Source organism: Pseudomonas yamanorum, assembly GCF_900105735.1.
Lineage (GTDB): Bacteria > Pseudomonadota > Gammaproteobacteria > Pseudomonadales > Pseudomonadaceae > Aquipseudomonas > Aquipseudomonas yamanorum.
This window is the reverse complement of record NZ_LT629793.1, coordinates 2,890,492-3,005,834: the sequence shown is the minus strand read 5'-3', so window position 1 is coordinate 3,005,834 and position 115,343 is coordinate 2,890,492. Positions and strand designations below refer to the sequence as shown.

The window sequence follows — 115,343 nt, the reverse complement described above, 5'->3', positions numbered from 1 at the left end:
CTGGTGACAGCGCCGGCGGCAACCTGGCGGCCGCGTTATGCCTGGGTCTGCGGGATGACCATCAGCCGCAGCCCTTGGCGCAAATCCTGATCTATCCGGGCTTGGGCGGCCCTGCTGACCTGCCGTCTCGCCGCGACTGCGTCGACGCGCCGTTGCTCAGTACCGCCGACACCGAGTGCTATCTCGCCCTTTACCTGCGTGGGCCGGGCAAGCCGTCGCCCTACGCCATGCCATTGCTGGCAATGGATTTCAGCGGGTTGCCACCGGCGCTGATCGCTGTCGCCCAGTTCGACCCGTTGCGGGACGACGGCATGCTCTACGCCGAACGCCTTCAGGCCGCCGGGTTGGCTGCCACGCTGTATCCCGGCAAAGGGCTGATCCACGGCTGTCTACGGGCCCGGGGCCAGGTGGCGGAGGTCGATAGGCTCTACGTTTATCTGCTGGATTATCTGCGTGGTGTTTTGCTGACACAGCTCTAAATCCGCAAGGGCATGCTCATTGCACAATTCGGGTTTATGATGCCAGACGGCAAAATAATAGACGTCCCCCCAGGGATGAACTCGACCCCTTACGGAGCGCGCAATGCAGACTTTGTACCCGCAGATCAAACCCTACGCCCGGCACGATCTGGCCGTCGATGAAACCCACGTCCTGTACGTCGACGAAAGCGGTTCCCCGGAAGGCTTGCCCGTTGTGTTCATCCATGGCGGGCCCGGCGCCGGGTGTGACGCCAACAGCCGCTGCTATTTCGATCCCAATCTGTACCGAATTGTTACTTTTGATCAGCGTGGCTGCGGGCGCTCCACCCCACGGGCCAGCCTGGAAAACAACACCACCTGGGACCTGGTGGCCGACCTTGAGCGGATCCGCGAACACCTGGGCATCGAGAAATGGGTGTTGTTCGGCGGTTCCTGGGGTTCGACCCTGGCCCTGGCCTACGCGCAAACCCACCCGGAGCGCGTGCATGGCTTGATCGTCCGGGGCATTTTCCTGGCTCGCCCCCAGGACATCCACTGGTTCTACCAGGCCGGTGCCAGCCGCCTGTTCCCGGATTACTGGCAGGACTACCTGGCGCCCATTCCGGCGGAGGAGCGTCACGACCTGCTCAGCGCCTACCACAAGCGCCTGACCGGCAACGACCAGATCGCCCAGATGCACGCAGCCAAGGCATGGTCCACGTGGGAAGGTCGCATGTTGGGCCTGTGCCCGAACCCGCAATTGATCGAGCGTTTCTCCGAGCCCCAGCGCGCCCTGTCGATTGCGCGTATCGAATGCCATTACTTCACCAACAACTCGTTCCTTGAGCCCGACCAGCTGATTCGCGACATGCACAAGATCGCTCATCTGCCTGGCGTAATCGTGCATGGCCGCTACGATATGATCTGCCCGCTGGATAACGCCTGGGAGCTGCATCAAGCCTGGCCCAACAGCGAACTGCAGATCATCCGCGAGGCCGGCCATGCGGCGTCCGAACCCGGAATCACCGATGCGTTGGTGCGTGCGGCGAGTGAAATGGCACGGCGCCTGCTTGATCTGCCGCCTGAAGAAGCATGAAGGGGCTTTTACAGCGGGTGCGCGGCGCCCGGGTCGAGGTAGAAGGGCAGGTGGTGGGTGCGATAGACCAGGGTTTGCTGGTGCTGGTGGCCGTCGAGCCTTCAGATACCCAGGCCAGCGCCGACAAGCTGCTGCATAAGCTGCTTAACTATCGGGTGTTCAGCGACGACGAGGGCAAGATGAACTTGTCCTTGAAAGACATTGGCGGCGGTTTGCTGCTGGTGTCGCAGTTCACCCTGGCGGCAGACACCAAGAGCGGCTTGCGTCCCAGCTTCTCCACGGCGGCACCGCCGGCGTTGGGCGAGGCCCTTTTCGACTACTTGTTGTTACAAGCGCAACAATTGCATGGCACGGTAGCGGCAGGGCGTTTTGGTGCGGATATGCAGGTGCATTTGGTCAATGACGGGCCGGTCACCTTCCTGTTACAGACGTGAATGTACTGAAAACGACTTGTAATGCCCAAAAAACCGGGTTTTCGCTACAAATACTTCGCTGACCCTGATGCGTTGTCACGCGGGCTACTAGATAATCGCGCGCTACGGGGATCAGCGTTAATTGGTCCATTTTTGACTTAGGTAGAGACTTGTCCGATCGCTAGTGGGGAATCATTTAGCCCCATGGGAGTCGGAACAATGCTCGCCAACCTGGCATATAGATAGCTGGCCGTTGGTTTTTTGATCTGTTTTCGGCGAGGGTTGCTCGTGATTGTTAGTCCCTGTAATGCACCAAAATTGTCTGCCAAACGGTTACGAAACGCACTGGTAACGGGCTCTGCCCTGTTTTGCCTGTTCGGCGCGGGTCAACTGTGGGCATTCAGTCTGGATGATGTGTCGGCCAAGGCAAAAGAGCTGGCCGGGCAGAAATACGAAGCTCCGCGCAGCAATTTGCCGAACGAATTCCGCGAAATGAAATTCGCTGATTACCAGAAAATTCGTTTCCGCAATGAAAAAGCCGAGTGGGCCGATCAGAACACCCCGTTCAAGCTGTCCTTCTATCACCAGGGCATGCACTTCGACACCCCGGTGAAAATCAACGAAGTCACCGCCGACAGCGTCCAGGAAATCAAGTACGACCCGTCTCGTTTCGATTTCGGCGACGTCAAGTTTGATCCCAAATCCACCGAGCAACTGGGTTATGCCGGTTTCCGTGTGCTGTACCCGATCAACAAGGGCGACAAGCAAGACGAAATCATGACCATGCTCGGCGCGAGCTATTTCCGCGTTGTGGGTAAAGACCAGGTCTACGGCCTGTCTGCCCGTGGCATGGCGATCGACACTGCCTTGCCTTCCGGCGAAGAATTCCCGCGTTTCACCGAATTCTGGATCGAGCGTCCAAAACCGGGTGAGAAGCAACTGGTGATCTTCGCCCTGCTGGATTCGCCGCGGGCCACCGGCGCTTATCGCCTGACCCTGCGTCCTGGCACCGACACCATCGTCGACGTCAAATCCCAGATGTACCTGCGTGACAAGGTCACCAAGCTGGGCATCGCCCCGCTGACCAGCATGTTCCTGTTCGGCGCGAACCAGCCGTCCAAGGTCCTCAACTACCGTCGAGAGCTGCACGACTCCAGCGGCCTGTCGATCCATGCCGGCAACGGCGAGTGGATCTGGCGCCCACTGAACAACCCTAAACACCTGTCGGTCAGCAACTTCACCGTGGAAAACCCACGGGGTTTCGGCTTGCTGCAACGCGGTCGCAACTTCAGCCACTACGAAGACCTCGACGACAACTACGACAAGCGCCCAAGCGCCTGGATCGAGCCTGAAGGCGACTGGGGCAAGGGCTCCGTCGACCTGGTAGAGATTCCGACCGCCGATGAAACCAACGACAACATCGTTGCGTTCTGGAGCCCGGAAACACTGCCGGAGCCAGGCAAGCCGCTGGACGTTGCCTACCGCCTGCACTGGACATTGAAAGACGCCGAGTTCCATTCGCCAGAAAGCGCCTGGGTCAAGCAGACCCTGCGTTCCACCGGCGACGTCAAGCAATCCAACCTGATCCGTCAGCCAGACGGCAGCGTGGCTTACCTGGTGGACTTCGAGGGCCCGTCCCTGAAGAAACTGCCAGCTGACGCACCGGTTCGCAGCCAGGTCAGCGTGGGCGACAACGCCGAAATTGTTGAAAACAGCGTGCGCTACAATCCGCACACCCAAGGCTGGCGCCTGACCCTGCGCATGAAGATCAAGGACGCAGGCAAGCCGACTGAAATGCGTGCCGCCCTGGTCCAGGACATCGTTGCGCCTGAGCCGGAGAAGGTTTCGACCCAAGTGTTGAAAGCCGACAAGGTCCTGGCCAAGCAGCACGAAAAAGCAGCCAAGAAAGACGCCAAGGACAAGGACGCCAAGCAGCCGGAAGCGGCTGCCCCAGCCACACCGGAGCCGGCCAAGACAGAGCAAGTCCTGACCGAAACCTGGAGCTATCAGTTGCCTGCCGATGAGTAATTCTCAAGTCCAGCCAGAGACTCTTGCCGAGTACCTGGCGCATCTACCGATGACCGATGAGCAGCGCGCCGAACTGGCGGGCTGCGAGTCCTTCAGTGAATTGCACAAGCGCCTGTCATCGTCCACGTTCGACGCACCTGCCGACGCTGCCCAAGCGTCGGTCGGCGCGCGGCTGACCCTCAACACCGCCGAAGAGCTGCAAGACGCCGAAATGCTGGCGCTCGACGCCAGCGGCCGGGTCTGCCTCAAGGCCACGCCACCGATCCGTCGGACCAAGGTCGTGCCTGAACCGTGGCGTACCAATATCCTGGTGCGTGGCTGGCGCCGCCTGACCGGCCGCACCAATCCACCGGCACCGCCGAAGGATGAGCGCGTGTTGCCGGCTGCCCGCTGGCGCACCGTCGGTTCGATCCGTCGTTACATCCTGCTGGTGCTGATGCTCGGCCAGACGATCGTCGCCGGCTGGTACATGAAAGGCATCATGCCGTACCAGGGCTGGTCCTTCGTCGACTTCGACGAGATCCGCAACCAGACCCTGCTGCAAACTGCCACCCAGGTACTGCCTTACGCCCTGCAAACCAGCATCCTGGTGCTGTTCGGGATTCTGTTCTGCTGGGTCTCGGCGGGTTTCTGGACCGCGCTGATGGGCTTCCTGGAACTGCTGACCGGTCACGATAAATACCGTATCTCCGGTAAAAGTGCTGGTGACGAGCCGATTCCGAAAGACGCCCGCACCGCCCTGGTAATGCCGATCTGCAACGAAGACGTGCCCCGGGTATTTGCCGGCTTGCGCGCGACGTTCGAGTCGGTAGCCGCCACCGGTGACCTGGACCGTTTCGACTTCTTCGTCCTCAGCGACAGTAACGAGGCCGACATCTGCATCGCCGAGCAGCAAGCCTGGCTCGACGTGTGCCGCGAAGCCGGTGGCTTCGGCAAGATCTTCTATCGCCGCCGTCGCCGTCGCGTCAAACGCAAGAGCGGCAACCTCGACGACTTCTGCCGTCGCTGGGGCGGTGACTACAAGTACATGGTGGTGCTCGACGCCGACAGCGTGATGAGCGGCGACTGCCTGACCAGCCTGGTGCGCTTGATGGAAGCCACGCCGGATGCCGGGATTATCCAGACCGCGCCACGTGCGTCGGGCATGGACACCCTGTATGCGCGCATGCAGCAGTTCGCCACCCGTGTGTACGGCCCGCTGTTTACCGCCGGCCTGCACTTCTGGCAGTTGGGTGAATCCCACTACTGGGGCCACAACGCGATCATCCGCATGAAGCCGTTTATCGAGCACTGCGCCCTCGCGCCGTTGCCAGGTAAAGGCGCGTTTGCCGGTGCGATCCTCTCCCACGACTTCGTTGAAGCGGCGCTGATGCGCCGTGCCGGCTGGGGCGTGTGGATTGCCTACGACTTGCCGGGCAGCTACGAAGAACTGCCGCCGAACCTGCTGGACGAACTCAAGCGCGACCGTCGCTGGTGCCACGGTAACTTGATGAACTTCCGCCTGTTCCTGGTAAAAGGCATGCACCCGGTGCACCGTGCGGTGTTCCTGACCGGCGTGATGTCGTACCTCTCGGCGCCGTTGTGGTTCTTCTTCCTGGTGCTGTCGACGGCCTTGCTGGCGGTCAACACGCTGATGGAGCCGCAGTACTTCATGGCGCCACGCCAGTTGTACCCGCTGTGGCCTCAATGGCATCCGGACAAGGCGGTGGCGTTGTTCTCCACCACCATCGTGCTGCTGTTCCTGCCTAAGTTGCTGAGTATCATCCTGATCTGGGCCAAGGGCGCGAAAGAGTTCGGCGGCAAGTTCAAGGTGACCTTGTCGATGCTGCTGGAGATGCTGTTCTCCATGTTGCTGGCGCCGGTGCGGATGATCTTCCACACCCGTTTCGTACTCGCCGCGTTCCTCGGCTGGGCTGCGACCTGGAACTCGCCGCAGCGTGACGACGATTCCACGCCATGGAGCGAGGCGGTCAAGCGCCACGGTCCACAGACTCTGCTCGGTTTCTTCTGGGCATTGCTGGTGGTGTGGTTGAACCCAAGCTTCCTGTGGTGGCTGGTGCCAATCGTCGGTTCGCTGATGCTGTCGATTCCGGTGTCGGTGATTTCCAGCCGGGTCAAGCTGGGCCTCAAGTCTCGCGACGAGAGCCTGTTTTTGATCCCTGAGGAATACAACCCGCCCCAGGCGCTGTTGTCGACCGACAAGTACACCCACGAAAACCGTTGGCATGCGCTCAATGACGGTTTTGTACGGGCGGTGGTCGATCCACAGCAGAACGCCCTGGCGTGCGCCTTGGCGACTTCCCGTCACGGGCAGGCGGAGCCGATTGAATGGCTGCGCGTTGACCGTGTTCGCCACGCGTTGAAAGTCGGCCCGGCCGGCCTCAACAACGGCGAGCGCCTGGCTCTGCTCAGCGATCCGGTCGCCCTGGCGCGCTTGCACGAGCAGGTCTGGAACGAAGGCCACGCTGAATGGCTCAACGCCTGGCGTGAATCGGTCAAGGCCGATCCCCATGCGCCGTTGCTGCCATTGAAACCGCTGTCGTCCCAGGCTCAACCGGCCTGATTCAGACGCCCCCGAGGTAACACCTCGGGGGCGTTTGTTGTCACCGTCCTACGCTGTTTTTCCCTTCTGCTTCATTCTGCTAACTCCTTGTTATTTCGAAACAAAAGACCATTCGCCGAGGCGTATTGCCGTGCCTGCGAGTGGGTTAGCATCGCCCCCAAAATCTGACTCGAAGCCCTTGGCCTACGCGAACTTACGCGTGGCTGGGTGTGGGTGTGTTTAACGAAACAGGGGCTTTTCATGATCAAAAGGTATTTGTCGATGCTGCTGCTCGGCATCGTCACGCTTTCCCACGGTTACCTGGCGCACGCCGGCGCCATAGACGAGGCCGTCCGGCGGGGCGTACTGAAAGTCGGTACCAATCCGGCCTACGTGCCCTTTGAGATGACCGACAAGAAAGGCCGTATCGTCGGGTTTGAAGTAGATCTGCTGCGGGAGATGAGCAGGGCGCTGGGGGTCAAGCTGGAGCTGGTTTCGGTGCCGTATACCGAGCTGATTCCTGGCCTGCTGGCCAGCCGGTTCGACCTGATCGGCAGCGGCATGACCGTGACGCAGGAGCGCAACCTGACCCTCAACTTCAGCGATTCGTTCATCATCGTCGGCCAGACCGTGCTGCTGAACCCACGGTTGGCCGACAAGGTCCAGAGCATCGAAGACTTGAACGAAGCCGGTTACCGGATCGTGGCCGCTGACGGAACCACGGGCGAGGCGGCGGCGAAAAGGTTTCTCGGCACCGCGCGGCTGCGCAGTTTTCCAACCCCTGAAGAAGGCGTGCGCCAGGTGGTGGAGGGCAAGGCCGACGCCTTCGTCCACGATGCGCCCTATAACCTGATCGCCATCGCCAAACCCCAGAACAGTGCGTTGCTGGTATTGGAGCAACCTTTCACCTACGAGCCTTTGGCGTTCGGCGTGAAAAAAGGCGATTACGACAGCCTCAACTGGATCAATCACTTCCTCAATCAGGTGGCCCAGGACGGCACCTACGATCGGCTGCATGACAAGTGGTTCAAGGACTCGGACTGGATGGCAGAGGTGGACTGGTAGTCATAACTGCTTACACATCAAGCAATTGGCCGATCTGTGGGCTGAAGTGTCTAGCCGTACCGTTCTCTGCGCGGTTGTGAGGCTTTTCTGTCATCCCTTGGCAACAAATTCCGGCGAAACCTTTGTACCGGGCGGTGAGTGAGTTAGGATCGCACCCCGAAATGGTGCAGCCCTTTTGCGCGCCGATCTCACAATAAAATGAGTTCAGGGGACTTGATGATGAAAAAGTATCTTTCGATGCTGCTGCTAGGCGTCACCGCACTGGTGGCGGTCAATGCGGCCCACGCCGGCGCCATCGATGATGCGGTCAAGCGCGGCACGCTGAAAGTAGGCATGGACCCGACCTACATGCCGTTCCAGATGACCAACAAGCGCGGTGAAATCATCGGCTTTGAAGTCGACATCCTCAAGGCCATGGCCAAGTCCATGGGCGTGAAGTTCGAGCCGATTTCCACTGGCTACGACGGCATCATCCCGGCCCTGCTGACCGACAAGTTCGACATGATCGGCAGCGGCATGACCCTGACCCAGGAACGCAACCTGCGCCTGAACTTCAGCGAACCGTTCATCGTGGTCGGCCAGACCCTGCTGATCCGCAAGGAGCTGGAAGGCACCATCAAGTCCTACAAAGACCTGAACGACGAGAAATACCGCCTGACCTCCAAGCTCGGCACCACCGGCGAGATGGTCGCCAAGAAGCTGATCTCCAAAGCCAAGTACCACGGCTATGACAACGAGCAGGAAGCTGTGCTCGACGTGGTCAATGGCAAGGCTGACGCCTTCGTCTATGACGCCCCTTACAACGTAGTGGCCGTGAACAAGGTCGGCGCCGGCAAGCTGGTGTTCCTCGACCAGCCGTTCACCTTTGAACCCCTGGCGTTTGGCCTGAAGAAGGGCGACTACGACAGCATCAACTTCATCAACAACTTCCTGCACCAGATCCGCAACGACGGCACCTACGATCGCATCCATGACAAGTGGTTCAAGAGCTCCGAGTGGCTCAAGGACATGGAATAAGGTTGGCTTAATACCGAGTCGAGCCCTTCGCGAGCAAGCCCGCACACATTAGATCGCGGTCGAAATGTGGGAGCGGGCTTGCTCGCGAATAGGGCCTGCCAGGCGATACACATCCCGGAACCTGAAATGAAACAGAAAAAAGCCCAATGGCCCTGGCACCTGCTGACGGTGCTGGTGCTGGTCGGCCTGGCCGGCGCGCTGTATTACGCCACCTCGCTGATGTCCTACGAATGGCGCTGGAACCGCGTGCCGCAGTACTTCGTGTACCAGGCTGAAGAGTCCCAGCGGGCGTCGGACATTTCCACCGTCAGCGAGCTGGTGCGCAAGGGCGATGTGGCTGAAGTCACCCTGCGTAATGGCGAGGGCAACGAACAGCACCTGACCGTGGCGGAGAACAGCCTGCAAGTGGCCAAGGACGATGACGTGGCCGAGGGCGATGTGATCGGTGTGACCCGGCATTGGGCTGCAGGCCCGTTGTTGTGGGGCTTGTGGACCACGCTGTGGTTGTCGGTGGTGTCTGGGGTGCTGGGGCTGTTGATTGGCCTGGCGACCGGATTGTGTCGCCTGTCGAACAACCCGACTTTGCGCGATCTGTCGACGATCTACGTCGAACTGGTGCGCGGCACGCCGCTGTTGGTGCAGATCTTCATTTTCTATTTCTTTATCGGCACGGTGCTCAACCTGTCCCGGGAGTTCGCCGGGATCGCCGCGCTGTCGTTGTTTACCGGCGCCTATGTGGCGGAAATCATCCGCGCCGGCGTGCAGTCGATTGCCCGTGGCCAGAATGAAGCGGCCCGCTCCCTGGGGCTCAGTGCTGGCCAATCGATGCGCCATGTGGTGTTGCCGCAAGCCTTCAAGCGCGTGCTGCCACCCCTGGCCGGGCAATTTATCAGCCTGGTGAAGGACACGTCCCTGGTGTCGGTGATTGCGATTACCGAACTGCTCAAAAGCGGTCGCGAGGTCATTACTACCTCGTTCTCGCCGTTTGAAATCCTGTTCTGCGTCGCAGGCCTGTACCTGCTGATCAACCTGCCGCTGTCGAAAATCGCCAGCCGGCTTGAGCGGAGGCTCGCGCAAAGTGATTGAAGTCCGCGATCTGGTAAAAGTCTTCGACACCCGTGGCCACGTCGTGCGCGCGGTGGACAACGTGACCACCCAAGTGGCCAAGGGTGAAGTACTGGTGGTGATCGGCCCGTCCGGTTCCGGCAAGTCGACGTTCCTGCGTTGCCTTAACGGCCTGGAGGAATTCGATTCCGGCTCGGTAAGCATCGACGGCCTGCAACTGGCAGACCCGAAGACCGACGTGAACGCCTACCGCCGCGAAGTCGGCATGGTGTTCCAGCACTTCAACCTGTTCCCTCACATGACCGTGCTGGAAAACCTCTGCCTGGCGCAAAAAGTCGTGCGCAAGCGCGGCAAAAAGGAGCGCGAGGCCAAGGCCCTGGCCCTCCTGGAAAAAGTCGGCATTGCTCAGAAAGCCCACGAGTTCCCGTCGCGACTTTCTGGCGGCCAGCAGCAACGCGTGGCGATTGCCCGCGCGCTGGCGATGGAGCCCAAGGTGATGCTGTTTGACGAGCCCACCTCGGCCCTGGACCCGGAAATGGTTGGCGAGGTGCTGGACGTGATGAAGACTCTGGCTCTGGAAGGCATGACCATGGTTTGCGTCACCCATGAAATGGGCTTCGCCCGGGAAGTGGCCGATCGAGTGCTGTTCTTCGATCACGGCAAATTGCTGGAGGACGCCGCCCCGGCGCAATTCTTCGATGCGCCGAAGGACCCCCGGGCTCAAGCCTTTCTGCATCAGGTTCTCTGAACGCTAGACCTTGAACTTGCCCACCCACACCTGCAAATCCGCCCCCAGGCGCGCCAGTTCGACACTGGCCGCCGCAGTCTCCTGGCTCGCGGCCCAGGTCTGTTCCGATACATCCTTGACCTTCAACACGCTGCGGTTGATCTCCTCGGCGACCGCCGTTTGCTCCTCGGCGGCAGCGGCAATTTGCGGGTTCATCTCCTGAATCACTGACACGGTACGGGTGATACCCGCCAGGGCTTCTCCTGCGCGCCGGGTCAGTTGCACGCTGTTGTCGGTGAGGCTGCGACTGTTGTCCATGATGTTCGCGACCTGCTGCGTACCCCGGTGCAGGCCGCTGATCAGCTCCTCGATTTCCTCGGCCGACTGTTGGGTGCGTTGCGCCAGGCTGCGCACTTCATCGGCGACCACGGCAAAGCCTCTGCCAGCCTCGCCGGCGCGGGCCGCTTCGATCGCGGCGTTGAGGGCCAGCAAATTGGTCTGCTCCGACACCGACTTGATCACCTCCAGCACGCTGCCGATCTTCCGGCTTTCCTGTTGCAAGCCTTGCATGGCCTGGCTTGAACGCGCCATCTCCTGAGCCAGGTGCTCGATGTGGGTGATCGCCTCAGCCACCACCTGATCGCCCTGGCCCGCCTGCTGATCGGCCTCGGTAGCGGCAAGCGAAGCTTGCTCGGCATGGCGCGCAACTTCCTGGGAGGTGGCGAGCATCTCATTCATGGCGGTGGCCACCTGTTCGGTTTCCTGTTTCTGGCCGTCGACCCCGGCGCGGGTCTGTTCGGTGACGGCAGACAGTTGTTCGGCGGCACTCGCGATCTGTTGGGCGCTGTGGCCGATGCCGCTGATCAAGCCCCGCAGGTTGAGGGTCATTAGCCCGATGCTGCGCTGCAACTGCCCCAGTTCGTCCTGGCGCGAGGTCTGGATGTCGTGGCTCAGGTCACCTTCGGCAATCCGGTTGGCCACATGCAGGGCCTGGCGCAGCGGCGCGACGATCTGGACGGCGATCAACCAGGCGGCCACGACGCCGAGCAACAACGCCGCCGCGGTGACGTTGAGCAGCAGGGTGCGGGCGAGGCTGGCTTCCTTGTCACGCTTGGCGGTCTGGTCCTGGCTCAGCAGGTCGCTTTCTGTGAGCAACTGATCCAGCCACTGCTCAAGCTGGTTCTGGGTGGTTTCGGTGCTGAGTTGGGCATCCTTGAGGCGTGTCAGATGAGTCCGAAAGTCGAGCAGGGCGTTTTTCAGGGCGCTGGCATCAACCGGTAGCGCGCCTACCGCCGCCTGGGCGCCATCCAGGGCCAGTAGCGCTTCACTCACGCCGTTGGCATAGGCGTCCAATGACGCAGCGGCCCACGCGGGGCTTTGGGCGCGGTCTTCGGCTTGTTCCATGGCCTGGCGCAATTGTTCAACGGCGTCGAGGGCCTTTTCATCGTCTTGATCGGGCAGGTTGCTGGACAGTTCTGAGAGGCTGTCGCTGCTCTGGATTGAACTGCGCTTGAGCTGTTCGCGGGCGTTCTCGCGTTGTTTGATCAGCCCCTCCAGGCCGCCTAATGCAGTCTTGAAGCTGGTGACAAAGCGACGGCTCTCCTGCAGTTGTTGTTGGTTGACCGGGTCGGTAAATCGCGGGGAAAGATCCACCAGGAACTGGTCGATCTTGTCCATGTGCAGCTCTATTTTGGACAGGCTGGCCGGGTCGTTAAGGGTGCGATAGACGATGCGATCAGCGCGCAACTCTTCGCCGACGATGGCCAATTGCGAGAGGGTGGTGAGTTTTTGTGAGCGCTCGAGGGATGCGCTCAAGGCTTGCCAGCCGGTAGACGCGATGATCAGGCTGAGGCTGAGCACCAGGCCAAAGCCCAGGGCAAGTTTGAGGCTGATGCTGATGTTTCCAAGCAGGCGGGTCAGTGGACGAAACATGGTGAACCTCCAACGAATCAAAAGGAGCGTCTCAAGCGTCCGGCCGACAACGGTCAGGGGAGTTGAAACGCTACTTTTATTCGGCGCCAGGTGTGTGATCCACGACCTGAAAAACGCGTAGGAAATTTCACATATTGTCGGAGCGGCGGCCCTGATGGCCGCCGCAAGCGGGTCAGACCTTGAAGCGACCTACCAGGCTTTGCAAGTAAACCCCCAGGCGCGCCAGCTCGGCGCTGGACGCTGCGGTCTCTTCGCTGGCCGCCGAGGTTTGTTCGGAAACGTCCCGCACGTTGAGCACGCTGCGGTTGATCTCTTCGGCCACGGCGCTTTGCTGCTCGGCGGCGGTGGCGATCTGCTGGTTCATCGCCTGGATCGCCGAGACGGTACGGGTAATGTTCTCCAAGGCGTTACCGGCCCGGCGGGTCAGCTCGACGCTGCTGTCGGTCAGGCCGCGACTGTTGTCCATGATGGTTGCCACCTGCTGGGTGCCGCTTTGCAGGCCGACGATCAACTCTTCGATCTCCTCGGTGGACTTCTGCGTCCGTTGGGCCAGGCTGCGCACTTCATCGGCAACCACCGCAAAACCGCGCCCGGCTTCACCGGCGCGCGCCGCTTCAATCGCAGCGTTGAGGGCCAGCAGGTTGGTTTGCTGGGCTACCGACTTAATGACGTCCAGCACACTGCCAATCTTGTCGCTTTCGCGCTTGAGATGGCCCATGGCTTCGGTGGAGTTGCCCACCTCGCTGGCCAGGCGCTCGATCTGGGCGATGGCCTCACCGACCACTTTGTCACCCTCACGGGCCTGCTGGTCGGCGGCTACGGCGGCCTCGGAAGCTTCCTCGGCGTTACGTGCGACTTCTTGTACGGTAGCGGCCATTTCGTTCATGGCGGTGGCGACCTGGTCGGTCTCGACCTTCTGGCTGTTGACCCCGGCACTGGTCTGCTCGGTGACGGCCGACAGTTGCTCGGCGGCGCTGGCAATCTGGGTGACGCCGTCGCTGATACCGCCGATCAGCTCCCGCAGGCCTACGGTCATGCTCTGCATGGAGCGTTGCAGTTGGCCCAGCTCATCGCGGCGTTCGGAGATCAAGTTGTGGCTGAGGTCGCCCGCCGCTACGCGTTCGGCCACTTTGAGGGTCTGACTCAGGGGAATGACGATCTGGCGGGTGATGGCCCAGGCGGCGAGGATGCCAAAGGCCAGCGCGAGGGCGGTGGCCAACAGCAGCAGGTTCTTGGCGTGGGCGGTGTCGGTATCGCGCACCACGGTTTGCGAGGTGGTGAGCTTGTCGCTGTGGTCGAGCAGGATGTCGCCTTGCTCGGCCATGATTTTCATCGCGGCGGCCGTGGCTACCTGGGAGTCGCGGTACTGGCTGACGGCGGCGCGGTAGGCCTGCAGCGAGACACTGGCCTCTTGCAGGTTGGCCCGATATTGCTCAGGCAATTGGTCGTTGAGGTCGGTGATTTTTTTCAGGGCATTGTCGATGGCATCCAGGGCCGGCTGTTCGGCTTCGACCTTGCCGCTGTAGGTGTAGCCGCGCACCTGGAAGCGCGCTTGCTGGATCAGTTTGCTCAGGTCGACCACGCTGTTGAACAGGGTGACGCTGTCGCCTTGCAGCAGGGATTTTTCCACTTCGTTGATTTTTGCCACGGCGTTGTCGGCGGTATCGCCGAGTTTGCTGCGGGCGCCTTCACGCTTGAGTCCGGCCTGCACCATGGCGCCGAAGGCTTTTTTGTATTGGCCCAAGGCGTCCTGTTGTTGTTCCACGACGAGCTTGTCGGCGGGTTGTTCGATCAGCTCTGCGGCGGTTTTCAGGCCATTGTCCAGTTGCGTGATGAGGTCGTTGACCGCCCCCGTGCCTTGTTCGCCACGGCGCATTTCGAAGTCCAGGCGCGCCAGGCGCAGGTCCTTGGTCAGCCCGTTGAGGCTGGAAATATAGCCCAGCTTGTCGCCACGGCTGATCACGCCGCTGAGGCCGGTCCAGCCGGTGAAGGTGATCAATAGGGTCAGGACCAATACCAGGCCGAAGCCTATGCTCAGCTTGCGGTTGACGCTGACATTCCCCAGTTTCTCGGCTAACCAACGATACATGCTGCGAACTCCCCTGGAACAAGGCTTGGACTTATTCAGAAGCTATCGGCAGGTTCGGATGTTTCTGTAGGACGGGTGTTTTTGTGGCGAGGGAGCTTGCTCCCGCTGGGCTGCGTAGCGGCCCCAAAAAAATGGGAGCGCTGCGCACTCCAGCGGGAGCAAGCTCCCTCGCCACAGCAAGCTCCCGCTCCACATTGGGATTTAAAAGAGTCTTGAGAGCAGCGCGGTGACGGCGGTTTCGACCCTCAGGATGCGCGCCCCCAGTTGCACCGGCTGCAACCCGGCCTTGGCCAGCAGATCCACTTCGTAGGGAATCCAGCCACCTTCCGGCCCGATGGCCAGGGTAACCGGCTCATCCAGCCCGCGAGGGCAGGGCGGATAGTCGCCCGGGTGGCCAATCAGGCCGAAGGTGCCTTGCGCCAGGGCGGGCAGGCGGTCTTCGACGAACGGCTTGAAGCGCTTTTCGATCACGATCTCGGGCAGCACCGTGTCCCGGGCCTGTTCCAAGCCGAGGATCAATTGCTCGCGAATCGCCTCCGGCTCCAGGAACGGCGTTTGCCAGAAGCTCTTTTCCACCCGGTAGCTGTTGACCAGTATCACCCGCGGCACGCCCATGGACGCGACGGTTTGCAGCACCCGGCGGAGCATTTTCGGACGGGGCAGGGCCAGCAGCAGGGTCAGGGGCAGTTTGGCCGGGGGCGGCTGGTCGAAGGTGACTTCCAGTTCGGCTTCCCGGGCTTCCAGGCGCAGCAACTGCGCATTGCCCATCAACCCGCCAATGCGCCCGACCCGCAGGCTGTCGCCTACGGCGGCACGGTGGACTTCCTGCATATGCACCAGGCGCCGATCACGCAGCACCACCCGGTCGGCCGCGATAAAGTCGGCCTCCTCAAGCAGCAGCAGGTTCACGGCTGGGTCGCTGGCGGCTGGTCGTCGTCGGCGGGTTGGTCATCCGGGTGATCACCACGCTTGCTCACCAGGCTGCCGAACAGAATGCCGATCTCGAACAGCATCCACATGGGTACGGCCAGCAGGGTCTGGGAGAAGATGTCCGGCGGGGTCAGGATCATGCCGACCACGAAGCAGCCGATGATCACGTACGGGCGGATCTTCTTCAGGTATTTGACGTCGACTACGCCGATCCACACCAGCAGCACCACGGCCACCGGGATTTCGAAGGCCACGCCAAAGGCGAAGAACAGCGTCATCACGAAGTCGAGGTAACTGGTGATGTCGGTCATCATCTCCACACCGGCCGGTGTAGCGGCGGCGAAGAACTTGAAGATCAGCGGGAACACCAGGAAGTAGGCGAAGGCCATCCCGGTGTAGAACAGCAGAATGCTCGACACCAGCAGCGGCACGGCGATGCGTTTTTCATGCTTGTACAGGCCCGGCGCGATAAAGCCCCAGATCTGATGCAGGATCACCGGGATCGCCAGGAACAGCGAGACCATCATCGTCAGCTTCAACGGCGTGAGGAACGGCGACGACACATCGGTGGCGATCATCGTCGCGCCGGCCGGCAAGTAATTGCGCAGCGGCGTGGAGACGAAGGTGTAGATCTGCTGGGTGAAGGCAAACAACCCGGCAAAGATGATGAAGATCGCCGCGACACAGCGCAGCAGGCGGGTACGCAACTCGGTGAGGTGCGAGACCAGTGGCATGTGCTGGTCGGTTTCCGGTTTATCAGCGCTCATGGGGCTCGCGGCGGCAATGTAGGGTCGTGGGGCGCGGGCGACACGGCAGGCGTCGGCGCGGGTTCGGTCGGGGTTGCTGGCGCGGCGGCATGCACGGGTTCAGCGACCGGTGCAGGTGCAGGTGCAGCGGGCGGTGCAATCGATTGCTCGGCCACAGGCTCAACCGGCTTAGGGGTTTCCTGCACAGGCGAGAGAATCTTCCGTGCCTCCTGCTCCAACGACAGAATGTGCTCGTTGTGCAGTTGCCGGCGAATCTCGTCGGCGCCTATTTCCCGTTCAACTTCCTGTTTGATGGCGTTGAAACTGCGTTTCAGGCGCCCGATCCACAGGCCGGCCGTGCGCGCGGCACCGGGCAGGCGTTCCGGCCCCAATACCAGCAGGGCCACGAGGCCGACGAGCAGCAGTTCAGAGAAGCTGATACCAAACATTATTCAGTACTCACGAGTCTTTTTGGTTCTGCTCTTTGACGTGCTCGGCCTGCACGTCGAAGGTACGACGTTCAGTGATCGGCTGAGTGGCCTGCGGGTGCACAGGCTGAGCCGGTGGCACCGGGTTGACGACCGGGTCGGCAGGTTTCTCGTCGTCGTTCATGGCCTTGCGAAAGCCCTTGATCGATTCACCGACGTCAGTGCCGAGGTTTTTCAGCTTCTTGGTGCCGAATACCAGAACAACCACTACCAGAATGACGATCCAGTGTTTCCAGTCAAAAATGCCCATGCTGCAATTCCTCTGTAAAAGTTGGTCAGGCGGACGGGCGCGAGGCCTTCTCGGCATGCCCGGACAAGCCGAAGCGACGGTCCAGTTCATCAAGCACTGCCTGTGGATGCTGCCCCAGTTGGGCGAGCATGACCAGACTGTGGAACCACAAGTCGGCAGTTTCGTAGATCACGTCGCTGCAGTCGCCGCTGATTTGCGCGTCCTTGGCAGCAATAATCGTCTCGACGGATTCTTCGCCGAGTTTCTCCAGAATCTTGTTCAGACCCTTGTGGTACAGGCTGGCGACATAAGAGCTGTCGGCGGCCGCGCCCTTGCGGTCTTCCAGCACCTGGGCCAGGCGGTTCAGGGTATCGGTCATGTTCAGTGTCCTGCCGAGTAAATAGCGTGCGGGTCTTTGAGCACGGGCTCGACGGTCTTCCACTCGCCGTTCTCGAACACGCGGTAGAAGCAGCTGTGACGGCCGGTATGACAGGCGATATCGCCGATCTGTTCGACCTTGAGGATCACCACATCGGCATCGCAGTCGATGCGCATCTCATGCAGGGTTTGCACGTGCCCGGACTCTTCGCCCTTGCGCCACAGTTTGCCACGGGAACGTGACCAGTAGATGGCGCGGTTCTCGGCGGCGGTCAGGCTCAGGGCCTCGCGGTTCATCCAGGCCATCATCAGCACGCGCCCGGTCTTGTAGTCCTGGGCAATGGCCGGCACCAGGCCGTCACTGTCCCACTTGATCTCGTCCAGCCAGTCTTTCATTTTCGGCTCCGGCAATTTGCGACAGTGTATAACCGGATTGGCTATCGACGCACGATCAGATACACGCCCACGGCGACCATGATGCCAGCCGGCCAGTGGCCCAGTTCGTTCAGCGGCCCGCCGGCGGCCAGTATCGTACCGCCCACCAGGTGCGCGGGGCCCAACAGGCGCAGGAACCAGTCGTCTTTACGCTTGTGCCACGGCGGTGCCGGGTCCTGGGCGTGGGGCTGGGACATGCGCTCCAGCAGGTCGCGCGTCATGTTGGCCAGGTGCGGCAGTTGCTCGACCTGGCTTTGCAGGTTGCCCAGCAGGGTTTTCGGGCTGACGCGGTCACGCATCCAGCGCTCGAGGAACGGCTGGGCGGTGTTCCACAGGTCCAGGTCCGGGTACAGCTGGCGGCCCAGGCCTTCGATGTTCAGCAGGGTCTTTTGCAGCAGTACCAGCTGCGGCTGCACTTCCATATTGAAGCGCCGCGCGGTCTGGAACAGGCGCATCAGCACCTGGCCGAAGGAAATATCTTTTAACGGTTTTTCGAAGATCGGCTCGCACACGGTGCGGATCGCCGCTTCGAATTCGTTGAGTTTGGTTTCAGCCGGTACCCAGCCCGAATCGATGTGCAATTGCGCCACGCGACGGTAGTCACGCTTGAAGAAGGCAAACAGGTTGCGCGCCAGGTAGTCCTGGTCTTCCGGGGTCAGGCTGCCGACGATGCCGCAGTCGATCGCAATGTACTGCGGGCTCCACGGGTTCACGGTGCTGACGAAGATGTTGCCGGGGTGCATGTCGGCGTGGAAGAAGCTGTCGCGGAACACCTGGGTGAAGAAAATCTCCACGCCGCGCTCGGCAAGCATTTTCATGTCGGTGCGCTGGTCGGCCAGGGTCGCGAGGTCGGTGACCTGCACGCCGTAGATGCGCTCCATCACCAGCACTTTCGGGCGGCACCAGTCCCAATAGACTTGCGGCACGTACAGCAGCTGCGAGCCTTCGAAGTTGCGCTTGAGCTGGCTGGCGTTGGCGGCTTCGCGCAGCAGGTCGAGTTCGTCGTAGATGGTTTTCTCGTAATCCAGCACCACGTCCACCGGGTGCAGCAGGCGCGCATCGGCAGAGAAGCGCTCGGCGGCGCGGGCGAGGATGAACAGCCACGCCAGGTCCTGGCCGATGATCGGCTTAAGGCCCGGGCGGATCACCTTCACCACCACTTCTTCGCCGCTTTTCAGTTGCGCGGCATGCACCTGGGCCACCGAGGCTGAAGCCAATGGCGCGATATCGAAGCGGCTGAAGACTTCGCTGATCTTCTTGCCCAGTTGCTCTTCAATCAGCGTGACTGCCAGTTGCGAGTCGAACGGCGGCACGCGGTCCTGCAACAGCATCAGCTCGTCGGCGATATCTTCGGGCAACAGGTCGCGGCGGGTGGAGAGGATCTGCCCGAATTTGATGAAGATCGGCCCCAGGTCCTGCAACGCCAGGCGCAGGCGCGCGCCACGGCTCAGCTCGAGGGTTTTGCGCGGGAACCAGCGCCACGGCAGCACATAGCGCACCGCCAGCAGGAACCACGGCAGCGGCAGGGCGAACAGCAGGTCATCGAGGCGGTAGCGGATTACGACGCGCTGGATACGAAACAAACGGCGGACGGCGAGCAGCTTCATGCGTTATCGCTTGAATCAAGGGAGCGGCTCAGGCGCTCGAAGCGCGCCTCAAGTCGTTCCAGGTCGAGTTTGGCCTGGTCGAGTTCGCGAAAGCGCGCTTCCGCTTCCCGTTGTCCGACCAGGGTGCGCGATTCTTCGCTCAGGTATTCGGCGAGGTTCTGGTTAAGGCTGGCGAAACCCTGCTGGTACCAGCGCGTGCGGCTGCGCAGGTGACCGCTGATCAATTGGGTGGCCACCGGGCCGAGCCAGCGTGACAGCTCGTACTCCCAGTCCAGTTCCAGGTCTTGCAGCACGGCGGCCAGGTCCATCAGCACCGCGCTGTCGCCTTCAAGTTCCACGTCCGGGCCGTGGAGGATCGCCGTCTTGTCCCGGCTCAGGGCCAGGCGCAGCAGGCTTGAGCCGGAAGCGCGCAGGGTGCAGTCGGCGTCGGCGGCCCAGTGGGACGCCAGCAACAGGCCTTCATCGCTGGGCAGGATAAACAGCTGCAAGGCGGGGCTGGTGCAATCGACGGCGATGATCCTGCCGTTCAGGTGCGCCAGCCGTGCCAGGGCGGTGCTGTCCAGGCGCAGTACACGGTTGAGGCCGTGTTCAACGCTGGCGAGAAGGCCTGCGAACAGCATCAGGGCTTGATGCCGCGGTGCAGGGCGACGATGCCCGAGGTCATGTTGTGGTAGGTCACGCGGTCGAAACCGGCTTCTACCATCATCGACTTCAGGGTTTCCTGGTTCGGGTGCATGCGGATCGATTCGGCCAGGTAGCGGTAGCTTTCGGCGTCATTGGTGATCAGCTTGCCCATCAACGGCATGAAGGCGAACGAGTAGGTGTCGTAGACCTTGGACATCAGCGCGTTGGTCGGCTTGGAGAACTCCAGCACCAGCAGGCGACCACCGGGCTTGAGCACGCGCAACATGGAGCGCAGCGCGTCTTCCTTGTGGGTCACGTTACGCAGGCCGAAGGCGATGGTGACGCAGTCGAAATGGTTGTCCGGGAATGGCAGCTTTTCAGCGTCGGCCTGGACGAATTCGATATTGCCCGCCACGCCTTTATCCAACAGGCGGTCGCGGCCGACCTTGAGCATCGAGCCGTTGATGTCGGCCAGTACCACTTGGCCGGTTGGGCCCACCAGCTTGGAGAACTTGGCCGCCAGGTCGCCTGTGCCACCGGCGATATCCAGCACGCGGTTGCCGGTGCGTACGCCCGACAACTCGATGGTGAAGCGCTTCCACAGGCGGTGCATGCCGCCGGACAGTACGTCGTTCATCAAGTCGTACTTGGCGGCTACCGAGTGGAACACCTCGGCGACTTTTTCCGCTTTCTGGCTTTCCGGGACGTTCTTGAAGCCGAAGTGAGTGGTGGGTTCGGCATCGCTGCCTTTGCGCTGATCAGTCATATCGCTGTCACCAAAAGAGAATGGGGGCATTCTAATCCCCAAGGCATGCTTTGTCTTGGCAAGGCTGAAGGTAAGATAGGTGGTCACCGAGACCTTTTGCCGCATGGCGGGTCGACAAGTCTCTATAACGAGGAGTCATTCAAATGGCCCGTATACAGGTTGAACGTGCTCACACACTGGGCAAAGACGCTGCCCGAGAAAAAGCCGACAAGTTGGCGAGCAAACTCAAGGATCAATATGGCCTGGAGTCTTCGTGGGCCGGCGACACACTGAACCTCAAACGTTCGGGCGTTAAAGGCACCGTGAAAGTGGCTGAAGATTCCCTGCGGATCGAAGTCGAACTGGGCCTGTTGATGTCCGCCATGAGTGGCACCATCAAGTCCGAAATCGAGAAGGCGCTGGATAAAGCCCTGGCCTGATTTTTGTCCTTCTTAGGGTGCCGATTCTAATTTTTCTGCCTACTTTGTGCCCAAGCCCTCAACTTCTGTGGGCAGTTCCTCCCCCCTTTATGCGTGAGGTGCACCATGGCCAAAGTTATTTTGAAGAAAAAAATTGCTACCGGAACTAACGCCCTGACTGACGTTAAATCCTATGCCCGCAAGATCTGGTTGGCCGGTTTGGGGGCTTATGCCAAGGTTGGAAGCGAGGGCGCCGAGTACTTCAAAGAGCTCGTTAAGACTGGTCAACATGTTGAAAGTAAAGGCAAAAAAGTTGTGATTGAACAACTTGATGCTGCCAACAGTCAGATTGATCAAGTCAAGAGCGAAGTCTTCGGCGTCAAAGGTCGAGTCGAAGTGCAACTGGATAAAGTTGAACGTGCTTTTGATAGTCGTGTTGGAAGTGCCTTGAATCGGATCGGCATTCCGTCTAAACATGACGTGGAGACACTCTCTGCTAAGCTCGATGAGCTGACGGCATTGCTCGAACGTGTCGCGCGTAAACACTAAGGAGACAACGGGATGGCTGGTAAAAAGACTACTGATAAAGAAGGCAGCTCGTGGATCGGGGAAGTTGAAAAATACTCCCGCAAGATCTGGCTGGCCGGTTTAGGCGTGTACTCGAAGGTGAGCAGTGACGGCGGTAAATACTTCGAGACTTTGGTTAAAGACGGCGAGAAGGCCGAGAAGTTGACCAAGAGCACAGTGGGTAAACAAGTCGATGCGGCAAAGGCTTCCGCCGGTTCTGCCAAATCACGTATCAGCGATAAGTGGGGCGAACTGGAAGGGGCTTTTGACAAGCGCCTGAACAGTGCCATTTCGCGACTCGGCGTACCTAGCCGTACTGAAGTGAAAGCGCTGCACAGCAAGGTCGATACCTTGACCAAGCAAATCGAAAAACTCACCGGCCTTAAAGCTGCGCCAGTTGCGGCTAAAACCGCTGCGGCTAAACCGGCTGCCAAGCCGGCTGCGAAAACTGCAGCGGCCAAGCCTGCTGCAAAGTCCGCCGCTAAACCGCTGGTCAAGGCCGCCGCCAAACCAGCAGCCAAGCCAGCCGCCAAGGCGTCGGCCAAAGCGGCTGCAAAACCGGCTGCCAAGCCTGCGGCTAAAACCGCAGCGGCTAAACCGGCCGCCAAGCCTGCCGCTAAACCAGTGGCCGCTAAAGCAGCTGCAAAACCTGCAGCCAAGCCGGCAGCCAAAGCAGCAGCCAAGCCAGCGGCTAAAACCGCTGCCGCTAAACCTGCTGCAGCGAAGTCTGCTGCCAAACCAGCCGCTGCGAAACCAGCAGCCAAGCCGGTTGCAGCCAAACCCGCCGCCAAACCTGCGGCTGCAAAACCTGTAGCGGCCAAGCCGGCTGCCAAACCGGCCGCGGCGAAGAAGCCGGCCGTAGCCAAAAAGCCAGCAGCGCCAAAGCCAGCGGTAGCGGCCAAGCCTGCAACCCCTGCGCCAGCGACCAACTCGGTGACCCCACCGACCCACGCTGCTGCTACCCCGACTGCAACGCCGGCAACCCCGACGCCTACCAGTCAGTCCTGATTTTTACGGGACGCCTAAAAACGCCCGGCCTGCAAAGGTCGGGCGTTTTTTATGGAATCTACAGAACAACACAAATCCAATGTGGGAGCGGGCTTGCTCGCGAAAGCGGTGGATCAGTCACACATGTGCTGACTGACACTTCGCTTTCGCGAGCAAGCCCGCTCCCACATTTTAGTCCGCGTCGTCCAGGTACCTGAGCGCCAACCTCTCTGTCGCCAGCCTCGCCGGCATCAAAAGATGCGGCGCCACCAGCATCATGATCTGGTACACCACCACCCGCACCTCACCCTCACGGTCGAGAATCCGTTGGTAGTCCAGGGAAAACAGCAGGGTCATGGTGATCTGTTCCACCAACTGCCCCAGCGCCTGGGTGTCACTGACCAATTGCCCATCCGTCTTGAGTCGGGCCAGCAACGAGGCCAGCGTGCGCTTGAGCGCCGTCAGCAGGTTGCGAATGCCCTTGGCCAGTTTCGGCAAACGCCCCGCCAAGTTTGACAAGTCCTGGAACAGGAACCGGTAGTGGGCCATACGCTCCACGATCAGGTGCAGGAATAGCCAGTAATCCTCGGCCGCCAGTTGGGCGTCGTCAGGAGGGTCGAGCAACGGCGCCAATTCGGCTTGGAAGCGCTCGAACAGCCCGAGCACCAGTGGCTCCTTGCCATGGAAGTGGTAATAGAGATTGCCGGGACTGATCCCCATTTCATTCGCCACCTCCATGGTCGACACGTTCGGCTCGCCCTTGTGGTTGAACAACTGCAAGGCACATTCAAGGATACGGTCGCGGGTCTTCATCCAGTCTTCTTAAGGTCTTCGTTGGGCTCAGCGGACCCGCACATAAGTGCCCGGCGCCGCTTCCATCGGTGGGTAATTCTGGTTGCCCAGGGCGGTCAGGGTTTCGCGCTGCACACCGGAGCGCTGCTGGATCCACGCCAGCCAATTGGGCCACCAACTGCCCTCGACATGATCGGCGTCGTAGTACCAGGCACGCGGGTCGCTGCTCAGCTTGAGGTTCTCGACGTAGTTGGCCTTGGGATTGCCTGGCGGGTTGAGGATGCTCTGGATATGCCCGCTATTGGACAGAATGAAGCGCTTGTCGCCGCCCAGCAGTTGGGTTGAGCGGTACACCGCGTCCCACGGCGTGATGTGGTCGTTGATCCCGCCCACGCTGAAGCTGTCCACCGTGACCTTCTGCAAGTCGATGGGCGTGCCGCAAACTTCCAGGCCACCGGGATGACTCAGCGGGTTGTGCTTGAAGAAGTCCAGCAAGTCGCCATGCAGCGCGGCGGGCAGGCGGGTGTTGTCGTTGTTCCAGTACAGGATGTCGAAGGCCGGTGGTTCCTTGCCCAGCAGGTAGTTGTTGATCCAGTAATTCCAGATCAGGTCGTTGGGACGCATCCAGGCGAACACCTTGGCCATGTCGCGTCCATCGAGCACACCTTGTTGATAGGAGCGGCGCTTGGCGGCTTCCAGGGTTTGTTCGTCGGCGAACAAGGTGGCGGGGCTGTCGATCTGGCTGTCCAGCAGGCTCACCAGGTAGCTGGCGCTGGAGATGCGGCGCAGCTGGCGCTTGGCCTGTAGATGGCCTTGCAGCGCGGCGATGGTCAGGCCCCCGGCGCAGGCGCCCATCAGGTTGACTTCGCGGGCTCCAGTGATTGCGCGGGTCACGTTCACTGCTTCTTCCAGAGCGGCGACGTAGGTGGACAAGCCCCATTCGCGGTGGCGTACATCCGGGTTGCGCCAGCTGACCATAAACACCTGCAGGCCATTTTTCAGGGCGAACTGGACGAAGCTGTTGTTCGGGCTCAAGTCGAAAATGTAGTACTTGTTGATTTGCGGCGGCACGATCAGCAGCGGCTTGGCGTACTGTTTTTCACTCATGGGCTTGTACTGGATCAGCTCCAGCAGTTCGTTGCGAAACACCACCGAGCCCGGCGTGGTAGCCACCGTCTTGCCGACTTCAAAGGCCTGCTTGGTGACCTGCCTCGGCAAGCCATTGTTGTGCAGCAGGTCGTCGAACAGGTTGCTGACGCCACGCACCACGCTGTTGCCGCCGGAATTGAGCAGTTCCTTGATGGCCAGTGGGTTGAGCAGGCTGTTTGAAGGCGACACCGCATCGTTGAGCAGGGAAAAGGCAAAGTGCGCCCGTGCCCGGTCGTCGGCGCTCAGGTTACTGTCGTCGATCCAGTGACGGGTCTGCTTCTGCCAGCTCAAATAGGCTTGCAGGCTGCGCCGATAAAACGGGTTGAGCTGCCAGGTCGGGTCGGCGAAACGGCTGTCGGCCGGGTTCGGCTCGTGCACCGTTTCCCCGAGCAGCACACGGCCCAATTGCCCGCCCAACTTCAGGGCGTGGCGGGCGGTATGCACCGGGTTGCGCAGGCCGTGTGCGGCGACGCTGCGCAGGGTCGAGAGCAAATCCCGGCCGCGCAGGCCGGTGATCGCGCTTTGTGCATTGATGAACGCGGCGGGTGTGGGCACCGGGTTCGATACGGGTCTTTCTCGCATGCGCCAACACTCCTTCGTCAAGCCATCAACAAGCACGCCAATTCAGAACCATAGTTGGTTCTGGCCAAGTTGCGCGGCGCGGTCGTCCTGACCGCCGCCGTCTAAAGCGCAGGTTGCGGGTGAATCACCGCCCTCAGGCGTTCCTCCTGGAGAAATTTCATGATGATCGGCGCCACGGCCTCGGCCCGGGTAATCAGAAACAGATGACCGTCGTCGATGATGTGCAGTTGAGCGTTGGGTATGCGCCAGGCCAGCATGCGCATGTTGATCAGCGGGATCAGCGGGTCGTCGTCGCCGGCCAGCACCAGGGTTGGTTGCTTGATCTTGTGCAGCCAGTGGATGCTGGTCCAGCCAAGCCCGGCGAACAGTTGCCAGTAGTAGCCCAACTTGCCCGCCGAACGCACTTTGCTGGCGTGTTCGGCGGCCAGCTTGGAGTCCCGACGGAAGGAGCCGCCGTAGATCATCGGGGCAATGCGCACCACATGGGACGGTTGGATATAACGCCGCGGACTGGCCATCAACCACAAGACTTTCGGTTTGCCCGGCACCATAAAGGCGCCGGCGGCGGTGGCGGCGAGGATCAGTTTTTTGCAGCGCTCCGGATAGTCATAGGCGAACTGCTGCGCCAGCGCGCCGCCCCAGGAAACGCCTACCGCGTTGACCTGGCCATAGTCCAGGTAATCGAGCATGCGCGCGGTGAGTTTGGCCAGGCCGGGAAAGCGATAAGGCCGGCTGGGGGTCGACGAACCGCCGACGCCTGGCACATCAAAGGCAATCACTTCCAGGTCCGGGTCCAAGGCCTGGACGAACGGAAACACCAGCTCAAGGTTGGCGCCGATGCCGTTGAAAATCAGCAGCGGCGTCAAGTGAGGCTTGCCCGGGCGTACCGCCGTGCGGATGGCTTGGCCATCCAGGTCGATGGTACGGAAGATGAACGGTTGCGGCATGGGCTTACCCTGCAAAATGGCGCTATTTCCCTGCGGGAACACGGTTAATGTGGGAGCTGGCTTGCCTGCGATGCAGACGCTGCGGTGTATCAGGCATACCGAGTTGATGCCATCGCAGGCAAGCCAGCTCCCACATTTGATCCCATTCCAGCCTACCTTTCGTGAACGTATGTGCCCGGCGCCGCTTCAGCCGCTGCGTACGCTTTATTACCCAGCGCCGTCGGCGCCTTCTTCAACTTGCCCGACCGCTCCGCCTGCCAGGCCTGCCAGTGCAGCCACCACGAATCGGTGTGCTTGGTGGCGTTCTCCTGCCAGTCGAGTGCCTTGCCCGGCATCGTGTCGCTGGTCTGGTAGCGCGACTTGGGGTTGCCCGGCGGGTTCAGGATGCTCTGGATATGCCCGCTGCTGGACAGCACAAACTCAACCTTGCCGCCAAACAGCTGTGCCGACTTGTAGCAGGACTGCCACGGTGTGATGTGGTCGTTGGTGCCGGCCAACGAATAGATATCGGCGGTGACCTGCTTCAGGTCGATCGGCGTGCCGCACACTTCGAGGGCATTGGCGCGCACCAATGGGTTGTTCTTGAACAGCTCGATCAGGTCGCCGTGGAACGCGGCCGGCAAGCGGGTGGTGTCGTTGTTCCAGAACAGGATGTCGAACACCGGCGGTTCGTTGCCCAGCAGGTAGTTGTTGACCCAGTAATTCCAGATCAGGTCGTTGGGGCGCATCCAGGCAAACACCTTGGCCATGTCGCGGCCTTCCAGCACGCCGGCCTGGTAGGAATGGCGCTTGGCCGCTTCCAGGGTCTGCTCGTCGACGAACAGCGCCACCTGGGTGTCCAGGGTGGTGTCCAGCACGCTCACCAGCAGGGTCAGGGCGTTGACCTTCTTCTCGCCCAGCGCCGCGTAGTGGCCCAGCAGGGCGGTGCAGGTGATGCCGCCGGAGCAGGCGCCGAGCATGTTGATGTCTTTGCTGCCGGTGATCGCGCTCACCACATCGACCGCTTCTTTCAGCGCCTCGATATAGGTCGACAGGCCCCACTCGCGCTGGGCCTTGGTGGGGTTGCGCCAACTGACGATAAACGTCTGCTGGTTATTGCGCAGGCAGAAGCGCGCCAGGCTCTTGTCCGGGCTCAGGTCGAATACATAGAATTTGTTGATCTGCGGCGGCACCACCAGCAGCGGGCGTTCGTACACCTGCTCGGTGATCGGCCGGTACTGGATCAGCTCCAGCACATCGTTGCGAAACACTACGGCGCCTTCGGTGGTGCCCAGGCTCTTGCCCACTTCAAAGGCGCCCATGTTGACCTGGCTCGGCATTCCGCCGTTGTGCACCATGTCCTTGGCCAGATGCGACAGGCCATCCAGCAGGCTCTTGCCGCCGGTTTCGAAGAAGCGTTTGACCGCCGCCGGGTTGGCCGCACTGTTGGTAGGCGCCATGGCCTCGGTCATCAGGTTGATGACGAAGTGACCGCGGCTGATGTCGTGCTCCGACAAGTTGCTGTCACCGATCCAGTCGTGCAGCTCCTTGCGCCACGCCAGGTAGGTTTGCAGGTAACGTTTGTAGAGCGGGTTCTGGGTCCACGCCGGGTCGTTGAAGCGGCGGTCGTCGGCCTCGGGTGTCAGCTGTGATTTGCCGAACACCACGTTCTTCAATTCGACGCCAAAATGGGCGACGTGCTTGACGCTGTGCAACGGTTGTTTGATGGCCTGGGTCAGCACCATCCGAGCGGATGCCAGTAAATCCTTTTTCCGTAACGCGATGATCGGGTTCAGCCCCAGGGTGTTTTCCGAGGCTTGGCGTTTCAAGTCATCGTTGTTCTTGTTACTCATCTACGACGCTCCATTGTCCGACAGACGAGTACCGGGTACCGCTGTGTACCACTACTTGCCACACAGCACAGCCTGGTACTACTGCTCGGGTGACCGTTAATACCGCATCGTCAAATGCAGGGAACTTGCCAGTTCCATTGGTTACCCGAGTTTAATTTTTTTCGCAAGCGGGCCAATCGTTGGCCACGACAGAGGGGCATTCAAGCAGATGGAATTAGAAAATGCCCACTAATGAGCAAGAGGCCTGAGCTAGAGCATCAGCCGTACGACCGACTGGCTCGGGTCGCGGGTTTTTCCGGCGGCTTTCAGTTCGGCAAGATAGTCAGCCCACAGCGCGTCCTGACGCACGGCAAGTTGATAGAGGTAGTCCCAGGTGAACAATCCGCTGTCATGACCGTCGTCGAAGGTCAATTTCAGTGCGTATTGGCCGGCGGGTTCGATCTTGGTCAAACCGACATTGAGCTTGCCGAATTGCAGGATCGGTTTGCCGTGGCCCTGGACCTCGGCGGAGGGGGAGTGCACGCGAAGGAATTCGGCGGGCAGTTGATACACCTCGTCAGGACCGTAGGTAAGGCCCAGGGTCTTGGAGGCTTTGTGCAGGTTGATGGCGGTAGGCAGTTTGGTCATTTGGGGAACCGCTCAGAGATGATCCTGAAGGAACCGGCATCGTGCAGGAGCCTGGTCTCTGTGGGAGCCGGGCTTGCCCGCGATGGCAGCGCCTCGGTGTATCAGTTGCACCGAGGTGAGGCTATCGCAGGCAAGCCAGCTCCCACACAAGCCAGGCTGCTATGCAGGCCGGTTCTATATGTGGCTTACAGGATATAACGAGACAGATCTTCGTTCTGCGCCAATTCGCCCAAGTGGCTGTTGACGTAGTCGGCGTCGATCTTGATCGCCACGCCATTCTGCGCGCCCGCCATGTCGCCAGCACTGAAGGACACTTCCTCCAGCAGGCGTTCAAGCAAGGTGTGCAAACGACGGGCACCGATGTTCTCGGTCTTCTCGTTGACCTGCCAGGCGATCTCGGCCAAACGCTTGATACCGTCCGGCAGGAACTCAATGCCCAAGCCTTCGGTTTTCAGCAGTTCGCGGTATTGCTCGGTCAGCGACGCATGGGGCTCACTGAGGATGCGTTCGAAGTCGCCTGGCGTCAGTGCTTTCAGCTCAACGCGAATTGGTAGACGGCCTTGCAGCTCCGGCACCAGATCGCTCGGCTTGCTCAGGTGGAACGCACCGGAAGCGATAAACAGGATGTGGTCGGTCTTGACCATGCCCAGCTTGGTGTTGACGGTGCAGCCTTCGATCAGCGGCAGCAGGTCACGCTGCACGCCTTCGCGGGATACGTCGACGCCGCCGGAGTTACCGCGCTTGGCCACCTTGTCGATCTCGTCGATAAACACGATGCCGTGCTGCTCGACCGCTTCCAGGGCCTTGGCCTTGAGCTCTTCCTCATTCACCAGGCGCCCGGCTTCTTCGTCGCGCACCAGTTTCAGCGCTTCCTTCACCTTGAGCTTGCGGCTTTTCTTCTTGCCCTTGCCCATGTTGGCGAACAGGTTCTGCAACTGGCTGGTCATTTCTTCCATGCCAGGCGGTGCGGAGATGTCGACGCCGGACACTTCGGCGACTTCGATCTCGATTTCCTTGTCGTCCAGCTGGCCTTCACGCAGGCGCTTGCGGAACAGCTGGCGGGTGTTGGAATCCGAGCTCGGTGCGGCGTCTTCGTTGAAGCCCATGCGTGCTGGTGGCAGCAGGGCGTCGAGGATGCGTTCTTCGGCGGCGTCTTCGGCGCGATGGCTGACCTTGGTCATTTCCTGTTCGCGCAGCAGCTTCAGGGCAGCGTCGGCCAGGTCCCGAATGATCGACTCGACGTCACGGCCCACATAGCCCACTTCGGTGAACTTGGTGGCTTCGACCTTGATGAACGGAGCATTGGCCAGTTTGGCCAGGCGCCGGGCGATCTCGGTTTTACCGACACCGGTCGGGCCGATCATCAGGATGTTCTTGGGGGTTACTTCAACGCGCAATTCTTCGGGCAGTTGCATCCGGCGCCAGCGGTTACGCAGGGCGATGGCAACGGCGCGCTTGGCATCGTCCTGGCCGATGATATGGCGATTGAGTTCATGGACGATTTCGCGGGGAGTCATGGACATAGTAATTGGCGGTCCTCAAGCGGGAATAAGCCTGCGGCTTACTCGGCGAGGTCCTGCTCCTCAATGGTCAGGTTGTGGTTGGTGAAGACACAGATGTCGCCAGCGATACCGAGGGCAGTCTCGACGATTTCCCGGGCCGACAGGTCGGTTTTCTTCAGCAGGGCGCTGGCAGCGGCCTGGGCGTAACCGCCGCCGGAACCCATGGCGATCAGGCCTTCTTCGGGTTCAACCACGTCGCCGTTGCCGGTGATGATCAGGGAGGCGTCTTTGTTGGCGACGGCCAGCATGGCTTCGAGGCGGCTGAGGGAGCGGTCGGTGCGCCATTCTTTGGCGAGTTCGACGGCGGCACGGACCAGGTGGCCCTGGTGCTTCTCAAGTTGGCCTTCAAAGCGCTCGAACAGGGTAAAGGCGTCAGCGGTGGCGCCGGCGAAACCGGCGAGGACCTGGCCGTGGTACAGGCGACGGACTTTTTTCGCGTTGCCTTTCATCACGGTATTGCCAAGTGAAACCTGGCCGTCGCCGCCCATGACGACTTTGCCGTGGCGGCGAACTGAAACGATGGTGGTCAAGGGGAGAGTCTCCACGCTGCGGGGCGAAAATGCCCTGATGGAACTCATATGGGGGTGGCGGGGGGGATTTCAACTGTAGGACGAGAGGGCGGACGAGTGGTGAATCTGTGTGAACCGAGGTTTTAAATACAATGAAAACCAATGTGGGAGCCGGGCTTGCCCGCGATGGTGGTGGGTCAGTCACCGAAAATATTGACTGTTCCACCGCCATCGCGGGCAAGCCCGGCTCCCACATTTGATCTGCTGTGACCTCGGAGTCGGGGCCGATCAGCGGCTTTGGCGTTGTTGTAACAACAGGTTGCTAAACCCTGCACCCGCCAGTTGTTTCTGGGCCACGGTCAGCTGTTCACGGTTGCTGAACGGCCCTACCAGCACGCGATACCAGGTCGCATCCTTAACCGTCCCGGATTCCACCGTCACCGCCTGCCCCAACAGAATGATCTGCGCACGCACACGGTCCGCATCCGCCTGTTTCGGGAACGAGCCCGCCTGCAGGAAGAACTTGGTCACCGGCGCTGCTTTAGTCGTAGCGACTGGCGGTGGTGGCGGCGGGGTAATCCCGGCCAATGCCGCCTGGGCCCGTGCAGTGTCGATTTTCGCCGCTTCCGCCGGAGTCACAGGTGTGGTCGGCACAGGCTGTGGCGTCGGCAGGGTTTTTTCCGGTACGGCATCCGGCGGCACGATCACTTCCGATTCCGGCAGCAATGTGTAGAAGTCGTACTTCGGCTTCACCGGCGCAGTCGGGCTCGGGACGGTCTTGTTCGCTTCGGCCATTTTCGTGGCCCTCTGCTGCTCTTGCTTGACCCGTTTGACGTCATCGCCCTTGCCCGGGTCCAGCTTCATCAGGAACACGACAAACGCACCGACCGTCAGGCCGATCGCCATCCACAACCAGCCCGGAATAGGTTTCTTCGCAGGTGCCTGGTAGCGGCTGGCGCCGCGCTTGGGTGCAGGTTTTTTCTTGGCAGCCAACTTACATACGCTCCAGAGTTTCCAGGCCCAACAATTCCAGGCCTTGCTTGAGGGTCCGTCCTGCCAGTGCGGCGAGGCGCAGGCGGCTCTGCTTTTGGGCTTCGTCGTCTGCGGTCAGGATCGGGCAGTTCTCGTAGAAGCTGGAGAACAAACCGGCGACTTCGTACAAATAGGTGCAGAGGATGTGCGGCGTGCCTTTTTCACCAACGCTGTTCAGCACTTCGCCGAATTGCGCCAGCTTGGCCGCCAGTTCCTGCTCGTGCGGCGCTTCAAGGTTGATCTGGCCTTCGACTTCACTGAAGTCCTTGCCCAGCTTGCGGAACACACCGGCCACCCGGGTGTAGGCATACAGCAGGTACGGCGCGGTGTTGCCTTCGAAGTTGAGCATCAGCTCGAAGTTGAAGCTGTAGTCGCTGGTACGGTGCTTGGACAGGTCGGCGTATTTCACCGCGCCAATCCCCACCACGCGGGCGATATTGCGCAGGTCGGCTTCGGCCAGCTCCGGGTTCTTTTCCTTCACCAGGTTGTAGGCGCGGTCCTGGGCTTCGTTCAGCAGGTCGATCAGCTTCACGGTGCCGCCGTCACGGGTCTTGAACGGGCGGCCATCGGCGCCGTTCATGGTGCCGAAGCCCATGTGTTCCATCTGCATCGGGTGGGTGACGAAACCGGCGCGGCGCGCCACTTCGAACACTTGCTGGAAGTGCAGGGCCTGGCGCTGGTCAACGAAATACAGGGCGCGGTCGGCTTTCAGCACGCCGCTGCGGTAGCGCACGGCGGCCAGGTCGGTGGTGGCGTAGAGGTAGCCGCCATCGGCCTTGACGATGATCACCGGCAGCGGGTCGCCGTCGGCCGTCTTGAATTCTTCGAGGAACACGCACTGGGCACCGTTGCTCTCAACCAGCAGGCCCTTGGCCTTGAGGTCGTTGACCACGTTGATCAGGTCGTCGTTGTAGGCGCTTTCGCCCATGACGTCGGCCATGGTCAATTTGACGTTGAGCAGCTCGTAGATTTCCTGGCAGTGGGACAGGGAGATCTCGCGGAAGCGGCCCCACAGCTCCAGGCATTCGGCATCGCCGGCTTGCAGCTTGACCACCAGGCCACGGGCGCGGTCGGCGAATTCTTCGGATTCGTCGAAACGCTTCTTGGCGGCGCGGTAGAAGTTCTCCAGATCCGACAGCTCATTGCTGGTGATCGGGTTTTCCTGCAGATAGGCCATCAACATGCCGAACTGGGTGCCCCAGTCGCCCACGTGGTTCTGGCGGATTACGTCGTCGCCGAGGAATTCCAGGACCCGCGCCACGCCGTCACCAATGATGGTTGAGCGCAAGTGACCTACGTGCATTTCCTTGGCCAGGTTCGGCGCCGACAGGTCGATAGCCACGCGCTGTGCCGGGCCAGCCTTGCGTACGCCGATCCTGGCATCCGCCAGGGCCGCGTCCAGGCGCGAAGCCAGGGCCTGGGTGTTCTGGAAGAAGTTGATAAAGCCCGGGCCGGCGATTTCAGCCTTGGTCACCTGCGGGTCGGCCGGCAGCGCGGCGATGATTTTTTCCGCCAGGTCGCGAGGCTTCAGGCCAGCCGGCTTGGCCAGCATCATCGCAATGTTGCTGGCGAAATCACCGTGGGTCTTGTCGCGGGTGTTTTCCACCTGGATCGCCGGCGTCAGGCCTTCAGGCAACACACCTTCGTTGACGAGTTGGGTGAGGGCTTGTTGGATCAGCTGGCGAATGGTGTCTTTCATGGTGTTCTCTTTCGACCGCAAGCGGTGGCGCGCGATGCGCAGGTGGAAAAACTGGGCATTATCCGTGGGGAGGGCGGGCTTGCCAACCTTCGCTGGACCTATGGCCAGGCTTAATACAAATCTACCGGGTCTACGTCCAACGACCATCTCACTTGTCGCCCGCTGGGCATTTGCTCCAGGGCAAGTAACCAACTGCTTAATAAACGATGCAGCGGGGCGCGGGCACTGGCTTGCAAGAGCAGCTGGGCACGGTAACGCCCGGCGCGACGTTCCATGGGCGCGGGTACCGGGCCGAGCAGTTCGATGCCGGTCAGACCCAGTCCCCCAAGCAAACGTTCAGCCTCGCTGCACGCTTCATCCAGGAAGCCTTCGGCCTGCCCCGGCTTGTGCGCCTCGGCCCGCAGCAGCGCCAGATGCGCAAACGGCGGCAAGCCGGCCGAGCGGCGTTCGCTCAAGGCCTGCTCGGCGAAGGCAAAGTAACCTTGCTCTGTCAGTTGAATCAGCAATGGGTGGTCGGCCAGATGCGTCTGGATGATCACCTTGCCTGGCTCTTCAGCCCGCCCGGCGCGGCCTGCGACCTGCACGATCAGCTGTGCCATCCGTTCGCTGGCGCGGAAATCCCCGGAGAACAACCCGCCGTCGGCATCCAGGATCGACACCAGGGTCACCCGTGGGAAGTGATGCCCTTTGGCAAGCATCTGTGTGCCCACCAAAATGCACGGCTGGCCCTTCTGGATCGTGGCGAACAGCTGATTCATCGCGTCCTTGCGCGACGTACTGTCACGGTCGACCCGCAGCACCGGGTAATCCGGGAACAGAATGCCCAGCCGCTCCTCGGCGCGCTCGGTGCCTGCGCCCACCGGGCGCAAGTCGACCTTGCCGCACTGCGGGCAGTGACGTGGCACCCGTTCCACATGGCCGCAGTGATGGCAGCGCAACTCGCCGGAACGCTGGTGGACGGTCATTCGCGCGTCGCAGCGCTTGCACTCGGACATCCAGCCGCAGTCATGGCACAGCAGCGTCGGCGCAAAACCCCGGCGGTTGAGGAACACCAGCACTTGCTGGCCCGCCGCGAGGGTTTGGCCTATGGCTTGTTGCATCGGCCCGGAAATGCCGCTGTCCAGCGGGCGACTTTTCACGTCCAGGCGCAGGAAGCGTGGCTGCTTGGCGCCGCCGGCCCGCTCGTTCAGGCGCAGCAGGCCGTAGCGACCGGTGTAGGCGTTGTGCAGGCTTTCGAGGGAGGGCGTGGCCGAACCCAGCACAATCGGGATGTTTTCCTGGCGGGCCCGCACCAGTGCCAGGTCGCGGGCGTGGTAGCGCAGGCCTTCCTGCTGTTTATAGGAGCCGTCGTGTTCTTCGTCGATGATGATCAGCCCGGGATTTTTCATCGGAGTGAACAGGGCCGAGCGGGTACCAATAATAATGTCGGCCTCGCCGTCCCGGGCGGCGAGCCAGGATTCCAGGCGCTCGCGGTCGTTGACCGCCGAGTGCACCAGGGCGATGCGCGCGTTGAAGCGCTGCTCGAAGCGCGCCAGGGTTTGCGGGCCGAGGTTGATCTCGGGGATCAACACCAACGCCTGTTTGCCGGCCTCGAGGGTTTCGCGGATCAGCTGTAAATAGACTTCGGTCTTGCCGCTGCCGGTGACGCCCGCCAGCAGGAACGCGTGGAAGCTGTCGAAGCCGGCGCGAATCGCTTCATAGGCGGCGCGTTGTTCCGGATTGAGCGGCAGCTCCGGCTGGGCCAGCCAGTGTTCGTGGCGTTCGCCGGGGGCGTGCTTGCGGATCTCCACCTGCACCAAACCCTTGGCGAGCAGCAAGTCCAGGCTGTCCTTGCTCAGCATCAACTTGCTTAACAGCTGATGGGCGACGCCGTGGGGATGCTGGGCCAGGGTCGCCAGGGCTTCACGCTGGCGCGGGGCGCGGGCGATGCGCGGGTCGTCCATGCGCGCCCCCGGTACCATCGACCAGAAACGCTCTTGGCGCGCCTCGGCCAATTCGCCCTGGCGCAACAGCACCGGCAGCGCCCAGCTCAAGGTATCGCCGAGGCTGTGCTGGTAATACTGCGAGGTCCACAGGCACAACTTGAACAGCGCAGGTGGAAGCGGCGGGGTGGCGTCGAGGATGGCCACGGCAGGCTTGAGCTTCTCGGCGGGCACTTCGCTGTGATCGGCGACTTCTACCAGGATGCCGATCATTTCCCTCCGGCCAAACGGCACGCGCACGCGCATGCCCGGCTGCAACTGCGACCGCAATACGCCGGCGGGTGCCCGATAATCGAACAGGCGGCGCAGGGGCGAGGGCAGGGCGAGGCGCAAAATGGCGTCGGGCACGCGGGGGTTCTCATATGACGGGCGGCGAAGAAGGGCGGGAGCCTAGCAGACCAGCGGTGGATGTGGGAGCCGGGCTTGCCCGCGATAGTAACGACACGGTGCACCTGAGACACCGTAGAGTCTGCATCGCGGGCAAGCCCGGCTCCCACAGGGCCTTGTGTATGCCGCGCTTTTTCTGATGAAAGGGGCCGTTGTGCTTCTTGCGCGTTTAAAAAGGTCTGGTAGAATCCGCGGCCTAATTACGTGCGGTATTCAACAATAGTGTTGATTGGCGGCACGCTAGCCTGAGGAATACACCATGAAAGCCGATATCCATCCAAACTATGTTGCCATCGACGTTACCTGCAGCTGCGGTAACAAGTTCGAAACCCGTTCGACTTTCGGCAAAGCTCTGCCAATCGACGTGTGCAACGAGTGCCACCCGTTCTACACCGGTAAGCAGAAGACTCTGGATGTTGGCGGCCGTGTTGACCGCTTCAAGACCCGCTTCGGTGCTTTCGGCGCTAAAGCTGCTCCTAAAGCCGAGTAAGGCTGGTCCGCTTGGATGGCCTGTATGGCTTGTCCTCGCTGATGAAAAAGGCGTCCCTTGTGGGCGCCTTTTTTGTGTCTGCGATTTGGCTGGCGCCCGCCCAGGCCGAGGTCTTCTGCCCGGCGCCCGGCAATGTCGCTATTTTTGACGTGCAGCGGGTGGTGGATGGCGACACGGTGCGCCTCAAGGACGGCCGCAACGTGCGCATGATCGGCGTCAATGCCCCGGAAACCGGCAAGAAGGGCCGCACTGACGAGCCCTTCGCCGTGGCCGCTCGCGAGCGTCTGCAAAGCCTGGTGGATGCGAGCGGTGGGCGCGTTGGCGTGGTGCCCGGACGGGAAAGCAAGGATCGTTACGGTCGCACCTTGGCCCATCTTTACGGCGCCAATGGCGAAAATTTGGAGGCGCAGTTGCTCGCCGAAGGCCTCGGCTTCCAGGTGGCCGTCGCGCCGAATGTGGAGCTGGTGGCCTGCCAGCAAGCCGCCGAACGCAGTGCCCGGCAGGCCCGTTTGGGGCTGTGGCGCCAGTCACCGGTGGTAGATGCGGCGAAGATCCGTCGTTCGGGCTTTGCGGTGGTCAGCGGCCAGGTGAGCAACATCGAACGCAATCGCGGCGGAGTCTGGATTGAGTTGCAGGGCTCACTGGTATTACGCATTGCGCCCAATCGGGTGGCCGCGTTCGACAGTGCACTGTTGAAGGGTTTACAGGGGCAATCCATCGAGGCGCGCGGCTGGGTGCTGGACCGTTCCCGGCGCGGTGGCCTGGAAAATGGCCAGGCACGCTGGCTGCTGCCAGTGACCGATCCCGGCATGCTTCAGCGGATGCCGTAAGAAAAAATTGTAGACATTTTTTCTTATGATTGTGAACAGTTGAGCCCTTGTATCCCGTGGCTCTTGGCCAAAAGTCGTAGGGCAGGGCCCTTGACACCTGTGACTGCCCAGTCTTGTGGGGACTTTGCGACACGCGTATCCTCGGCGGTCCGTCGACCAACAGTAAAAGCGGAATGCCGATATGTCTGATTTGAAAACTGCCGCTCTCGAATATCATGCCCATCCTCGTCCAGGAAAGCTGAGTGTAGAGCTCACCAAAGCCACTGCCACCGCCCGCGACCTGTCGCTGGCCTACAGCCCTGGCGTTGCCGAGCCCGTACGTGAAATCGCCCGCGATCCTGAACTGGCCTACAAGTACACCGGCAAAGGCAACCTGGTTGCAGTGATCTCTGATGGCACCGCGATCCTCGGCCTGGGTAACCTCGGCCCATTGGCTTCCAAGCCAGTCATGGAAGGTAAAGGCGTACTGTTCAAGCGCTTCGCCGGCATTGACGTATTCGACATCGAAGTCGATTCCGAAAGCCCGCAGGCTTTCATCGACACGGTAAAGCGCATCTCCATCACCTTCGGTGGCATCAACCTGGAAGACATCAAGGCACCTGAGTGCTTCGAGATCGAAAAGGCCCTGATCGAACAGTGCGACATCCCGGTATTCCACGATGACCAGCACGGCACCGCGATCGTTACCGCGGCCGGCATGATCAACGCCCTGGAAATCGCTGGCAAAACCCTCGGCGAAGCCAAGATCGTTTGCCTGGGCGCCGGCGCTGCGGCCATCTCCTGCATGAAGTTGCTGGTGAGCATGGGCGCCAAGCTGGAAAACATCTACATGGTCGACAGCAAGGGCGTTGTGCAGTCCGAGCGTACCGACCTGAACCAGTACAAGGCGATGTTCGCGCATCCGTCCTCCAAGCGTACCCTGGCTGACGCCCTTGACGATGCAGACGTGTTCGTTGGCCTGTCCGGTCCGAACCTGCTGAGCGCCGAAGGCCTCAAGTCCATGGCCGCCAACCCGATCGTGTTCGCGTGCTCCAACCCGGATCCGGAAATCTCCCCGGAACTGGCCCACGCCACCCGCAACGACGTGATCATGGCCACCGGCCGTTCGGACTACCCGAACCAGGTCAACAACGTACTGGGCTTCCCGTTCATCTTCCGTGGTGCCCTGGACGTTCGCGCCAAGCGCATCAACGAAGAAATGAAAGTAGCTGCCGCCAACGCCCTGCGCGAACTGGCCAAGCTGCCGGTACCGCAGGACGTTTGTGACGCCTACGGCGGTGCGAAACTGGAATTCGGTCGTGAGTACATCATCCCGAAACCAATGGACAAGCGCCTGATCACCCTGATCTCCGATGCCGTGGCCAAAGCCGCAATCGAGACCGGTGTGGCCACCCTGCCGTATCCGAAGAACTACCCGCTGCAAAGCGTGGATGATGTGTTCAACGGCTAAGCCGTTGTAGCGCACCAACAAAAAGCCCCGGCTCTTGCGAGTCGGGGCTTTTTTTGTGGCTGGCAATTAGCTCGAGCCTGGCGGTGATCCAAATGTGGGAGCGGGCTTGCTCGCGAAGACGGTGTGTCAGTCGGCCCATCTGAGCCTGATACCCCGCTTTCGCGAGCAAGCCCGCTCCCACATTGGATCTGCGTGTTAGAACAAGTCGATCGGTGCCGCCTCATCCGCCGGCAGCGGGCTGCCCGGTGCAACGCCGTTGCCCAGTTCGTTGACCGATGGCGGCGTGTCCTCGCTCTTGAACAGCTCGAAGTACGCATTCGGCGTGCTCGGCGCTGCCGCACGGCCGCTGACCGGGTCGATTCGCAGGCTGAGTATGCCTTCCGGCTCCGGCTGGGTGTGCAGCGGCTTGTCCTTCAATGCAGCACCCATGTAGCTCATCCAGATCGGCAGCGCGACGGTGCCACCGAACTCCCGGCGACCGAGGCTTTCCGGCTGGTCGTAACCGGTCCATACGGTGGTCACGTAGTCTCCGTTGTAGCCCGAGAACCACGCATCCTTGGATTCGTTGGTGGTACCGGTCTTGCCGGCGATGTCGGCGCGGCCCAGGGCCAGGGCGCGACGCCCCGTACCTTTCTTGATCACGTCTTCCAGGATGCTGTTGAGGATGTAGGTGGTGCGGCCATCCACAACGCGTTCGGCTACCGCCGGCGCTTGTGGTGCGGCAGGGGCGCCGGCGGCCGGTGCTTCGCCTGGCGTTGGCTCGATGGTGATGCCGCCGTTGGTCGGTGCTGCCTGGCCGTCAGTGGCGGCGACGCCATTGACCACGTCGCCCGGTACCCGCGGCGGGTTGGCGGTAAACAGGGTTTCGCCGCTACGGCTTTCGATCTTGTCGATCAGGTACGGGGTGATCTTGTAGCCGCCGTTGGCAAAGGTGCTCCAGCCGGTGGCGATTTCCATCGGCGTCAGCGTGGCGGTACCCAGTGCCAGGGACAGGTTGGGCGGCAGGTCCGACTTGTTGAAGCCGAAGCGGGTGATGTAGTCGATGGTCTTGCCTACGCCCATCGCCTGCAGCAGGCGGATCGACACCAGGTTACGCGACTTGTACAGCGCCTCGCGGACGCGGATCGGGCCGAGGAAGGTGTTGGTGTCGTTCTTCGGGCGCCAGACCTTGTCCAGGTACTCGTCGACAAACACGATCGGCGCATCGTTGACCAGGCTGGCGGCGGTGTAGCCGTTATCCAGGGCGGCGCTGTAGATGAACGGCTTGAAGCTCGAGCCCGGCTGGCGCTTGGCCTGGGTGGCGCGGTTATAGTTGCTCTGCTCGAAGGCAAACCCGCCAACCAGGGCGCGGATTGCACCGTTCTGCGGGTCAAGCGACACCAGGGCGCCCTGTGCCACGGGCACCTGGCTGAATTTCAGGCTGTCGTCCTTCTGGCGCTGCACACGAATCAGGTCGCCGACCTGGGCTACGTCCGACGGCTGCTTGGGCATCGCCCCCATGCTGTTGGTGTTCAGGAACGGGCGGGCCCATTTCATGCTGTCCCACGACACATGTTCTTCGCCGGTGCGGGTCAGTACCTGCACGCCATCTTTTTTCACCTGGGTGACGATGGCTGGCTCAAGGCCGCTGATCGGGCGTTGTTTGCCCAGTTCGACGGTCCAGGCGCTCAGGGTCTTGCCCGGCAGGCGCGATTCAGGGCCGCGGTAGCCGTGGCGCTGGTCATAGGCGATCAAGCCTTCGTGTACCGATTTATTGGCGATTTCCTGCAGGTTGCTCGGAATCGTCGTGGTCACGCGGAAACCTTCGGTGTACGCCTCGCTGCCATAGCGGCCGACCATCTCGGCGCGGGCCATTTCGGCGATATACGGGGCATTCACTTCCGGGGTCGGCACGTGATAGCTGGCGTTCAGCGGCTCGGCCACCGCACTTTCGTACGCGGCCTGGTCGATCTTGCCCAGCTTGTACATGCGGCCCAGGATCCAGTCGCGGCGCTCTTTGCTGCGCGCCGGGTTGGCCAGCGGGTTGAAGCGCGAAGGCGCCTTGGGCAGGCCGGCAATCATCGCCATCTGCGCCAGGCTGGCATCACGAATCGACTTGCCGTAGTAGACCTGGGAAGCCGCCTCGATGCCGTAGGCACGGTTGCCGAGGTAGATCTTGTTGACGTACAGCTCAAGGATCTCGTCCTTGGTCAGCTGACGTTCGATCTGCAACGCCAGGAGAATTTCCGTGGCCTTGCGGGAAAAGCTGCGTTCGCTGGTGAGGAAGAAGTTCTTCGCGACCTGCATGGTGATGGTGCTGCCACCGGACTGAATGTGTCCGCTTTTTACCAACTGCGTGGCGGCCCGCACCAGGCTGCTTGGGTCAACGCCATAGTGGTTGGCGAAATTATCGTCTTCAGCCGACAGCAGGGCGTTGATGAAATTGGGTGGAATGTCGGCGAAACGGATCGGGGTGCGGCGCATTTCGCCGAACTCCGCGATCAGTTTTTCATCGCTGCTGTAGACCCGCAAAGGAATCTGCAACTGGATACTTCTCAGGGCCTCTACGGAGGGCAAACCCGGACTAAGGTAGAGATAGGCCCCGCTGAGCACGAGCATCAGCCCGCAGACGATCGCGACAATGGAGTACCCGAAAAACTTCAGCAGACGAATCAAGGCTTTTGGATTTCCAAGGAAAAGAATGGGTTAGGCGTCGGGGCATGCACGGCAAGCGGTGGATCGACCCGGCCAGCAGATAAACGCGGGAAAAAACGCTGGGCATTAAAGCATTTTTCGGCTTCGGGCGTCATTCGTGCCGCTCACACAAGCCGACCGAATGCAGGAAGCCTGGCAACAATCAGTCCGTAAGACAGGGAAAGTTTTGGGGAGTTTTATGAGAAAGGGATTTTTCAGGCGAAAAGCCGATGCCGTCCTGGGTATCGACATCAATGACGCCGGCATCAAGCTGGTGGAACTGGAGGTTTCAGGCGTCGGCTACAGCGTCCGGGGTTACGCCACGCAGCAGTTGCCGGCCCATGCGGTGGTCGACAGCAGCGTGATGGATTTCGATGCCGTCGCACAGGCACTGTCCAGGGCGCTGGTACAGGCGCATACCTCGCTCCGACAGGCCGCCGTCGCCGTCGCCGGGCCTTCGGTGATTACCCGTGTGCTCGAGATGGACGCAGGGCTCACTGAGGTTGAAATGGTGCGTCGAATCTACTCGGAAGCAGACCAGTACATTCCTTATCCGTTGGAGGAGGTGGCCATCGACTTTCAGGTGCAGGGTCCGTCGGCCGGTGATCCTCAGTGCGTCGATGTGTTGCTTGTCGCCTGCCTCAAGGAACAGGTCGAGGCCCGGGAGGCGGTTTTGGCCCTGGCGGGCCTGGGGACGCGGATCGTGGATGTCGAAGCATTTGCATTGGCTCGCGCGGGCAGGCAGGCTTCGGACAGCATCACGCCGGGCCGTCGTGTCGATGGCGCGCAATGGGCCGTGGATGCCCAGGGAATGGGAGTGGCCTGCGGGTTGGCCCTGAGGAGTTTCGACTGATGACACGAATCAACCTGCTGCCGTGGCGCGCAGAACGGAACCAGCGGCGGCGCAAATATTTTCTGGTGTTCCTGGCGGGGGCTGCAACTGTGGCGCTGGCTGCGGTATGGCTGGCAGACCAGGTGATCGACCGCGCGATTGATCGGCAATTGGCCCGTAACAGCCAACTGAAGGTGGGCGTTACCGGGCTCGACTCGCGGATCAAGGCCATCGACGAGCTGCATGAGCAACGCCAGCAGTTGATGGAACGGATGAAAGTTGTGCAGGGTTTGCAGGACGATCGTTCGGCGGGCGTTCAGTTGCTGGACCAATTGGCTCGTGCCATGCCGGATGGGGTGCAGTTGCGTGAGGTGAGTGTTGACGGTGGATCTGTTTCGATCAGCGGTACTGCCGAATCGAACCGTGATATTGCTCAGTTGATGCGTGGCCTTGAGGCAACCGGTGACTTGCAGGCGCCCCGGCTTCAACGGGTTAGCGGTGCGCAGGGCGGTGACGACAATAGCTTTCAGCTGACGGTTCGCCATGGTCATTCCGATGAGGTGCGCCCATGAGAGGGGCGTCAGGCCTGCCAGGGCTGACGGAATCCGATATCACCCAGTTCTGTCGAAACGCTCTCGACTGGCCCCTGCCGGGCAAGGCTTTACTGGGGAGCGCGGTTTTTTGCCTGCTGTGGGCAGTAGGCAACACCTTCTACTTGAGCGGGGCGCGGGAGCAACTGCGCCAGCTTGAGGCGCAGGAAGTGACGCTTGAGCAGCAAATCGCGCTGAAAACCAGTCAGTCTGCCGGCCTCCAATCCCAGGCCCGGGAACTCGAAACGATGCGAGGCAGTTTCGCCAACCTGTTGCGGCAGTTGCCTGTTGATACCCAGGTGCCCGGCCTGCTTGAGGATATTGGCCACCTGAGTGCCGCCAATGGCTTGGTGCTGGAGGCCATCGAACTTCGGGATGACCAGCCTCGGGCCTTGTACATCGAGTCGCCCCTGCAGATTGGAGTGACCGGGACTTTTCACGAGCTGGCGGCGTTCATCAACGGCATGGCCGGCTTGCCAAGGATTGTCACGGTCCATGACTTGGCGTTCAGTCATGTCGATCGCTCCCTGTTGCGCCTCAGCCTGGTGGCGAAGACTTATCGGCACAACCGACAGGCGAGCGATGACCTCGAGGTTGGCCTACGCGAGCCCTCGTCTGCTTTCGTAGAGCCAATTGCCTACGATTTTGCATCCTTACGCGATCCTTTCCAGCCACCCTTTCGCCAGCTTGTGAGGCCCGCTGGGCGACCGGCTACCGGACCGGATTTGGCCAGGCCCCGCGGAATCCTCGAAGGCTTCGCCGTTGAGCAGTTCGAGATGGTCGGGACCTTGTCCCTTGGTGCCCAAACCTTCGCCCTGCTGCGGGGAGCGTCGTCTGTCCATCGGCTGGCAATCGGCGATTACCTGGGCCCGGACCACGGGCGCATCACGGCGATTCATGACTCCCATGTCGAACTGGCCGAGCTTTTCCCGGACGGCCAGGGCGCTTGGCTGGAACGCTCGCAAACTCTTTCCCTGAACGTGAATTCATAACGGAAACAAACAATGAAAAGGACTTTTTCGTCCTTCGGTGTGGCGCTATGGATAGCGTTCACGGCACCGATGGTCATGGCTGTGCCCAATCGAATCGACCTGATTCACCTGCCGCCACCTGGCAATGCGCCCCTGAGTACAGAGCGCGTGGCATTTACCGGCGACAAGCTGTCCCTCAACTTCCAGAACATCGAGTTACGCGCGGTGCTGCAGCAGATTGCCGACGTCGCCGGCCTCAATCTGGTGGCCAGCGACGACGTGCAGGGGGCGATCACCCTGCGCCTCAAGGACGTGCCCTGGGACCAGGCCCTGGATCTTGTGCTGCAAACCAAGGGGCTGGACAAACGTGTGACGGCCAACGTACTGCTGGTGGCGCCTGCCGAGGAGTTAGCGGCCCGCGAGCTGCTGGTGCTGGAGTCGCGCAAGCAAATGACGGAGCTGGCCCCGCTGCGCCGTGAACTGCTGCAAGTGAATTATGCCAAGGCGTCGGACCTGGCCAAGCTGTTCCAGTCGGCCGTGGGCCTGGAAGGTGCAACCGATGAGCGCGGCTCGGTGGCGGTGGATGATCGCACCAACAACATCATCGCCTACCAGACCCAGGAGCGGCTGGAGGAGCTGCGTCGGATCGTGGCGCAACTGGATATTCCGGTAAGGCAGGTGATGATCGAGGCGCGGATTGTCGAGGCCAATGTGGATTACGACAAAAGCCTGGGGGTACGCTGGGGTGGGCAGATGAGTCGGGGTAACTGGGGCGCTGGCGGTATCAGGAAACCGCTGGCCGAGGGTGCCGAGCCTCCCGAAAACCCGCCCAGCTCGCCGTTTGTAGATATGGGCACGGTCAACGGCAGCGCCGGCCTGGGGATCGCCTTTATCACCGACAACCTGCTGCTGGACTTGGAGCTGACCGCCATGGAAAAAACCGGCAACGGTGAAATCGTCTCGCAGCCCAAGGTCGTCACCTCCGATAAGGAAACCGCACGAATCCTCAAGGGCACCGAGATTCCCTATCAGGAATCCAGCTCCACCGGTGCTACCTCGGTGTCGTTCAAGGAAGCCTCGCTTTCACTGGAAGTGACGCCGCAAATCACACCGGACGGCTGGGTGAACATGGAGGTCAAGGTGACCAAGGACGAGCCCGACTACCTGAACAAGCTCAACGATGTGCCGCCGATCAAGAAAAACGAGGTCAATGCCAAGGTGCTGGTCCAGGACGGGGAGACCATCGTGATTGGCGGAGTTTTCTCCAATACTCAAAGCAAAGTGGTAGATAAAGTGCCATTTTTGGGCGATGTGCCGTATCTTGGCCGCCTTTTCCGGCGGGATGTGGTTTCGGAGAAAAAATCCGAGCTGCTGGTATTCCTGACTCCGCGTATTATGAATAACCAGGCGATTGCTGTGAGTCGTTGATTCTGTGCGAAATTTGATTCTTGTAGGACCGATGGGGGCTGGAAAAAGCACCATCGGCCGTTTGCTGGCCAAAGAGCTGCGCCTGCCATTCAAAGACTCCGATAAGGAAATTGAATTGCGCACGGGTGCCAATATCCCGTGGATCTTCGATAAGGAAGGCGAACTGGGCTTTCGCGACCGCGAGCAGGCGATGATTGCCGAGCTGTGCGGTTGTGATGGCGTGGTATTGGCCACCGGCGGCGGCGCGGTGATGCGTGACGAGAATCGCCGGGCGCTGCACGCCGGCGGTCGCGTGGTTTATCTGCATGCGTCTGTGGAGCAGCAGGTGGGCCGCACCGCTCGCGATCGCAACCGCCCGTTGTTGCGTACCGCCGACCCGGCAAAAACCCTGCGGGACCTGCTGACGCTGCGCGACCCGCTGTATCGGGAAATCGCCGATCTGGTGGTGGAAACCGATGAGCGGCCGCCGCGAATGGTCGTTCTCGACATTCTTGAGCGCCTGGCACAGTTGCCGCCCCGTTAAAGCCAGAGCCGAAATGCGCTATCCTCGGCGGCGCGTCATGACCGTCCGAGTTGTGGCGTAGAGCCATCAGGCAGCGTCAGATCCCGACGTTGCCGACAACGTTAACGTAGGGCAATACGCCTGCTTTCATCTTCAACGCGGGGACACATGCAGACACTTAAGGTCGATCTTGGCGAGCGCAGCTACCCGATCCATATTGGGGAAGGTTTGTTGGACCAGCCCGAGTTGCTTGCCCCGCATATTGCCGGGCGGCAAGTGGCGATCATCTCCAATGAAACGGTCGCGCCGCTGTATCTTGAGCGTCTGAGCCGCAGCCTCGCGGCGTATTCGGTGATCTCGGTGGTGTTGCCCGACGGCGAGGCCTTCAAGACCTGGGAAACCCTGCAACTGATCTTTGATGGCCTGCTGACTGCCCGTCATGACCGTCGCACCACCGTAGTAGCGCTGGGTGGCGGGGTGATCGGCGACATGGCCGGCTTCGCGGCCGCCTGCTACCAGCGCGGCGTGGACTTTATCCAGGTACCGACCACGTTGCTGTCCCAGGTCGATTCGTCGGTGGGCGGCAAGACCGGCATCAACCATCCGCTGGGCAAGAACATGGTCGGTGCGTTCTATCAGCCGAATGTGGTGCTGATCGACACCGCCACCCTCAATACCCTGCCGCCCCGAGAGCTGTCGGCGGGCCTGGCGGAAGTCATCAAGTACGGCCTCATCTGCGACGAGCCGTTCCTGACCTGGCTTGAAGAGCATGTCGACGCCCTGCGCTCCCTCGACCAGGTGGCGCTGACCGAAGCGATTTCGCGCTCCTGCGCTGCCAAGGCGTTGGTGGTGAATTCCGACGAGCGTGAGTCGGGCGTACGCGCTACGTTGAACCTTGGCCACACCTTCGGTCATGCGATCGAGACTCACATGGGCTATGGTGTGTGGTTGCATGGAGAGGCCGTAGCGGCTGGCACGGTGATGGCATTGGAGATGTCGCAGCGCCTGGGCTGGATCAGCGCCCAGGAGCGTGATCGCGGGATCCGCCTGTTCCAGCGCGCCGGGTTGCCGGTCATTCCTCCCGAGGAGATGACTGAGGCAGATTTTCTCGAACATATGGCAATAGACAAGAAAGTGATCGACGGTCGACTGCGACTGGTGCTGTTGCGCCGAATGGGCGAAGCGGTAGTGACCGACGATTATCCGAAAGAGATTTTACAGGCCACGCTGGGAGCGGATTACCGCGCCCTGGCCCAGCTTAAAGGTTAATAAGATCCCGATGACTAGTTTGCATGCCGACGAGGCGTTCCTCGGCCATTACCAGTTAAGCCACGACCCTTTTGCTCCACGGGTGCCTGGTTTCAAATTTTTCCCTGCGCAACGCAAGCCGGTGCTCGGGCAGTTGCACCACCTCGCGCGCTACAGCCAGCTGTTGCTGGTGGTTACCGGCCCTCTGGGCAGCGGCAAGACTTTGCTGCGCCAGGCGCTGGTGGCCAGCACCAACAAGCAATCGGTACAGAGCGTGGTGGTTTCCGCCCGTGGTGCCGGTGATGCGGCGGGCGTGTTGCGCCAAGTGGCCCAGGCCCTGGACGTGTCCACTGCCGAGCCGAATGCGATCCTCAAGCAAGTGGTGCAACTGGGCCTGACCGGCCAGGAAGTCTACCTGCTGGTGGACGACGCCGAGCAACTCGACGAATCTGCCCTGGAAGCGTTGCTGGCCCTGGCGGCCGGTACGCCTGAAGGTCGTCCGCATGTATTCCTGTTCGGCGAGTCTTCGCTGATTGCCGAACTTGAGCAGATCAGCGGCGAGCAGGAGCTGTTCCACGTCATCGAACTGCAGCCTTACGAAGAAGAAGAAACCCGCGAATACCTCGCCCAACGGCTGGAAGGCGCAGGGCAGGGCATCGAACTTTTCTCCGCTTCGCAGATCTCTGATATTCACGAAAGCTCCGACGGCTGGCCTGGCACCATCAACCAGGTTGCCCGCGATGCCATGATCGAAGCCATGATTGCCAGCCGCTCTGCGGTCAAGCGTCCAAAGATGGGGTTCACTATGCCTAAGAAGCACGTATTGGCAATTTCTGCCGTTGTCGTGGTCGCTGTCGCCGCCGCCTGGTTGATTCCAGGTCGCAACAAGGCCCCGACCACCGCTGGCGCGCCAACCGAACAGGCGCAGTTGCCACTGGGCAAGCCAACACCGAACGTTGAGTTCGCCAACTCCGGCCAACCGACCAACTTGCCGATGGTTGGCCAGCCAGTGATGCGCGGCCCGCTCGCCGAAGAAGCCGGCGGCATTTCCGAAGGCGACGACGGTGTGCCGGTAGAGGGCTCCAGCGCCACGCCGCCGACCGTGACCACCACCGCGCCACCTGCGGGCGTGCCGGCGGGTCAGCCAGCTGCCAAGCCAGCACCGGCACCGACGCCTGCGCCGGCTCAGGTCGCTACCGCCAAGCCAGCGCCAGTTGCGAAGCCAGTAGCCCCGGCGCCGGTGGCCAAGCCAGCGCCTGCCGCCAAGCCTGCTGAAAAACCGGTGACTGTGGCCAAGGCCGGCGCTACCGGCAGCAGCTGGTACACCAGCCAGCCTACCGGTAACTTCGTGGTGCAGATCCTGGGCACCAGCTCCGAAGCCAACGCCCAGGCGTTCGTGAAAGAGCAGGGCGGCGAGTACCGTTATTTCAAGAAAGTCCTCAACGGCAAGCCGCTCTACGTGATCACTTACGGCAACTTCTCCAGCCGTACAGCAGCGGAATCCGCTATCAAGGCCTTGCCAGCGAAGGTTCAGGCTGGTAAACCTTGGCCTCGCACTGTCGCCAGCGTTCAACAAGAACTGGCAACAACTCGCTGAAGATCCGGCGGCCTTACCCAGGCCGCCCTCTCGGCACCTCAAAAAAAACAACAAAGCGTGCAGCCCTGAAGGCCGCGCGCTTTGTGGTGTCTGCGTCACAGTAGCTTTTGAGTCGTAGCGGTCAGAATTAAAAAAGTTTTGACTAGCACAGCATATCGCTTTAAACCTTTCATAAATGCGACATAGATTTGCGACATTTCGTCGCTAAATTTGTGAGCGTCTGTGTCGGTGTGTACAATGACCTCCCTTTTGCCCCCGCTAAGCCGGCGTACGTTCGGCGTGGAAGGTAACCGGTTGAATTGAAAAGAAATTTGCCTCGAAATAAGAGGCAGCCTGGTGAGAAAGTGTCTATGAAAGCAGGTCTGTACCAACCCGATGAATTCAAGGATAACTGCGGTTTCGGCCTGATAGCCCATATGCAGGGCGAGCCCAGTCATACCCTTTTGCAAACGGCCATCGAGGCCCTGACCTGCATGACCCACCGCGGTGGGATCAACGCCGACGGCAAGACCGGTGACGGTTGCGGCTTGCTGATTCAAAAGCCCGACCAGTTCCTGCGCGCAGTCGCCAAGGAGCATTTCGGCGCCGATTTGCCCAAGCAGTACGCCGTGGGCATGGTGTTCTTCAACCAGGACCCGGTCAAAGCCGAAGCTGCTCGCGAGAACATGAACCGCGAGATTCTGGCCGCTGGCCTGCAACTTGTCGGCTGGCGCAAAGTGCCCATCGACACCAGCGTACTCGGCCGCCTGGCCCTGGAGCGCCTGCCGCAGATCGAACAAGTGTTCATCGCTGGCGATGGCTTGAGCGACCAGGACATGGCGATCAAGCTGTTCACATCGCGTCGTCGTTCGTCCGTGGCCAACGCCGCCGACACCGACCACTACATCTGCAGCTTTTCTCACAAGACCATCATTTATAAAGGCCTGATGATGCCGGCGGACTTGACCGCCTTCTATCCAGACCTGAGCGATGAGCGCCTGCAAACCGCAATCTGCGTGTTCCACCAGCGCTTCTCCACCAACACCCTGCCGAAATGGCCGCTGGCCCAGCCATTCCGCTTCCTCGCCCACAACGGCGAGATCAACACCATCACCGGCAACCGCAACTGGGCCGTGGCCCGTCGCACCAAGTTCGCCAACGACCTGATGGACCTGGAAGAGCTCGGCCCGCTGGTCAACCGCGTGGGTTCCGACTCTTCCAGCATGGACAACATGCTCGAACTGATGGTCACCGGCGGCATCGACCTGTTCCGTGGCGTGCGCATGATCATTCCACCAGCGTGGCAGAACGTTGAGACCATGGACCCCGACCTGCGGGCGTTCTATGAGTACAACTCGATGCACATGGAACCGTGGGACGGCCCGGCCGGCGTGGTAATGACCGACGGTCGCTACGCCGTGTGCCTGCTCGACCGTAACGGCCTGCGCCCGGCGCGTTGGGTGACCACCACCAACGGCTTTATCACCCTGGCGTCGGAAATCGGCGTGTGGAACTACAAGCCGGAAGACGTGATCGCCAAGGGCCGCGTCGGCCCGGGCCAGATCCTGGCTGTGGACACCGAAACCGGTCAGATCCTCGACACCGATGCTATCGACAACCGCTTGAAGTCCCGTCATCCGTACAAGCAATGGCTGCGCAAGAATGCCCTGCGCATCCAGGCGACCATGGAAGACAACGACCACGGCTCGGCTTTCTACGACGTCGACCAGCTCAAGCAGTACATGAAAATGTACCAGGTCACCTTCGAAGAGCGTGACCAGGTACTGCGCCCGTTGGGCGAGCAAGGCTATGAGGCCGTCGGCTCCATGGGCGATGACACGCCAATGGCCGTGCTGTCCCAGCGCGTGCGTACGCCGTACGACTATTTCCGCCAGCAGTTCGCTCAGGTGACCAACCCGCCGATCGACCCGCTGCGCGAAGCCATCGTGATGTCCCTGGAGGTGTGCCTCGGTGCCGAGCGCAACATCTTCCAGGAATCGCCTGAGCACGCTTCCCGCGTAATCCTCAGCTCGCCGGTCATTTCCCCGGCCAAGTGGCGTTCGTTGATGACCCTGGATCGCCCGGGCTTCGACCGGCAGATCATCGACCTGAACTACGACGAGAGCCTCGGCCTTGAAGCCGCGGTGCGTAACGTCGCCGATCAGGCTGAAGAAGCCGTGCGCGCCGGCCGTACCCAGATCGTGCTGACCGACCGTCATATCGCCCCGGGCAAACTGCCGATCCACGCCTCCCTGGCCACCGGCGCAGTGCACCATCGCCTGACCGAAAAAGGCCTGCGTTGCGACTCCAACATCCTGGTTGAAACCGCCACAGCCCGCGACCCGCATCACTTTGCGGTGTTGATCGGCTTCGGCGCTTCGGCGGTGTACCCGTTCCTTGCGTACGAAGTACTCGGCGACCTGATCCGTACCGGTGAAGTCCTGGGCGACCTCTACGAGGTGTTCAAGAACTACCGGAAAGGCATCACCAAGGGCCTGTTGAAGATCCTGTCGAAGATGGGCATTTCCACCGTTACCTCGTACCGTGGCGCACAGCTGTTCGAAGCCATCGGCCTGTCGGAAGAAGTCTGCGACATGAGCTTCCGTGGCGTGCCAAGCCGCATCAAGGGCGCACGTTTCGTCGACATCGAAGCCGAGCAGAAAGCCCTGGCAGCCGAAGCCTGGAGCGCGCGCAAGCCGATCCAGCAAGGCGGCCTGCTGAAGTTCGTCCACGGTGGCGAATACCACGCCTACAACCCGGACGTGGTCAGCACCCTGCAAGCTGCCGTGCAGCAGGGCGACTACGCCAAGTTCAAGGAATACACCGCGCTGGTGGATAACCGTCCGGTGTCGATGATCCGTGACCTGTTCAAGGTGAAAACCCTGGACACGCCGCTGGCCATCAGCGAGATCGAACCACTGGAATCGATCCTCAAGCGTTTCGACTCCGCCGGTATTTCCCTGGGCGCCTTGTCGCCTGAGGCTCACGAAGCCCTGGCCGAAGCCATGAACCGCCTGGGTGCGCGTTCCAACTCCGGCGAAGGCGGTGAAGACCCGGCGCGCTACGGCACCATCAAGAGCTCGAAAATCAAGCAGGTCGCTACTGGCCGTTTTGGTGTAACCCCGGAATACCTGGTCAACGCCGAAGTGCTGCAGATCAAGGTCGCCCAAGGCGCCAAGCCGGGTGAAGGCGGGCAACTGCCAGGCGGCAAGGTCAATGGCCTGATCGCCAAGCTGCGCTATGCAGTGCCGGGCGTGACCCTGATTTCGCCGCCGCCGCACCACGACATCTACTCCATCGAGGATTTGTCGCAGCTGATTTTCGACCTGAAACAAGTCAACCCGCAGGCCCTGGTCTCGGTGAAACTGGTCGCAGAAGCTGGCGTGGGCACCATCGCCGCCGGTGTGGCCAAGGCCTACGCTGACCTGATCACCATCTCCGGCTACGACGGCGGCACCGGCGCTTCGCCGCTGACCTCCATCAAGTACGCCGGCGCACCGTGGGAACTGGGCCTGGCTGAAACCCACCAGACCCTGCGCGGCAACGACCTGCGCGGCAAGGTCCGGGTGCAGACCGACGGTGGCCTGAAAACCGGCCTCGACGTGATCAAGGCCGCGATCCTCGGCGCCGAAAGCTTCGGCTTCGGCACCGCGCCCATGATCGCCCTGGGCTGCAAATACCTGCGCATCTGCCACCTGAACAACTGCGCCACCGGCGTGGCGACCCAGAACGAGAAGCTGCGCAAGGACCACTACATCGGTACCGTCGACATGGTGGTGAATTTCTTCACCTACGTCGCCGAAGAAACCCGTGAGTGGCTGGCCAAGCTGGGCGTGCGTTCGCTGGAAGAGCTGATCGGCCGTACCGACCTGCTGGACATCCTCGAAGGCCAGACTGCCAAGCAACAGCATCTGGACCTGACGCCGCTGTTGGGCAGTGATCACATCCCGGCGGACAAGCCACAGTTCTGCCAGGTTGACCGCAACCCGCCGTTCGACAAGGGCCTGCTGGCCGAGAAGATGGTCGAGATGGCCAGTTCGTCGATCAACGACGCAAGCGGCGGCGAATTCGCCCTGGATATCTGCAACTGCGACCGTTCCATCGGCGCACGCATCTCCGGCGAAATCGCGCGCAAGCACGGCAACCAGGGCATGGCCAAGGCGCCGATCACCTTCCGCTTCAAGGGCACCGCTGGCCAGAGCTTCGGCGTGTGGAACGCCGGTGGCCTGAACATGTACCTCGAAGGCGACGCCAACGACTACGTGGGCAAGGGCATGACCGGCGGCAAGCTGGTGATCGTTCCGCCAGTGGGCAGCGTCTACAAGACTCAAGACAGTGCCATCATCGGCAACACCTGCCTGTACGGCGCAACCGGCGGCAAGCTGTTTGCAGCCGGCACGGCCGGTGAGCGGTTCGCAGTGCGTAACTCCGGTGCCCACACCGTGGTTGAAGGCACGGGCGATCACTGCTGCGAGTACATGACCGGTGGTTTTGTCGCGGTGCTGGGCAAGACTGGCTACAACTTCGGTTCGGGCATGACCGGCGGTTTCGCCTACGTGCTGGACCAGGACAACACCTTCGTCGACAAGGTGAACCACGAGTTGGTGGAGATCCAGCGGATCAGCGGCGAAGCGATGGAATCCTATCGCAACCACTTGCAGCATGTGCTGGACGAATACGTCGAGGAAACCAACAGCGAATGGGGTCGTAACCTCGCTGAAAACCTCGATGACTACCTGCGTCGTTTCTGGCTGGTCAAGCCCAAGGCTGCCAACCTGAAATCGTTGCTTTCCAGCATCCGTGCCAACCCGCAGTGATATGCGCCTGAAGAGTTTGATGAGGTTTTAACATGGCTGAACGTCTGAATAACGACTTCCAGTTCATCGATGTCGGGCGCAAAGATCCGAAGAAGAAACTGTTGCGTCAACGCAAGAAAGAGTTCGTGGAAATCTACGAACCCTTCAAACCCCAGCACTCGGCCGACCAGGCCCACCGCTGCCTGGGTTGCGGTAACCCGTATTGCGAATGGAAGTGCCCGGTGCACAACTTCATTCCGAACTGGCTGAAGCTGGTGGCCGAGGGCAACATCCTCGCCGCCGCCGAGCTGTCGCACCAGACCAACACCTTGCCGGAAGTGTGCGGCCGGGTGTGCCCGCAGGATCGTCTGTGCGAGGGTGCGTGCACCCTCAACGACGGCTTCGGCGCGGTGACCATCGGTTCGGTGGAGAAGTACATCACCGACACCGCGTTCGCCATGGGCTGGCGCCCGGACATGTCCAAGGTCAAGCCGACCGGCAAGCGCGTCGCGATCATCGGCGCGGGCCCTGCGGGCCTGGGCTGTGCCGACGTGCTGGTACGTGGCGGCGTAACCCCGGTGGTGTTCGACAAGAACCCGGAAATCGGCGGTCTGCTGACCTTCGGCATCCCCGAGTTCAAGCTGGAAAAAACCGTACTGAGCCATCGTCGCGAAGTCTTCACCGGCATGGGTATCGAGTTCCGCCTCAATACCGAAATCGGCAAGGACGTGACCATGGAGCAACTGCTTGAAGAATACGATGCCGTGTTCATGGGCATGGGCACCTACACCTACATGAAGGGCGGCTTTGCCGGTGAGGACCTGCCGGGCGTGTACGACGCTTTGGACTTCCTGATCGCCAACGTCAACCGCAACCTGGGCTTTGAAAAGTCGCCGGAAGATTTCGTCGACATGAAAGGCAAGAAGGTCGTGGTGCTGGGCGGTGGTGACACCGCGATGGACTGCAACCGTACTTCGATTCGCCAGGGTGCCAAGTCGGTGACCTGTGCCTACCGTCGTGACGAAGCCAACATGCCGGGCTCGCGCAAAGAGGTGAAGAACGCCAAGGAAGAAGGCGTGAAATTCCTCTACAACCGCCAGCCGATCGCTATCGTTGGCGAGGACCGTGTCGAAGGCGTGAAAGTGGTCGAGACCCGTCTCGGCGAACCGGACGCCCGTGGCCGTCGCAGCCCTGAGCCGATCCCGGGTTCCGAAGAGATCATCCCGGCAGACGCCGTGGTCATCGCCTTCGGTTTCCGCCCAAGCCCGGCGCCGTGGTTCGAGCAGTTCGAGATCCAGACCGACAGCCAGGGCCGCGTTGTAGCCCCGGAACAAGGCCAGTACAAACACCAGACCAGCAACCCGAAAATCTTCGCCGGTGGCGACATGGTGCGCGGTTCTGACCTGGTAGTGACGGCCATCTTCGAAGGCCGCAACGCCGCCGAAGGGATCCTGGATTACCTGCAGGTCTGACCCCGATCCCGGATTGAAATGGGATCAAAATGTGGGAGCGGGCTTGCTCGCGAATGCGGTATATCAGTCACCAGATGTGTTGGCTGACCCACCGCTTTCGCGAGCAAGCCCGCTCCCACATTTGTTTTGTGGCGCTTTCATATCCGCGACAAATTGACCCGATAGACAAAAGGCACGGCTCTTGCCGTGCCTTTTGCGTCGCGCTCTGAGAAAATGCCCGCACTTTTTTTGCGGATGCCGACATGACTGCCCTCAAGAACGACCGTTTCCTTCGTGCCCTGCTCAAGCAACCCGTGGACGTCACCCCTGTGTGGATGATGCGCCAGGCCGGTCGCTACCTGCCGGAATACCGCGCCAGTCGCGCCCACGCCGGCGACTTCATGAGCCTGTGCATGAACCCGGAGTTCGCCTGCGAAGTCACGATGCAACCGCTGGACCGCTATCCACAGCTGGATGCGGCCATCCTGTTCTCCGATATCCTGACCATCCCTGACGCCATGGGCCAAGGCCTGTACTTCGAAACCGGCGAAGGCCCGCGTTTCAAGAAAGTCGTCAGCACCCTGGCCGATATCGAAGCCCTGCCGATCCCCGATCCCCACAAGGACCTGGGCTACGTCATGGACGCGGTCAGCACCATCCGCCGCGAGCTCAATGGCCGCGTGCCGCTGATCGGCTTCTCCGGCAGCCCGTGGACCCTGGCCACCTACATGGTCGAAGGCGGCTCGTCGAAAGACTTCCGCAAGACCAAGGCCATGCTGTACGACAACCCGCAAGCCATGCACCTGCTGCTGGACAAGCTGGCGCAGTCGGTCACCTCGTACCTGAACGGCCAGATCATGGCCGGCGCCCAAGCGGTGCAGATCTTCGATACCTGGGGCGGCAACCTGTCGGCGGCGGCGTATCAGGAATTCTCCCTGGCCTACATGCGCAAAATCGTCAGCGGCCTGATCCGCGAACACGAAGGCCGCAAAGTGCCGGTCATTCTGTTCACCAAGGGCGGCGGCCTGTGGCTGGAAAGAATCGCCGACGCCGGCGCCGACGCGCTCGGCCTGGACTGGACCTGCGACATCGGCGAAGCCCGTCGCCGCGTGGGCAGCAAGGTCGCGCTGCAAGGCAACATGGACCCCACCGTGCTGTACGCCAAGCCGGAAGCCATCCGTACTGAAGTGGGCCGCATCCTCGCCAGCTACGGCAAAGGCAGCGGTCACGTATTCAACCTCGGCCATGGCATCACCCCGGAAGTTGATCCAGAGCACGCAGGCGCGTTCCTGCGGGCGGTTCACGAGTTGTCGGCGCAGTATCACGAGTGATCGCGCGGCAATGAAAAAGCCCGGCAGATGCCGGGCTTTTTTGTGAGCGGTGGTTAAGCCTTAGCTTCCTGCAACGGTGGCAACTTCGCCAGCTTCAACGCCACCAGCAACGCGACGATCAACAGTGCAACGATAAACCCGCCAATTCCGTTCCACCCGGCGTAGTGCCAGAAGAAACCACCCGCCGTCCCCGCAATACTCGACCCGACGTAATAACTGAACAGGTACAGCGACGACGCCTGGCCCTTGGCTTTCAGTGCGCGGCGGCCGATCCAGCTGCTGGCCACCGAGTGGGCGCCAAAGAAGCCGAAGGTGAAGATCAGCATGCCTGGCACTACCAGCCACAGCGGGGTAAACAGCGTCAGGGCGATGCCGCCGAGCATCAGCACGATGGTGCCCCAGAGCACGCGGCGACGGCCCAGGCGGTCGGCCAGGGAGCCGATTTTCGCCGAGCTGTAGATACCCGAGAGGTAGACCAGCGACAGCAGGCCTACCACAGCCTGGCTCAAATCGTACGGGTCAGCCAGCAAGCGGTAGCCGATGTAGTTGAACATCGTCACAAAGGCGCCCATCAGCACGAAGGCTTCGAGGAACAGCCACGGCAGGCCGGCGTCCTTGAAGTGCATGGTGAAGCCGTCCACCAGGCTGCGCGGGTGCAGGGTGCTGGCGCGGAAGTTGCGCGATTCGGGGAGGATCTTCCAGAACACCGTGGCCGCGATCAGTGCCAGGGCGCCGATGATCAGCATCGCCGTGTGCCAGCTGACGAAGTCGATCAGCACGCCGATGATCAAGCGCCCGCTCATGCCACCGATGGCGTTACCGCCGATATACAGGCCCATGGCGAGGCCGATGTGTTGCGGGTGGATCTCTTCGCTCAGGTAGGTCATGGCCACCGCCGCCAGCCCGCTGAGGGACAGGCCCACCAGTGCACGCATCAGCAGGATGCCTTCCCAGCTCGGCATCAGGCCGCTGGCGATGGTGCACAGCGCGGCGCAGAACAGCGCGGCAACCATGACCGGCTTGCGCCCAAAGGTGTCGGAAATCGGCCCGGTGATCAGCAGGCCAATGGCGAGCATGCCGGTGGCCACCGAGAGAATCAGGCTGCTTTGTGCGGCATTGATGGAAAATTCGTGGGACAGCGCCGGCATCATCGGCTGCACGCAGTAGAGCAGGGCAAAGGTGGCGAAACCGCCGGAAAACAGCGCCAGCACCGTGCGCATGAACATCGGGGTGCCTTTTTCGATGTACTGCTCGTTGAGCTGTGCCACCACTTCATCGAGGGCGGTGGGCGGTACTTCTTGAGCAAGCGGAGCGACAGCAGATTTCACGCGGGACCTCGGGGAGGAAAGACTGCCAGGGCTGGCAATGCAAAAAAGAATATAGCTCGCTAATGATTCTTTCCAATATATTGTTCGACCTGTTTAAGAGCTTTTACGACCTAATGAGGTTTTCATGGAATTGCGCCACCTGCGTTACTTCATCGCCGTGGCTGAAGAGCTGCACTTTGGCCGCGCCGCGCAAGTGCTGGGCATCTCCCAACCGCCGCTGAGCCAGCAGATCCAGGCGCTGGAGCAGGAGATTGGGGCGCGGTTGTTCGAGCGTACCAATCGTCGGGTCGAGCTGAGCGAGGCGGGCCGGTTGTTCCTGCAAGAGGCGCGGTTGGTGCTGGCGCAGGTGGATAAAGCGGCGGACGTGGCGCGTCGGGCGCAGTTGGGGGAGCTGGGGGAGTTGAAGATTGGCTTCACCTCTTCCGCGCCGTTCAACTCCAGCATCCCACAGGCGATCTTCGCCTTTCGCCAGGCGTTCCCGGCGGTGCATCTGAATTTGCAGGAGATGAGCAGTACGGAAGTGGCCGAGTCGCTGGTGGATGAGTCGATACAGGTGGGGTTGATGCGGCCACTGCCGTTGCCTGATTCGCTGAGCGTCGTGGAACTGATGCGCGAGCCCTTGGTGGCCGTGCTGAACGCCGGGCATCCGTTGGTGGAGGGCAGTGAGCGTGGTTTGCACCTGGCGCAATTGGCTGAAGAGCCGTTTGTATTTTTCCCGCGGACTTATGGCAGCGGCTTGTATGCCCAGTTGCTGAACCTGGCGCGAGATGCCGGCTTCAGCCCGCACTTCGCCCAGGAGGCCGGAGAGGCAATGACCATCATCGGCCTGGTGGCGGCGGGGTTGGGTGTCTCGGTGTTGCCGGCGTCGTATCAGCGGATACGCATTGATGGCGTGGTGTATCGCACGCTATTGGATCAGGAGGCGGTGACAGCGGTGTGGCTGGTGCAGCGTAAGGGCCAGCAAACGCCGATGGCCAAGGCGTTTGTCGAGCTGCTTGTGGCGAGGGGGCAGTAGGCCAAGTCGAGCGAAGTGTAGGAGCTGTCGAGCTTTAGCGAGGCTGCGATGGCGTCGGCACTGTCAGCAATGTGTTGCCTGACCTGCCGCTATCGCAGCCTCGCTCAAGCTCGACAGCTCCCACACTTTGTTGTTTCTGGCCTGTCAGTTCTGCTTCGAAGTCCCGGTCTGCTGGAACAACTGCGCGGCAGACCCGTTGTCACTCACACCATTGGTGCGCAACGCCGCCAGGATGTCCCGGTCCAGCATGCTCACCCAACGGTTGTAGTTGCGGTGGATCTTGCCGTCCTTGTAGCCCAGGTCGCGGCTGTCGCGGTAGGTGATGGCGTAGCTGGTGGCCGTGTAGCGGATGTCGATTTCAGCGTGGAATTTGTTGCGCACGTTGATCTCGGCCTGCACCAGCTGCGGGCTCAGGCGTTGCACGACCCATTCGCGTTTGTTCAGGGCTGCAACGATGGTCTGCTTCATTTTTTCTTCGTTGACCTGCGGGTTCGCCGGCAAGTCGTGCTGGGGGTTGAGCACCGGTTTATTGGTGCAGCCAGCGGTGGTGAGCAGGGCCAAAGCGACCAGTGTTGCGCGTAGCAGGGAAGACATTCCATTTCTCCAGTCAGTAAAAAAACTTACACCCAGCGGCGGAAAATCAGCGAAGTGTTGACGCCGCCAAAGGCAAAATTGTTGTTCATCACGTAGTCGTTGTGCAGTTCGCGGAACTCACCTTGCAGGTAATCCAGCTCACCGCAGCGCGGGTCGACCTCGTCGAGGTTGAAGGTGTGCACGTATCGGTCGCTGTTCATCATTTCGATGCTGAACCACGACTCCAACGCGCCGCATGCGCCCAGGGTATGCCCAAGGAAACTCTTCTGCGAACTGATGGGCATGCGGCTACCGAACAGGCTGTTGGTGGCCAGGGTTTCGGCGATGTCGCCCTGGTCGGTGGCGGTGCCATGGCCGTTCACATAGCCGATGGCGTCGGGCGAAAGCCCGGCATCTTCCAGGGCCAACTCCATGGCGCGGCGCATGGTGGCCTGCTCCGGGCGAGTGGTGTGCTGGCCGTCGGCGTTGCTGCCGAAACCGACGATCTCCGCGTGGATGTGCGCGCCGCGGGCCAGTGCATGTTCCAGCTCTTCGAGCACCAGGATGCCGCCGCCTTCGCCGATCACCAGGCCGTCGCGGCCACTGTCGTAGGGGCGCGGGCTGGTTTGCGGTGCATCGTTTTTCAGGCTGGTGGCGTACAGCGCATCGAACACCATGGCTTCGGTAGGGCACAGCTCTTCCGCGCCACCCGCCAACATCAGCGGCAGGCGGCCGAACTTGATGGCCTCATAGGCGTAGCCGATGCCCTGGCTGCCGCTGGTGCAGGCGCTGGATGTGGGGATCAGCCGGCCGGTGAGGCCAAAGAAGATGCTGATGTTCGCTGCCGTGGTGTGGGGCATCATCCGCACGTAGGAGTTGGCGTTCAGCCCCTCGGCCACCGAGTTCAGCAGCATATTGCCGAAGGCCTTGATCTCGTCGGTGCTGCCGGTGGACGAGCCACAGGCCACGCCCATGCGCCCGTCCTTGATCGACTCGTCGCCCAGCAAACCGGCGTCTTTCAGCGCCTGTTCCGCTGCCCATACCGCCAGGCGCGAAACCCGGCCCATGCTGCGCAGTTGCTTGCGGGTCCAGTGGGCGGGCACCACGAAATCATCGATCGGCCCGGCCAGCCGTGTGTTCAGCTCGGTGAAGCGCTCCCACTCGTCCATGCGCCGAATGCCGCTGCGGTTGGCGCGGAAGTTGGCGGCGATGGTTGCCCAATCGCTGCCCAGGGACGTAACGCCGGCCATGCCGGTGACCACCACGCGTTTCATCAGCACAGGCCTCCATTCACGGCCAGCACTTGGCGGGTGATGTAGCCGGCTTCCGCCGACATCAGGAAATTCACCGCCCCGGCGACTTCCTCCGGGGTGCCCATGCGTTGGGCCGGGATCATTTTCATCAATTCTTCCACCGGTACGTTTTCATCGAGCATCGCGGTGTCGATCAGCCCGGGGGCCACGCAGTTGACGGTGATCTTGCGCTTGCCGAGCTCGATGGCCAGGGCCTTGGCGGCGCCGATCAAACCAGCTTTGGACGCGCTGTAGTTGACCTGGCCACGGTTGCCGATCAGCCCGGACACTGACGTGATGCACACGATTCGCCCGGCGGCGCGACGACGAATCATCGGCATCATCACCGGGTGCAATACGTTGTAGAACCCGTCCAGGTTGGTACGCATCACCACGTCCCAATCGTCTTCCGACAGCGCTGGAAACGCGCCATCGCGCGTCAGGCCTGCATTGAGCACCACGCCGTAATACGCGCCATTTGCTTCCACGTCGGCTTCAAGGATCTCCTTGCAGCTGGCGCGATCCGCCACATCGAATTGCAACACCCGGGCCTTGCGCCCCAGGGCTTCGATTTCGACCTGCACCGCATCCGCCTCGGCGCGCCCGCTGCGGCAATGCAGCACGATGTCGTGCCCGGCCTGGGCCAGGCGCAATGCGATAGCGCGGCCGATGCCACGGCTGGAGCCGGTCACCAATACGGATTCAGTCATGGCGTGGTGTCCTTCGATTCATCTAAATAGTTGGCCGCCTGGGGCGGTCGAAATACGTTCAAGCGTGCACTCGCCTGGATACCGTCGCCGGTGAGGTGGCATTCGAACACACCCATGCCGTTGTCGTCTTCCAGGGAGCGCAGGCCGTGGATGGTCAGCTCGGTGCCTGCGGGAAAGTGCTCGACGTTGCACTCGAATTTGCGCGTGCCCAGCAGGAAGCCCAACTCCACGGCCTCACCTTTCTGGCGCGCACGGCAACCGGCATAGGCGGCGACACTTTGGGCCATCAACTCAATGCCGACCCACGCGGGCAGGCTGCCGTCGGCGCGGTTGAAAAGACCGCCGGGCTTGACCCTCAGGCGGGTCTGGATCTGTTCTTCATCAAAGCTCAGGACCTGATCGATCAGGATCATGTCACCGGCGTGGGGCAGCAGTTCGGCGAGCGGCCAATCAGTCATGGGGCGTCTCCGATAATCAGGCTGACGTTGTTGCCGCCGAAGGCAAACGAGTTGCTCATCAGGCAGCGTTTTTCCAGGGCGTCGCCGGGCGACGCCCACTTCAGTACGGGCAGGTCGGGGTCGGCCTGGCCATCCCAGACATGGGGCGGCACTACGCCTTCCGCCAGGCTCAGCCAGCAGAACGCCGCTTCCAGCGCGCCGGCAGCGCCCAGGGTGTGGCCGGTCATGGGTTTGGTCGACGAGCAGGTTACGCCGTCCGGGAACAGGGCCGCGACCGCCAGGCTTTCCATGGCGTCATTGTGCTGCGTGGCGGTGCCATGCAGGTTCAGGTAACCGATCTGCCCGGGTGTCAGTTTTGCGCTGGTCAGGGCCTTGCGCATCGCTTGCAACGCACCCTTGCCGGTAGGCTCGGGGGCGGAAATGTGGTGGGCGTCGCAACTGGCACCGCTGCCCAGCAGTGCGACCGGCGCCGGGGTTTTGCTCATCAGGAACAGCACGGCGGCTTCGCCAATATTGATGCCGTTGCGGTTCACCGAAAACGGATTGCAGCGCTGTGCCGACACTGCTTCCAGGGACGAAAAGCCATTGAGGGTCAGCTTGCACAACGTGTCGACGCCACCGCAAATCACCGCATCGCACACGCCCAGGTCCAACAGGCGCTGGGCACTCATCAGCGCCCGCGCGCTGGAGGTGCAGGCGGTGGAAATCACATAGGCCGGGCCGCTCAGTTGCAGCCAGTCGGCGAGGAAATTGGCCGGGGCGCCGAGTTCCTGTTGCAGGTAGTCGTAGTCGCCGGGGAAGTTTTTTTCCCGCAGGTAGTGGGCGATGCCACGACTGGCTTCATCAATGCCCGAGGTGCTGGTGCCGAGCACGATGCCAATGCGCGACGCGCCGAACGTCTGAATCGCTTGCCGGATCTCCTCGTCAATCTGCAACGCCGCTTCCAGCAGCAGCTGATTATTACGGCTGTGATGGGATTTCAGCCCGGGCGGGATGGCTGCCAGTTCACCCTTTACGCCCGCCACCGGCAACACACGCTCCGGCACCCAGCCGCTTTCGGCGCGCATGCCGGAGCAGTCGCCGGCGAACAGGTTGCGGCTGACTTCGCGCTTGCCACGGCCCAGGGCACAGATCACGCCGAGGGCATTGAGGTAGGCAGTCATCGTGCAGCCTCAAGCGGCGAGATGCGATAGGTCAGGTGTTGCCCGATCACGTCCATGCGAAACACCAGGGAGGAGTGATAGGTGATCTTCCAGCGGGACGGCAGAGTACGGATCAAGTCCATTTCCTGGGTGCCGGGGTACAGCTTGGAGACTTCATCCGCCGAGGTGAGGGCGAACAACAGAGCGGCAAACAACTCTCGCGCTTGGGGATTGGGCGGCAGCAGACCGTCGGCCTGCCAGGCGCCGTTGATCAACTTCTGCCGAGCCTGGGGAATGCCCAGCGGGTCCATCATCGACCAGCGAATCCCGCCGGCTTCGCGTTGCATCACCAGCAGCCAGTCCTGGCGTTGGCCATCCTGTTCGCGCTGCACATGCAGTTGCAACGGCAGGCTCAGCACCGGGGTTTTCGACGGCAACGGCGGCTGGCTGGCGCAGGCGCTCAGCAGCAACAAGCAGCCGATCAACAGCATTCGGATCATGTTTCAGTGCTCGCCAGAGGTTTACGGGCAACCACGTTGACCAAGGTTTCTTCGCGCTGGCCGGCCGGTTTTGGCTGGCGCAGGCCCCAGCGCTCAAGCAGGCCGAAATCGGTGGCGCGGCTCCACCACAGGTACGGGTACGAGACGTTCTGCGGGCCGAACTCAAAGCCCTGCTCGCGAATCATCTCAAGGTACTCCTCGGCGCTTTTCTGCACATGCATCGGGTGACGAAACAGCCAGCGAATGACCCAGGTGTCGATATAGGCCTCGGTGGACTCGGCAAACAGCAGGTAGCCGCCCGGCTTGAGCACCCGATAGAACTCTTTCAGGGCGCGATGTTGTTCTACCAGGTGGTGGAAAGTCTGGTGACAGAACAGCACGTCGACGCTGGCGTCGGCCACGTCGAGGGTCGCGCAGTCGCTGCCGATCAACTCGATGGCGATGCCCTGGCGCGCGGCTTCGGCGCGGCTCAGGTCCAGGCTGTGTGGGTCGGCGTCGAGGCCGATCAGGCGCTCGGGGGCGAACACCTGCTGCAAGTACTGGAACGACTTGCCTTGGCCGCAGCCAGCGTCCAGCAGCACCGGGGCAACCGGCAGCGGGTCGCTGAACAGGCTGCGCAGGTCGTTGATTGCCACGCGCAGCACATGGTGCTGCCAGGTGTGGCTACGCAGGAACCAGAAGCCGAATTTGGTTTCTTCGACGTAGTTCTTGCTGAGGTATTGGCTGCTCATCGTTTCTTCCTTGTCCCGGACGGGGCGGCCCACGGTGCCAGCATGAAGCTGAATGCCAGCCCCAAGCTCACCGATAGCCCAAAATTACTCACCGCCGGCGTGCTGGAAATGGCCAGCAGGCCGAACGATAGCCAAGTAGTCACGGCCGCCAACAGTGTGCCCAACAGGCTCACGGCGGTGCCGCCAATTTGTTCACGCATCAGGATCGCGTAGTCGACGCTGATGGCGGTTACCAACAGCAGACCGAACAGGCTGAACAACGTCAGCGGCTGCCCCAGCCAACCCAGGCTGGCCAGGCTGCAGAGCGCGGCCAGCAACGGCAGGGCAACAATGCGCAAGGCGCCGCCGAAGCCAAACGGCAGGATCAGCAACAGTACGATCAACACGCACGACATCAACTTCAATTCGGCGGCGCTGATTTGCGTCGCGGCAAACACCTGGTTCAAGTCGCCCAGGCGGTCCACCAACTGCACGCCGGGCAGATCCAGGGCCTGTACCCGCAGCAAGGCCGGATTGTTCAACCCTTGCAGGCTCACCATCGCTGCCACACCACCGTCGACATTCCCCAGCCACAGCGTGCGCCACGGCTCAGCCAGCGGGCCGACCAGCGCTGCGTCGATGTCTTCGGTGGGCAGTGACTGCAACTGGGTCAACTCGGCTTGCAGCGCGGCGGCCGGTACGCCGAGGTCCAGCAATGGCTGCCAGTACTGCGGCAGTTGGTTCAAGGCTTCACGCAGCTGTTGTTGCTCAGCCGGCGGGCTGACCAACTGGTTGAGCGCGAGGTAACCCTGGAGCTTGTCCATGTTCACCAGCTGATCCAGACGCTGACTCAGCGCGGCCTGGCGCTCCAGCAATTGCGGTTGATTGTCCGCCCGTACCAGAAAGAACTGGCTGGTGGGCTGGAACCCGGTAATCCGCGCAACGGCCTGGGCTTCCTGCAGCAACTGCGGCGGCGCACCGATCCACTGGCGGATATCGTTTTTGCTGTTCAGGTGCCATAGGCCGCCTGCGCAAAACACCAACACCAGTACCAATAACACCGGACTGGGCAGGCGCTTGAGCAGCGACTCGCGCACGCTCAGCAGAAACTCGGCAATGCGCAGCGGCCATTGGGCCGGACGCAGTTCTACGCCCTTGAGCAAGGCCGGCAGCAGGCATACGGCGGACAGATAGGCGCCCACGAGGCCCGCCGCCGAGAACACCGCGATTTGCGTCAGCGCCGGGAACGGCGTCCACGCCAGCGCCAGGTAACCGATGCAACTGGTGGCCAGGCTCAGGCTCAAGCCCGGCAAGGTCAGGCGCAAGGCCGGCCAGCTGCGCCAAGGGCTCATGCTCCAGCTCTTGGACAGGTAATGCAGCGGGTAATCCACCGCCACGCCGATCAGGCTCGAACCCAGCACCAGCGTGATCACATGCATATGCCCGAACAGCGCCACACAGGCCACCGCACCAAACAACATGCCCACCAGCACCGGCACAAACGCCAACAGCACACGCCAGCGGCGGAATGCCAACAGCAGCAATAACAGGATCCCGGCAGTCGCGCCGCCGCCGACCCAGGTGATTTCCCGCGTCGCCTGCTGTTGACCATTGGCCGCGTACAACAGGCCGCTGGCCGCGAGCAATTGCGCACCTTGCTGGTCGGCCTGCTCGCGGCTGGCCTTGAGTAGATCAGCCACTTGCCGCGGCAGTTTCATGTCGAAGGCATTGCCAGTGGTGCGCGCCCGCAGCAGCACCCAGCTTTTGCCGTCGGCATCGGCGATCAACGCGCCGCTGCCGATATCCAGCTGCACCGAACCGTGCTGCGGCTGGCTATTCTGGATGCGCCCGGTGAGGCCCAGCCAATCGTCCTGGCTCGGCACCAGGCTGAAGCCGGTGAACGGGTCGAACAGCGCCTGAACCCGTTGCTGGATAAACGCCTGGGGCTCGTCGATCAGTTGCTCGCGGTCCTTGGCCGAGAGCATCGCGAGGCGGCCTTGCAGCAACTGCTGACGCAGGGCCGGCAGGTCGGCTTGCAGGTTCCACTGAACCTTCTCAAACAGGCCGCTGGCTTGCCAGGCTTCGCCCAATTGCGTCGCCATGGCCACGGCTTGTTGCCGATCGGCATGCCCCACCAGCACCAGCATTTCGCGGTTCAGTGGTTCCTGCATGCGTTGTTCGGCACGCATCTCCAGCGCATCCGGCGCGGTGCCAGGCACCAGCTCCATCAGGTTCGCCGACAGCGGCGCGCCATGGCGCCATTGCCAACCCGCCAGGGCCAACACGGCCACCAGCAGGATCAGGAACAGGCGCGGCAACCAACGTTCACTCGGCAAAGTCGTGTTGCTCCGTGTCGCTCAGGGGCTGGCTGCTGGTGCTGTCCTGCATGCGCAGTACGGTGCTGTCGCCCTGGGTTTCCAGCAGCTCGATTTTTTGCACCAGCTCGCCGCCGTCGATATTGATCTGGGTGAACACCTGCTTGATCAGCAGCGAGCGCGGGATCAACGTGAGTTTCCACTGCGTGGCTTCGCCTTGTAGTTGCAGTTCGAAGTCACGCTGCAAGCCGCTGCTGTCGCCCTGCAACACGGCGAGGAACAAACGGTTCTGCTCGGCACCGGCACTCTTGTTAGGCAGCAATTGCCAGCCGTTGGCATCACGCCGGGCGATGCCGTTGGCGCTGATACGGTAGTCCTGTTGCAGCGGGGTTTTCAGCAGCCACAGCAAGCCGTGGTCCTTGGCCAGGACGAAGGTGCCCTTGCTGGTCAGCGGCTGCGGCAGGGCGCGCAGGTGTTTTTCCTGGATGAAGTTGCCGTGGATCACCGTTGGCTTTGCAAGCTGATCGCTGAGTTGTTGCAGGTCGAAGGCGTGGGCCAGGCCTGGAATGCCTAAAATCAGCATCAACGCGATTCCTGTGGGAGCGGCGGTGCGACGATTCGACTTGCTCGCGAAGAACCTGAGGGCGCCACGGGGTGTCAGGCGGCCTGCGTTATCGTTGACGATTTTCGCGAGCAAGCCCGCTCCCACAGGAAATCTCATTTCAAGGCTCTCTCTATGGCGTCAGTGAATACTTTCGGCGATGCCAACTGCATCTCGCGGCTGGCAATTTCCACCGCCACCTGCACGGTGCTGGCGCGAGTCAGACGCTCACCGGTGGCCTTGTCGCTGATCAGGTAATTGACCTTCAAGCGGTTCTCCCACTCCACCAGGCTGGCGCGTACGTTGATGGTCTGGCCGAAGGTTGCGCCGCGCACATAGCGCAGCTGCATGTCGATCACCGGCCAGGCGTAACCTGCTTCCAGCATCGCCGTGTAGTTGTGGCCGAGCTTGTCCAGCAAGGCGCAGCGGGCGACTTCCAGGTACTTCACGTAGTGCCCGTGCCACACCACGTTCATGGTGTCGATGTCGAAAAACGGCACGAGGATTTCAGTGTCGCAGTGCGACACGCCGGGGCTACGCATGCAGCCTCCAGTGTTGCTCGGCAATACGCTTGAGGCACAGGCGCAGTTCGCCTTCCAGGGCTCGGTCTTCGATGACCGGCGGGAAGTCCTTGGCCAGCTCGATGTGCATGGCGGCCAGCGCTGGGGGCAGCGGGCGCGCGTCTTCAACCTGGGCCCGCAGCCATACGCCCTGGTTGGCGGCGAGCAAGGTGGCGGCGGCGACTTGTTCGGTCAGTTCCAGCACACGAATCGCATCGCGGGCGGCGATGGTGCCCATGCTCACCTTGTCCTGGTTGTGGCACTCGGTGGAGCGCGAGAACACGCTGGCCGGCATGGTATTTTTCAGCGCTTCGGCGGTCCAGGCGCTGGTGCCGATCTGCACGGCCTTGAAGCCGTGGTTGATCATCGCCCGCTCGGCTGGCGCACCGGACAAATTGCTCGGCAGGCCGTGGTTGTAGCGCACGTCCACCAGCAGGGCGAGCTGACGGTCCAGCAGGTCGGCGACGTTGGCCACCAGGGTCTTGAGGCTGTCCATGGCGAAGGCGATGTGGCCGCCGTAGAAGTGGCCGCCGTGCAGCACGCGCTCTTCTTCAGCGTCGATGATCGGGTTGTCGTTGGCGCTGTTGAGTTCGATCTCGATGAACGAACGCAGCCAGTTCAGGCTGTCGGCCAACACGCCCAAGACGTGGGGCGCGCAGCGCAGCGAGTAACGGTCTTGCAGGCGATGCAGCGGCGCGGTCGGTGCGTCGATGGCCAGGTCCTTGCGCAGCCAGGCGGCAACTTGCATCTGCCCTGGGTGCGGCTTGGCGGCAAACAGGCGCTCGTCGAAATGCTCCGGGTTGCCTTGCAGCGCCACCACGTTCAGCGCGGTGATGCGCGTGGCCAGTTGCAGCAGGTAGTCGGCACGGGCGAAGGCCAGGCAGGCGAGGCCAGTCATCACGGCGGTGCCGTTCATCAATGCGAGAGCTTCTTTCGGGCGCAATACCAGCGGGTCCCAACCCAGCTCGCGGTGTACGTCGGCGGCCTGGCGACGTTCGCCACGGAACAGCACTTCGCGCTCGCCGGACAAGGTCGCGGCCACGTAGGACAGCGGCGTCAAATCACCGCTGGCGCCCACCGAGCCTTCTTCCGGAATCAGCGGCAGTACGTCGAATTCCAGGAACGCATGCAGACGTTCCAGCAACTCCACGCGCACCCCGGAAACGCCATGGCACAGCGACTGCAACCGCGCCGCCAGCACCGCGCGGGTGGCTTGCGCGTCCAGCAACTTGCCCAGTCCGCAGCCGTGGAACGTGTAGAGGTGGCGGGGCAGCGCTTCGACGTGCTCCAGCGGCACCGCCACCACGCACGAGTCGCCGTAGCCGGTGGTCACGCCGTAGATCACGCCTTCCTTGTCCAGCAACGAATCGAGGAACTGTGCGCCCTTGGCGATACGCTGGCGGTACTTGGCATCGGCTTGCAGTTGAGTCGGCGCCTGACGGTTGGCCAAGGCCAGCACGTCTTCGATGCGCAGGGGGAGTTCGCCGAAGGTTACCGGCTCAAGATGCGTCGTCATCGGTCTTCCAGAAAGGGTAAAAGTTGAACCATTGTTGGGGCGCTTCCAGGCAGAACTGGCCCAGACGCTCGGCGTAGCGGGCGGTCCATTGGGCGATTACCTGCTGGCGATCGCTGCGTTTCCATTCGATCAACCGGGCGAACGGCTCGATGATCAGGCGATAACGGCCTTGATGCTTCAAGCACATCAGCAGGTTGACCGGGCATTTCAGCAGGCCGGCCAGCAGCCATGGGCCTTGGGGGAAGGCGGCGTTATGGCCGAGGAAATCCACGCGCACCGTACGCCCGCCATGCAGCGGTACGCGGTCGCCGGCAATTGCCAGCCACTCGCCGTCGTCGAGGCGCTGGCTGAGCATCATCATCACCGCCGGGTCGAGTTCGCTGACCTGAATCAGGCGCAAATTGGTCGCCCCGGCTTCGCCCAATATGCGGTTGAAGCGTTCGGCGTGCTTGGTGTGCACCAGCACGTTCATCGTGACCTTTTCGCCCAGCTCGGCGAGGGCGCGGCACACTTCAAGGTTGCCCAGGTGTGCGCCCACCAGCATCTGCCCGCGCTCGCTGCGCAACTGGCCACGCAGTTGGGCCGGGTCGATGATTTCGATCTGCTCCAGGCGCAACTTGCCGTTCCATACGTCGAGCTTGTCCAGCAGGGCCTCGGCGAACGCCATGAACTGCCCGAAGACTTTTCTGTGGGTGGGGCGCAGGTCGTCGCGCTGGCTCCAGTCGGCCAGGCGCTGCTGGTACTGCCAGGCGCTTTGGCGGGCCGTGCGGCCGAACAGAAAGAAGTAGAAAACGATGCCGTAGAGCAGCGGGCTCAGCAGCCGGCGCCCGAGGACCTTGGCGGCGAAGGCGGTGAATTTCATCAGCCAGAAGCTGCCGCGTTCCTCGCGGTCGGCCCAGTGCTTGGTGTCCTGGGTCATGCCTGCCACCGGCGCCAGAGGATCATCGGCGCGCGCACCAACATGCCGAAGAACAGCCGGGTGTGCATCGAGGAAATCAGCGCGTTGTCGTGGAACAGGCGAAAGTGCGACAGGCCGTCGGCGGGGTAGTGCACCTTGGTCGGCAGCCAGCGCATCGGCTGGTTGCGCCAGGCCAGGCGCACCAGGATGTCGGAGTCGAAATCCATGCGTTTGCCGATGTTGGCCGAGTCCATCAAGGCCAGGGTCGGTGGCAGCGGGTACACGCGAAAGCCGCACATGGAGTCGCGAATTTGCAGCGACAAGGTATTGATCCACACCCACACGTGGGTCAGGTAGCGCGCGTAAAGGCGACCCTTGGGCACGCTGTCGTCGTATTCCGGATAGCCACAGATCACTGCATTCGGGTGGGCGCGGGAGGCATCGAGGAAGGTGCTGACTTCCCGCAGGTCGTGCTGGCCGTCGGCGTCCACTTGCAGGGCATGGGTGAAGCCCAGGCGCGCGGCTTCGCGAAAGCCGGCCATGACGGCCGCGCCTTTGCCCTGGTTGGTGGGCAGGGTCAGCAGGGATACGTTGTCGAGGGTCGCCAGTTGTGCCAGCACGGCGGCGCAGGCGGCGCTGCTGCCGTCGTCCACCAGCAGGCACGGCAGGCCGCTGGCCAGCACGGTGTGAACCACGGCGGGCACGGCGGCTTCGTGGTTGTAGACCGGGATCAGGGCGCAAGGGTTATGCATAACAGGCACCCCCTCGCCACAACAGAAGCTTATTCACTCGCCAGCTCCAAAAGAATGCGCCCACTGGAGCAGGCCGCCGCCTCATTGCGGTAGGCGAAGTACAGCTTGCCGCGCTCCTGGTCGAACCGCAGGTGCAGTTCGATCCGGTCATCCGGGCGCACCAGTTGCTGGAACTTCAGCACTTCCATCCCGGCGAACTGCCCCGGCAGGTTGAGCAGTTGCTGGCCCAGGTTCAGCGCCCAATCCACTTGCACCACACCCGGCAGCACCGGGGTTTGCGGGAAGTGGCCGTTGAAGTAGGCGAGGTCCGGCGGGATCGCCAGTTGCAGGGTCCATTCTCCGTTGGTTTCGACTTGTCCCAACACTTCCGGCGCTTTCGGCCGGGGCGCCAGCAACAGGGCTTCGACGTCGGCCTGGGGCAGTTTGCCTTGGGTGTTCAGCGGCAATTGGCGCAGCAGGCGCCAGCGGCGGGGCAGGGCCAGGGCTTCGCAGTGTTGGCTCAAGTGCTGGCGCAGGGTTTGGGTGACGGTGCGCCGGCCCTGGTTACGAAGGGCGTGCAAACCTTCAGCACTGAGCACCACGAGGGCGCCGAGGGAGGCGCGGTTTTCCTGCACCACGCCGAGGCGCGTTTCGGCAACCCAGGCATGGTTCATCAGCGCTTGTTCGAGCATCGGCAGGGAGATGCGTTTTTCTTCCAGTTTGACGATGCGGTCCAGCCGGCCCAGCAATTCGAAGCGGCCGTCAGCGTGGATGTTGGCGGCGTCGGCGGTCTGTTCGACATGGCCGGCGGGCAAGTACGGCGAGGCGATGCGCAGCGCTCCGTCGGCGTCCTGGCTCAGGTGCACGTCGGCAAACGGCTGCCACGGTTGTTCGCCCTGGCGCCAGGCGATGCCACCAGTTTCCGAGCTGCCAAGGATTTCCGTCGGCCGCTGTTGCAGGCGCTGATGCAGGCTGCTGGCGGCTTCAAGGGGCAGGGCGCCGCCGGAGGAGAACACCCGTTTGACCGGCGTGAGCGCTGGCCAGTCGAGGTTGTCGCCCATGCGCTTGAGCAACGCCGGGCTGGCGACCCAGGCGAACTGCGAATGCTCACGGCTGGCGCGCTGCAAGTCTTCGGGGAATGCCAACTGCTGGCGCACAAAGGTGCGCCCGGCACACAACGGCCACAGCACCCGGAACAACAAGCCATAAATATGCTGGGTGGCGACGCTGCCGATGATGCACGCCTCGCCCAGGTCGGCGCCCCACAGGGTTTCCAGCGCCTGGACCTCGTTGGCCATCTGCCGCAGGGTTTTGTCGATGCGCTTGGGCTCGCCGCTGGAGCCGGAGGTGCACAGGCTCAGGCAGTTGGTGTCCAAGTCCAGGGCCGCGGCGCTTAATGGCGCTTGATACAGCGCATCCAGGTCGCCGGCTTCGGTCAGCCAGGCGTCGACGGCATCGTCCCAGCGTTGGCGCGTTTGTGGTTGCAGGTCAGCGGGTAACAACACGCTGACGCCTGCACGCCACGCACCCAGCAGGGCGATCGCCAGCACGCCGGCATCCTCAAGGTGCACCGCCAGGCGCTGGATGCCCCGGGCTTGCAACCCGGCGGCCAGGCTCAGGGACTTCTCCCACAGCTGTGGGTGATCCAGGGCAGGTTCGGTGGTCACCCAACGCTGCTCTACAGGCTCAAGCAGCAAGTGCTCAAGATTCAACCAATTCATACGCGGCCTCGAACCCTTTGTCGTACCAGCCATTCCACGGCAAACAACAGCCCCATCAGCCCGTAGGCGATCATGCCGTTGTACAACGTCCACCAGCTCAACGGCGCCCACAGGGTGAGGGCGGCGGCGAGCAGGCCGTTACACAGAAAAAACACACTCCACACCACGGTGACCTGGCGGGTATACACAATCGCTTTTTCGGGCAGTTGCGGCTCGGTCATGCGGGCCAGGCGCTCGACCACCGGCGGCCCGTATTTCAGGCTCAGGCCGAACAGCGCCAGCATGAACGCGCTGACCAGGCTCGGGTACCAGCGCAGCATCTGCGGGTTGTCGAACCAGGCGAGCAACAGGCAAAAGACGATGATCGCCGCCGCCATCCAGCGGCTGCCCGGGCGCCTGGCGCCGGTCAGGGCGCGCAACAGCCACAGGCTGCCCAGCAGCAGGCCAAATTGCCAGGGGGCAAAATGCTCCGTGCCGTAATACACCGCAAAAGGGTACAGCAGCCCCGCCAGCAACAGGCCAAGGCCGATCAGCCGGCTCATGCGGCCGGTTGAACCAGACGGTAGACCGCCTCGACCACGTCGTTCACGGTGCGCACGGCCTTGAACTCTTCGGCAGCGATTTTCTTGCCGGTCTGGCGCTTGATGTGATCGATCAAGTCCACCGCATCAATGCTGTCGATTTCCAGGTCCTGGTACAGGTTGGCGTCGAGCGTGACGCGTTCAGGTTCCAGTTCAAACAGTTCCACCAAGGCGTCGCGCAAGGTGTTGAAAATATCGTCACGAGTTTGCATGGTACGGTCTCAAGCTGCCTGTCGGGCCGTGACGAACGCCGCGAGGCTGGCCACGTTGGTGAAGTGATTACGGGTGTCCTTGGCGTCGGCATCGATCTTGATGCCGTACTTTTTCTGGATCGCCAGGCCCAATTCCAGGGCGTCGACTGAATCCAGGCCAAGGCCTTCGCCGAACAGGGTTTGCTCGTTGCCGATGTCGCTCTCGCTGATGTCTTCCAGGCCCAGGGCCTCGATGATCAGCGTTTTTATGTCGTGCTCAAGGCTGTGTGGGTTGCTCATCTTCGGCGAGCTCCTTAATAAAATACTGGTGCAGGTAATCGTTGAGCTTGCGTGAAGCCTGGGGCGCGGGCCCTTGTGCGGCAAACGCCTGTGGTTCTATATCGGCACCCACGCGCAAACTGAAGTGAAAGCGACGATTCGGGATGCGATACCAGGGTTCGGCCTTGGTCAGGGTGGTGGGGCTGACCTTGATCACCACCGGCGTAATGATGCTCGCACCGCGCAGGGCAATGGCGGCGGCGCCGCGATGAAAGGTCGGTGCCTGGCCCGGTGAGGTGCGGGTGCCTTCCGGGAAAATGATCAGGGTCTGGCCGTCTCGCAGGGCATCGGCAGCGGCATCGAGCATGTCGGCGCTGCCATCGTTGCTGATGTAGCCTGCGTCGCGCACCGGCCCGCGAGTAAACGGGTTCTGCCACAGGCTCTGCTTGACCACGCAGTTGGTCTGGCGCATCTGGGCGATCAGGAACACCACGTCCACCAGAGATGGGTGGTTAGCGATGATCATCTGGCCCGGGCGGCCGAGCTTTTCTGCGCCTTCGACGCTGTAGGTCAGGATGCCCAGGCGATACATCATGCGAATAAACAGCCAGAACAGGCAGCTGATGGTGTGGCGCGCACGTCGTTGATGCTGTTTGGCGTTACCCGGCAGGCAACTGAGCAGCGGAAATACCAGCACGCGCAGGCACAGGCCGCCGAGGCCAAACAGGGCGAAGGCAGCGGCAGTGGCGAACAGGCGCCAGTAGTAGGCCTTCCGAGGCTTTTCGGTCAGGGCTTGCGTTGCCAGTTCCATACTCGGTTCTTCCAGGCATGTTGGCAGGCGCCCTCTTCGTTCAGCAGGGTGCGCAGCAGGTTCAGGGCATGGGGCCACTGGGCTTTGGTGGTGGGTTGGACAGCGGCTGTATTCAGTTCCAGTTGCCACTCGTCGCCCGGTGTCAGCAGCAGGCCGAGGGCGTAGGGGAAGGGCACGTCGTCGATCCAGCGAGCATAGGCTTCGGGCGGTTGTTCTTCGGTAATGATCAGCAATACAGCCGGTGCGCCTTCATTCAAAAGGGCGGCGGCTTCGAGCATGCCGTGTTCCAGGCCGTCGCCGGCGGCGGCGAGGGCAGTCATTTCACTGGTTTCATTGCGCAGGATCGACCACAGGCCAATCACCGCGTTATGCACCGACAGGCTGAACTGGGTCGGAGACAGCGGCTCGTCGTTGGCCAGGTCGCTGAGAATATCGAGGGTGCGCGGGGTTTCGCCGTGACGGGAGACAAACACCAGCGGAAGTTGTTGCAGACCTTCGGCCAGTGGCCAGCCCACGCTGAAGGCCATGCGCGCCAGGCGGCTCAGGCGTCGGCGCTGCATGGCCGGCAGGAACGATACGTCGGGAGCCACGTCGCTGCGGGCGGGCACTGTTGGCTGCTGGCACCATGCACGCCAGTCGTCCGCGCTTTCGAGCCCGGGAGCCCAGGCACGCCATTGGGCGATGTTGAAATTGATCACTGAGAAGTTATCCCGCCCCTGCGGGCTTCCTTGTGCGGCCATTGGCCCCGAATACCGGGACAGGGTGCAATCGCCGAATGGCGCGCATTATCCCGGTGCTGCGGGGTTCTAGCAAACTTTGGTAAAGAATTGTTCACGACTGATTACAAAATCGTTGAAATGAATTACTGATTGTCCTTCGTGGGAGTGGGGCACCGGGTGTCAGGTATTTCCTACTTTGTCAGGTTGGTGGGAAATTGTTGTGCGAGATAGAGCCTCTGATGCTGTAGTACAGAAGCGAACGAGGTAGCAAACCGGCGCTTTTGCCCTCTACACTCGGTCATTCATTGATACACGGAGGTTTTTCCATGCGGCGCGTGGTGTTCAACCAAAAAGGCGGTGTTGGCAAGTCCAGCATTGCCTGCAACCTGGCGGCGGTCAGCGCCAGCGAAGGCTATCGAACCCTGTTGGTGGACCTCGATGCCCAGGCCAATTCAACCCAGTACCTCACCGGGTTGACCGGCGACGATATCCCTATGGGAATCGCCGATTTCTTCAAGCAAACCCTGTCTTCCGGGCCGTTTTCGAAGAAGAACCAGGTGGATATCTACGAAACCCCGTTCGACAACCTGCACGTCATCACCGCTACCGCGGAACTGGCGGACTTGCAGCCCAAGCTCGAAGCCAAGCACAAGATCAACAAGCTGCGAAAGCTGCTGGATGAATTGAGCGAGGACTACGACCGGATCTACCTGGATACGCCGCCGGCGCTGAACTTCTATGCTGTTTCAGCGCTGATTGCCGCTGATCGTGTGCTGATCCCCTTCGATTGTGACAGTTTCTCCCGCCAGGCACTGTATGGCCTGCTGGCAGAGATTGAAGAATTGAAGGAAGACCACAACGAAGGGCTGGAAGTGGAAGGGATCGTGGTCAACCAGTTCCAGGCCCGGGCGAGCCTGCCGCAGCAGATGCTGGATGAATTGATTGCCGAAGGCTTGCCGGTGCTGCCGGTATACCTGACCAGCTCGGTGCGCATGCGTGAATCGCACCAGGCGAACATGCCGCTGATCCACCTGGACCCACGGCACAAGCTGACACAGCAATTTGTGGAGCTGCATAACTTGCTGGAAAACGCGTGATCCAGCAGGCAACACATCACCCATGTGGGAGCCTGCTTGTGTGGGAGCCGGGCTTGCCCGCGATGCAGTCAACTCGGTTTGTCAGTTACACCGAGGTGATGCTATCGCAGGCAAGCCAGCTCCCACATTGGTCTCTGTTCCTACAGGGAAATCGTCGTCTTGCGCCGTTGCCTACAGTTACGCCAGAATCCGCCGGCTTGTGCGTCTGGATGGGCGTCTCTAAGGTTGCTCGGTCGCTGATTTCTCAGTGATCGGGTTTAGTAGCCCGAGTGTTTGTCGTTAAGTGCATAAGCTTCATCTTTCAGGCGCTGAGTCTGTGCTTGATGGTAGCTGTGCGTAGGGCGTCTTCGGGCGCGCCGGCTTCGACATTTCCCGGTCTACTAACCTGCGTACAGCTGCCACTCTAATTCGTTTAGTAGCGATCAGATGGCGGCTCCAATCAGGAATGTCGACCATGTTTAAAGCTACTCCAAATCCTCCGTCGTACCTTTTCACAGTCAGCCCAGGCCAAGCCACCGAAACCCTGATCCTCAACTCCTACGAAACCTTCTCCTCAGTCACCACCCTCTTGCTCGACCTTTCCGACGACCTCACCGGCAAGCAGCGCGATGTCGCGTTGGCCATTCATCAATTGAGCGAATTGGGCGTATTGCTAATGGGGCAAGTGATGGACCGGGGTGTCCCGTTACCTCAAACGCCCTGACTGCGCAGCCAGCTCATCAACTGCGGCAACGGAAAAGCTCCGCTCTGACGCGCCACTTCCCGGCCACTCTTGAACAGGATCAGGCTGGGAATCGAGCGAATCCCTAACTGAGCGGATAACTGCTGATTGGCCTCGCTATCGAGCTTGGCCAATCGGCACTTCCCGGCCAACTGCCCGGCGGCCTGCTCAAACACCGGCGCAAACGACTTGCACGGCCCACACCATTCGGCCCACACATCCACCAGCAACGGCAGGTCGCCCTTGATCTGGCTGGCGTAGTCGCCCTGTTTCAGCTCAAAGGGTTTGCTCAGCAGCACCGGTTGCTTGCAGCGCCCGCATTTAGGCGCATCGCCGAGGCGTTCATTGGGGATGCGGTTAAGACCGTTGCAGTGGGGGCAGGGAATTACTAGAGAGTCGGACATGCTGGGCTCCGTGAAAGTGGCCAATGGGTTCTATTTGGAGCCGGGAAGGGTGTTTATCAAGGTTCGACGCTAGTGACGTACGCGTTCACATTTTTGGTGGTGACTTCTATCGCGGCGTATCTAGGCTGTTGAAGAGCGCTTGGAATTGCGCCACTGGTCCGCCAAAGAATATCGCATATTGCGATATTTTTTCGGCAAGACTAACCTTCATAGCAAGATGCGATAAGGATGTTGCATGCGAGTGATCAGCGAAAAAAGGATATGGGAAGCGAAAGAAAGATGGCCGCATTCAGCCACAGCACTGGATGAGTGGTATCGCAGAATGAAACGCAACAGTCCCGCCGACTTTGCGTCGATGAAAGGAATGTTCCCTGCAACAGACAAAGTCGGGCAGTTCCATGTGTTTGACATCGGGGGCAATAAGCTGAGGTTGATTGCCTTCGTTCATTACCAAGTACAACGAATTTATATCAAGTACCTGTTCGATCACCGTGAATATGAGCAAGGTAAATGGAAGGAGAAAATCAGATGAGCGCACTCATCAGGCAGGCTGCCGAACACTGGCAATTTGTTTCGCCATTGCTGCGCAAGCCAAGAAACGAGGCGGACTACGATACCTTGGTCAGCGCCCTCGACGAATTGCTCGACCTGATAGGCGAAGATGAATCCAGCCCGCTCATGAGCCTAGTGGACATCCTCAGTGACTGGATCGAGGCCTACGATCTCGAGCACCGGCCGATGCCCGTTGCCAGTGGCGTTGAAGTGCTACGTTCAATGATGCGAGAGCATGGCTTGACCCAAAGTGATCTCCCGGGCGTTGGTGCGCAGTCGGTTGTCTCTGAAGTACTTAGTGGCAAACGCCAGCTCAACCTGCGGCAGATTCGTTGGCTGGCGGAGCGCTTTGGGGTTTCAGTGGAAACCTTTATCTAGGTCGCGCTATGAAGAACAACTAATCTCCAAATGCTTTCCCCAATCCGGCGGCCGCTGGGCGTATTGCTCCATCCCCGGCTGCTCTTCAAACGGTTTGGTCAGCACTTCATGCAGCCGGCGCGCTTCGCTGTAATCCCCCAGCTCTGCCGCCTGGATGGCGTTCTGCGCCAGGTAGTTGCGCAGGATATAAAGCGGATTCACCCCATGCATCCGCTCACGTCGCTGTTCTTCTGTGCCGCTGGCGTCACGCTCCACACGGGCTTTGTACAGGTCCGCCCATTCATCAAACCCCTTGAGGTCGACAAAGTCGTCGCGCAACCGCGCCACGGCCAACGTGGCTGATTCATCCCCCAGCCGGCGGAAGAACAGGGTGTAGTCGACGCCGCTGTTCTGCATCAGTTGCAGCAGGCGCTCCACCAGTTTTTGATCGTCATCTTCGGCGGTGGTGAGGCCCAACCGGCGGCGCATCAGGTCCAGGTAGTGGGCCTGGAACAACGGCAGATACAGCCCCAGCGTTTCCCGCAGCGCCTCGACGCTGATAAACGGCGTCAACGCCTGGGCCAGTGCGCTCAGGTTCCACTGCCCGATCGGCACCTGGTTGCTGAAGGAATAGCGCCCTTCATGATCCGAGTGGTTGCAGATGAACTGCGCGTCAAAATCATCCAGGAACGCAAACGGCCCGAAGTCGAAGGTGATGCCGAGGATCGACATGTTGTCGGTGTTCATCACTCCGTGGCAGAACCCATAGGCCTGCCACTTGGCGATCAGCTCCGCATTACGTTCGACGATTTCACGGAACATCGCCAAATACGGCTCCGGCTGTTCCATGCATTCCGGGAAGTGCAGGGACAACACGTGCTCCGCCAATTGCTTCTGCAATTCAGGCTTCTTGGTGTAGTAGAAATATTCGAAATGCCCAAAGCGCACGTGGCTGTGGGCCAGGCGCAGCACCATGGCGGCGCGCTCCTGTTTCTCGCGCCACACCGGTGTGGTGGAACCGATCACACACAGTGCACGACTGCTTGGAATGCCCAGCGCATGCAGTGCTTCCGACGCCAGAAACTCCCGGATCGACGAGCGCAACACCGCACGACCATCGCCCATGCGCGAGTACGGGGTTTGCCCGGCGCCCTTGAGGTGCAGGTCCCAATGCTCGCCCGCTTCGTTGTAAACCTCGCCCAGCAGCAGTCCGCGCCCGTCACCCAACTGCGGGTTGTACGAGCCAAACTGATGCCCGGAATAGATCATCGCTCGCGGCTCGGCCTCGGCCCACAGCTTGTGCCCGCCGAACAGCTCGGCAAATACCGGTGTTTCGGCCACGGCAGGGTCGAGATCCAGCAGCGCCATGGCCGCTTCACTCGCTACCACTAAACGCGGTTCGTCGATGGGTTCGGGCAGCACATGGGTTGAGAAGCCGTCGCCCAGGCGGGCGAAGCGGTTGTCGAAGGTCAGTTCGTCGAGGGCTTTCAACGGCCATCTCCCAGCAGAATGTCCGACCATTCTGCTGGGGATAGCGCGTTTAGTCGAGTTTGGCGGGCGGCGGCTCGGGCAGGTCCTGGTCCTGGGCGGGCGGCAGGATGGTCCGGTTTTCTTCTTCCACCGGTACCAGCTTGTATTCCTGGCCATGCAGGTTTTTCAGGTAAACCTCCATCTGCCGGAACGAGATGTTGATGTGGTGGTTCTTGAACTCGCGGTTGATGAAGCGGTTGACCTCATCGATCACCGGGTTACGGTCGCCCAGATCCCGCACATGCATGCGCAGTTCGTGGTCGAGGGTACTTTCACCGAAGTTGAGGAAGTACACATGGGGCGCCGGGTCTTTCAGGACGCGCGGGTTTTCGGAGGCGGCCTTGAGCAACAGTTCCTTCACCAGGTCCAGGTCCGAGCCGTAATCCACGCCCAGTTTCAGGGTGACCCGGGTGATGGTGTCGGTCAGCGACCAGTTGATCAGTTGCCCGGTGATGAAGGTCTTGTTCGGGACAATGATGTCCTTGCGGTCGAAGTCGGTGATGGTGGTGGCGCGGATGCGGATCTTGCTCACCGTCCCAGACAGGTTGCCGATGGTGATGGTGTCGCCGATCCGTACCGGGCGCTCAAACAGGATCATGATGCCGGAGATGAAGTTGGCGAAGATCTCCTGCATCCCGAAGCCCAAGCCCACCGACAGCGCAGCCACCAGCCATTGCAACTTGTCCCAGCTCACACCGAGGGTCGACAGGGTGGAAACAAAGCCGACACCGGCAATCACGTAGGACAGCAAGGTGGTGGTGGCGTAGGCGCTGCCCTGGGCCAGGTCCAGTTTCGACAACACCAATACTTCCAATAACCCGGGCAGGTTGCGCGCCAGGGCAAAGGTGATGCCGATGATAATCAGCGCCCCCAGCAAGTCGCCGATGCTGATGGGCACCATGCTGATATTGGCGCCGGTGCCGCTGGTGTATTCGTAGAGGGTAACGTTGTCCAGGTAGGAAAATACCGAGATCAAGTCAGACCACACCCAATACAGGGCGGCGATAAAGCCGCCGAGTAGGGCCAGGCGAATCAGTCGCATCGACTGTTCGTTGACCTGTTCGATGTCCAGGGTCGGCTCTTCGATCACCGCTTCACCATCACCCGCTTCCTTGGCGGCCTGGCGTTTGGCCAAGGCCCGCGCATAGGCCAGGCGCCGTGCAGCAACCCCCAGGCCACGGACGAAGGTGGCTTCGATTACCAGCCAGAACATCAGCAGGTAAAGGGTGTTGATCAGCCGGTCACTGAGCTTGAGAGCGGTGTAGTAGTAACCAAAGCACACGGCAATAAACAGTGCGACCGGTAGCGCGGTAAACATCAGGCCGACGGCTTTGCGAAACAGCGAGGCTTTTTCGTGGGTCGGGCTATTGAGCAGCAGGCGGCTGAGCAACCAAGCCATCAAGGCGTAGCAGGTCAGTACCACGCCGATGCCCAATACGTCGTCCGCCAGCGCCGCCGGTTGATGCTCGGCGATGGCCACCACGGCCACCAACGCCAGCACCACCAGCCCGAGCTTGCGGATCCAGCCCTGGAGGAATTCGACCTGGGGTTTTTCCCAGCGAAAGTGCAGCTCGGCGACGCCGCCGGGCGCGAGGATCCGATAGGCGGTGTAGAACACCAGCCATGCCTGGGCGATCTGCAGCAAGGCGGCGCCAAGGTTGGCGTTTTGCCCACGGGCATCGATCTGCAAGGCATAGCCGCACAGCGCCAGGCCAAGGGCCACCGGCATCGCCAGGGCGATATTCACCAGGATCGCCACCGGCGTGTGCCACTGGCTGTCGCGCTTGAAGTGGCCGATGTCCATATGGATTTTTTTCAGCCGGGCATACAGGTAGCTGCGACGCCACAGCAGCGCGCCGATCAACAACAGCAACGGCAGGAACAGCAGCGGGCGCTGGGTCAGGCCGTCATACAGCTCGCTGACGCTGGACGCCCACGGCAAGGTGGTGACCTGTTTGCTCAGGTGCGCCGGTACGGTTTCCAGCCATTCGGTGTCCAGCGGCTTGTTGCTGGGAATCCAGAACATCTGCTCGTCGAGGGTCGCCCGTAATGTGCTGGCGGTGCTCAGCAGTTGTTTCTGATTCAGTTGCAGGGTGATGGATTCGTTGAGCAGCGCGCTCAGCTCCCGGCTCAGGCGCTCCAGCAGGTCGCTGCGGGTGATCGCCAGTTCCAGCAGGGTGCGGCGCAGTTGGGGTGTGACCTGGTCGGCGGGCTGGGTGGCCAGCAGACTGTCGACATAGGTGCTCGGGGTGCTGATCAGTTCGCGTTGTTGGTTGACCTCGAACTGGTACAGGCGAATGTTGGCGATGTCGTCCGCCAGGTCGCGGTCCACGGTCAGGCGCGGCAAGGCCTGCTTCTGTTTGTAGAGGATCTTGGACAGCAACAGGCTGCCCTTGAGCACGTTGATCTGCTCGTCCAGCGCCGAGTCGCTTTGGGTCACGCTGTCCAGTTGCTGCTTGGTTTGCAGGTTTTTCTGGGTCAGTTCATTGAGCCGGTCGGTACTTTTGAGCAGGTAGTCGGACAGTTTCAGGTTGGCCGCGCTTTCCGTGGCAAGCAGGCTGCTGCCACCGGCTTTCTGGGCTTCGATGGACTGCTGGGTCACGGTTTCCTGGGATTGGGCCAGGCGCTTCTGGTTGATCAGGGTTTGCAGGTCCTGGATTTCCTGCTCCAGGCGTCCGGTTTTTTCCAGCACGAGGTCGTGCTGGCTGTTGCCCAGGTCTTGCAGTTGGCTGTTGCCGGCCAGTTCCTGGCGGCGCAAAGGAATCAGTGCGTTGAGGGCGGCCAACTCGGCGTTCAGCTGGTTGCGCTGGTCACCGCTGAGAGTCTTGCCGTTGTCTTTGCCGGCCTTGAGGGTCGAGTTGATCTGCTGGATACGCGTCTGGCTGCTGCTGATTTCAGTCTGGGCGCGTTCCGGACGGGTCTGGGCGGCAATGGTCAGGCTGTTGGCGTCGGCCAGCTCCTTTTGCAGATCGCCTTGCTGGGTGGTGCGCTGCACCAGCAGTTGTTCAAGTTGCGGCACAGGCAAGGTGGCGTAGCGCTGGGCGACCGGACTCACCTTGGTGGCCTTGAGTCGGGTCAGTTCGCGCTGGTTTTCGACGGTCTGGCGCGGGGCGTCTTCCAGCTGGCGCTTGAGGTCTACCAGGCGCTGCTGATAGTCCTGCTGGTTGCCCAGGAAGGTGAGGGTCTGCTGCAGGATGGTTTGCAGCGCCTTCATGTCGGCGTCGGGCAGTTTGCGGTCCGGCAGCTTGTCCAGGGTTTGCTGGACGGAGTCGATGCTGGGCGGATCGGCAGCGTGTACGGTGCCGACGCAGAGAGTCAGGCCCAGCAGGGCAGTGGCGAGAAAAGTGCGCAGGGTTGTCATAGAGACCGGTCGAGCAAGGTGATAAATAGGGGGCGTCCTGACATCGACTGGCGCGCCGTCGCCCCGCAGTTTAGAGGAAGAGTCCGGGGCCCGGGCGACTTCCTTCGGGGAATCTGACGCCAACTTTGCCGATCTTGTTCCCGTCCATGACCGCAACGGTCCAGATGGTGTTGTTCCATTCCACCTGGTCGCCGACCACCGGCGCACCACCGACTTTCTGGGTGATGAAGCGGCTCAGTGGCATGTCCGGGTCGATGCCCTCGAGCTTGAGCCCGTACAGCGCCGAAACCGCGCCCAGCTGGGCGTCGCCTTCCAGTACGAAGTCGCCGAAGAAGCGCAGGTCGAGGCCCCGTTGTGGTGCCTGGCTGAACAGTTTGCCGAGGGCCGGCAAGTTGTGTTCATGGCCGATCACACACAACAAATCATCGACTTCCAGCACCGTACTACCCGACGGATGGAGCAGTTGCTGGCCACGAAACAGCGCGGCGATCCGCGTGCCTTCGGGCATTTTCAGTTCCCGCAGAGCGGCGCCGATGCACCATTTCTCGGCGCCCAGGCGGTAGACGAACAGCTCCCACTCGCTGGTGACGTGCACTTCCAGGGCGGCGCGGGAAATTGGCGCGGGCTCGGGCGGTACCGTCACTTTCAACAGTTTGGCTACCCAGGGCAGGCTCGTGCCTTGCACCAGCAACGACACCAGCACGATGAAGAACGCCAGGTTGAAGTACAGCTGCGCGTGGGGCAGGCCGGCCATCAGCGGGAACACCGCCAGAATGATCGGGACCGCGCCGCGCAGGCCGACCCAGGCGATAAACGCTTTCTCTCGACCGTGGAAGGCCTTGAACGGCAGCAGGCCGACGATCACCGACAGTGGCCGTGCGAAGAGAATCATCCACAGCGCCAGGCCCAGGGCCGGCAGCGCGATGGGCAGAAGATCATGGGGCGTGACCAGCAGGCCGAGCACCAGAAACATGCCGATCTGTGCCAGCCAGGCCATGCCGTCGAGCATATGCAAGATGCCATGGCGGCTGCGCACCGGACGATTGCCGATCACCAGGCCGCACAGGTACACCGCGAGGAAGCCGCTGCCGTGCAAGGCGTTGGTCAGGGCGAACACCACCAGGCCGCCGGAAATTACCAGGATCGGGTACAGGCCGTTGGCCAGGTTGATCCGGTTGACCATCTGCAGCATCAGCCAGCCGCCGCCCAGGCCGATGATGCCGCCGATGCCGAACTCACGGATCAGGTGGCCCAGCAGGCTCCAGTGCAGGCCGGTCTGGCCGCTGGCAAGCATGTCGATCAGGGTGACGGTGAGGAACACCGCCATCGGGTCGTTGCTGCCGGATTCGATTTCCAGGCTGGCGGTGACCCGTTCGTTCAAGCCCTTGCCGCCCAGCAGCGAGAACACCGCCGCAGCGTCCGTGGAGCCGACGATGGCGCCGATCAGCAGGCCTTGAATGATGTTGAGGTTGAACAGCCAAGCGGCTGCCATGCCGGTGAGGCCGGTGGTAATCAGTACCCCGACCGTCGCCAGGGACAGCGCGGGCCAGAGCGCAACGCGAAAACTCGCCACCCGTGTTCGCAAGCCGCCATCGAGCAGGATCACGGCCAGGGCGAGGTTGCCCACGAGGTAGGCAGTCGGGTAGTTATCGAAGATGATGCCGCCGCCGTCGACGCCGGCGATCATGCCCACGGCCAGGATGATCACCAGGATCGGGATGCCCAGGCGGGACGAAAGAGAACTCACCAGAATGCTCGCACCTACCAGCAACGCGCCGATCAAGAACAGGCTGTTGATGGTCGTCGCATTCAAAGGCAGTACTCCATGAGCAGGAAAGACGAGGCGCAAACTGACCATGCAGTCTGCGTGCCAGCGATTCTAACCTGTTGAATTGCTGTGCTGTCAAAAAGGTTTTGAATGGCTGGCGCATATTCAATGTGGGAGCGGGCTTGCTCGCGAATGCGGTGTGTCAGTCGCCTTATGCACAGCTGATCCACCGCTTTCGCGAGCAAGCCCGCTCCCACATTTAGAGGCGAAACCGCCCCACCATCCCGTTCAAATCCACCGCCAAACGCGACAGCTCGCTGCTCGCCGCACTGGTCTGGCTGGCGCCGGTTGCCGACTGCACCGACAAGTCACGAATGTTCACCAGGTTGCGATCCACTTCCCGCGCCACCTGAGCCTGCTCTTCAGCGGCGCTGGCGATCACCAGGTTGCGTTCGTTGATTTCGACGATGGCGGTGTTGATGGTATCCAGCGACATCCCCGCACCCTTGGCGATATTCAGCGTCGACTCCGCACGCTCGGTGCTGTTACGCATCGAATCCACCGCATGCTCGGTACCGGCCTGGATGCTGCCGATCATCCGCTCGATCTCGCTGGTGGACTGCTGGGTGCGATGGGCCAGGGCCCGCACTTCATCCGCCACTACCGCAAAACCACGCCCGGCTTCACCGGCGCGCGCCGCTTCAATCGCGGCGTTCAGGGCCAGCAGGTTGGTCTGGTCGGCCAGGCCACGAATCACGTCCAGCACCTTGCCGATGTCCCGGGATTCTTCCGCCAGGTTGCCGATCAGGGTCGCAGTGGCTTGTACGTCACTGCTCATGCGCTCGATGGCGCCGACGGTTTCCTGCACCAGGTCACGGCCATCGCCGGCCGAGGAGGTCGCGTTTTTCGAAGCTTCGGAGGTGCTGACCGCGTTGCGGGCCACTTCTTCAACCGCACTGGTCATCTCGTTGACGGCCGTGGCGGCTTGTTCGATTTCATTGTTTTGCTGAGTCAGGCCGCGGGCGCTTTCGTCGGTCACGGCGTTCAGTTCTTCTGCCGCGGAAGCCAGCTGGGTGGCCGAGCCGGCGATGCGCTGCAAGGTGTCCTTCAACTTGTCCTGCATCTTGGCCATCGCCAACAGCAGTCGGCCGGCTTCGTCGTTGCCTTCGACCTTGATCGGGCGCGTCAGGTTGCCTTCGGCAATTTCCTCAGCGGCGTCCAGGGCCTGGGCGATCGGCAGGGTGATGCTGCGGGTCAGCAACCAGGCGAACAGCATGGTCAGCGCCGTGGCCAGGATCAGCAGGATCACCACCAGCTCAAAGGCCATGTCGTATTGGTCGGCGGCTTGCTGGTTGGTGGCGGTGGCCATCTTGTTATTGATGTCCAGCAGGCGGTTCAGTACGGCGTTGACCTGTTCCGAGTTGTTCAGCAGCTCGGTGTTCAGCAGGGTACGCAGTTCGTCCACCTGATTGGCCCGGGACAGGCTCTTCATGCGTTCTTCGATCTGGTGGTACTGGCCCAAAAGACGCACGTACTCGTCATAGGCGGCGCGCTCTTCGCTGCTGTCGATCAGCTTCTCGTAGACCGCCTGCGCGGTACGAATCTGTTGATTGCGCACATCAAACGCTTCGAGGGTCTTTTGCTGGACGTCGGGCTCGCGGTTGGTCAGCAGGCGATAGGACAGCACCCGCAGGCGCAGGGTCAGCTGGGTGAACTCGTCCAGGGCGCGAATGCTCGGCACGCTGCTGAGGGTAATGTCTTCCGTCGCCGCGCGAATCTTGCTCATCTGGTTCAACGCGAACACGCCGAGAAACAACATCAGCGCGCCAATCAACGCGAAGCCGAGGAAGGCCCGCGGCGCGATATTCATATTACGAAGAGACATGCTGTGATCCTGGGGAGAAGCGCGATCCATGCGAGGTTTGGGCGGGGTGTCCATGACCTATCGGTCATACGACTAAAGTCTTGAGGGGGTGCGCGCTTTTGTCGCAGCGCGGGACGGTCCGACGGGATTCAGGAACCAGATGCCATAAATGCAGTCACTAAGGCTCGAAAGCGTGGCCTGCCCTGTAAAATCAAGGCCCCGCGCCAGGGATAACCCTGGCATCCGAGGTGATTTTTCTTTATCGTCACCGCCCTTTGAAAAAGCCCGAGAAATCAAAATGTTAGAAGCATCCCTCAGCCAATTGGAACAACTGGTCAGTGACCTGGTACAGCAGAACCAGGATCTGCTGGGCACCAACGAATCCCTCAAGGCCGAACTGGCTCGCGCCAAGGATGAAAACGACAGCTTGCAGCTGAACCTGATGGAGCAGGAAGAAAAGCAGGGCGCCACCGCTGCCCGTATCCAGGCGTTGGTTGAGCGTGTGAGCGCAGGTCCTGTCAGCGCATGAATGAAGGGATAAAGGTCGTTTCGATTCTCGGTGAGGATTACTCGATCAAGGCACCGGAAGGGGAAGACAACACCCTGATGAGCGCCGTGACGATGCTCAAGGCATCCCTGGCCACCACCAAGAAAAAGTATCCGACGCTGATCGGTGACAAGCTATTGGTGCTGGCGGCGCTGAACCTGTGCGCCGAGCAGATCGAAATGCAAAAGCACCATCAGCAGGAACTCGACCGTTACCAAGAGCAAGTCAGCGCCACGGTCGAAGTGATTTCCAAGGCGATCGGACAGCCTTAGAACCACTCATCCTGCATCCCCAGGCACGTGTCATCACGTGCCTCGAGAATCGCCAGTTCATGATGGCCGCCCGGTATTTCCCACGTCAGGAAGTACCGGGCGGCCTGGAGCTTGCCCTTATAGAAGGCGACATCGGCAGCATTGCCCTTGGCCAGCCCTTCCTCGGCGCGAATCGCCTGTTCCAGCCAGCGCCAGCCAATCACCGTATGCCCGAACACTTTCAGGTACAGCGCCGAGTTCGCCAGGCTGCTGTTGACCTTGCCCTGGGCGAGATCCGTCAGCAGGCCGAGGGTGACCTCTTGCAGGCGCGTTACCAGTTGTTCCAGCGGTTCCCGTAAGGCAGTCAGTGACGGGTATACCTGTGCCCGCGCGCCGGTCTCGGCGATCAGGCGGATCAGTTGCTTCAAGCCCGCACCGCCGTTCTGCGCCAGCTTGCGCCCGAGCAAATCCAGCGACTGAATACCGTGGGTGCCTTCATGGATCGGATTCAGGCGATTGTCGCGGTAGTACTGTTCCACCGGGTATTCGCGGGTGTAGCCATGGCCGCCGAGGATCTGGATCGCCAGTTCGTTGGCTTTAAGGCAAAACTCCGACGGCCAGGATTTGACGATAGGCGTCAGCAGGTCCAGCAGTTCGTGGGCCTGTTTGCGCCCAGCTTCCGTTTCCAGGGTGGTGGTGTCGTCGAACAGGCGTGCGGCGTACAGGCCAAGGTCGAAGGCACCTTCCACGTAGGCTTTTTGGGTCAACAGCATGCGCTTGATGTCCGCGTGCTGAATGATCGACACCGGCGCGGTGTTCGGGTCCTTGCTGTCGGGCAGGCGGCCTTGCGGGCGCTCGCGGGCGTATTCCAGGGAGTACAGGTAGCCGGCGTAACCGAGCATCACCGCGCCCATGCCCACGCCGATCCGCGCTTCGTTCATCATCTGGAACATGCAACTCAGGCCCTGATGCGGCTTGCCCACCAGGTAGCCGACACACTCGCCGTTATCGCCGAAATTCAGCGCGGTCGAGGTAGTGCCGCGCCAACCCATCTTGTGAAACAGCCCGGCCAGCAGCACATCATTGCGTTTGCCCAGGCTGCCGTCGTCGTTGACCAGGAATTTGGGCACGATAAACAGCGAAATGCCCTTCACCCCGGCGGGCGCGTCCGGCAGCTTGGCCAGCACCATGTGCACGATGTTTTCCGACAGCGGGTGATCGCCGCCGGAGATGAAGATCTTGTTGCCCTTGAGGTGATAGCTGCCGTCAGCCGCCGGCTCTGCGCGAGTACGAATGTCCGACAGCGAAGAACCGGCGTGGGGCTCGGTCAAGGCCATGGTGCCGAAGAAACGGCCTTCGATCATCGGTTGCAGGAAGCGTTGTTTCTGCTCCTCGGTGCCGAAGCTCTCGATCAGGTTGGCGGCGCCCATGGTCAGGAACGGGTAGGACGTGGAAGCGGCGTTGGCCGACTGGAAGTGTGCAAAACAGGCCTGGGACAGCAGGGTAGGCAATTGCATGCCGCCGGCTTCGAAGCTGCGGGCCGCATTGAGAAAGCCGGCTTCGAGGAAGGCATCCACCGCCGGTTTCACTTCAGGAATCAGAATCGCCTGACCGTTCTCGTAGCGCGGTTCGTTCTCGTCACCCTTGCGGTTGTGGGGGGCGAAGAACTTCTCGGCAATGCTGCGGGCGGTGCCGATGGCGGCGTCGAAGGTCTCGCGGTTATGTTCGGCAAACCGCTCGCGCTGGGTCAGGCCCTCGGCATCGAGGACTTCGTACAGCTCGAAAGCCAGATTGCGGGAACTGAGCAGCGTCTCGGACATGGCGGCTTACCTGTGTGGGAATGGGCCTGAGTCTAAGTGCGCAAATAGAGGCTGGATAGCAAGATTGATCTGGGTGATGGAGGGGCCAAACAACAGCGGTGAGTTGCAAACACGGTCAGTGTGGGAGCGGGCTTGCTCGCGAATGCGGTGGATCAGTCAGTACATCTGGCGACTGACACTCCGCATTCGCGAGCAAGCCCGCTCCCACATTTTGACCGCGTTCCGTCAGTTAGCCGATGGTCATCAGGCTGGCGTTACCGCCCGCCGCAGCGGTGTTGACGCTCAACGCCCGCTCGATCACCAGGCGCTCCAGGGCAATCCCGGTTTCGCCCGAAGACAACCCGTGAACCCCGACAATCGCCCCGCCACGCTTGGCCACTTGCTGGCAAACCCCGCGCAGTTGGTCGGAATCGCCGTGATGCAGCACGGCATCAAATACGGTTTCATCCTTGGTCCAGTCAGCCACCAGCTTGACCTTCGCCTGAAGCTCCTTCGGCAAACGTGCGAACACGGCCTTGGTCAATTCAGTCTCCGGCCATACCGCCGAGCCGCCGACTGCGAGTACCGCTGCCAGTTGCGTGAGCAGGTCGCCTTCCACTTCCGCCAGGCACAACACGTGCTCGCGGGGCAGGATGGCGTAGCTGTTGCGCTCGCCGGTCGGGCCGGCCAATTGGCGGGTGATGCCGCTTTGGGATTGCGCGGCGAACTGCACGCACAGGGCGCTCAAGTCGCTGAGCTTGTTGCTGTCGGCCCAGGCTCGCAGGGCGGTCAGCGGCTTGCTCATGGCATCCCGCAGGCGAACATCCGGTGCTGTCACGGCATCACCGCGAACGAAGGATTGCTCGATGGCATCGGTAGGACGGGTCGACAGCAGACGGTACAGATACAGCGGGCCGCCAGCTTTCGGGCCAGTACCCGACAAACCTTCGCCGCCGAACGGCTGCACGCCGACCACGGCACCCACGATGTTGCGGTTAACGTAGACGTTACCGGCATGGACGTTGTCGATCACCTTGGCGATGGTCTCGTCGATGCGGGTGTGCACGCCCAGGGTCAGGCCGTAGCCGGAGGCATTGATCTGGCCGATAAGCTGGTCGATCTCTTTGCGCTTGTAGCGCACCACGTGCAGCACCGGGCCGAAGATCTCCCGTTGCAGCTCGTCGAAGCTTTCCAGTTCGATCAGGGTTGGCATCACGAAGGTGCCGCGCTTGATCTCTTCGCTATCGGCAATGGCGACCTGGTAAACGTTGCGACCTTTGTCGCGCATGGCCTGGATGTGTTTCTCGATGCCGGCCTTGGCTTCGGCGTCGATCACCGGGCCAATGTCCACCGACAGGCGCTCCGGGTTGCCGAGGCGGCATTCAGCCATGGCACCTTTAAGCATTTCGATGACGCGATCAGCGGAATCTTCCTGCAAGCACAGCACGCGCAGGGCCGAGCAGCGTTGGCCGGCACTGTCGAAGGCCGAGGACACTACGTCGATCACGACTTGTTCGGTGAGCGCCGAGGAATCGACGATCATCGCGTTCTGGCCACCGGTTTCGGCGATCAGCGGGATCGGACGACCCTGTGCATCCAGGCGGCCGGCGACGTTGCGTTGCAGCAGACGCGCGACTTCGGTGGAGCCGGTGAACATCACGCCCTTGACGCGCTCATCACCCACCAGGCGGGCACCGACGGTTTCGCCCTGGCCCGGCAGCAGTTGCAGCACGCCTTCCGGAATCCCGGCTTCCAGCAACAGGCGCACGGCTTGTGCGGCCACCAGTGGTGTTTGCTCGGCAGGCTTGGCCAGCACCGGGTTACCGGCGGCCAGTGCGGCGGCGACCTGGCCACTGAAGATCGCCAGCGGGAAGTTCCACGGGCTGATGCACACCACTGGGCCCAGTGGGCGGTGGGCGTCGTTGGTGAAATCGTTACGGGCCTGCACCGCGTAGTAACGCAGGAAGTCCACGGCTTCACGCACTTCGGCGATGGCGTTGGCGAAGGTCTTGCCGGCTTCACGGGCCAGCAGGCCCATCAGTGGCTGGATCTCGCCTTCCATCAGGTCAGCGGCGCGTTCGAGAATCGCGGCGCGTTCGGCGGGCGGGGTGGCCTGCCAGATGGGCCCGGCTTTCAGGGCGCACTGGATGGCGTTGTCGACGTCTTCAACAGTCGCTTCCTGTACGTGGCCGACCACGTCACGCAGATCCGACGGGTTCAACACCGGCGCAGCGGCTTCATTGCTGGAGGTGCAACCGAGCATCGGCGCGGCTTTCCAGTTGTTGTGGGCGGTGGCCAGCAAGGCGCAGGACAGCGACGCCAAACGGTGTTCGTTGGCCAGGTCGATACCGGCGGAGTTGGCGCGCTCGGCACCATACAGGTCGCGGGGCAGCGGGATACGCGGGTGCGGCAGGCCGAAGCCGCCTTCCAGCGTCGCCATCTGCTCGATGCTGGCCACTGGATCGGCCACCAACTCCTGGATCGAGATGGATTGGTCGGCGATGCGGTTGACGAACGAAGTGTTGGCGCCGTTTTCCAGCAGGCGACGCACCAGGTAAGCCAGCAATGTCTCGTGGGTGCCGACCGGTGCGTACACGCGGCACGGACGGTTCAGCTTGCCTTCGGAGACCTTGCCTACAACCTGCTCGTACAGTGGTTCGCCCATGCCGTGCAGGCATTGGAACTCGTACTGGCCGGGGTAATAGTTCTGGCCGGCGATGTGGTAGATCGCCGACAAGGTATGGGCGTTGTGGGTGGCGAACTGCGGGTAGATAACTTCCGGGACCGAGAGCAGTTTGCGTGCACAGGCAATGTAGGAAACGTCGGTGTACACCTTGCGGGTGTAGACCGGATAGCCTTCCAGGCCTTCGACCTGGGCGCGCTTGATTTCGCTGTCCCAGTACGCGCCTTTCACCAGGCGGATCATCAGGCGATGGCGGCTGCGGCGTGCCAGGTCGATCACGTAGTCGATCACATACGGGCAACGCTTCTGGTAAGCCTGGATCACGAAGCCGATACCGTTCCAGCCGGTCAGTTGCGGCTCGAAGCACAGGCGTTCCAGCAGGTCGAGGGACAGCTCCAGGCGATCGGCTTCTTCGGCGTCGATGTTCAAACCGATGTCGTATTGCTTGGCCAGCAGGGTCAGCGACAGCAGGCGCGGGTACAGCTCGTCCATCACGCGCTCGTACTGCGCACGGCTGTAACGCGGGTGCAGGGCCGAAAGCTTGATGGAGATGCCCGGGCCTTCATAAATCCCACGACCGTGGGACGCTTTGCCGATCGAGTGGATGGCTTGTTCGTACGAGGCCAGGTATTTCTGGGCGTCGTGTTCGGTGAGTGCGGCTTCACCGAGCATGTCGTAGGAATAGCGGAAACCCTTGGCTTCGAACTTGCTCGCGTTGGCCAGGGCTTCAGCGATGGTTTCGCCGGTGACGAACTGCTCGCCCATCAGGCGCATCGCCATGTCGACGCCCTTGCGGATCATCGGCTCGCCGCTTTTGCCGATGATGCGGCTCAGGGACGACGTCAGGCCGGCTTCGTTGTGGGTGGCGACCAGTTTGCCGGTCAGCAGCAGGCCCCAGGTGGCGGCGTTGACGAACAGCGACGGGCTGTTGCCCAGGTGTGGGTGCCAGTTGCCGGTGCTGATCTTGTCGCGGATCAGTGCGTCGCGGGTGCCCTTGTCCGGGATGCGCAGCAGCGCTTCGGCGAGGCACATCAGCGCTACGCCTTCCTGGGACGACAGGGAAAATTCCTGCAGCAGGCCCTGGACGATGCCTGCACGGCCGCCGGCGCTTTTCTGATTGCGCAGTTTCTCGGCAATCGAAGAGGCGAGCTTGTTGGTGGCTTCGGCCATTGCCGCAGGCAGACGCGCCTGCTCAATCAGCATCGGTACCACTTCCGGTTCCGGGCGACGGTAAGCGGCGGTGATCGACGCGCGCAGCACCGATTGCGGCAGGATGCTCTCGGCGAACTCCAGGAAGCACTGGTGGGCGTGGTCGGTCTGGACCTCGCCGGCTTCTTCTGCTTCCTTGCTGGCCAGGCCGTTGAGCTCGGCCAGGGTTGCACCACCCTCGAGTTTCTCCAGGTAATTGAAAATCGCCTGCTTGATCAGCCAGTGCGGCGTGCGATCAATGGAGGTCGCGGCCGCCTTCAGGCGCTCGCGGGTCGGGTCGTCAAGTTTGACCCCAAGGGTGGTCGTAGCCATCTTTTTATCCTCATGGGTGCCACTACTGCGTGGCATCAGCTGGCGGCAAGATTAGCTTTGCGCCGAGAGAGGTGCAACCGGGTGCAACCCTTTTTATCCATGAAATTTTTGATGTTGATCGGGAAAAAATATCGGCGCAGCCGAATCGGCTGTGCCTTGGTGCATTTACTTCTGACTTTGGCTGCGCTTGCTCCGAAAAGGAGCAAAAACACGGTGTTTTCCGTAAAACACATCAAGGTGCAACTTATTCTCAAGAAACTGGTTGCACCTTATTTGCTTTGTTGAATAGCATTCGCGCCCAAGGTGCAACCTCTTACGGACGGTTCATCGGCTGATGGCTTTCCTGGGGAAACGTCAGTCATAAATGCGCGGCGTCAGGTTTCGTCTATCCACTAGCCAAGTGGGTGGCCGTCCGGACAGACCGCCGCTACATAAAAACAAAGCCAGGGCGTAACTCAATGAGCGTAAGTAATCCTACCCTGATCACATTTGTGATCTATATCGCTGCCATGGTGCTGATCGGCTTCATGGCCTATCGCTCCACCAACAACCTTTCCGACTACATCCTCGGCGGTCGCAGCCTCGGCAGCGTGGTCACCGCGCTCTCGGCCGGCGCCTCGGACATGAGCGGCTGGTTGCTGATGGGCCTGCCCGGCGCGATCTACATGTCTGGCCTGTCGGAAAGCTGGATCGCCATCGGCCTGATCGTCGGCGCCTACCTGAACTGGCTGTTTGTAGCCGGCCGCCTGCGGGTGCAGACCGAGCACAACGGCGACGCCCTGACCCTGCCGGATTATTTCTCCAGCCGTTTCGAAGATAAAAGCGGCCTGCTGCGGATCATCTCTGCGGTGGTGATCCTGGTGTTCTTCACCATTTACTGCGCTTCCGGCATCGTTGCCGGCGCCCGCCTGTTTGAAAGCACCTTCGGCATGTCCTACGAGACCGCGCTGTGGGCCGGTGCTGCGGCGACCATTGCCTACACCTTCGTGGGTGGTTTCCTGGCGGTGAGCTGGACTGACACCGTACAAGCCACGCTGATGATCTTCGCCCTGTTGCTCACGCCGATCATCGTGCTGCTGGCCACCGGTGGCGTCGACACCACCTTCCTGGCGATCGAAGCGCAGAACCCTGACAACTTCAACATGCTGAAAAACACCACCTTCATCGGCATTATCTCGCTGATGGGCTGGGGCCTGGGTTACTTCGGCCAGCCGCACATCCTCGCGCGCTTCATGGCGGCGGATTCGGTGAAGTCGATTGCCAAGGCGCGTCGCATCTCCATGACCTGGATGATCCTGTGCCTGGGCGGTACCGTGGCCGTGGGCTTCTTCGGTATCGCCTACTTCTCGGCGCACCCGGAAGTCGCTGGTCCCGTGACCGAGAACCACGAGCGTGTGTTCATTGAGCTGGCCAAGTTGCTGTTCAACCCATGGATTGCCGGTGTGCTGCTGTCGGCCATCCTGGCTGCCGTGATGAGCACCCTGAGCTGCCAGTTGCTGGTGTGCTCCAGCGCCCTGACCGAAGACTTCTACAAAACCTTCCTGCGCAAAAACGCCTCCCAGGTTGAGTTGGTGTGGGTCGGTCGCGCCATGGTGCTGCTGGTGGCGCTGATCGCCATCGCCATGGCCGCCAACCCGGAAAACCGCGTACTGGGCCTGGTGAGCTACGCCTGGGCTGGTTTCGGTGCTGCGTTCGGTCCCGTGGTGCTGATCTCCGTACTGTGGAAAGGCATGACGCGTAATGGCGCACTGGCCGGCATCCTGGTGGGTGCGATCACTGTGATCGTGTGGAAGCACTTCAGCCTGTTTGGCCTGTACGAAATCATCCCGGGCTTCATCTTCGCGAGCCTGGCGATCTACTTTGTGAGCAAGCTGGGTGCTCCGACGACTGGCATGCTTCAGCGGTTTGACGCGGCCGAGGCGGATTACAACCTCAACAAGTAATCGGCGGGGGCTTGAATGCCCGCCCATAAAAAGCGGCCCGCATCCCATGGATGACGGGCCGTTTTTTATGGGCGGGATTCAAGGGGAACGGATAGGACCAGGGTGCTCACGGCGTAGGGATTTACTGATTTGCCTGCAACACACTCAGCTCGGCAAACGGCTGGTGCAGAATCGGCCACCCACTACTCGCAGAGAAACACCGGATGTTCGCTCCTGCCAATCAAAGTGCTTTTACCCTGACCCTCGACGGCGTGCCCAGTGATCTCAAGGTTTTTGAGTTCAAGGGCAACGAAGCCATCAGCGAGCCTTATCGCTTTGACCTTGAACTGGTCAGCGACCAGCCGGACCTTGACCTTGAAAGCCTGCTGCACCGCCAGGCCTTCTTGAGCTTTGATGCCCAGGGGCATGGCATTCACGGCCAAATCTACCGCGTTGCCCAGGGCGATTCCGGCAGGCGCCTGACCCGCTACCAGATCAGCCTGGTACCACGCCTGGCGTACCTGCAACACAGCAGCCACCAGCGTATTTTCCAGCACCAGAGCGTGCCGCAGATCATCAAACAGGTGCTGGAGGGGCAGGGCATCCACGGTGATGCTTTCGAATTCAGATTGGGTGGTGTGTATCCCGAGCGTGAGTACTGCGTGCAGTTTGGTGAGAGCGATTTGGGGTTTATCCAGCGGCTGTGTGCCGAGTTGGGGATTCACTACCATTTCCATCACAACCCCGACGGGCACCTGTTGGTGTTTGGTGATGACCAGGCGGTATTCGCTCAGGACGAGCACCCAACCGACTATGCGCCCGGCACCGGGATGGTCGCCGATACGCCCGTAATCAAGCGCTTTTCGGTCCGCCTGGAGGCCCGGACGACGGGTGTCAACTTGCGGGATTACGACTTCCGCAAGCCGCGACTGCAGCTGGAAAGTGAAGTACTCGGCGAGCAGCTTCCGTCCCTGGAAGACCAGGAATACCCCGGACACTTTACTGATAGGGCTCACGGCAAGCACTTGGCACAACGTGCTCTTGAGCGACGGCGCGGCGACTATCGCCAGGCCCACGGCAGTGGTGATCAACCGTCGTTGGTCAGTGGTCAGTTTTTCAGGCTGGCAGCGCACCCGCGCGAGGAGTGGAATGATCTGTGGCTGGTGACTCGGGTCGTTCACTTCGGTAGTCAGCCTCAAGTACTTGAGGAGTCTGTGGGTAGTGGGGCGCTCCAGGGATACAGCAACACCTTCGTCGCCACGCCATGGGACACGGCGTTTCGGCCCACGCTGCCGCCGCTACGCACTCGCATTTCCGGTTACCAGAACGCGGTGGTCACCGGCCCCGTCGACAGTGAAATCCATTGTGATGAATACGGCCGGGTCAAGGTGCAACTGGCCTGGGATCGCGTCGGAGAAAACAATGAGCATTCCAGCTGCTGGTTGCGAGTGGCCAGTGGCTGGGCCCATGAGCATTACGGCGCGGTGTTGATCCCGCGGGTAGGCATGGAGGTGCTGGTGGGCTTTGTCGATGGCGACGCCGACACGCCGCTGGTGGTCGGCTGCCTGGCCAATGCGGCGACGCCTGTGCCGTTGGACCTGCCGGCGGACAAGACCCGCAGCATCTTCCGCAGCCAGACCAGCCCCGGTGGCGGTGGCTACAACGAGCTGCGCATCGAGGACCGCAAGGGTGCCGAGGAAATCTACCTGCGTGCCCAGCGCAACTGGACCCAGCATGTGCTACACGACCAGCACATGCAGGTCGACAACCAGCGCAACGTAATCGTCAAAGGCCTGGATCGTCACGAGCTTCAGGGCGAAGAACTGCGCACCACCCACGGCAACCGACTGACCGAACTCAAGCAGGACGATCACCTCATGATCGCCGGCTCCCAGCAGGTGCGTGCCGGGTTCACCGTTCACATCGGCGCCGGGCAACGCATTGTTATCGATGCAGGCGCCAGCGTGACCCTTCAGGCTGGCGGGCACTGGATTAATGTTTCAGCGGACGGGATTTTCAGCAGCACCGAGGTCCAGCTTGGCGGTTCACCGGCATCGGCCGGAGCGCTGCTGACGCCGGGGCTGCAGGAAAAGGTGCTGGCTGTCATAGCGGCACCGTTGAGTGCTGTGCAGGTGTCCAGCCTGAAACGCAGTGCGCCCTTTTGCGAAGAGTGTGAGCGCTGCAGGAATGGTGTGTGTGATACGCCTCTACATCGCAGCGCATCCCTCCCCGGAGGTGCGCCATGATTGCCCCCGGGCAGTGGCTTGAGGCTGCACCCTTGCAAGAGGGCGAGCAGTTGTTTGCAGTGTTGGGCAATGCCAGCGACTGCAAGCCGCTTGAAGCCTGGCGTCGTACCAGTGGTGGCTCGCTCAGTCCAATCTGGGCGGGAAGCGAATATGCGGCATGGGATGAAGTCATGCCCTACGTTGCGGTGGTTGCCGTTGAAAGTGCTTTTCTGAAATGGGCCGGCGAATGCGAAGGTACTGACTGGGGATGGTTGGCTGTATCGTCCTGTCCTGTGCAAACCGTCGTCGAGCATCTGCGCAGCCTGACCAAGGTAATGTTGCCGGAAGGGCAGGCGGTGTTCTTTCGCTTCTGGGACGGCGCCTATGTACTGCCTGTTTTGCAGGCACTGGGGCCGCAGGCAAAGGCGTTGCTCCCGGTGTTCAGTCGCTACTGGATCAATGGTCACCAGCTTGAGGTAGCAGTCACAACGGTGGGAGCGGCAAAGCCAAGCCCGTGGTGGCAAGTGCCGCCGCAGGTTCTCCAGCACTTGAGTGAGCAATCGAGCGTCACGCTGGTGGACAATCTGCTGCAATGGCTGGAAGAACAACGCCCGGACCTGCACGGTGCCTTTGCGCCGGCGACCTTGAAGCACAAGGTCGCTCACTTCGTGCACCGGCCGGATGTCAGTCATCAGGCGCTGGCTGCCTGGCTGGGCTCAGAGTTGGGTTGAAGCCAAAGACTGCTGCAAGTCCTCGATCAGGTCCTCAATCGCCTCAATGCCGACTGACAGGCGAATCATCTCCGGCTTCACGCCGGCTTTCGCCTGCTCTTGTTCATTCATCTGACGGTGGGTGGTGGACGCCGGATGGCAGGCCAGGGACTTGGCATCGCCGATGTTCACCAGGCGCTTGAAGATTTGCAGTGAGTCATAGAAGCGTACGCCAGCCTCATAACCGCCCTTCAGGCCGAAAGACAGAATCGCCGACGGCTTGCCCTGCATGTATTTCTGCGCCAGATGGTGGTGTGGGTGATCCGACAGGCCGGCGTAGCTGACCCACTCCACCAACTCGTGGTCTTGCAGGAAGTGGGCAATCTTCAAGGCGTTTTCGGTGTGGCGCTCCATGCGCAGGGCCAGGGTTTCCAGGCCTTGCAGCAGCAGGAATGCATTCATCGGGGCCAAGGCTGCGCCGGTGTTGCGCAGGGGGACGGTGCGGGCGCGGGCGATGAACGCCGCTGGGCCGAATTTTTCGGTGTAGACCACGCCGTGATACGCCGGCTCGGGCTGGTTGAGGCCGGGGAATTTCTCCGGGTATTGAGTCCAGGGAAAGGTGCCGCTGTCGACGATCACGCCACCCAGCGAGTTGCCGTGACCGCCGACGTACTTGGTCACCGAATGCACGACGATGTCCGCGCCGAACTGGATCGGCTTGCACAGGATCGGCGTGGCCACGGTGTTGTCCACCATCAGCGGCACACCTCGGGCGTGGGCGACGTCGGCGAGGGCTTCGATGTCGATGATATTGCCTGCCGGGTTGCCGATGCTTTCGCAGTACACCAGCTTGGTGTTGTCATCGATCAGCTCGGCGATGGCTGCGGCAGAGTCGTCACGGGCGAAGCGCACGTCGACGCCGAAACTCGGCAGCAAATGGGCGAACAGGGTGTAGGTGCCACCGTACAGCTGCGGGGTGGTGACGATGTTGTCACCGGCACGGGTCAAGGTCTGGATTGCATAGTGAATCGCCGCGCTGCCGGCTGACACCGCCAGGGCCGCGATGCCGCCTTCGAGTGCTGCGATGCGTTGCTCCAGCACGTCGTTGGTGGGGTTCATGATGCGCGTGTAGATATTGCCGGGCACGTCGAGGTTGAACAGGTCGGCGCCGTGCTGGGCGTTATCGAATTCGAAAGCGACGTTCTGGTAGATCGGCACGGCGACGGCCTTGGTGGTCGGGTCCGACTTGAAGCCGTGATGCAGGGCGATGGTGGCGTCTTTCATGAGTTGTTATGACCTCCATGGATAATTGCTCGCCACAATAAATCCGCTTTCGCGCCGGCGATTAGACTATTTTCGGCGGCGCCCCTGTGTTTGCGGCATAAGCACCACCTGACGCGCAGCCCTGCACCTTTGCCTGCGTAAAAGGTAAACTTCGCCCCCTGCGCAGGAGCAACCATGAATTATCGTCACGCCTTTCACGCCGGCAACCACGCCGATGTCTTCAAACACCTGACCCTGACCCGCCTCATCGCCCTGATGTCGCGCAAGGAACAGCCGTTTGCCTATCTCGACACCCACGCCGGTATTGGTCTGTACGACCTGCAGGGCGACCAGGCGAACCGTACCGGTGAATACCTGGAAGGCATCGCCCGCCTGTGGGGCCAGACCGACCTGCCGCCGCTGACCGCCGACTACATGCGTGTGCTGCACGAGATGAACCCGGATGGCGAGTTGCGCTACTACCCGGGCTCACCGGAGCTGGCGCGACGTCTGACTCGCCCTCAGGATCGCGTGTTGCTCAATGAGAAGCACCCGGAAGACGGCCTGCTGCTCAAGGACAACATGAAGGGCGACCGTCGGGTGAAAGTGCACCTTGGCGAAGGCTGGCACGTGCCACGGGCATTGCTGCCGGTGCCGGAAAAGCGTGCACTGATGCTGATTGATCCGCCGTTTGAAAAGCTCGACGAGATGCAGCGCTGCGCCGCGTCCCTCAAGGAAGCCGTGAGCCGGATGCGCCAGACAGTGGCTGCGATCTGGTACCCGGTGAAGGACCAGCGCATGTTGCGTCGTTTCTACCAGGACCTGGCCGGTACCGGTGCACCGAAGTTGCTGCGGGTGGAATTGTTGGTGCATCCGCTGGACACGCCGAACACCCTGACCGGTTCGGGTCTGGCGATTGCCAATCCGCCGTGGGGCTTGGAGGAAGAGTTGCGTGAGCTGCTGCCGTGGTTGTCCAAGCAGCTTGGGCAAACCCAGGGTGGGTGGCAGATGGATTGGCTTATCGCCGAGTAACTGATCGTTCCCACGCTCTGCGTGGGAATGCATCCTGTGACGCTCTGCGTCACGAATTTCAGAGCAGACGCGGAGCGTCCAGAGCGGCATTCCCACGCAGAGCGTGGGAACGATCTTGTGCAATCAGATCGGGCAGGTCACGCCAGTGCCGCCAATCCCGCAATAGCCCTGCGGATTCTTCGCCAGGTACTGCTGGTGATACGCCTCGGCGAAATACACCGTCGGCGCTTCTTCGATTTCAGTGGTGATGGTGCCCAGGCCGGCCTTGGTCAGTTCATTCTGATAAGCCTGCGCGCTGGCCTTCGCCGCCTCCAGGTGCTCCGGCTTGACCGCATAGATCACCGACCGGTACTGGCTGCCGATGTCATTGCCCTGGCGCATGCCCTGGGTTGGGTTGTGCAGTTCCCAGAACATCTTCAGCAGTTCTTCGTAGCTGATCTTGTCCTGGTCAAACACCACCAGCACCACTTCGCTGTGGCCGGTCAGGCCCGAGCAGACTTCTTCATAGGTCGGGTTCGGCGTGTAGCCACCGGCATAACCCACTACGGTACTGACGATGCCTTCGCGCTGCCAGAAGCGGCGCTCTGCGCCCCAGAAGCAACCCAGGCCGAAGATCGCAAACTCTACGTTGTCGACAAACGGGCCGAGCAGCGGGTTGCCGTTGACGAAGTGAGTCTCGGGCAGGGACATCGGGGTTTCACGGCCAGGCAAAGCTTGTTCTTGAGTAGGAAGCACGTTTTTGTTCACCAGAATTTCCGAGCGCAAGACCATGATCAGTCCTCTCAGTCAGATTGAGTTACAGGTAAGAATTCAGACTGCCAGTTTGCCCGAGTGTTACCGCGCTGTCAGGCGATTGGCCCGCGAGGATAGCGTTTAAGCTTCTCGATCAACTCGGAACCCGGGATTGGCCGGTCGAACAGGTAGCCCTGGCCGACGTCGCAGCGGTGACGGCGCAGGAACGCCAGCTGTTCGGCGGTCTCGATGCCTTCGGCCACCACCTTGAGCTTGAGGTTGTGAGCCATGGCGATCACCGCCGAGGTGATTTCCATGTCGTCCTGGTTGTCCGGGATTTCATGAATAAAGCTGCGATCGATCTTGATGATGTCGATCGGGAATTTTTTCAGGTAGCTAAGTGACGAGTAACCCGTACCGAAGTCATCCATGGCCAGGGTCAGGCCAAAACTCTTCAGTTGGTCGAGTTGCAGGCGGGTGTCTTCGGTGGCTTCCAGCAGCAGGCCTTCGGTCAGCTCCAGTTCCAGCAGGTTGGCGGGCAGCTGTTCTTCCTTGAGGATCGTGGCAATCGAGGCCACCAGGTCCGGGTCGGAAAACTGCTTGGGCGACAGGTTGATTGCCACTTGCAGCTTGCCCAGGCCCGCAGCGGTCAGCTGTCGGCTCATGCGGCAGGCCTGACGGGCGATCCATTTGCCGATAGGGATGATCAGCCCGGTCTCTTCAGCCACGCTGATGAATTGGTCGGGGCGGATCATGCCCTTTTCCGGATGGTTCCAGCGCAACAACGCTTCCATCCCCAGCAGGCGACCGCTGCGCAGGCACAGCTTGGGTTGGTAGAACACGTCGAGTTCGTTCTGGGTCAGGGCGCGGCGCAGGTTGTTTTCCACGAACAGCTTGTAGCTGGCCTCGGCGTTCAGCGCCTCGGTAAATACCTGTACCTGGTGTTTGCCGTTGGCCTTGGCCTTGTGCAGCGCCAGGCCTGCGTTACGCATCAGGGTTTGCGGGTCGCGGCCATGCAGCGGCGCGCAGGCGAGGCCCACGGAGCCGGTGACGCTGATCAACTGGTTGTCGACGAACATCGGCTTGTCGAGGGTGGCCAGCAACTGGCTGGCGACCTGCTGGCCGGTTTCAAGGTCGGTATCGTCCAGCAGCACGGCAAACTCGTTACTGGCAAACCGCGCCAGGCTACCGCTGGCCGTCAGGCTGTTGCGCAGGCGCCGGGCCAGGCTGATCAGCAGTTTGTCGCCGGTCTGGTGACCGAGGCTGTCGTTGATCCGCTTGAAGTTGTCGATGTCCACCAGCAGCAGGCTGATGGGGCTATCGCTGTCCCGGGCAAAGCGTTCGTCCAGGTTACGGATGAATGCCGGACGGTTGCCCAGGTTGGTCAGGTTGTCGGTATAGGCCAAGCGCTCGATGCGCTGCTGGGCCAGCTTGGTCTGGGTGATGTCTTCGTAGATGCCGATGTAATGCGTCAGCTCACGGTTGTCGCCATAGACCTTGGAGATCGACAGCTGGCCCCAGTAGGGTTCGAGGTTCTTGCGTCGGCTCTTGAACTCGCCTTGCCAGCTGTTGCTCTTGGCCAGGCTGGAAGGCGCGTCGAACAGCAGCTCGCTGAGGTTCTCCAGCGCCGGCAGTTCCGACAGCTGGTGGCCGTGGACTTCTTCGGTGCTGTACTGGGTGATCGCGGTAAAACTGGGGTTGACGTATTCCACCACGCCGTCGCAATTGACCAGCAGGAACGCATTGGCGCTTTGCTCCACGGCCCGCTGGAACAAGTGCAGCGCGCTGGTGGCGGTACGGCGGTTGTGGTTGTTGATCACCTGGGCGAACTGGTCGGCCAGCTCGCCGGCAAAGGCGATCTCGTCGGACTGCCAGACGCGGGTGCTGCCACTTTGCTCCAGGCACAACACCCCGACCACATTGCCATCGACCCGGATGCTGGCGTCGAGCATGGCGTGGATGTCACGCGGGCGCAGGCTCTCGACCATTTCCCGGGTGCGTGGGTCGCGAAGGGCGTTGTTGGCATCGATGGCGCGGCTGGTTTGCAGGGCTTCCAGGTAGTCCGGGAAGCCACTGGCATCGATAGGCTCGGGCAGGTGGTGCTGCTGATCGGCGCGGTGATAGGCGGAAATCGGCACCAGGTGCTGGTTCTCGAGGTTCCAGATGCTGGCGCAGTCGATTTGGTAGATATCGCAGGCACTGCGGGTGATCAGTTCGGCGGCTTCTTGCAGCGAGTTGTTGGTGCTGTAGCGCTGGCGGGCCAGCAGCAGGATCAGTTCCTGCTGGGCGCGCACTCGCTCAAGGTGTTGCAGCTGTTCCTGCTGGGCGCGCTGGTTGAGTTCCAGGGCGATCTGCAAGCGGCTGTTCTGGCTTTCGAGATCCACGGCAGGGGCCAGTGAAATATCACTGAACAGGCCATCGACCACCATCAGGTAGCCACGCAGCAGGTGACGGTTGTGTTGTTTGTAGGCCTCACCCAGCTCCAACAGGCTCAATGGGCCGTCATGGGTGTGCAGGGTGTAGCGCACCAGGTAATGGGGGCTGATGGTCAGCTGTTCCTGGATCGCGTCATGCAGCTGATAACGCGCCTGGGGTTCCATCAGGCTGGCGTAGGGCGAGCCGACCAGGGCGCACAGTTCGACGGCGGGCAGGCCGAATTGGCGTTCGCAATTGGGGTCGAGGTACAGCAGGGCCCAGCTTGCCTCATTAAGCCGCTCGAAACGCAGCATACCGAGGCGCGAGGGCACCGGTAATTGCGTCACTACCTCGGCCGCCGTACGGGCGACATCGGGTTGGCTTTTCATGGGGAAACTCGCTTGGAAAAATGCGCTTCGCGCCGGGCTCACGCCCTCTTTACTGTTGCCTGCGGCAAGGTTGCATCATGCGGCACGGGCTGACAAGAGAGGATGAAGGCTAAGTGCTATAAGTGGGTTATCGGCCAGCGAACGGTTTTCTACAACCGGGGTGATGGGCGGTGTACAACCTCGATTTCCGTGTCCAGGTTTTGCCTGGAAAGCAGGCAAAAAAAGCCCCGCCAATTGGCGGGGTTGAGGTACGAGCGTGGCGCTCGGAAATCGGTGAAGCCAGGTCTCCTGCATGGGCAGAAGACCTGTTGTGGCTTAAAGCAGGATGGTGCGGATGTCGTTCAGCAACTGGCTCAGGCGCTGGGTGAAGCGTGCGGCAGCCGCGCCGTTGATCACACGGTGATCGTAGGACAGCGACAGTGGCAGCATCAGCTTCGGCTGGAACGCTTTACCGTCCCATACAGGCTGGATAGTGGCCTTGGAAACACCCAGGATCGCCACTTCCGGCGCGTTGACGATTGGCGTGAAGCCAGTACCGCCAATGTGGCCGAGGCTGGAGATGGTGAAGCACGCGCCCTGCATATCGTCCGGGGTGAGCTTCTTGTCGCGCGCCTTGGCAGCCAGTGCAGCGGCCTCAGCGGCAAGCTGCAGCAGGCTCTTCTGGTCGACGTTCTTGATGACCGGTACCAGCAGGCCATCCGGAGTGTCGACTGCAAAGCCGATGTGCACGTACTTCTTGCGAATGATCGCCTTGCCGCTAGGTGCCAGCGAACTGTTGAAGTCCGGCAGTTCCTTGAGCAGGTGTGCGCACGCCTTGAGCAGCAGGGGCAGCACGGTCAGCTTCACGCCGGCCTTCTCGGCCACGGCTTTCTGCGCAACGCGGAAAGCTTCCAGGTCGGTGATGTCGGCCTGGTCGAACTGGGTCACGTGCGGGATGTTCAGCCAGCTGGCGTGCAGGCCTGCCGCGCCGATTTGCATCAGGCGGGTCATCGGCACTTCTTCGATTTCGCCAAAGCGGCTGAAGTCGACGGTGCGGATCGGCGGAATGCCCGAACCACCGGTAGCGCCACCGGCTGCCGGAGCTTCCTTGGCCTTCTGCATCATGGATTTGACGTAAACCTGCACGTCTTCCTTCAGCACGCGACCGTGTGGGCCAGTGGCCGACACAGCGCTCAGCTCGACGCCGAATTCACGGGCCAGTTGGCGCACGGCAGGGCCGGCATGAACCTTGGCACCGCTTGGCGCAGGTGCAGCCGCCGGAGCCGGTGCGGCCTCGGCTTTTGCAGCAGGCGCAGGGGCGGCAGCAGGTGCAGCTTCAGCCTTGGCGGCCGGAGCAGCGGCGGCTGGAGCGGCAGCAGCAGGAGCCGAAGCGCCCGCGACTTTCAGTTTGAGGATGAAGTCACCAGTGCCGACTTCGTCTTCCAGCTTCACGGCAATGCTTTCCACCACGCCGGCAGCCGGCGAAGGGATTTCCATGGAGGCTTTGTCGGACTCCAGGGTGATCAGCGACTGGTCGGCTTCGACGGTGTCGCCGACTTTAACCAGCAGCTCGATGATCTTGGCCTTGCCCGACGAACCGATGTCCGGAACATGAATGTCCTGGACAGTAGCGGCGGCAGGCGCTGCCGGTGCAGCAGCCGGGGCCGCAGGGGCCTCGGCAGCAGCGGCAGGTTTTTCAGCGGCAGCAGGGGCCGCAGCAGGAGCGGCCGCCGCAGGGGCCGCATCAGCGGCACCTTCGATTTCCAGCTCAAGCAGTTCGTCGCCTTCTTTCAGGCGATCGCCCAGCTTCACTTTCAGGCTCTTGACCACGCCGGCCTTGGGAGCAGGAATTTCCATGCTCGCCTTGTCCGACTCCAGGGTCAGGATGCTCTGGTCGGCTTCGACGGTGTCGCCGACCTTCACAAACAGTTCAATTACTTCACCTTCACCGCTGCCGATGTCAGGTACGCGAATGAGTTCGCTCACAGAAAGTCTCCTCAGCAGTCCAGTGGGTTGCGTTTTTCCGGGTTGATCCCGAACTTGACGATAGCGTCAGCTACCACCTTAGGTTCGATTTCACCACGGTCAGCCAAGGCTTCCAGGGCTGCCAACACCACGAAGTGACGGTCGACTTCGAAGAAGTGACGCAGCTTCTTGCGGCTGTCACTACGGCCGAAACCGTCGGTGCCCAGGACTTTGAATTCCTTGGACGGTACCCACTGACGAATTTGTTCAGCAAACAGCTTCATGTAGTCGGTAGAGGCGATAACCGGGCCTTTACGGCCAGCCAGGCACTCTTCAACGTAGGTGCGCGCAGGCTTCTGGCCCGGGTGCAGGCGGTTGCTGCGCTCTACGGCCAGGCCGTCGCGACGCAGTTCGTTGAAGCTGGTAACGCTCCATACGTCAGCGCCGACGTTGAACTCTTCACGCAGGATTTTTGCCGCTTCACGCACTTCGCGCAGGATGGTGCCGGAGCCCATCAGTTGCACGTGGTGAGCAGCTTCCTTGGTGTCTTCTTCGAGCAGGTACATGCCCTTGATGATGCCTTCCTCGACACCGGCCGGCATGGCTGGTTGCTGGTAGGACTCGTTCATCACGGTGATGTAGTAGAAAACGTCCTGCTGTTCTTCGGTCATCTTCTTCATGCCGTCCTGGATGATCACCGCCAGCTCATAGCCGTAGGTTGGATCAAAGGTGCGGCAGTTCGGGATGGTGCCCGCCAGGATGTGGCTGTGGCCGTCTTCGTGTTGCAGGCCTTCGCCGTTCAGCGTGGTCCGGCCGGCAGTACCGCCGATCAGGAAGCCACGGGTACGGCTGTCGCCTGCTGCCCAAGCCAGGTCGCCAATACGCTGGAAACCGAACATCGAGTAGAAGATGTAGAACGGCAGCATCGGCTGGTTGTGGCTGGAGTACGACGTACCGGCAGCGATGAAGGAGCTCATGGCGCCCGCTTCGTTGATGCCTTCTTCGAGGATCTGGCCCTTCTTGTCTTCCTTGTAGAACATCACCTGGTCTTTATCGACTGGCTCGTAGAGCTGGCCGACGGAGGAGTAGATGCCCAACTGACGGAACATGCCTTCCATACCGAAGGTACGGGCTTCGTCCGGGATGATCGGCACGATACGCGAGCCGATTTCCTTGTCCTTGACCAGCTGCGCGAGGATCCGCACGAAGGCCATGGTGGTGGAGATTTCACGGTCGCCCGAACCGTCCAGGATAGCCTTGAGGGTATCCAGTGGCGGAGTCGGGATGTTGAAGCTCTTGGCGCGGCGCTGTGGCACGAAACCGCCCAGTGCAGTGCGACGCTCGCTGAGGTAGCGGGCTTCGGCGCTGTTTGGCTCTGGCTTGAAGAACGGCAGGTTCTCCAGCTCTTCGTCCTTGACCGGGATGTCGAAGCGGTCGCGGAACAACTTCAGGCTGTCGACATCGACTTTCTTGGTGTTGTGCGCAGTGTTCTTCGCTTCGCCGGCACCGGTGCCATAACCTTTGATGGTCTTGGCCAGAATGACGGTTGGTTGCTCTTTGTGGTTGACCGCTTCGTGGTACGCCGCGTAGACCTTGTACGGGTCGTGGCCGCCACGGTTGAGTTTCCAGATCTCGTCGTCGGACAGATCAGCAACCATCGCCTTGAGCTCTGGCGAGTTGAAGAAGTGTTCACGTACGAACGCGCCGTCTTTGGCTTTGTAGTTCTGGTACTCGCCGTCGATGACTTCGTCCATGCGACGTTGCAGGATACCGTCGACGTCTTTGGCCAGCAGTGGGTCCCAGAAACGGCCCCAGATGACTTTGGTCACGTTCCATTGAGCACCGCGGAACACGCCTTCGAGTTCCTGGATAATCTTGCCGTTGCCGCGAACCGGGCCGTCGAGGCGCTGCAGGTTGCAGTTGATGACGAAGATCAGGTTGTCCAGCTTCTCGCGGCCAGCCAGGGAGATGGCGCCCAGGGATTCCGGCTCGTCACACTCGCCGTCGCCCAGGAAGCACCAGACTTTCTGCTTGCCTTCAGGGATGAAGCCACGGGCTTCCAGGTACTTCATGAAGCGTGCCTGGTAGATCGCCTGGATCGGGCCCAAGCCCATGGATACCGTCGGGAACTGCCAGAAATCAGGCATCAGCCAAGGGTGCGGATAGGACGAGAGGCCCTGGCCGTCGACTTCCTGGCGGAAGTTGTTCATTTGTTCTTCGGTGATGCGGCCTTCCATGAACGCACGGGCGTAGACGCCTGGCGAGGTGTGACCCTGGAAGTAGATCAGGTCGCCGCCGTGTTCTTCGGTCGGGGCCTGGAAGAAGTAGTTGAAGCCAATGTCATACAGGGTTGCGCTGGAAGCGAAGCTGGAGATGTGACCGCCCAGGTCAGAATCTTTCAAGTTCGTGCGCATTACCATCGCCATGGCGTTCCAGCGTACCAACGAGCGAATGCGGCGTTCCATGAACAGGTCGCCAGGCATGCGTGCTTCGTGGGTTACCGGGATGGTGTTGCGGTACGGCGTGGTGATGGCGTAGGGCAGTTGCGAGCCGCTGCGGGTCGCGAGTTCGCCCATACGGGTCATCAGGTAGTGAGCACGGTCTTCGCCTTCTTTGTCGAGAACCGATTCCAGGGCGTCCAGCCATTCCTGGGTTTCGACGGGATCGAGGTCTTGCATGGCTTGCTCCAGGGCGGAAAGGCTACCAGAATCGGTTGCCTGAAGTTTGCGACTGGCCTTGTGGGCAGACGACATAAATTCTTGGATGGCCGAAGGTTGCTTCGGCGTCCTGTAGTTTTACTACAAATCGTCGGCCATTTCAGCCTTTCGAATGTATATACGAGTAGTAAAACTACACAAGACTGAGCGGATTGCTCGGTCTAGCTGGCGAGCATAATCGTTATTGTTGATCTTTTGCGAACAAGAAAGGGTAGAGATTTGATGTTGACTGCCAAAAAAGAAAAATTTTCAGCTATTTCTAACCTTTGTTCGACAGTCCTTCACCGAGCGTGGTTCTTGCGTTCACAGCTACAAGCCCTTTACGCGCCGATCAAGGATAGACCATGAGCCTTCCAATGCAGGCCGAACTACCGGCCATCCTGCTTCCATTTGCCAAGCGGGCCGAGCAGTCATTTCGTGACGCCGTGGCCGGATTGGACGGCGATAATGGCCTTTCTGAGTGGACGCCGCAACGTTGGGCTGACTTCGCCCGTGTGTGCGCCGCCAGTGATTTCGTCATTGAACAGAGTGTTCGTGACCCTTTGATGTTGCTGGAACTGGTGGCCTGGGGCGAGCTGGACCGTGGCTTTGCCCCCGGCGAGCTGTGCGGGCAGATTGCGGTTGCCGTGCAGCAAGCCCAGACAGAAGACGAGCTGGGCCGCGTTCTGCGACGCCAGCGCACGCGCCAGCAAGTGCGGATCATCTGGCGCGACCTGACCCGACAGGCGGACCTGGTGCAAACCTGCCGCGATCTATCGGACATGGCTGACGCCAGCATCGACCAGGCGTATCAATGGTTGTACCAGCGCCACTGCGCCTTGTTCGGCACCCCCACTGGTCGTCGCAGCGGTGAACCGCAGCACATGGTCATCCTCGGCATGGGCAAGCTCGGTGCCGTGGAGCTGAACCTGTCGTCCGATATCGACCTGATCTTTGCCTACCCCGAAGGCGGCGACACGGTCGGCGTGAAGCGCTCTCTGGATAACCAGGAATTCTTCATCCGTCTTGGTCAAAAACTGATCAAGGCCCTGGACCCGATGACCGTCGACGGCTTTGTGTTCCGCGTCGACATGCGCCTGCGGCCCTACGGTTCAGCCGGGGCGCTAGTGCTCAGCTTCAACGCGCTGGAGCAGTACTACCAGGATCAGGGCCGCGACTGGGAACGCTACGCCATGATCAAAGCGCGGGTGGTGGCGGGTGACCAGGTGGCTGGCGCACAACTGCTCGACATGCTGCGACCGTTTGTCTACCGGCGTTACCTGGACTTCTCCGCCATCGAAGCGCTGCGCACCATGAAGCAGTTGATCCAGCAGGAAGTGCGGCGCAAGGGCATGGCCGAGAACATCAAGCTGGGCTCGGGCGGCATTCGTGAAGTCGAATTTATCGCCCAGGCGTTCCAACTGATCCACGGCGGCCGCGACCTGAGCCTGCAACAACGCCCGCTGTTAAAAGTGTTGGGCACCCTGGAAGGCCAGGGTTACCTGCCGCCGGCGGTGATTGCTGAGCTGCGCGATGGCTATGAATTCCTGCGCTACACCGAGCACGCGATCCAGGCGATTGCCGATCGCCAGACGCAGATGCTCCCGGACGGCACCGAAGACCAGGCGCGGATTGCCTTCATGATGGGGTTCCCGGACTGGGCTGCGTTCCATGAGCGCCTGATGTACTGGCGTGGCCGGGTGGACTGGCATTTCCGCCAGGTGATTGCCGACCCGGATGAAGAAGAAGGCGAAGAGAGCGAGCTGGTGGTGGGCGGTGAGTGGTTGCCGTTGTGGGAGGAGTCCCAGGACGAAGAAGCGGCTTGCCGACAGTTGCAGGAGGGTGGTTTTGCCGACGCGCCCAAGGCCTTGAAAGCCTTGGCCGGCCTGCGCAGCAGTCCACAATTGCGTGCCATGCAGCGATTGGGTCGCGAGCGCCTGGATGCGTTTATCCCACGTCTGCTGGCCCAGGCTGTCGAGCACGCCAACCCGGATCTGGTGCTGGAGCGCGTCCTGCCCTTGGTCGAAGCCGTCGCCCGGCGTTCCGCTTATCTGGTGCTGCTGACGGAAAACCCCGACGCCCTGCGTCGCCTCCTGACTCTGTGCGCCGCCAGTCCGTGGATTGCCGAACAGATCACCCGCTTCCCGCTGCTGCTGGACGAATTGCTCAACGAAGGACGCCTGTTCAAGCCGCCGCTGGCGCCGGAACTGGCCGCCGAATTGCGCGAGCGCCTGACACGTATCCCCGAAGATGACCTTGAGCAGCAGATGGAAGCCCTGCGTCACTTCAAACTGGCCCACCGCCTGCGGGTGGCCGCTTCGGAAATCGCCGGCAGCCTGCCGCTGATGAAAGTCAGCGACTACCTGACCTGGCTCGCCGAAGCCATCCTCGAGCAAGTGCTGGCCCTGGCCTGGCGCCAGACCGTCGCCCGTCACGGCTCGCCGCAACGGGTGGACGGCACCTTGTGCGATCCTGGCTTCATCATTGTCGGTTATGGGAAAGTCGGCGGCATCGAATTGGGGCATGGTTCGGACCTGGACCTGGTGTTTATTCATGACGGTGACCCGCAAGCCGAAACAGACGGGGCGAAGCCGATCGACGGCGCGCAGTTCTTTACCCGACTGGGCCAGCGGATCATTCACTTGCTGACCACCCAGACCAACTCCGGGCAATTGTATGAGGTGGACATGCGCCTGCGGCCTTCGGGCGCATCCGGTTTGCTGGTGAGTTCCCTGGGCGCATTTGCGCGTTATCAGGAAAACGAAGCCTGGACCTGGGAGCATCAGGCACTGGTACGTGCGCGGGTGCTGGTAGGCAGTCAGGATGTGGGGCGTGCTTTCGAGCAGGTGCGGGCGCAAGTGCTCGGCCGTGCACAGGACCTGGACAAGCTGCGCCAGGAGGTCAGCGAGATGCGCGCCAAGATGCGCGACAACCTCGGTACCAAGTCCACGGCGGCGGGAACGGCGGCGAATGCCTTCGAACCCACGGTGGCGTTCGACCTCAAGCAGGACGCCGGAGGTATCGTCGATATTGAATTTATGGTGCAATACGCGGCTTTGGCGTGGTCTGCGCAACATCCATCGTTGCTGCGCTACACCGACAATATCCGCATTCTGGAAGGGCTGGAGCAGGTCGGGCTGATGCCCGCTGCCGATGCCCATTTGCTGCGCGAGGTGTATAAAGCCTACCGTTCCGCCGCTCACCGCCAGGCCTTGCAGAACGAGGCCGGGACCGTTGCCGGGGATCAGTTCGCTGACGAACGGCGCCAGGTGCAGCGAATCTGGCATGAACTGGGGTTAAGCTGAAACACTATATAAGGCGGGGAGGCATGAGCCTCCCCGTATCGTTTGTGGAAACTACATGAATATTCTGATCGTTGGGCCCAGTTGGGTCGGTGACATGGTGATGGCACAGACACTGTTCCAGTGCCTGAAACAACGCCATCCCGACTGCCAAATCGACGTGCTCGCCCCTGAGTGGAGCCGGCCGATTCTTGAGCGTATGCCCGAGGTGCGTCAGGCTTTGAGCTTCCCGCTCGGCCATGGCGCGCTGGAACTGGCGACCCGTCGACGTATCGGCAAGTCCCTGGCTGGCCAGTACGATCAGGCGATCCTGTTGCCCAACTCGATGAAATCGGCGCTGGTGCCGTTCTTCGCCGGTATTCCCAAGCGCACCGGCTGGCGTGGCGAGTTTCGCTATGGCCTGCTCAATGATGTGCGCAAGCTCGACAAGGCCCGCTACCCGCTGATGATCGAGCGCTTCATGGCCCTGGCCTACGCGCCGGGTGCCGAGCTGCTTGCACCGTATCCGCGCCCGAGCCTGCAAATCGACCCGGTCACCCGCGATGCGGCCCTGGCGAAGTTTGGCCTGGAGCTGGACCGTCCGGTGCTGGCGCTGTGCCCTGGCGCCGAGTTTGGCGAGTCCAAGCGCTGGCCGTCGGAGCATTACGCCAAGGTCGCGGAGATGAAGATTCGCGAGGGCTGGCAAGTCTGGTTGTTTGGCTCGAAAAACGATCATTCGGTGGGCGAGGATATTCGCCAGCGCCTGATCCCGGGCCTGCGGGAAGAAGCCGTCAACCTCAGCGGCGACACGTCCCTGGCCGAGGCCATCGACTTGCTGTCCTGCGCCGATTCGGTGGTGTCCAACGACTCTGGCCTGATGCACGTGGCCGCGGCGCTGAACCGCCCTCTGGTGGCGGTGTACGGCTCTACATCTCCCGGGTTTACCCCACCGTTGGCCGACAAGGTCGAAGTGGTGCGCCTGGGCCTGGATTGCAGCCCGTGTTTTGATCGCACCTGCCGCTTCGGCCACTACAACTGCCTGCGCCAGTTGCTGCCGCAACCTGTCAGCGACGCGTTGCAGCGGTTGCAGGGCACTGTGGTCGAGGTCCGTTAAGTTGCGGGTTCTGGTAATCAAGACCTCATCCCTGGGCGATGTGATTCATGCCTTGCCGGCGTTGACCGACGCGGCGCGGGCGATCCCGGGCATCCGGTTTGACTGGGTGGTGGAAGAAGGCTTCGCCGAGATTCCCACCTGGCACCCGGCGGTGGACAAGGTGATCCCGGTGGCGATCCGCCGCTGGCGCAAAAACCTCTGGCAGACCTTCAAGAGTGGCGAATGGCGGCGCTTCAAAAAGAGCGTGCAGTCGACCAAATACGACTTGGTGATCGATGCTCAGGGCCTGTTGAAAAGCGCCTGGCTGACCCGCTACGTACGTGCTCCCGTTGCCGGCTTCGATAAGCAGTCGGCTCGCGAACCGTTGGCGGCGCACTTCTATTCCCGGCGTTTGGCCGTGGCCCGTGGGCAGCATGCGGTGGAGCGTTTGCGCCAGCTGTTTGCCGTCGCACTGGGCTACGACCTTCCCAAGGGCTTGGGCGACTACGGCCTCAGCGTCGACAAGCTGCTGGGCCTGCCGCCGAAAAAACCGTTTGTACTGCTGCTGCACGGCACCACCTGGGACACCAAGCACTGGCCGGAAGCCTACTGGCGCGACCTGGCCGAACGCATGGACCGCTTCGGCGTGGACGTGAAGTTGCCGTGGGGCAATGCCGCCGAAAAGGCTCGGGCTGAACGCTTGGCCAGCGGCCTGAAGAACGCTGAAGTGCTGCCCAAGCTGAACCTGGCGGGCGTGGCGCGAGTGCTGGCGAGTGCCAAGGCGTGTGTCGCAGTCGACACCGGTCTTGGTCACTTGGCGGCCGCGCTGGACGTGCCGACGATTTCCCTGTTCGGCCCCACCAATCCAGGCCTGACCGGCGCCTACGGTAAGGCGCAGGTCCACCTGGCCAGCGATTTTCCGTGTGCGCCGTGCCTGCAAAAGAAATGCACCTATCAACCGACCGCTGAAGACCAGCGCCGGTTTGATCTCAAGCGCGAGTGGCCCCTGTGCTTCACTCGCCTGAACCCTGAGCGTGTCGCAACGCGATTAAGCACGTTGTTATTGGCTGAGGAACACTGATGCAACTGGCTTTTGTCCTCTACAAGTATTTCCCCTTTGGTGGCCTGCAGCGCGACTTCATGCGCATTGCCCTGGAGTGCCAGCAGCGCGGCCACAAGATTCGCGTCTACACACTGATCTGGGAAGGTGACGTGCCGCCGGGCTTCGAAGTGCTGGTGGCGCCGGTCAAGGCGTTGGTCAACCATCGGCGCAATGAAAAGCTCTACGCCTGGATCCAGGCCGACCTGGCCAAGCGCCCGGTGGACCGCGTGGTGGGCTTCAACAAGATGCCGGGGTTGGACCTGTACTTCGCCGCCGACGGTGTGTTCGAAGACAAGGCACAGACCCTGCGCAACCCGATGTACCGCTGGTTCGGCCGATACAAGCACTTTGCCGAATACGAGCGCGCGGTGTTCGACAAGGACGCCAAGACGCAGATCATGGTGCTGTCCGAGCACCAGCAGCAGCTGTTCACCCAGTATTACGGCACCCAGGCCGAGCGTTTTCACTTGTTGCCGCCGGGTATCGCCCGCGACCGCCGCGCGCCGCCCAACGCTGCGGAGGTCCGCGCTGAATTTCGTCGCGAATTCGGCCTGGCCGAAGATGATTTGCTGCTGGTGCAGATCGGCTCGGGATTCAAGACCAAAGGCGTCGATCGCAGCCTCAAGGCCGTGGCCGCGTTGCCGTCGAACCTGAAGAAACGCACCCGGCTATTTGTAATCGGCCAGGACGACCCCAAGGTATTCCAATTGCAGAGTGCTGCGCTGGGCCTGGGCGATCAGGTGCAGTTCTTCAAGGGGCGCAGCGATATCCCGCGCTTTCTGCTGGGCGCGGACCTGTTGATCCACCCCGCGTACAACGAGGCGGCCGGCATGGTGCTGATCGAAGCGGTGGTCGCCGGCCTCCCGGTACTGGTGAGCAAGGTCTGCGGTTACGCGTTCTACATCGACAAGGCCCAGAATGGCCGGGTGTTGGACGAACCGTTCGAGCAGGCCCAACTCAACCGGTACCTGGTCGACATGCTCGACGATCCACAAGCGCGCGCGGCCTGGAGCCGCAATGGTCTGGCCTTCGCTGAGACGGCCGACCTCTATAGCATGCCGCAGTACGCTGCGGACCTGATTCTGGCGGAGCCAAACCGATGAAGTTGATTCTTGCCGAACCGTTCAAGACCCTGTGGGCCGGACGCGATGCGTTCGCCGAAGTCGAGAAGCTGGACGGTCAGGTGTACCGTGAACTGGACGCCCGCCGTACCTTGCGTACGGAAGTGGACGGCCACGGCTTTTTCGTGAAAATCCACCGGGGGATCGGCTGGGCCGAAATCCTCAAGAACCTGATCACCGCCAAGTTACCGGTATTGGGCGCGGGCCAGGAATGGCTGGCGATCCAGCGTTTGCAGGAAGTGGGCGTACCGACCATGACCGCCGTCGCTTACGGCGAAAAGGGCAGCAACCCGGCGGACCAACACTCTTTCATTGTCACCGAAGAGCTGGCACCGACCGTCAGCCTCGAAGACCTGAGCATGGACTGGGTCAAGCAGCCGCCGGCGCCTGTGATCAAGCATGCGCTGATCGCCGAAGTGGCGCGCATGACCGGCATGATGCACCGCGCCGGGGTCAA

At 61.4% G+C, this 115,343-nt stretch carries 94 protein-coding genes and 4 pseudogenes (2 of these 98 only partly in view); 42 read left to right on the top strand and 56 right to left on the bottom strand.

Features of this window, described 5'->3' with window-relative positions:
* The 9 genes and pseudogenes from BLU46_RS14230 to BLU46_RS14190 form a co-directional block, all read left to right on the top strand.
* Positions 1-479, top strand: the 3' portion of a protein-coding gene (locus BLU46_RS14230) for an alpha/beta hydrolase (protein ID WP_093202667.1). 457 nt of this gene lie to the left of the window's left edge; 479 of the gene's 936 nt are visible here — the last part of the coding sequence; its start codon lies off the left edge, out of view; it ends in the stop codon at positions 477-479.
* A gap of 103 nt (positions 480-582) precedes the next feature.
* Positions 583-1,554, top strand: coding sequence for a prolyl aminopeptidase (gene pip, locus BLU46_RS14225; RefSeq protein ID WP_093202662.1), 972 nt, complete (start codon positions 583-585; stop codon positions 1,552-1,554).
* Complete coding sequence (dtd, locus tag BLU46_RS14220) at positions 1,551-1,988, top strand: D-aminoacyl-tRNA deacylase (protein ID WP_087692908.1); 438 nt, start codon at positions 1,551-1,553, stop codon at positions 1,986-1,988. The genes pip and dtd overlap by 4 nt, the downstream gene beginning before the upstream one ends.
* A gap of 267 nt (positions 1,989-2,255) precedes the next feature.
* Positions 2,256-3,995 carry a glucan biosynthesis protein G gene (locus tag BLU46_RS14215; RefSeq protein ID WP_063034081.1) on the top strand — a complete coding sequence of 580 codons (1,740 nt, stop codon included), beginning with the start codon at positions 2,256-2,258 and terminating at the stop codon, positions 3,993-3,995.
* Positions 3,988-6,578, top strand: a pseudogene (gene mdoH / locus BLU46_RS14210) (glucans biosynthesis glucosyltransferase MdoH). Before BLU46_RS14215 ends, mdoH begins: the two are co-directional and overlap by 8 nt.
* Positions 6,579-6,798: 220 nt before the next feature.
* Positions 6,799-7,602, top strand: a complete 804-nt coding sequence (locus tag BLU46_RS14205) for a transporter substrate-binding domain-containing protein (protein WP_172834536.1) — start codon at positions 6,799-6,801, stop codon at positions 7,600-7,602.
* Between the two features lie 219 nt (positions 7,603-7,821).
* Positions 7,822-8,619, top strand: coding sequence for a transporter substrate-binding domain-containing protein (locus tag BLU46_RS14200; RefSeq protein WP_003209284.1), 798 nt, complete (start codon positions 7,822-7,824; stop codon positions 8,617-8,619).
* Positions 8,620-8,745: 126 nt separating this feature from the next.
* Positions 8,746-9,705, top strand: a complete 960-nt coding sequence (locus BLU46_RS14195; RefSeq protein ID WP_093202652.1) for an amino acid ABC transporter permease — start codon at positions 8,746-8,748, stop codon at positions 9,703-9,705.
* Positions 9,698-10,432: an amino acid ABC transporter ATP-binding protein gene (locus tag BLU46_RS14190; RefSeq protein WP_093202648.1), complete on the top strand. Its 735-nt coding sequence runs from the start codon at positions 9,698-9,700 to the stop codon at positions 10,430-10,432. The genes BLU46_RS14195 and BLU46_RS14190 overlap by 8 nt, the downstream gene beginning before the upstream one ends.
* Positions 10,433-10,435: 3 nt before the next feature.
* Here BLU46_RS14190 and BLU46_RS14185 read toward each other — a convergent pair whose 3' ends face one another.
* The 12 genes and pseudogenes from BLU46_RS14185 to ubiE all read right to left on the bottom strand — a co-directional run bounded on the left by BLU46_RS14185 (position 10,436) and on the right by ubiE (position 20,635).
* Entirely contained in the window at positions 10,436-12,343 is a 1,908-nt protein-coding gene (locus tag BLU46_RS14185; protein WP_093202643.1) for a methyl-accepting chemotaxis protein, read from the bottom strand.
* A 172-nt stretch (positions 12,344-12,515) separates the two neighbouring features.
* The gene (locus BLU46_RS33545) at positions 12,516-13,229 is read right to left on the bottom strand and encodes a methyl-accepting chemotaxis protein (RefSeq protein ID WP_371132926.1); all 714 of its coding nucleotides are present in this window, start codon (positions 13,227-13,229) and stop codon (positions 12,516-12,518) included.
* Positions 13,230-13,373: 144 nt separating this feature from the next.
* Positions 13,374-14,432, bottom strand: a pseudogene (locus tag BLU46_RS33540) (methyl-accepting chemotaxis protein); the annotation flags it as partial.
* Between the two features lie 201 nt (positions 14,433-14,633).
* A complete protein-coding gene (locus BLU46_RS14175; protein WP_093202638.1) occupies positions 14,634-15,341 on the bottom strand; it encodes a 16S rRNA (uracil(1498)-N(3))-methyltransferase in 708 nt (235 codons plus the stop codon).
* Entirely contained in the window at positions 15,338-16,129 is a 792-nt protein-coding gene (gene tatC, locus BLU46_RS14170) for a twin-arginine translocase subunit TatC (RefSeq protein WP_003209295.1), read from the bottom strand. Before tatC ends, BLU46_RS14175 begins: the two co-directional genes overlap by 4 nt.
* Entirely contained in the window at positions 16,126-16,557 is a 432-nt protein-coding gene (gene tatB / locus BLU46_RS14165; protein WP_093202635.1) for a Sec-independent protein translocase protein TatB, read from the bottom strand. Before tatB ends, tatC begins: the two co-directional genes overlap by 4 nt.
* 10 nt (positions 16,558-16,567) lie before the next feature.
* Positions 16,568-16,846, bottom strand: coding sequence for a twin-arginine translocase TatA/TatE family subunit (locus BLU46_RS14160; RefSeq protein WP_017478213.1), 279 nt, complete (start codon positions 16,844-16,846; stop codon positions 16,568-16,570).
* A 25-nt stretch (positions 16,847-16,871) separates the two neighbouring features.
* The gene (locus BLU46_RS14155; protein WP_017478214.1) at positions 16,872-17,204 is read right to left on the bottom strand and encodes a phosphoribosyl-ATP diphosphatase; all 333 of its coding nucleotides are present in this window, start codon (positions 17,202-17,204) and stop codon (positions 16,872-16,874) included.
* A 2-nt stretch (positions 17,205-17,206) separates the two neighbouring features.
* Entirely contained in the window at positions 17,207-17,599 is a 393-nt protein-coding gene (gene hisI, locus BLU46_RS14150) for a phosphoribosyl-AMP cyclohydrolase (RefSeq protein WP_010169173.1), read from the bottom strand.
* Positions 17,600-17,640: 41 nt separating this feature from the next.
* Positions 17,641-19,245: a ubiquinone biosynthesis regulatory protein kinase UbiB gene (gene ubiB / locus BLU46_RS14145; protein WP_093202630.1), complete on the bottom strand. Its 1,605-nt coding sequence runs from the start codon at positions 19,243-19,245 to the stop codon at positions 17,641-17,643.
* A complete protein-coding gene (locus BLU46_RS14140; protein ID WP_003209304.1) occupies positions 19,242-19,865 on the bottom strand; it encodes a ubiquinone biosynthesis accessory factor UbiJ in 624 nt (207 codons plus the stop codon). The genes ubiB and BLU46_RS14140 overlap by 4 nt, the downstream gene beginning before the upstream one ends.
* The gene (gene ubiE / locus BLU46_RS14135) at positions 19,865-20,635 is read right to left on the bottom strand and encodes a bifunctional demethylmenaquinone methyltransferase/2-methoxy-6-polyprenyl-1,4-benzoquinol methylase UbiE (RefSeq protein ID WP_003209306.1); all 771 of its coding nucleotides are present in this window, start codon (positions 20,633-20,635) and stop codon (positions 19,865-19,867) included. Before ubiE ends, BLU46_RS14140 begins: the two co-directional genes overlap by 1 nt.
* Positions 20,636-20,778: 143 nt before the next feature.
* Here ubiE and BLU46_RS14130 point away from each other — a divergent pair, with 143 nt between their 5' ends.
* The 3 genes from BLU46_RS14130 to BLU46_RS14120 all read left to right on the top strand — a co-directional run bounded on the left by BLU46_RS14130 (position 20,779) and on the right by BLU46_RS14120 (position 22,608).
* On the top strand, positions 20,779-21,054 hold the full coding sequence (locus BLU46_RS14130) for a polyhydroxyalkanoic acid system family protein (protein WP_017478217.1): 276 nt from the start codon (positions 20,779-20,781) through the stop codon (positions 21,052-21,054).
* Positions 21,055-21,159: 105 nt separating this feature from the next.
* Positions 21,160-21,582: a phasin family protein gene (locus tag BLU46_RS14125; protein ID WP_017478218.1), complete on the top strand. Its 423-nt coding sequence runs from the start codon at positions 21,160-21,162 to the stop codon at positions 21,580-21,582.
* Between the two features lie 12 nt (positions 21,583-21,594).
* Positions 21,595-22,608, top strand: coding sequence for a phasin family protein (locus BLU46_RS14120; protein ID WP_093202626.1), 1,014 nt, complete (start codon positions 21,595-21,597; stop codon positions 22,606-22,608).
* Positions 22,609-22,779: 171 nt separating this feature from the next.
* Here BLU46_RS14120 and BLU46_RS14115 read toward each other — a convergent pair whose 3' ends face one another.
* The 10 genes from BLU46_RS14115 to BLU46_RS14070 all read right to left on the bottom strand — a co-directional run bounded on the left by BLU46_RS14115 (position 22,780) and on the right by BLU46_RS14070 (position 35,648).
* Positions 22,780-23,400, bottom strand: coding sequence for a TetR/AcrR family transcriptional regulator (locus BLU46_RS14115; RefSeq protein WP_063033474.1), 621 nt, complete (start codon positions 23,398-23,400; stop codon positions 22,780-22,782).
* Positions 23,401-23,427: 27 nt separating this feature from the next.
* Positions 23,428-25,110, bottom strand: a complete 1,683-nt coding sequence (phaC, locus tag BLU46_RS14110) for a class II poly(R)-hydroxyalkanoic acid synthase (RefSeq protein WP_093202621.1) — start codon at positions 25,108-25,110, stop codon at positions 23,428-23,430.
* 101 nt (positions 25,111-25,211) lie between these two features.
* Entirely contained in the window at positions 25,212-26,057 is an 846-nt protein-coding gene (gene phaZ / locus BLU46_RS14105) for a poly(3-hydroxyalkanoate) depolymerase (protein WP_003209316.1), read from the bottom strand.
* A gap of 152 nt (positions 26,058-26,209) precedes the next feature.
* The gene (phaC, locus tag BLU46_RS14100) at positions 26,210-27,889 is read right to left on the bottom strand and encodes a class II poly(R)-hydroxyalkanoic acid synthase (protein WP_093202618.1); all 1,680 of its coding nucleotides are present in this window, start codon (positions 27,887-27,889) and stop codon (positions 26,210-26,212) included.
* Between the two features lie 249 nt (positions 27,890-28,138).
* Positions 28,139-28,516, bottom strand: coding sequence for a gamma-butyrobetaine hydroxylase-like domain-containing protein (locus BLU46_RS14095; RefSeq protein WP_017478232.1), 378 nt, complete (start codon positions 28,514-28,516; stop codon positions 28,139-28,141).
* 185 nt (positions 28,517-28,701) lie between these two features.
* A complete protein-coding gene (gene hslU / locus BLU46_RS14090; protein ID WP_003209321.1) occupies positions 28,702-30,039 on the bottom strand; it encodes an ATP-dependent protease ATPase subunit HslU in 1,338 nt (445 codons plus the stop codon).
* A 38-nt stretch (positions 30,040-30,077) separates the two neighbouring features.
* Positions 30,078-30,608, bottom strand: a complete 531-nt coding sequence (gene hslV / locus BLU46_RS14085) for an ATP-dependent protease subunit HslV (protein ID WP_003209323.1) — start codon at positions 30,606-30,608, stop codon at positions 30,078-30,080.
* 267 nt (positions 30,609-30,875) lie between these two features.
* The gene (locus BLU46_RS14080; RefSeq protein ID WP_017478234.1) at positions 30,876-31,580 is read right to left on the bottom strand and encodes an SPOR domain-containing protein; all 705 of its coding nucleotides are present in this window, start codon (positions 31,578-31,580) and stop codon (positions 30,876-30,878) included.
* 1 nt (position 31,581) lies between these two features.
* Positions 31,582-33,318, bottom strand: a complete 1,737-nt coding sequence (argS, locus tag BLU46_RS14075; protein ID WP_093202613.1) for an arginine--tRNA ligase — start codon at positions 33,316-33,318, stop codon at positions 31,582-31,584.
* A gap of 110 nt (positions 33,319-33,428) precedes the next feature.
* The gene (locus BLU46_RS14070; RefSeq protein WP_093202608.1) at positions 33,429-35,648 is read right to left on the bottom strand and encodes a primosomal protein N'; all 2,220 of its coding nucleotides are present in this window, start codon (positions 35,646-35,648) and stop codon (positions 33,429-33,431) included.
* Between the two features lie 298 nt (positions 35,649-35,946).
* On the opposite strand from BLU46_RS14070, the gene rpmE reads away from it, so the two are divergent.
* From rpmE to BLU46_RS14055, 3 genes are all read left to right on the top strand, one after another.
* On the top strand, positions 35,947-36,177 hold the full coding sequence (gene rpmE / locus BLU46_RS14065) for a 50S ribosomal protein L31 (protein ID WP_003209330.1): 231 nt from the start codon (positions 35,947-35,949) through the stop codon (positions 36,175-36,177).
* 41 nt (positions 36,178-36,218) lie between these two features.
* Positions 36,219-37,007, top strand: coding sequence for a thermonuclease family protein (locus BLU46_RS14060; protein ID WP_093210158.1), 789 nt, complete (start codon positions 36,219-36,221; stop codon positions 37,005-37,007).
* Positions 37,008-37,188: 181 nt separating this feature from the next.
* Positions 37,189-38,457, top strand: coding sequence for a malic enzyme-like NAD(P)-binding protein (locus BLU46_RS14055; RefSeq protein ID WP_093202605.1), 1,269 nt, complete (start codon positions 37,189-37,191; stop codon positions 38,455-38,457).
* 195 nt (positions 38,458-38,652) lie between these two features.
* On the opposite strand, the gene BLU46_RS14050 is transcribed toward BLU46_RS14055, so the two are convergent.
* Positions 38,653-41,109, bottom strand: coding sequence for a penicillin-binding protein 1A (locus tag BLU46_RS14050; protein ID WP_371103579.1), 2,457 nt, complete (start codon positions 41,107-41,109; stop codon positions 38,653-38,655).
* Between the two features lie 220 nt (positions 41,110-41,329).
* On the opposite strand from BLU46_RS14050, the gene pilM reads away from it, so the two are divergent.
* From pilM to hemE, 10 genes are all read left to right on the top strand, one after another.
* A complete protein-coding gene (gene pilM / locus BLU46_RS14045) occupies positions 41,330-41,983 on the top strand; it encodes a type IV pilus biogenesis protein PilM (protein WP_093210157.1) in 654 nt (217 codons plus the stop codon).
* A complete protein-coding gene (locus BLU46_RS14040; RefSeq protein WP_063033468.1) occupies positions 41,983-42,534 on the top strand; it encodes a PilN domain-containing protein in 552 nt (183 codons plus the stop codon). The genes pilM and BLU46_RS14040 overlap by 1 nt, the downstream gene beginning before the upstream one ends.
* Entirely contained in the window at positions 42,531-43,544 is a 1,014-nt protein-coding gene (locus BLU46_RS14035; RefSeq protein WP_093202599.1) for a pilus assembly protein PilP, read from the top strand. The genes BLU46_RS14040 and BLU46_RS14035 overlap by 4 nt, the downstream gene beginning before the upstream one ends.
* A gap of 69 nt (positions 43,545-43,613) precedes the next feature.
* Positions 43,614-44,951, top strand: a complete 1,338-nt coding sequence (locus BLU46_RS14030) for a type IV pilus secretin PilQ (RefSeq protein WP_063033466.1) — start codon at positions 43,614-43,616, stop codon at positions 44,949-44,951.
* Between the two features lie 4 nt (positions 44,952-44,955).
* On the top strand, positions 44,956-45,474 hold the full coding sequence (aroK, locus tag BLU46_RS14025; protein WP_003209345.1) for a shikimate kinase AroK: 519 nt from the start codon (positions 44,956-44,958) through the stop codon (positions 45,472-45,474).
* A 147-nt stretch (positions 45,475-45,621) separates the two neighbouring features.
* Complete coding sequence (gene aroB, locus BLU46_RS14020; protein ID WP_093202594.1) at positions 45,622-46,722, top strand: 3-dehydroquinate synthase; 1,101 nt, start codon at positions 45,622-45,624, stop codon at positions 46,720-46,722.
* A gap of 10 nt (positions 46,723-46,732) precedes the next feature.
* Entirely contained in the window at positions 46,733-48,298 is a 1,566-nt protein-coding gene (locus BLU46_RS14015) for an SPOR domain-containing protein (RefSeq protein WP_093202591.1), read from the top strand.
* A gap of 350 nt (positions 48,299-48,648) precedes the next feature.
* Positions 48,649-53,094 (top strand): glutamate synthase large subunit, encoded by a 4,446-nt coding sequence (gltB, locus tag BLU46_RS14005; protein WP_063033465.1) that lies wholly within the window; start codon positions 48,649-48,651, stop codon positions 53,092-53,094.
* A gap of 32 nt (positions 53,095-53,126) precedes the next feature.
* Positions 53,127-54,545, top strand: a complete 1,419-nt coding sequence (locus tag BLU46_RS14000; RefSeq protein WP_003209353.1) for an FAD-dependent oxidoreductase — start codon at positions 53,127-53,129, stop codon at positions 54,543-54,545.
* A gap of 242 nt (positions 54,546-54,787) precedes the next feature.
* Positions 54,788-55,855: a uroporphyrinogen decarboxylase gene (gene hemE / locus BLU46_RS13995; RefSeq protein ID WP_093202587.1), complete on the top strand. Its 1,068-nt coding sequence runs from the start codon at positions 54,788-54,790 to the stop codon at positions 55,853-55,855.
* Between the two features lie 53 nt (positions 55,856-55,908).
* On the opposite strand, the gene BLU46_RS13990 is transcribed toward hemE, so the two are convergent.
* Complete coding sequence (locus BLU46_RS13990; protein ID WP_373568911.1) at positions 55,909-57,126, bottom strand: MFS transporter; 1,218 nt, start codon at positions 57,124-57,126, stop codon at positions 55,909-55,911.
* 181 nt (positions 57,127-57,307) lie between these two features.
* Here BLU46_RS13990 and BLU46_RS13985 point away from each other — a divergent pair, with 181 nt between their 5' ends.
* Positions 57,308-58,198: a LysR family transcriptional regulator gene (locus tag BLU46_RS13985; RefSeq protein ID WP_010169215.1), complete on the top strand. Its 891-nt coding sequence runs from the start codon at positions 57,308-57,310 to the stop codon at positions 58,196-58,198.
* A 144-nt stretch (positions 58,199-58,342) separates the two neighbouring features.
* Here BLU46_RS13985 and BLU46_RS13980 read toward each other — a convergent pair whose 3' ends face one another.
* Genes BLU46_RS13980 through BLU46_RS13890 form a run of 19 tightly spaced genes read right to left on the bottom strand, consistent with a single transcriptional unit; the run spans position 58,343 to position 74,485 of the window.
* Positions 58,343-58,792: a hypothetical protein gene (locus tag BLU46_RS13980; RefSeq protein ID WP_093202578.1), complete on the bottom strand. Its 450-nt coding sequence runs from the start codon at positions 58,790-58,792 to the stop codon at positions 58,343-58,345.
* Positions 58,793-58,818: 26 nt separating this feature from the next.
* Positions 58,819-60,045, bottom strand: a complete 1,227-nt coding sequence (locus BLU46_RS13975; protein WP_093202575.1) for a beta-ketoacyl-ACP synthase — start codon at positions 60,043-60,045, stop codon at positions 58,819-58,821.
* Positions 60,045-60,773, bottom strand: coding sequence for a 3-oxoacyl-ACP reductase FabG (fabG, locus tag BLU46_RS13970; RefSeq protein WP_063033461.1), 729 nt, complete (start codon positions 60,771-60,773; stop codon positions 60,045-60,047). Before fabG ends, BLU46_RS13975 begins: the two co-directional genes overlap by 1 nt.
* Entirely contained in the window at positions 60,770-61,231 is a 462-nt protein-coding gene (locus BLU46_RS13965) for an ApeP family dehydratase (RefSeq protein WP_093202570.1), read from the bottom strand. The genes fabG and BLU46_RS13965 overlap by 4 nt, the downstream gene beginning before the upstream one ends.
* Positions 61,228-62,394, bottom strand: coding sequence for a beta-ketoacyl-[acyl-carrier-protein] synthase family protein (locus BLU46_RS13960; protein WP_093202565.1), 1,167 nt, complete (start codon positions 62,392-62,394; stop codon positions 61,228-61,230). The genes BLU46_RS13965 and BLU46_RS13960 overlap by 4 nt, the downstream gene beginning before the upstream one ends.
* Positions 62,391-62,873: a hypothetical protein gene (locus BLU46_RS13955; RefSeq protein ID WP_172834535.1), complete on the bottom strand. Its 483-nt coding sequence runs from the start codon at positions 62,871-62,873 to the stop codon at positions 62,391-62,393. Before BLU46_RS13955 ends, BLU46_RS13960 begins: the two co-directional genes overlap by 4 nt.
* Complete coding sequence (locus tag BLU46_RS13950) at positions 62,870-63,604, bottom strand: class I SAM-dependent methyltransferase (protein ID WP_093202557.1); 735 nt, start codon at positions 63,602-63,604, stop codon at positions 62,870-62,872. Before BLU46_RS13950 ends, BLU46_RS13955 begins: the two co-directional genes overlap by 4 nt.
* Entirely contained in the window at positions 63,601-65,919 is a 2,319-nt protein-coding gene (locus BLU46_RS13945) for an MMPL family transporter (RefSeq protein ID WP_093202554.1), read from the bottom strand. The genes BLU46_RS13950 and BLU46_RS13945 overlap by 4 nt, the downstream gene beginning before the upstream one ends.
* A complete protein-coding gene (locus BLU46_RS13940; RefSeq protein ID WP_093202549.1) occupies positions 65,909-66,619 on the bottom strand; it encodes an outer membrane lipoprotein carrier protein LolA in 711 nt (236 codons plus the stop codon). The genes BLU46_RS13945 and BLU46_RS13940 overlap by 11 nt, the downstream gene beginning before the upstream one ends.
* A complete protein-coding gene (locus BLU46_RS13935) occupies positions 66,616-67,041 on the bottom strand; it encodes an acyl-CoA thioesterase (RefSeq protein WP_093202545.1) in 426 nt (141 codons plus the stop codon). The genes BLU46_RS13940 and BLU46_RS13935 overlap by 4 nt, the downstream gene beginning before the upstream one ends.
* Positions 67,034-68,575: an HAL/PAL/TAL family ammonia-lyase gene (locus tag BLU46_RS13930; protein WP_093202540.1), complete on the bottom strand. Its 1,542-nt coding sequence runs from the start codon at positions 68,573-68,575 to the stop codon at positions 67,034-67,036. The genes BLU46_RS13935 and BLU46_RS13930 overlap by 8 nt, the downstream gene beginning before the upstream one ends.
* A complete protein-coding gene (locus BLU46_RS13925; protein ID WP_093202535.1) occupies positions 68,559-69,494 on the bottom strand; it encodes an LpxL/LpxP family acyltransferase in 936 nt (311 codons plus the stop codon). Before BLU46_RS13925 ends, BLU46_RS13930 begins: the two co-directional genes overlap by 17 nt.
* Positions 69,491-70,225 (bottom strand): glycosyltransferase family 2 protein, encoded by a 735-nt coding sequence (locus BLU46_RS13920; protein WP_093202530.1) that lies wholly within the window; start codon positions 70,223-70,225, stop codon positions 69,491-69,493. Before BLU46_RS13920 ends, BLU46_RS13925 begins: the two co-directional genes overlap by 4 nt.
* Positions 70,226-70,254: 29 nt before the next feature.
* Positions 70,255-71,925, bottom strand: coding sequence for an acyl-CoA synthetase family protein (locus BLU46_RS13915; RefSeq protein WP_093202526.1), 1,671 nt, complete (start codon positions 71,923-71,925; stop codon positions 70,255-70,257).
* Positions 71,922-72,467: a COG4648 family protein gene (locus tag BLU46_RS13910; RefSeq protein WP_093202521.1), complete on the bottom strand. Its 546-nt coding sequence runs from the start codon at positions 72,465-72,467 to the stop codon at positions 71,922-71,924. Before BLU46_RS13910 ends, BLU46_RS13915 begins: the two co-directional genes overlap by 4 nt.
* Positions 72,464-72,718, bottom strand: coding sequence for an acyl carrier protein (locus BLU46_RS13905; RefSeq protein ID WP_003209389.1), 255 nt, complete (start codon positions 72,716-72,718; stop codon positions 72,464-72,466). The genes BLU46_RS13910 and BLU46_RS13905 overlap by 4 nt, the downstream gene beginning before the upstream one ends.
* Before the next feature lie 9 nt (positions 72,719-72,727).
* A complete protein-coding gene (locus tag BLU46_RS13900) occupies positions 72,728-72,997 on the bottom strand; it encodes a phosphopantetheine-binding protein (protein ID WP_003209392.1) in 270 nt (89 codons plus the stop codon).
* Positions 72,975-73,787 carry a lysophospholipid acyltransferase family protein gene (locus BLU46_RS13895; protein WP_093202517.1) on the bottom strand — a complete coding sequence of 271 codons (813 nt, stop codon included), beginning with the start codon at positions 73,785-73,787 and terminating at the stop codon, positions 72,975-72,977. The genes BLU46_RS13900 and BLU46_RS13895 overlap by 23 nt, the downstream gene beginning before the upstream one ends.
* On the bottom strand, positions 73,763-74,485 hold the full coding sequence (locus BLU46_RS13890; RefSeq protein ID WP_093202512.1) for a beta-ketoacyl synthase chain length factor: 723 nt from the start codon (positions 74,483-74,485) through the stop codon (positions 73,763-73,765). The genes BLU46_RS13895 and BLU46_RS13890 overlap by 25 nt, the downstream gene beginning before the upstream one ends.
* A 347-nt stretch (positions 74,486-74,832) precedes the next feature.
* On the opposite strand from BLU46_RS13890, the gene BLU46_RS13885 reads away from it, so the two are divergent.
* On the top strand, positions 74,833-75,603 hold the full coding sequence (locus tag BLU46_RS13885; RefSeq protein ID WP_003209397.1) for a ParA family protein: 771 nt from the start codon (positions 74,833-74,835) through the stop codon (positions 75,601-75,603).
* Between the two features lie 454 nt (positions 75,604-76,057).
* Positions 76,058-76,306: a DUF6124 family protein gene (locus tag BLU46_RS13880; RefSeq protein ID WP_063033446.1), complete on the top strand. Its 249-nt coding sequence runs from the start codon at positions 76,058-76,060 to the stop codon at positions 76,304-76,306.
* Here the strand turns inward: BLU46_RS13880 and trxC are convergent.
* A complete protein-coding gene (gene trxC / locus BLU46_RS13875; protein ID WP_093202507.1) occupies positions 76,294-76,728 on the bottom strand; it encodes a thioredoxin TrxC in 435 nt (144 codons plus the stop codon). The two genes, BLU46_RS13880 and trxC, sit on opposite strands and share 13 nt — an antisense overlap.
* Before the next feature lie 235 nt (positions 76,729-76,963).
* Between trxC and BLU46_RS13870 the strand changes: the two genes are divergently transcribed.
* The gene (locus BLU46_RS13870; protein WP_093202502.1) at positions 76,964-77,260 is read left to right on the top strand and encodes a type II toxin-antitoxin system HigB family toxin; all 297 of its coding nucleotides are present in this window, start codon (positions 76,964-76,966) and stop codon (positions 77,258-77,260) included.
* Positions 77,257-77,658, top strand: a complete 402-nt coding sequence (locus tag BLU46_RS13865) for a helix-turn-helix domain-containing protein (RefSeq protein ID WP_008439186.1) — start codon at positions 77,257-77,259, stop codon at positions 77,656-77,658. The genes BLU46_RS13870 and BLU46_RS13865 overlap by 4 nt, the downstream gene beginning before the upstream one ends.
* Before the next feature lie 6 nt (positions 77,659-77,664).
* Here BLU46_RS13865 and selO read toward each other — a convergent pair whose 3' ends face one another.
* From selO to BLU46_RS33530, 5 genes and pseudogenes are all read right to left on the bottom strand, one after another.
* Positions 77,665-79,128, bottom strand: coding sequence for a protein adenylyltransferase SelO (selO, locus tag BLU46_RS13860; protein ID WP_063033442.1), 1,464 nt, complete (start codon positions 79,126-79,128; stop codon positions 77,665-77,667).
* A 49-nt stretch (positions 79,129-79,177) separates the two neighbouring features.
* Complete coding sequence (gene mscK, locus BLU46_RS13855) at positions 79,178-82,528, bottom strand: mechanosensitive channel MscK (protein ID WP_093202497.1); 3,351 nt, start codon at positions 82,526-82,528, stop codon at positions 79,178-79,180.
* 70 nt (positions 82,529-82,598) lie between these two features.
* Positions 82,599-84,341, bottom strand: coding sequence for a potassium/proton antiporter (locus tag BLU46_RS13850; RefSeq protein ID WP_008439183.1), 1,743 nt, complete (start codon positions 84,339-84,341; stop codon positions 82,599-82,601).
* A gap of 214 nt (positions 84,342-84,555) precedes the next feature.
* A pseudogene (locus BLU46_RS33535) lies at positions 84,556-85,155 on the bottom strand (methyl-accepting chemotaxis protein); the annotation flags it as partial.
* A gap of 306 nt (positions 85,156-85,461) precedes the next feature.
* A pseudogene (locus BLU46_RS33530) lies at positions 85,462-86,115 on the bottom strand (MCP four helix bundle domain-containing protein); the annotation flags it as partial.
* Between the two features lie 343 nt (positions 86,116-86,458).
* Here BLU46_RS33530 and BLU46_RS13840 point away from each other — a divergent pair.
* A complete protein-coding gene (locus BLU46_RS13840) occupies positions 86,459-86,689 on the top strand; it encodes a hypothetical protein (RefSeq protein WP_003209413.1) in 231 nt (76 codons plus the stop codon).
* On the top strand, positions 86,686-86,979 hold the full coding sequence (locus BLU46_RS13835) for a cell division protein ZapA (RefSeq protein WP_017478279.1): 294 nt from the start codon (positions 86,686-86,688) through the stop codon (positions 86,977-86,979). Before BLU46_RS13840 ends, BLU46_RS13835 begins: the two co-directional genes overlap by 4 nt.
* On the opposite strand, the gene BLU46_RS13830 is transcribed toward BLU46_RS13835, so the two are convergent.
* Both BLU46_RS13830 and putA read right to left on the bottom strand, forming a co-directional pair.
* Positions 86,976-88,778, bottom strand: a complete 1,803-nt coding sequence (locus BLU46_RS13830) for an acyl-CoA dehydrogenase (RefSeq protein WP_093202491.1) — start codon at positions 88,776-88,778, stop codon at positions 86,976-86,978. The two genes, BLU46_RS13835 and BLU46_RS13830, sit on opposite strands and share 4 nt — an antisense overlap.
* Positions 88,779-89,007: 229 nt before the next feature.
* Positions 89,008-92,961, bottom strand: coding sequence for a trifunctional transcriptional regulator/proline dehydrogenase/L-glutamate gamma-semialdehyde dehydrogenase (putA, locus tag BLU46_RS13825; protein ID WP_093202486.1), 3,954 nt, complete (start codon positions 92,959-92,961; stop codon positions 89,008-89,010).
* Positions 92,962-92,990: 29 nt separating this feature from the next.
* Here putA and BLU46_RS32860 point away from each other — a divergent pair, with 29 nt between their 5' ends.
* From BLU46_RS32860 to BLU46_RS13810, 4 genes are all read left to right on the top strand, one after another.
* Positions 92,991-93,296 (top strand): hypothetical protein, encoded by a 306-nt coding sequence (locus tag BLU46_RS32860; protein WP_157721298.1) that lies wholly within the window; start codon positions 92,991-92,993, stop codon positions 93,294-93,296.
* 123 nt (positions 93,297-93,419) lie between these two features.
* Positions 93,420-94,904 carry a sodium/proline symporter PutP gene (gene putP / locus BLU46_RS13820; RefSeq protein WP_063033437.1) on the top strand — a complete coding sequence of 495 codons (1,485 nt, stop codon included), beginning with the start codon at positions 93,420-93,422 and terminating at the stop codon, positions 94,902-94,904.
* A 203-nt stretch (positions 94,905-95,107) separates the two neighbouring features.
* Positions 95,108-97,129: a type VI secretion system Vgr family protein gene (locus BLU46_RS13815; protein ID WP_093202482.1), complete on the top strand. Its 2,022-nt coding sequence runs from the start codon at positions 95,108-95,110 to the stop codon at positions 97,127-97,129.
* Complete coding sequence (locus tag BLU46_RS13810) at positions 97,126-97,839, top strand: DUF4123 domain-containing protein (protein WP_093202476.1); 714 nt, start codon at positions 97,126-97,128, stop codon at positions 97,837-97,839. Before BLU46_RS13815 ends, BLU46_RS13810 begins: the two co-directional genes overlap by 4 nt.
* Here BLU46_RS13810 and BLU46_RS13805 read toward each other — a convergent pair.
* Positions 97,825-99,102, bottom strand: coding sequence for an O-acetylhomoserine aminocarboxypropyltransferase/cysteine synthase family protein (locus tag BLU46_RS13805; protein WP_093202470.1), 1,278 nt, complete (start codon positions 99,100-99,102; stop codon positions 97,825-97,827). The genes BLU46_RS13810 and BLU46_RS13805 overlap by 15 nt on opposite strands.
* A gap of 174 nt (positions 99,103-99,276) precedes the next feature.
* Here BLU46_RS13805 and BLU46_RS13800 point away from each other — a divergent pair, with 174 nt between their 5' ends.
* Positions 99,277-100,113, top strand: coding sequence for a 23S rRNA (adenine(2030)-N(6))-methyltransferase RlmJ (locus BLU46_RS13800; RefSeq protein ID WP_093202466.1), 837 nt, complete (start codon positions 99,277-99,279; stop codon positions 100,111-100,113).
* A gap of 123 nt (positions 100,114-100,236) precedes the next feature.
* On the opposite strand, the gene msrA is transcribed toward BLU46_RS13800, so the two are convergent.
* The 4 genes from msrA to aceE form a co-directional block, all read right to left on the bottom strand.
* Positions 100,237-100,884, bottom strand: coding sequence for a peptide-methionine (S)-S-oxide reductase MsrA (msrA, locus tag BLU46_RS13795; RefSeq protein WP_063033432.1), 648 nt, complete (start codon positions 100,882-100,884; stop codon positions 100,237-100,239).
* Between the two features lie 74 nt (positions 100,885-100,958).
* Positions 100,959-103,649, bottom strand: a complete 2,691-nt coding sequence (locus BLU46_RS13790; RefSeq protein WP_063033431.1) for a putative bifunctional diguanylate cyclase/phosphodiesterase — start codon at positions 103,647-103,649, stop codon at positions 100,959-100,961.
* A 315-nt stretch (positions 103,650-103,964) separates the two neighbouring features.
* Positions 103,965-105,614: a dihydrolipoyllysine-residue acetyltransferase gene (gene aceF / locus BLU46_RS13785; protein ID WP_063033430.1), complete on the bottom strand. Its 1,650-nt coding sequence runs from the start codon at positions 105,612-105,614 to the stop codon at positions 103,965-103,967.
* Positions 105,615-105,625: 11 nt separating this feature from the next.
* On the bottom strand, positions 105,626-108,271 hold the full coding sequence (gene aceE / locus BLU46_RS13780) for a pyruvate dehydrogenase (acetyl-transferring), homodimeric type (RefSeq protein ID WP_063033429.1): 2,646 nt from the start codon (positions 108,269-108,271) through the stop codon (positions 105,626-105,628).
* Between the two features lie 383 nt (positions 108,272-108,654).
* Between aceE and glnE the strand changes: the two genes are divergently transcribed.
* The 5 genes in view from glnE to rfaP are tightly spaced (at most 55 nt apart) and all read left to right on the top strand, a layout consistent with a single transcriptional unit that may run on beyond the window.
* Entirely contained in the window at positions 108,655-111,594 is a 2,940-nt protein-coding gene (glnE, locus tag BLU46_RS13775; protein ID WP_093202462.1) for a bifunctional [glutamate--ammonia ligase]-adenylyl-L-tyrosine phosphorylase/[glutamate--ammonia-ligase] adenylyltransferase, read from the top strand.
* Positions 111,595-111,649: 55 nt separating this feature from the next.
* The gene (gene waaF / locus BLU46_RS13770; protein ID WP_093202457.1) at positions 111,650-112,684 is read left to right on the top strand and encodes a lipopolysaccharide heptosyltransferase II; all 1,035 of its coding nucleotides are present in this window, start codon (positions 111,650-111,652) and stop codon (positions 112,682-112,684) included.
* Position 112,685: 1 nt separating this feature from the next.
* The gene (gene waaC, locus BLU46_RS13765) at positions 112,686-113,744 is read left to right on the top strand and encodes a lipopolysaccharide heptosyltransferase I (protein WP_017478297.1); all 1,059 of its coding nucleotides are present in this window, start codon (positions 112,686-112,688) and stop codon (positions 113,742-113,744) included.
* Positions 113,744-114,868, top strand: a complete 1,125-nt coding sequence (locus BLU46_RS13760; RefSeq protein ID WP_093202454.1) for a glycosyltransferase family 4 protein — start codon at positions 113,744-113,746, stop codon at positions 114,866-114,868. The genes waaC and BLU46_RS13760 overlap by 1 nt, the downstream gene beginning before the upstream one ends.
* Positions 114,865-115,343: the 5' portion of a lipopolysaccharide core heptose(I) kinase RfaP gene (gene rfaP / locus BLU46_RS13755; RefSeq protein ID WP_063033425.1), read on the top strand. Its footprint extends 328 nt past the window's final position; 479 of the gene's 807 nt are visible here — the first part of the coding sequence; the start codon lies at positions 114,865-114,867; its stop codon lies off the right edge, out of view. Before BLU46_RS13760 ends, rfaP begins: the two co-directional genes overlap by 4 nt.

Coding starts and splice junctions, on each gene's coding strand:
- pip (WP_093202662.1), top strand. CDS start 583: ATGCAGACTTTGTACCCGCAGATCAAACCCTACGCCCGGCACGATCTG.
- dtd (WP_087692908.1), top strand. CDS start 1,551: ATGAAGGGGCTTTTACAGCGGGTGCGCGGCGCCCGGGTCGAGGTAGAA.
- BLU46_RS14205 (WP_172834536.1), top strand. CDS start 6,799: ATGATCAAAAGGTATTTGTCGATGCTGCTGCTCGGCATCGTCACGCTT.
- BLU46_RS14200 (WP_003209284.1), top strand. CDS start 7,822: ATGAAAAAGTATCTTTCGATGCTGCTGCTAGGCGTCACCGCACTGGTG.
- BLU46_RS14195 (WP_093202652.1), top strand. CDS start 8,746: ATGAAACAGAAAAAAGCCCAATGGCCCTGGCACCTGCTGACGGTGCTG.
- BLU46_RS14185 (WP_093202643.1), bottom strand. CDS start 12,343: ATGTTTCGTCCACTGACCCGCCTGCTTGGAAACATCAGCATCAGCCTC.
- BLU46_RS33545 (WP_371132926.1), bottom strand. CDS start 13,229: ATGAACGAAATGGCCGCTACCGTACAAGAAGTCGCACGTAACGCCGAG.
- tatC (WP_003209295.1), bottom strand. CDS start 16,129: ATGAGCGCTGATAAACCGGAAACCGACCAGCACATGCCACTGGTCTCG.
- tatB (WP_093202635.1), bottom strand. CDS start 16,557: ATGTTTGGTATCAGCTTCTCTGAACTGCTGCTCGTCGGCCTCGTGGCC.
- BLU46_RS14160 (WP_017478213.1), bottom strand. CDS start 16,846: ATGGGCATTTTTGACTGGAAACACTGGATCGTCATTCTGGTAGTGGTT.
- BLU46_RS14155 (WP_017478214.1), bottom strand. CDS start 17,204: ATGACCGATACCCTGAACCGCCTGGCCCAGGTGCTGGAAGACCGCAAG.
- hisI (WP_010169173.1), bottom strand. CDS start 17,599: ATGAAAGACTGGCTGGACGAGATCAAGTGGGACAGTGACGGCCTGGTG.
- ubiB (WP_093202630.1), bottom strand. CDS start 19,245: ATGAAGCTGCTCGCCGTCCGCCGTTTGTTTCGTATCCAGCGCGTCGTA.
- BLU46_RS14140 (WP_003209304.1), bottom strand. CDS start 19,865: ATGCTGTTCGCAGGCCTTCTCGCCAGCGTTGAACACGGCCTCAACCGT.
- ubiE (WP_003209306.1), bottom strand. CDS start 20,635: ATGACTGATCAGCGCAAAGGCAGCGATGCCGAACCCACCACTCACTTC.
- BLU46_RS14130 (WP_017478217.1), top strand. CDS start 20,779: ATGGCCCGTATACAGGTTGAACGTGCTCACACACTGGGCAAAGACGCT.
- BLU46_RS14125 (WP_017478218.1), top strand. CDS start 21,160: ATGGCCAAAGTTATTTTGAAGAAAAAAATTGCTACCGGAACTAACGCC.
- BLU46_RS14120 (WP_093202626.1), top strand. CDS start 21,595: ATGGCTGGTAAAAAGACTACTGATAAAGAAGGCAGCTCGTGGATCGGG.
- BLU46_RS14115 (WP_063033474.1), bottom strand. CDS start 23,400: ATGAAGACCCGCGACCGTATCCTTGAATGTGCCTTGCAGTTGTTCAAC.
- phaC (WP_093202621.1), bottom strand. CDS start 25,110: ATGCGAGAAAGACCCGTATCGAACCCGGTGCCCACACCCGCCGCGTTC.
- phaZ (WP_003209316.1), bottom strand. CDS start 26,057: ATGCCGCAACCGTTCATCTTCCGTACCATCGACCTGGATGGCCAAGCC.
- phaC (WP_093202618.1), bottom strand. CDS start 27,889: ATGAGTAACAAGAACAACGATGACTTGAAACGCCAAGCCTCGGAAAAC.
- BLU46_RS14095 (WP_017478232.1), bottom strand. CDS start 28,516: ATGACCAAACTGCCTACCGCCATCAACCTGCACAAAGCCTCCAAGACC.
- hslU (WP_003209321.1), bottom strand. CDS start 30,039: ATGTCCATGACTCCCCGCGAAATCGTCCATGAACTCAATCGCCATATC.
- argS (WP_093202613.1), bottom strand. CDS start 33,318: ATGAAAGACACCATTCGCCAGCTGATCCAACAAGCCCTCACCCAACTC.
- rpmE (WP_003209330.1), top strand. CDS start 35,947: ATGAAAGCCGATATCCATCCAAACTATGTTGCCATCGACGTTACCTGC.
- BLU46_RS14060 (WP_093210158.1), top strand. CDS start 36,219: ATGAAAAAGGCGTCCCTTGTGGGCGCCTTTTTTGTGTCTGCGATTTGG.
- BLU46_RS14055 (WP_093202605.1), top strand. CDS start 37,189: ATGTCTGATTTGAAAACTGCCGCTCTCGAATATCATGCCCATCCTCGT.
- pilM (WP_093210157.1), top strand. CDS start 41,330: ATGAGAAAGGGATTTTTCAGGCGAAAAGCCGATGCCGTCCTGGGTATC.
- BLU46_RS14040 (WP_063033468.1), top strand. CDS start 41,983: ATGACACGAATCAACCTGCTGCCGTGGCGCGCAGAACGGAACCAGCGG.
- BLU46_RS14035 (WP_093202599.1), top strand. CDS start 42,531: ATGAGAGGGGCGTCAGGCCTGCCAGGGCTGACGGAATCCGATATCACC.
- BLU46_RS14030 (WP_063033466.1), top strand. CDS start 43,614: ATGGTCATGGCTGTGCCCAATCGAATCGACCTGATTCACCTGCCGCCA.
- aroB (WP_093202594.1), top strand. CDS start 45,622: ATGCAGACACTTAAGGTCGATCTTGGCGAGCGCAGCTACCCGATCCAT.
- BLU46_RS14015 (WP_093202591.1), top strand. CDS start 46,733: ATGACTAGTTTGCATGCCGACGAGGCGTTCCTCGGCCATTACCAGTTA.
- gltB (WP_063033465.1), top strand. CDS start 48,649: ATGAAAGCAGGTCTGTACCAACCCGATGAATTCAAGGATAACTGCGGT.
- BLU46_RS14000 (WP_003209353.1), top strand. CDS start 53,127: ATGGCTGAACGTCTGAATAACGACTTCCAGTTCATCGATGTCGGGCGC.
- hemE (WP_093202587.1), top strand. CDS start 54,788: ATGACTGCCCTCAAGAACGACCGTTTCCTTCGTGCCCTGCTCAAGCAA.
- BLU46_RS13985 (WP_010169215.1), top strand. CDS start 57,308: ATGGAATTGCGCCACCTGCGTTACTTCATCGCCGTGGCTGAAGAGCTG.
- BLU46_RS13980 (WP_093202578.1), bottom strand. CDS start 58,792: ATGTCTTCCCTGCTACGCGCAACACTGGTCGCTTTGGCCCTGCTCACC.
- BLU46_RS13975 (WP_093202575.1), bottom strand. CDS start 60,045: ATGAAACGCGTGGTGGTCACCGGCATGGCCGGCGTTACGTCCCTGGGC.
- fabG (WP_063033461.1), bottom strand. CDS start 60,773: ATGACTGAATCCGTATTGGTGACCGGCTCCAGCCGTGGCATCGGCCGC.
- BLU46_RS13965 (WP_093202570.1), bottom strand. CDS start 61,231: ATGACTGATTGGCCGCTCGCCGAACTGCTGCCCCACGCCGGTGACATG.
- BLU46_RS13960 (WP_093202565.1), bottom strand. CDS start 62,394: ATGACTGCCTACCTCAATGCCCTCGGCGTGATCTGTGCCCTGGGCCGT.
- BLU46_RS13955 (WP_172834535.1), bottom strand. CDS start 62,873: ATGATCCGAATGCTGTTGATCGGCTGCTTGTTGCTGCTGAGCGCCTGC.
- BLU46_RS13950 (WP_093202557.1), bottom strand. CDS start 63,604: ATGAGCAGCCAATACCTCAGCAAGAACTACGTCGAAGAAACCAAATTC.
- BLU46_RS13940 (WP_093202549.1), bottom strand. CDS start 66,619: ATGAGATTTCCTGTGGGAGCGGGCTTGCTCGCGAAAATCGTCAACGAT.
- BLU46_RS13935 (WP_093202545.1), bottom strand. CDS start 67,041: ATGCGTAGCCCCGGCGTGTCGCACTGCGACACTGAAATCCTCGTGCCG.
- BLU46_RS13930 (WP_093202540.1), bottom strand. CDS start 68,575: ATGACGACGCATCTTGAGCCGGTAACCTTCGGCGAACTCCCCCTGCGC.
- BLU46_RS13925 (WP_093202535.1), bottom strand. CDS start 69,494: ATGACCCAGGACACCAAGCACTGGGCCGACCGCGAGGAACGCGGCAGC.
- BLU46_RS13920 (WP_093202530.1), bottom strand. CDS start 70,225: ATGCATAACCCTTGCGCCCTGATCCCGGTCTACAACCACGAAGCCGCC.
- BLU46_RS13915 (WP_093202526.1), bottom strand. CDS start 71,925: ATGAATTGGTTGAATCTTGAGCACTTGCTGCTTGAGCCTGTAGAGCAG.
- BLU46_RS13910 (WP_093202521.1), bottom strand. CDS start 72,467: ATGAGCCGGCTGATCGGCCTTGGCCTGTTGCTGGCGGGGCTGCTGTAC.
- BLU46_RS13905 (WP_003209389.1), bottom strand. CDS start 72,718: ATGCAAACTCGTGACGATATTTTCAACACCTTGCGCGACGCCTTGGTG.
- BLU46_RS13900 (WP_003209392.1), bottom strand. CDS start 72,997: ATGAGCAACCCACACAGCCTTGAGCACGACATAAAAACGCTGATCATC.
- BLU46_RS13895 (WP_093202517.1), bottom strand. CDS start 73,787: ATGGAACTGGCAACGCAAGCCCTGACCGAAAAGCCTCGGAAGGCCTAC.
- BLU46_RS13885 (WP_003209397.1), top strand. CDS start 74,833: ATGCGGCGCGTGGTGTTCAACCAAAAAGGCGGTGTTGGCAAGTCCAGC.
- BLU46_RS13880 (WP_063033446.1), top strand. CDS start 76,058: ATGTTTAAAGCTACTCCAAATCCTCCGTCGTACCTTTTCACAGTCAGC.
- trxC (WP_093202507.1), bottom strand. CDS start 76,728: ATGTCCGACTCTCTAGTAATTCCCTGCCCCCACTGCAACGGTCTTAAC.
- BLU46_RS13870 (WP_093202502.1), top strand. CDS start 76,964: ATGCGAGTGATCAGCGAAAAAAGGATATGGGAAGCGAAAGAAAGATGG.
- BLU46_RS13865 (WP_008439186.1), top strand. CDS start 77,257: ATGAGCGCACTCATCAGGCAGGCTGCCGAACACTGGCAATTTGTTTCG.
- mscK (WP_093202497.1), bottom strand. CDS start 82,528: ATGACAACCCTGCGCACTTTTCTCGCCACTGCCCTGCTGGGCCTGACT.
- BLU46_RS13840 (WP_003209413.1), top strand. CDS start 86,459: ATGTTAGAAGCATCCCTCAGCCAATTGGAACAACTGGTCAGTGACCTG.
- BLU46_RS13835 (WP_017478279.1), top strand. CDS start 86,686: ATGAATGAAGGGATAAAGGTCGTTTCGATTCTCGGTGAGGATTACTCG.
- BLU46_RS13830 (WP_093202491.1), bottom strand. CDS start 88,778: ATGTCCGAGACGCTGCTCAGTTCCCGCAATCTGGCTTTCGAGCTGTAC.
- putA (WP_093202486.1), bottom strand. CDS start 92,961: ATGGCTACGACCACCCTTGGGGTCAAACTTGACGACCCGACCCGCGAG.
- putP (WP_063033437.1), top strand. CDS start 93,420: ATGAGCGTAAGTAATCCTACCCTGATCACATTTGTGATCTATATCGCT.
- BLU46_RS13815 (WP_093202482.1), top strand. CDS start 95,108: ATGTTCGCTCCTGCCAATCAAAGTGCTTTTACCCTGACCCTCGACGGC.
- BLU46_RS13810 (WP_093202476.1), top strand. CDS start 97,126: ATGATTGCCCCCGGGCAGTGGCTTGAGGCTGCACCCTTGCAAGAGGGC.
- BLU46_RS13805 (WP_093202470.1), bottom strand. CDS start 99,102: ATGAAAGACGCCACCATCGCCCTGCATCACGGCTTCAAGTCGGACCCG.
- BLU46_RS13800 (WP_093202466.1), top strand. CDS start 99,277: ATGAATTATCGTCACGCCTTTCACGCCGGCAACCACGCCGATGTCTTC.
- msrA (WP_063033432.1), bottom strand. CDS start 100,884: ATGGTCTTGCGCTCGGAAATTCTGGTGAACAAAAACGTGCTTCCTACT.
- BLU46_RS13790 (WP_063033431.1), bottom strand. CDS start 103,649: ATGAAAAGCCAACCCGATGTCGCCCGTACGGCGGCCGAGGTAGTGACG.
- aceE (WP_063033429.1), bottom strand. CDS start 108,271: ATGCAAGACCTCGATCCCGTCGAAACCCAGGAATGGCTGGACGCCCTG.
- glnE (WP_093202462.1), top strand. CDS start 108,655: ATGAGCCTTCCAATGCAGGCCGAACTACCGGCCATCCTGCTTCCATTT.
- waaF (WP_093202457.1), top strand. CDS start 111,650: ATGAATATTCTGATCGTTGGGCCCAGTTGGGTCGGTGACATGGTGATG.
- BLU46_RS13760 (WP_093202454.1), top strand. CDS start 113,744: ATGCAACTGGCTTTTGTCCTCTACAAGTATTTCCCCTTTGGTGGCCTG.